The sequence below is a fragment of the Marinifilum sp. RC60d5 genome (assembly GCF_052400665.1).
Taxonomy (GTDB): Bacteria; Bacteroidota; Bacteroidia; order Bacteroidales; family Marinifilaceae; genus JBQTGK01.
On record NZ_JBQTGK010000001.1, the window covers coordinates 230,687 to 346,029 of the forward strand.

The window sequence follows — 115,343 nt, forward strand, 5'->3', positions numbered from 1 at the left end:
AGCATATCCACGAGTTAACCAAAAAAGTGGTGATGCCCAATACAAATAAGTAAATTCATTGGCATTAGCAGTTGTTTGTCCGGCACTTGCCTTGTCTTTGTATTCAGTAGGATATGCCCATAAAATCATAGGCACTTTCTCTTTCTTCTCCATATCATATCCCACAGGTAAATATAAAGTCCCTGAAAGCTCTACTCCGTCTTCTCTCTCATAAGTAATCACCTCTTTATGAACTCCCTCGATACTTTTAAAAGGATTTTCGAAAGAAGTTAACTGCTGCAATTTATTTCCTTTCAGTTTTCTAAAAAAGTAGTTTGGATACTCCTTACTCGACTCAATACGAACCAATAACTCCTTTTTCTTCACATCAAACTCCCTTAAATCTTCCAATTTATCGGTATATTCCGATTGATACAGACGCTGCGTCTTTTGTGTTTTCAGGTTTAGTTTATCCAAAAATGGAAACTGCCCTTCTTTTGAGAATCCTTCGCCTAATAAAAACACATTATCGCCTTCGAGTGCTAAAGTGTATTTTCCAAATTTGTTTCTGGCAGTAACAAACTCTCCCGGATCACTATATTTATCCTGATAATTTCGGTCGTAAAGCTTAACTGGAGCTTGCGATGCATCAGAAGGATTAAAAGCATAAGTTTTAGTGTTTCTGGTATTCCACCAGTAATCATAGGCAAGTGCTATTTTTTCATTTCCCCAGTCAATTCCCGCAAAACGATTTATAGTTTTCAAAATACTTTTTCCGTCTCCCTTAAAAGGAGCTTCCAATTGAAAAACCTCGTCTCTATAATCTACTTTATTGGCAGGATCTCCTTCATCTAAAGCTTCAGCATAGATTAAAGAAGCAGGCACATCACCTCTCCAGCTTACATTTCTTCTACCTTTGCGAACAGCCATAAACCCCTGAGGCAGATCCTCGATTAATGGAACTGATAATACATTCTCTACCTTATTTGCATTTTTAGTATAAATGGTAGTTGTTGATGGAAAACGACTATAAGGGACCAAATAAGAAAATGGTTTTTCAACTACACTTATCATTACATAATTACCGTCGGGAGAAAAATTAATGCTCTTATACATAGCTGCAGGCAACCACTTTTCTTTCGATCCATCTAAATTAACTTTATACAAATCGGATAGTGCTAATTGTTCAAAATTAAATTCATCATTTTTGTTTTTTAGCAAATCCTGATAAGTTCTGTTTTGGGCCTTTTTACCTGCATTTTCGGATATTGTAGGTCCTGTTGGAACTGATTTTTTTGTGTTTATTAATTCTTTCCTAGTCTCAGCAACAAACTTCACCAAAACCGATTGTCCATCTTTAAACCAGTTAATTACATCTTTAAGATTAGCATTAACTTTACCTTCGGTAATTTTTTTTGCTGTTGCTGTTTCAATATCTAAAATCCATACTGCAACACCTTCTCCAGTAGTATTTGTCATTGCCAACTTCGACTGATCGGGTGAAAATACAAAATTTGTGAGCCTTGGATTAACTGGTAAACCCTTCACCTGAATTGCTAAATCAGATTTCGATTTCAGCTTTCTTAATTTTATATTATTATAATACCTTGTTCTGCTTCCAATATTGGTTTTAGGATCAATACGCAAGCCTCCCAAACGCATTTCTTCCTGCGAAAGTTCTTCAATTGTTTTATAGGCATTACTATACATCAACACCATATTTTCCTTATTATTATCCAAAATTACAGATGGAGCTCTCTCAACATCGGCCAGATCTAATATTGATTTTGGAGGCTTTTGAAAATCAATGTTATTTTGAGCACTGACATTTACTGCTAACAATATCAGCAATACATAAATTAACTTTTTCATTTTTTGTTGTTTTTGGTATAGACAATATTCTAAAGAATGATTTATTTCTTACAATAAATTTCTGATTAAAAATTATTGAATCAATTAAATTTAAAGAATATACTTCTTACAACAGTATTTTTTCGATAAAATTATGATCATGGCTGTTCAACAGCTCGAATTGTAATTTTATCGTATTTAAAAATAAACCCTTATATTAGATGACTTTCAACAAAAATATATTACAAAATACCAATTAACCCCTTATTTATGCACAGCATTATTGACTATTTAACCCAAATTGAAGGATATCTGGGCGGAAGCCAATGGTTCCCTGTTATTTTAATCGGAACAGGTTTATTTTTCACTATCTATCTTAAGTTTCCACAATTTCGATTTTTTAAACATGCCTTAAAGGTCGTTGCCGGCAAGTACGATAAACCCGGCGAAAAGGGAGATGCTTCGCATTTTCAAGCGCTAACAACAGCTCTTTCGGGTACGGTTGGAACAGGAAATATTGCTGGTGTAGCTCTTGCTATTTATTTAGGAGGACCGGCTGCATTATTTTGGATGTTAGTGACTGCCTTTTTGGGAATGACAACCAAATTTGTTGAGGTAACCCTTTCGCATAAATACCGCGAAACAGACGAGAAAGGATTTATATCCGGTGGACCAATGTATTACATGAAAAATAAGCTAAACATGAAATGGCTGGCTGGTTTTTTTGCCGCTATGACCATTTTTTCTTCCTTTGGAACAGGTAGTTTACCTCAAATTAACTCCATTACCAATTCGCTATTCTCCACTTTTGGATTTAATAAAATGCTTGTAGGCGGAATCTTAACTATTCTGTTAGCATTCGTTATTTTAGGAGGTATCAAACGAATTGCAAAAGTAACTGAAAAACTAGTTCCTACTATGGCTATCATTTATTTTATAGGTGCTTTATCAGTTATTTTTTACAATTACGAAAATATTATTCCTTCATTTATTTCTATTTTCACTAATGTATTTTCGGGAACTGCCGCTGTAGGAGGATTTTTAGGCGCCGGTTTTTCTTATGCTTTAACTAAAGGTGTAAATCGTGGACTATTTAGTAACGAAGCAGGACAAGGATCTGCTCCAATTGCCCATGCTGCAGCAAGAACCGAAGAACCTGTATCGGAAGGTATGGTTGCTATTCTCGAGCCATTTATCGACACAATTGTAATTTGTACTATAACTGGATTAGTTATTCTCTCATCAGGAGTATGGACCGAGAAGCTACCAAATCATTTCCAATCGACCGACATGACTATAATGGCTGACCAATATGACGATACAAATGAAGAAGATCGTACCAAACTATTTCAATATTTAGGACATCAATCGGAATTACCTGTTTTTTCAGGAGATTTAATTGTAGAAAAAGGAGTTATTCAAAATAAGCTTAGTATTATTAATGCCCGATCGGTAGCCGAAAATGTTTTGGTATACACCACAGAAGATCAACTGTTCTCTGGAAATGTAAGCATTGAGAATGGAAAATCTTTATTTGAGAATGAAGTCTATTTTAAAGGAAATTCATTAGTTCACTCTGCGCCATTAACTGCCGAAGCTTTTACAAGAAGTTTGCTTGGTGACTGGGGACGGTGGATTGTATCTATCGGTTTGTTATTATTTGCTTTTTCTACCGCAATTGCCTGGGCGTATTACGGTGGACGATCGGTAACCTTTCTGTTTGGTGCAAAAGGAGTTCTTCCCTACCGAATTATATATTGCGTAGGTTTTTTTATTGCTTCCTTTGCCGATACTACTCTTATCTGGACAATTTCGGGAATTACCATTGTATTAATGGCTCTGCCAAATTTAGCAGGAATATTAATGTTGCATAAGGATATGAAATCAACTTTAAATACTTATTGGGATAAGTTTAAGAAAGAACATCCTGAAGAGGCTTAAAAATAGAATTAGAAAAGGAGTGTAAAGTCACTCCTTTTTTTATTCTATAATAATATCGTAATGTTGCAGTAAACCAGCCAGTCCCTGAGTTGAGAACTTTGCTTTTTTAATTTTATTTGATTCGGGATGAATGGAGTAATTTATTGCTGAACGTAAATCGGCTTTTTCCAAATTGGTAAATTCAAAAACTGCCCCACTTAAATCGCAATCTTCAAAAACAGATTTACTTAAATCTGCTTCAGTAAAATCAACTTCAGTTAGTTTACAATTTTCAAAGATTATTGCTTTTAGTTTTAACTGATAAAAAGAACTTAAGTTTAACATGCAATTCGCAAAATTAAACGATAACAACAAGTAATTACAATCCTGAAAAGCAATTCCCAGCATTTTGCACGATGTAAATCGGATATCTCTAAAAGCAGTATTATTAACTTTTACATTACTTAAGTCGCAGTCCTCAAATTCACATTCCATAAAAACAAGATTTGATAAATCTGAGTTGGCAAACGAGCAATTCACAAATCTACAATTGTCATACTCAGCCTTTGATAATTCATTCGTCGAAAAATCATAGTTTTCAAAGATTTGCTCTTCTATGTATTTCATATTTAAATATTATCTAAATAAATCTCCCCAACACTATAGGTAACTGCATTACCCGATATATTTACTCGTTCACCGATATCTTTACAAAACAGCACCCCTTTTCGCGCCGATAACTGATAAGCCAGCATCTCACTTTTATTTAATCTCCTGCTCCAAAAAGGAATGAGGCTACAATGTGCCGATCCGGTAACGGGATCTTCGAAAACACTAGCACCAGGTGTAAAAAATCGGGACACAAAATCAGCACTCTTCCCTTTGGCAGTACACACAATTCCTCCTTGTCCTAAATCTATCTCTTCCAACTTATTTTTATCGGGACTTAATGCTAAAATATCGTCCTCACTCTCATAAACCAATACATAATCGCGGGCTTTGTAAATTTCCTTTGGCTGTATATTTAAGCTGGCAGAAATTATGGAAGGCAATTTTGATTTTACAGGCATTCTTGCAGGAAAATCGAGAACGTAATTATCTTCTGAACAAACAACAAACAATTCGCCACTTAGCGAAGCAAAACGAATTACATTTCCTTTATAATTTAAATGTTTTTTAATTACATGAGCGGCAGCTAAAGTTGCATGTCCACATAAATCCATTTCAATTTCAGGCGTAAACCATCGAATGTGAAATTTATCACCAACGGGAATAAAAAACACTGTTTCTGCCAGATTATTTTCTTTGGTAATATCAATTAAAACGGGGTCTGCCAACCATTCATTTAAAGGAATTACACAAGCAGGATTGCCACCAAATAATGTATTGGTAAATGCATCAACATGATATTTCTTCAATTTCATAGCTTCGATTATTTTTTTACTCTGCAATAAGATGATTTCATGTAGACTTTATCTATTTTTCCATCTTTTAGACTACCAATTTGATAATTATAATGGTTTTTATCTACATAAAACCAGGTTTCACGTAGAAATTCACCATTATACTCATATTCGTAATTAAGATTTTTATCTTCAAAAAAGCATGTCCCAGAAGTAATTCCTCCATAAATATCAAACTCCCAAAACTGTAATACAGAATCTTTAACATTATAGGATCTTATCCCTTCGTTTCTTAAGCCATACTCATTTGTTTCAGAATTAATAGTACCATAAGTTTTTACTTTTATGATTTTCTGATTTAGTCCCCAGTAATAATCAACCTCCTGTTTAAAACTCTTGCCATTTGCCCAATTCCCTTCTGTCAACCAAATTCCTTCAGTAAAATCAGCAAAACCACTTAAGGACAAAAGCTTCTGCGCTTTCAGAAAAACGGGCAAAATCACTAATAAAGAAAGTAATATACAGAACTTTTTCATGAGTATACTTTTAGTTTATCGATTTAAAATTTTTTCAATTTCAGGAGCTTTAAACAACTCCGATTTTATTACTTTCCCATCTTCACGATACAATGGTTTACCATTTTCATCAAGCTTACTCATATTACTTTTGTGGACTTCCGAAAAAATCTCAGGATATTTATCCTGTAAACCAAATTCCAAAACGGTTCCCATTAGCACATAATGAATATCGGCCAAAGCATCGGCAACCTCGGTTAAGTTTCCAGATTCCCATGCCGCTTTTAATTCGTCTACTTCTTCCTGTATAATATTTTGTCTTAACTCACACCTCTTGGTACTCGGAATTATTGGGCTTTCCTCTACATTCACGCTAAATGCTTCGTGAAACTGCTTTACTTTTTCTAAGGCTGTCATTCTATTATTTCTAATATCATTAAATTAATGATCTAAATATCACTAATTCTTTTCAAACTATAAAGTACTGAACAAAAAAAGACTTCCTTTTAGGAAGCCTTAAAATATTATTATTCTATTCAATTATCGTAAAGTAATTGCAAAAGTTAAAAACAATCTTTCTGTTGCCGGATTAACAGTTATCCCACCACGAACAGGTAAAGAAAAATGATCAGTCAATTTAATATGATCGTACATACACATATTCACATTCACAACATTAAACTTATCATCGTACATGCCTTTGTAGGGAGAAAAACCTAAAGCCCAGGAAAATTTTTTACCGGCTATTAGATTAGAGTAGCCCAGTTCAAAATAGCTTGAATATTGCTGATCTCCACTATCATCTTTATCCATTTCACCATAGAATAGTACAGATGCCATTACTGATACTGGAAACTTTGCGCAACCTTTATACTTTGCTGTTGCATCAAATAAATGCACACTATTTTCACTATCGAAATCAAAGAATTTAGAGTTTTCAAAATTTTGTCTCGGACAATAAAAATCGTACAAACAAAACTGAAATAAAGGAGTATTGTATTGCACATACAAATCTACTTCCTGATAACTATCATCGGTGGCATAGGCACCCCAGACACCAACAGTAAATTCACCAGTTTGCAATTCGAGCGTAGGTTCAATTGTAGGGGCTGTTCCACTATTGAAACCTCTCCACAGATGCTTACTCACAAAATCGATACTGCGATTTAGCCTGGTTTTAGATGGAAGGTTTTCTGCATAAAGTTCCATGCAAAGAAATACCAAGCCGATTAAAGGAATTAGTTTTTTTAGGTTCATCCGTTAGCTTATTTAAAGTGTTGTTGTTTGTTTTAAGAAAGTACCATTAAACGGACAGGTGGTGTGATCCTGAATTAACTCCGAAGCATAAGTACTCTCTCAAAATTTCGCAGCAAAAATAAAAGAAAAGGAATCCCTAAATCATGACAAATGCGGTTTTTTGAAAATATTTTACAACACAAAAAAAGAGGTTAACCCGAAGGTAACCTCTTTAGAAATATATTTTTTATATCTTATAAAACCTCGTAATAATCGGGCATTACAAACCAAAGGATAACATATACCAATAATCCTGGAAATCCAGCACTAAATATTGATAGCAGCACATATAAAACTCTTACAAGTGTTATATCCAGATTGAAATATTCAGCCAATCCTGCACAAACACCTGCAATCATTTTTTCAGATGATCGCTTTAATTTTTTTGCCATGATATAAAACTAACTAATCGTCGAATTCTTCGTCGTAAAGGTCTTCCTGATTTTCTAACTCATCATTATAGAATGTTTCTGCTTCATCCATTATATCTTCAATTAAATTCTGATCTTCCGGAGTTTTATCCATCCAATAAATTGTTTGATTGGAATTAAAATCTTCAACATCACATTCAATAATACATTTCGGACTACGAGTATGAACAATAAAAATAGTATCCGGTAACTCTTGCGAATTGTCTGCTAATAAAAACTTTGGGAGCATAATATTTAATTATTTATTAAGTTGTAAAGATATGAAGAGAATGAGTTCCAAACAACAAAAAAGACGTTAACAATTTATAATTTCTTAATTATATTATTATTGTTTACTTCCAGTTAACACTTTAACTGGAAAAAATAGTAGCTTTTGACATCTCTTTTAAGCTAGTTCGAAATTATTGTTATTCTTTTATTATTATTTACAGTTTATTGTAATAATTAAGTTGGTTTATTAGCACTCAATATTTCAATTTTCCTATTTATTTCCTTTGTCAAAGCAACGCTTTTAAATCGACTATCGTCTTTATTTCAATTAATAAGCCATAAGTAATTTATACAGTTTTTTTATTAGGCTGTAACTTGTTTGCTGTTTATGGCGTCCTATATACTAACACGAATATTCACTAAAATTTTATTTAGATATGAAAATTTCATTCAAAAAACTTTCTCTAAGTTTTATAACATTAAGCCTATTATTTTCCTTATCTGCGAAAGCACAATTTTGGGGAGAAAGAGGTAATGGTAATGTTCAAAAACAAAAAAGAGAAATTAATTCATTCTCTAAAATATCGTCCAGCAGTGGCATCGATGTTTATATTGTTCAGGGAGATAGCGAATCGGTAACTGTTGAGGCCGATGAAAATTTATTGGAATATATTGTTACCGATGTAAAAGGTGACGAACTAATTATTAAAACAAAAGAGAGCATTCGCCGTGCAAAAAAAATGGATGTTTATGTTACTCTTGTTAATGTAAACGAAATAAATGTATCGAGTGGATCTGATCTGGAATCGAGAAGTTTAATAAAGGTTGAAAATCTTGATATTACCGTAAGTAGTGGCGCCGATGCAAAATTAGAATTACAAGGCGAAAACATAACATGTGCTGTAAGTTCGGGAGCCGATGCTGTTCTTGCGGGCAAAACGAATTCCTTTTATGGTAAAGCAAGCAGCGGAAGCAATTTGAGAGCCCGAGAACTAAAAGCCAAAGTATGCAAGGCTAAAGCTTCAAGCGGTGGAGATGTAAGTGTTTATGCTGCAGAATCAATTGAAGCAAATGCCAGTTCGGGCGGAGATGTAAACTACTATGGGAATCCTACAAAAGTAAATGTTAGCAACTCAAGCGGTGGAGATGTTAATCGACGATAATTAATAAAACAATAGAGGCGCAAAATTTTGCGCCTCTTATTTTATTCTATTTCTTTCTTTTTGCCTCAACCTCTTTCATATATTCATCTAAACCTTCAAAAGGCTTGTAGTCCTGAGGAATTCCTAATTTTGCAGATGGATCATTTGCTGATAAATCAACTTTTTTTCCACACTCGGGGCAACTTACTGTATGATGATTGGTAATCTCTAAAATCTTTACAATCATCTCCTTTTTACAAGTTGGGCATTCTATGATTACATCCTGATCGTTAAAATCCATATTTCATTATTTTATAACACACAAAAGTACTGTAATTTTTCAGGGGACTAAAATACTTAAACAGACTTAAATTGAAAGATAAAATGTCTTTAAAATTTAAGTAATTCTAAGTTTAAGTCTATACCAATTTTAATTGCTTATTTATTACCAATACCCCCCTGTATTTTAAGAAAGTAACCAGCACTATTGATTTATGATTTCATTTACAAAGCAAAAAGCCTTCATAAACTTGTGATTTGATACTGCCATGGGCAGGAAACTTTCACAAACTTGTGATTTGATGCTGCCATGGAGCAGGAAGCTTTCACAGACTTGTGAATTGATGCTGCCATGGAGCAGGAAACTTTCACAGACTTGTGAATTGACACTGCCATACGCAGAAGATTTTCACAACTATATGTAGTGATTAAACATTACAAATCACACAAAATTCCTACTAAAAGACTTTCAACTTATCACTTTATACTTTATACTTTATTTATTACTGCTCACAATCTTTCATCGAAAGCTGAATACGTTTTCTCGCCACATCCACTTCAGTAACTTTTACATTTACATGCTGATGCAATTGAACCACATCGGCAGGATTAGATACAAACCTATTGGCCAATTGAGAAATATGCACCAATCCATCCTGCTTCACTCCCACATCAACAAAAGCACCAAAATTAGTAATATTAGTAACTATACCCGGCATTTCCATACCCACTTCCAATTGTTCCACCTTGTAAATTCCTTCTTTAAACTGGAAAACCTTAATTGCAGTTCTAGGATCACGACCTGGTTTTTCCAACTCATCAATAATATCTTTTAAAGTTGGTAACCCCACTTCATTACTCACATAATTATTTAAATCTATTTGCTTTCGCAGATTATCATCAGCAATTAAATCAGCCACCGAGCATTTTAAATCTTTGGCCATTTGTTTTACAATACCATACGATTCGGGATGTACTGCCGAGTTATCCAAAGGATTTTCAGAATTTGGAATTCTTAGAAAACCAGCACATTGCTCAAAAGCTTTTGCACCCATTCGTTTCACTTTCTTAATTTCCTTTCGAGATGGGAAAGCACCATTTTCAGATCGATAATCAACAATATTTTGTGCCAATTGTGGACCTAATCCCGACACATAAGTTAATAAATGTTTACTTGCCGTATTTAAATTTACACCAACCTTGTTCACACATGATTCAACTACCTGATCCAGACTCTGCTTTAATAAATTCTGGTCCACATCGTGCTGATATTGACCAACCCCAATGGATTTTGCATCGATCTTAACCAGTTCGGCCAGGGGATCCATTAATCTTCGACCAATGGAAACTGCACCACGAACGGTAACATCGTACTCCGGAAATTCGTCGCGAGCTACCTTCGATGCTGAATAAATAGAAGCACCTGCTTCACTCACCACAAAAACCTGAACTTTTCGGTCGTAATGCAGATTGGTTACAAATCGCTCGGTTTCGCGACTTGCAGTTCCATTTCCAATAGCAATGGCTTGTATATTGTAAGTTTCCACCATATTTGTCAGTTTTTTTGCTGCCATTTTTCCCTGATTCTTGGGTGGATGTGGATATATGGTTTCATTATGAAGGAGATTTCCCTGTGCATCTAAACACACAATTTTACAACCGGTTCGGTAACCAGGATCAACTGCTAACACCCTTTTTTGTCCTAATGGCGATGCAAGTAATAACTGTCGTAAATTTTCCGAGAAAACACGAATGGCTTCCTTATCTGCTGCCTCTTTCGAAGATTTTGAAAACTCGGTCTCTATAGAAGAGCTTAACAATCTTTTATAGGCATCTTTTACTGCCATTTCAACTTGTGCCGAAGCATCGGTATTTCCTTTTATAAAAATACGGGCCAAGCGATCCAAAACATCTTCCTCATTAGGGGCAATTTCCAATCTTAAAATTCCTTCTGCCTCTCCTCTTCTTAATGCTAAAACACGGTGCGAAACACATCTTTTTAGCGGTTCTTCCGATTGAAAATAATCCTTAAACTTCTCTCCTTCTGCCTCTTTTCCTTTAATCACTTTTGAGCGAATAATTGCCTGACGCTGAAAAATTCCACGAACCGAATTACGAGCCACCTCGTTCTCGTTTACCCATTCGGCAATAATATCGCGTGCCCCCTGCAAAGCTTCATCTTCATTGGCAACCTCATCGCTCACAAATTGGGCAGCTCGGGTTTCCACATCACGCTCCACTTGTTTCATAAGAATTTTAGCCAATGGCTCTAATCCTTTTTCACGAGCTTTTACTGCTCTTGTTTTGCGCTTTTGTTTGTATGGCAAATACAAATCTTCCAGCTGATTTAGTTCTGTGCATGCTTCAATTCTCGCTCTTAGTTCATCAGTTAGTTTTTCCTGCTTGTCAATGGCTTCCAGAATACTTTCTCGCCGTTTATCCAACTCGGTTAAACGTGCCAATTCTTCTTTTACATTTGCAATCTGAACCTCATCTAAACTTCCTGTCATCTCTTTTCGATAACGGGCTATAAAAGGCAAAGTAGCTCCTTCGCTAAGCAATTGCACTGTATTTTCTACCTGAAAAGCCTGCAGTTGCAAGCTTTTCGTGATTTGTGCTATATATTTTTTCATGTTTATTTTAGATATGATAGTTTAGCATTCCGACTAAAATTCAGATTACCAATATTTCAATATTGAGATTACTAATGGAATCAATCCTATTAATTGGGAATCTCACTTGAAGTGAGAACCCCAAGTTTTATCAATTATTATTCTTAAGGTATCGTTTAAATTCCTGAGTAGATCTCTCAACACAATCTTCAAGCGATAGACCATTAAAGTAATTTCCGGTAAGATAAATATTATCCTTTTCTGCAAGCTGTTTTATCTTTTCAATTCTGGTTCTGTGTCCTAATTCCAATACTGGCAATTGATGCTTAGCCTCTTTAGTATCACCAATAACATCAGGTTTTACACCTAATAATTCAGACATGAACTGTTCCTGATCATTTTGAGATTTATGATCTTCTTCGAAATGAAATGAAAAACCTCGCGATTCATGATGTGATATCACATCACGAGTAACCATTGCCAAACAAGCTCCCTGCAAAGGAATAACAAACGAAACAGGATCGAATGTGACTTGCTCTTTAGACAGCACAACAGTTCTTGAAGTAATATTTTTTGTCTGATATTCTTTTAAATAAGTCGATAGATTTGGACTCACACTGCTAAGTATTTCACCTGCAACAGAAGGAGCAGCAGCAAATGCAATATCTTTTGTTCGATATTCATTCCCGTCTTCGGTTTTTACAAAAAACTCATCTGATTTTTGAACACTCGTTACTCTTTGTCCATAATAAAGTGTAAGGTTTTCCGATTGAGTCAAAGCTTGCATAAAACTTTGCATTCCTTGTTTCAACACAAAACTTTTCGGATGTTCCTTGCTCTTGGTTTTTCTCTTTTTTAGAAAGAATTCGGCAGAAAAATTATCGGCTTTCTGCACAATAACGGCACTGAACATTCTATTAAAAACTTTCTCGTAATTCTTCTTTCCTACAATTTTCCCAAAATATTCTTTAACAGTTTTGCCATCGCGTTTCGAGAAAAAAAGATTAGGTCCGGAACATAACAATTCAAACTTATTTACTTTCGACATGATTTTCTCATGCTTGTCGGTAAACACTTTCATGCCTACTTTCTCGCGAGCAACAATATCTTTTTCCAAGCCTAATTGTTGAATCAGGTGAATCAAATTGGTATAAGTGGCATAAAAAGTATGAGCTCCCATTTCTACCCAGAAATCATTCTTGTCATGATAATGAGTGTTCAGGCAACCACCTATTCGGTTTTCGGCTTCCAAAACAAGAACTTTTTTACCCGATTGGGCAACTTGGTAGGCAAGGCTTAATCCGCTTATGCCTGCGCCCACAACAATCATGTCGTAAGATTCAGCTTGGGTCATACTTGTTTAGTTTAGGCTTCTTATTTTTTTATATTGGATCTTCTCTTTTTGAAGAACTTTCTTTTTCCTTTGGGTTTTGATTTTGAGTAAGTTTTTGGTTTGTACTCAGGAGCTTCACCCAATTCAGCAGGAACTGGAATTTTATAGACTTCCGATTCAATCAAATCTTCAATCTTCTTAAAATCGTTTTGATCTTTCTGAGTAATAAATGTTAAAGCAACACCTTCCGACTCTGCTCTTGCAGTTCTACCTACTCTATGTACATAGTCTTCAGCATCATTCGGGACATCAAAGTTAATTACCAAATCAATAGAATCAATATCAATTCCCCTGGCAATAATATCTGTTGCCACAAGTATCTGATGTTTTCTGTTTTTAAATTCGCGCAATACCTCTTCTCTATCTTTTTGGTCCAAATCGGATTGTATTCCTGCAGCTTTAAACTTTTGCTTTTTTAGATCTTTGGTTATCGCCTTTACATTTACTTTAGTAGATGAAAAAATGATAACACTCTTTAGATCTTTTCCCTTTAAAAGATTCGAAATTAAAGGAATTTTCTGTTCCGGATACAGCATATACGCAGCTTGCAGAACTCCTTCTGCGGGTTTCGAAATTGCAATATTTATGCTTTCAGGCTCATCCAGAATTTCTTCTGCCAGCTCTCTAATTTTTGGAGGCATTGTTGCTGAAAACATTAAGTTTTGGCGTTCTTTGGGCAAATGGCTCACAATTTGCATCAAGTCCTCAAAAAATCCCATGTCAAGCATACGATCGGCCTCATCTAAAATCAAGTGTTTTAGCTTGCTGGTATCTACATATCCTAAATTTAAATGCGAAATCATTCTTCCTGGAGTAGCAATTACCACATCGGCACCTTCCATCAAGCCTTTTTTCTGTTGATCCCAAACTGATGAATCGCCACCTCCGTATACCGAAAGCGATGTAATGGAAACGAAGTATCCAAAACCTTCCATCTGCTGATCTATTTGCATAGCTAATTCTCGTGTTGGCACAAGTATTAACGTACTAAATCCATCAATTTTATTTTTTTGAATTTTGTCCATTATGGGCAATAAATAAGCGGCAGTTTTTCCGGTTCCTGTTTGAGCACAAACGATCATATCTTTATCTTCTATGATCTTAGGAATGGATAATTCCTGAACTGGCGATGGTGTTTCAAAGCCCATAGCTTCTAAACCATCCATTACTTCAGGAGAAAAATCAAATTCAGAAAATTTCAACTAGTTTCGATTTAAATATTAATATTAGAGATACAAATCCCTCTATTTTAGTAAAACTGAAAGGTACAAAAAAAGTACCTATTCAACATACAATACTAATCCCTTAAGATATTCTCCTTCGGGATGAAATATATTTACCGGATGATCGGCCGGTTGAGTTAACTGATGAAGAATACGTACAGTTCTACCTGCATTGGCTGCAGCTACAAAAACTGTTTTTCGAAAATCTTCTTTACTTACTGCTTGCGAACATGAAAAAGTAAACAAAATACCTCCTGGTTTAATCTGCTGAAACCCTTTAAAGTTTAATCTCTTATAACCTTTTAAAGCATTATCCAAAACTTTTTTATGTTTTGCAAATGCTGGTGGATCCAGAACTATTAAATCATATTTCTGCGAGGATTCATCCATAAATTTGAATGCATCTTCGGCGTAAGCTTCGTGGCGTTTATCTCCTGGAAAATTTAATTCCACATTTTCGTTTGTTATGCTTATTGCACGTGCCGAACTATCAACGGAGTGCACTAATTTAGCACCACCACGCATTGCATAAAAAGAAAATCCACCTGTATAACAAAACATATTTAAAACCGAACGGCCTTTTGAATAATGTTCCAGTAAACTTCTATTTTCTCTTTGATCGATAAAAAATCCTGTTTTTTGACCTTTTAACCAATCTACATTGAATTTTAAACCATTCTCTACAGCTATGAACGATTCTGTTTCTCCAAACAAATATCCATTTTTAGGTTCGATACCCGATTTAAAAGGAATGGTGCCTTCCGATTTGTCGAAAACAGCTTTTAAGTCGTTGCCTAGTATTTTTTGTAATGCTTCGGTAATTTCTTCTCTATGCAAATACATTCCTACAGAATGACACTGCATAACAGCAGTTCCTGCATAAAAATCAATAATTAATCCGGGTAATCCATCCCCCTCTCCATGAACAAGTCTGAATACATTATTGTCCTTATTACCATATAGGTCAATTGCTTTTCGCAATTTACAAGCCGAACTAATTTTCTCTATCCAAAAATCTAGGTCAATTTCTCTCTCTTCAAATGACAAAATTCTAACCACTATCGATCCAATAGAGATGTGCCCCACCGCTAAAAACACTCCTTGTGCATCGTAAACTGCAACCAGATCGCCTTCCTGCATTCCTTCATCAACTCTACTTACGGCACCTGAAAAAATCCAAGGGTGAAAACGTTTAATGGAATGTTCCTTCCCTTTTTTTAGGTGTACTTTAGGATAATTTATCATTTAATAATCTGTTTTATACTGATATTTAGGAATTACAAAGAAGATTTAATTCCCATTGGTTGATTATTCCAACTTTTATAAAGTGAACTGCAATTTTGCTTTTACTCTTCGATTTTTGAAGCTTTAAGCTTTTCAAAAATCTTTAAAGAAACCCAGGCATCGGTTGCTGCATATCTTAATTGTCCGGGACTTAATTCGGCCGCTTCCCAATTTGATACCTGCTGGCGTTTAGAAATTCTAAAATCCAATACTATGGCCGATAATTTTTTCAGAGAGAAACTCTCAATTCCAAAATTAGACACATAATCCTGCAACTCAAGAAATCCATTGGCATCAAAATCTGTAAGCTTTTGTAAGCCTCTGATATCGTCTTTAATTGCTGCACCAACTTTCATGATATTAGGATCGTTTAAAAGTTCGGTTAACTGCGAAGGCAGACCTATTTTATTGATTCTAAAAAGAAAAGTTTTCGAATTTGCTGCCAATTGAAGTAATGCAACATCGTTAACTTTACCTTTTTTAAAAGACGGTCGGGTTTCTGTATCGAAACCCAATATATCATACTCTTTTAGGTATTTTACGGCATCGTTGATATCCTCATATTGATCGACCAATATAATTTCACCCTCGAAAGCCTTTAATGGCATTTTATTCGCTTCTTCGCTTGTAATTGATTTTTGAAATGGCAACATCTAATACTCTTTTTCTTGAAACATCTGTCAATCCTTCTTAACTACTCATTCTCTTCTCCCCATTCTCTCTGACGCTGAGAAAAAATTGATCCACTTAAATCTATATTCTCGTGAATTGAAGAAGAAATATTATCATCATCTTTTAAACTTTCTTTATCAGCAATAAGCTTATGAATAGGCCTTAGGGTATTCACTAATTTTTGCCCCCAAAGCTGATAAAAATTATTGTTTAAATCCCAAAGTGAATCATTCATCACTTCAAGAGTTCCAATTTTATATGATGTTATAAAATCTTTTAAATCCTGATAAATATCGGCAAAATTTTCTGAAATAGAAGAAATTAAAGGAGTATCGCTATATTCCATCTCATCTTCGAACACTTCCAGAAACTCATCGTGAGCCCCCATTCTTGTTTTTACCGATGAATGTATATACTCCCAATCAGCTTCGGTTACAAATTTCTCGACCTCTTCTTCTAACTCCAATTCATTCTTTGGCAACATACTTGCCTTTAAATACAACAGGGGTAATAATTTTTGAGCTGTTTCTACGAACTCCAGCTTATCTGTTTTAGCCGAATTTTCGAGTAACAAACAAAATTCGTTAGCAACAGTTACAAACTCAATAACATTTTTAGAATATACTATGTGTTCAAAATTATCTTCCATCTTTATATTTTCCTATAATATCATTAAAATTTTGAAGTAATGTGATTAGCAATACAACGAAATATTAAATTGTTTAATTAAAAATAAAGTAGCTTTTAAAATATGCTAACTAAGACCTTTAATTGGTAGAACATTGCAAAAATAGAAAGATTTTATGAATATAGGGCAGCACTTATCGATTTAGCTAGAATGGGCAAATAATCCTCCTCCTATTTCCGTCTTAGTTTATCCAAATTATTTGATTTCCGTCTTTACTTTTAATTACTTCATTATCCTTTAAAATTCTGATAACTTCTAAAATTCGAGTTTCTGAATACGACAAAGCTTTTACCAAATCATCGACCGCTAAACTTTCCTGTTTCAGTAAAGTACGAATTTCATCGGCAATTGATTCATACTCTTGATTACTTAATCCTTTATCCTCTTTTTCCTTACATATGTCGCACTTACCACACACCGGGGCTTTTTTCTGACCAAAATATTCCAAAAGAAATTTCGATCTGCAAATATTCTTACTTTCAGCATAATGAATTACTGCTTGTATTTTAGATTCCATATTTTCTTTTCGCTTATCGTAAACTTCCTTGCCAAGTTTAATAAAGTTTACTGGCAATCGTTCTTGTGTAAGAATAAGAAAAGGAGTTTTTTTTCTAGGAATGTACTTTATGATTTTATATCGGGATAATTCTTTAAGATACTGAATAATCGATTCTTTTTTAATTTTTGATCTGCTAGACAGCAAATCAATATTAACAGGTACATAATCAGCAAACAAACCTGTATAAGAACGCAATAATAACTTTATAAATGCATCATAATCTTTATTTGCTAGCTGAAATTTATACAAATCATCTCTCTGTATTGCAAAAATAATCCTTGTTTCATGTTCTAAATCATCAGTTAATTCTAAATAACCAGCTCGTTGTAATATTTTTAAAGCATTAAAAGCTTGCAATACATTAAACTTAAAATTTTTACAGAACAAACCTAAATCGAAATCAAAAACTGCATCTTTCCCAGCTCCTTCGGCCACCTGCAAAAAATTACCCAAAGCCTGATAAACACGAATTATAAACTCCTTTTCCGGGAAATTTGTTTTTATTCGTTTTAGTAACTGAACACGATCCGGATTAGAATATAATAAAACTGCAAAGGCCTTTTTGCCATCTCTTCCGGCTCTTCCTGCTTCCTGAAAATAGGCTTCTATGGTATCCGGCAAATCCATATGAACAACGGTTCTAACATCAGGTTTATCGATCCCCATTCCAAAAGCATTGGTAGCCACCATAACCTGAACAGCACCTTTTTTCCAACGCTCCTGTCTAAAATCTTTCACATCATTTTTTAAACCGGCATGATAAAACTCTGCTTTTATTCTATGTGTTTTCAAAAACTCTGTTAGCTCCTTACATTTTTTTCTACTTCGCACATACACAACCGAGCTCCCCTTTTGCTTTGTAAGTATTTTTAGCAAATATCTATTTTTATCCTCGGTTTCCCTTACCAGATAAATTAGATTCTCTCTCTCGAAACTTTTTCGAAACACATTCTTTTGCGGAAAATTTAATCGCTCTTGAATATCATTTACAACATCAAGTGTTGCTGTGGCTGTTAAGGCTAAAACCGGAACTGCAGGTAACAATTCTCTTAATTCTACAATTTTCAAATAAGAAGGACGAAAATCGTAGCCCCATTGCGAAATACAATGTGATTCATCAACAGCTATAAGGCAAACATTCATCTGCACCACTTTTTGTCGAAACAATTGTGATCCAATACGCTCGGGTGATATATATAGGAATTTAACATTCCCAAATAAGCATTTATCAAGAATAATCTGAATTTCATGTTTAGACAAACCAGAATACAACAACTCTGCTTTTATTCCTTTCTCTCTTAGATTTTGAACCTGATCTTTCATTAATGCAACCAAAGGCGATACAACAATACAAATTCCGTCGGTTGCCATTACCGGAACCTGAAAAGTAAGAGATTTCCCTCCTCCTGTAGGCATTAAACCTAAACTATCCTTTCCTTCCGAAACTGATTTTATAATTTCATCTTGTAAAGGTCGAAAGCCTGTAAACCCCCAATATTTTTCCAGAACCTTATTGAATTGATCCATTCTTTTAGCTAACAGTGTTTTGATAATTTTAATTATCTGATTTTACGAAAATCAGATTAAAAATAGTAACTTTTAAATTGAATATCTTAATTAACAATTTTTAGATTTTTAATTAAGTTCTATTGCGCTATTTTTTTTGTAATTTCGCATGCAATTTAAACCTAAATTTATTGCAAAATGTTATTTGTATCTGGTAAAATTATTTCTAAAGGTTTAATTTCTGATGAAATTCTTCAAGTTCCTGCTTATAATAATGGAATAGAGAAGAATATAAATTCAAAAACAAAATTCTCAGATTTAGTCTCTCTTAATACATCTATTTTACCTAATCATATTTAAACATATAAAAAAAGAAAACGGTAAAACTCCTCGTACAAAACAGAACTAATTTATTAAGCATATTGCTTACACACAAAAACACTAATTAATGAGAAAAGGCCTTTTATATCTGTTCTTTCTTTTATGTTGCTCAAACTCTACTTTTGGGCAAACAAGTCAGGCAGACACCCTTTTCACAATTAATGATACCCCTTATTCGGCAGATACCTTTATAAATCTTTATCACAACAATAAGCTTCGTGGCAAAAACAAGCAAGCTCTTTCCGTAAAAGATGCGCTGCAATTATATATCAACTTTAAAATAAAAGTACAAGCAGCATTAAATAATAAAATAGATACAATTCCTGAAGTAAGTAAAGAAATTGAAAACTACAGGAACATTGCTTACAATTCCTATCTATACCCAACTAATGTAAGCGAACAATTATTGCAAGAAACATTTGAACGCATAAAATATTTTGTAAAAGCCAGACATATTTTAGTTAAAATAGATGGTCATGCAACTCCAAATGACACTCTTAAAGCATATCACAAAGCTCTGAACATCTACAAAAGCTTAAGAAAAGGCAAACGCTTTTCTAAACTTGCCGATCAATATTCCGATGATCTTTCGGTTAAGAAAAATAATGGGAAAACTGGTTATTTCACTGTTTTTGAAATGGATTATCCATTCGAAACAGCCACATATAAAACTGCAACAGGAAAATTCTCGAAACCTGTACGCAGCAAATATGGATATCATATAATTCAAAACTTAGATAAAGTTAAAAATCCTGGAAAAGTTAAGGTTTTGCACCTTATGCTAGAATTTAAATCTTACACCAGCGAAAAACAAGCTAAAGAAAAAGCAGATTCATTGTATTTACTTTTACAAAAAGGCGCCGATTTCAAAACATTGGTTGCAAAATATTCCGACGATACAAACTCTAAAAAATACGGTGGTGAACTACCATGGTTCGGGCTATATGAAACCCATCAGAAAATTGAAAAAGCTGCATTTAATCTTCAAAGAAAAAATGAAATTAGCCTACCTGTTAAAACAGAATTTGGCTATCATTTGCTTCAGCTTATTGATAAAAAAGAGTATACTAATTTTAACGATTGTAAAAAGGAACTAACAGAACAACTTTACAAAGAAGATCGATCGAAAATATCTCATCAACAACTTTTACACAAACTTAAACAACAATATAATTTCAAAGAAAACATAAACTTACTCTCGAACTTCTATTCTATTCTCGATTATGCCTATGCCGAATTACAGGAACCTTTATTTTACATTAATGATATTTCTTATTCTCAGGAAGCATTCGCTGATTTCTTAAGCCAACAAGCATCAAAAGATATTTATGAAAATTTTAAAGAATACATCAACAGATTGTACCTTAGTTTTTCAAACAATAGTATCTTAGCCTACCATAAAAATAAATTAGAAAAAAAGTATCCTGAGTTAAGATCTTTATTACAAGAATATAAGGACGGCGTGTTGGTATATTTTATCACCAAATACACAATATGGGATAAACCCATGAAAAACGAACAAGATTTAAGGCAATATTATCAACAAAATCGAATAAAATACGGCGTAAATACTAATTTTGAAAAATCAAAAAATCAGATTCTTTCAGATTTTAAAAAAGAACTGGAACAAAATTGGCTGAATGAATTAAAAGAGAAGTACTCGATTTCGATTAATGAGTCAACATTTAATAAAATCGCAAAAAACAAAAATGAATAAATACTTACTACTAATATTGTGTGCTTTATTTACCCTGGCATGTAATACAAATAAAAACAATGACAAGCCTGCTGCAAAAGTCAACAGTAAAATTCTTTACTCAAGTGAAGTTGCTGAGGTAGTACCCAACAATAGTACTAAAGAAGACAGCACTTTAATAGCAGATAATTTTATTCATCAATGGATAAAAAAACAGTTAATAATATCTAAAGCTGAATTAAACTTAAGCGATAAAGATAAAGATGTTAGCCGAATGGTGGAAGATTACCGCTCATCCTTAATTATTCACAAATACAAGCAACAATTAATTGAACAAAAATTAGATACCATAGTTACCCAAGCTCAAATCGATAACTACTATCGTAAATTTACGGGAAACTTTATTCTTAACCGCAACATTATAAAGGCCTTATTCATAAAGATACCTAAACCAGTACCCGATTTTAAAAGAATTCAGAAACTTTATAAATCGGAAAAAGAAGAAGATTTAGATGAATTGGAAGACTACTGTTTTCAGAATGCGACAAAATTTGATAATTTTAGCGGGCAATGGATAAATGCAAAGGAGTTTTTAAATCGAATTCCTACTAATTTTAAAGATGAAGACAAGCTTTTAAAAAGAGTGAAACATATTGAATCTGAAGATTCTACTCATTATTATTTTGCAAAAATAAAAGCAGTTGAATTTAAAAACAATATAGCCCCATTGCCATTTGTTAGAGACGACATTAAAAAAATATTAATAAATAGAAGAAAAATAGAGTTTATTAAAAATCTCGAAGAAAACATTTATCGGGATGCAGAATCAAAAAACAAATTTAAAATTTATTAAACCATAAAATATGCGTAACATTTTTAGAAAAGTTTACACGGTTTTAGCTTTGGTACTAGTAGGTATTATTACTACCAATGCTCAAGATAACGTTGTAGATAAAATCATTGCCGTAGTTGGTAATCAAGTTGTGCTTAAGTCTGATGTAGAACAACGTTTTATAAGCTTAAAAGCTCAGGGTTACACTTCTGGTGGCGTTGATTTAAAAACAGAAATTTTCGAAGACCTGCTTATCCAAAAATTAATGATCGCACAGGCACAAGTTGATAGTGTTGAAGTAACAGAACAAGAAGTTGAGGATGACCTAAGCCGTAAAATGGAAATGTACGTTCAAAAAATTGGCTCCAAAGAAAAATTGGAACAATATTTTAACAAAACAATTCTTGAGATGAAGAATGATCTTCGTGACGATACCCGAAACGAAAGGATCAAAGAAAAAATGCAGGCCGAAATCACAAAAGATATACACATAACACCTGCTGAAGTTCGTGAATTCTATAACAAACTGAATAAAGATAGTCTTCCTACAATTCCCGGCGAATTGGAAGTTCAGCAAATTGTAAAATACCCAAAAATTTCGGATAACGAAAAAGATCGAATCCGTGAAAAACTAAGAGGTTATCGCGAAAGAGTTCTTAATGGAGATAGCTTTTCTACTTTAGCAGTTCTTTATTCTGAAGATCCAGGTAGTGCTCGTCAGGGTGGTGAATTAGGATACACCCCAAGAGCCAATTTAGTACCCGAATTTGCTAATGTTGCCTTCAATTTAAAAACCGATAAAGTATCTAAAATTGTTGAAACAGAATATGGTTTTCATATCATTCAACTAATAGATCGAAAAGGAGAAAGAATTAATGTTCGTCATATTTTATTAAAACCAAAAATTGAGGATGCAAAAAGAAAGGCAGCTACATCGAGACTAGATAGTATTGCCGATTTAATTCGAAAAGAAAAACTACAATTTGACGAAGCTGCATTTTATTTTTCTGACGATAAGGACACACGTAACAATGGTGGTTTAATAGTAAATCCATATACTGCAGCTTCTAAATTTCAAAAAGACAATTTGCCTCCTGCGATTGCTCAGCAAGTAAATCATCTTAAAATTAATGAAATTTCGGCTCCTTTTCTCGATGTTTCAGGCGGAAAAGATTCTTATAAAATAATTAAGATTAAATCGGAGACCAAAGCTCATACCGCTAACCTATCGGATGACTGGAGTCAGTTTGAGAATATGTTATCGCAGAAAAAACAACAAAGCGTTCTCGATAAATGGATTAAAGAGAAGCAAATCAACACCTATGTTCACATCGACGATTCCTATAAAAATGCGAATTTTCGTTTCAAGGGTTGGCAAAAATAAACGAATGATAATTTAACATTCAGACACAGCCCAATGCTGTGTCTGATTTTTTTACAGGGAATTACTAAATTGAAATCCTTATGAATTTTAAAACTGAAGTAGAAGCTGCTAATTCGTTATATGAAGATTATCAAAAATTAATGTCGGAAGTCGGTAAAAAAATATACGGACAAGATGATATTATTAAAAAGGTTCTTATTTCAATATTCAGCAATGGTCATTGTTTACTTGTTGGCGTTCCTGGTTTGGCCAAAACCCTTCTTGTTAATACCATTGCTCAGGTTTTAGATTTAAATTATCAGAGAATTCAATTTACACCCGATTTAATGCCTTCGGATATTATTGGAACCGAAATATTAAACAATGAACGGAAATTTAACTTTATTAAAGGTCCATTGTTTGCCAATATTATTTTAGCCGATGAAATAAATCGTACTCCCCCTAAAACCCAATCGGCATTACTGGAAGCAATGCAGGAAAAAACAGTTACTGTAAGTGGAAAAAACTATCAGATAGAAAAACCATTCTTCGTTTTGGCAACCCAAAATCCAATCGAACAAGAAGGTACCTATCCCTTACCCGAGGCACAGTTAGACCGTTTCATGTTTAGTATTTATTTAGACTACCCAAAACCCGAAGACGAATTAACGATTGTTGAAAACACAACTTCTGGCAAAGAAATTGCTTTGAGTAAGATAATTTCGAGTGAGAAGATCTCTTATTATCAAAAATTAATACAAAAAGTTCCAATAAATAAAAACGTATTGGAATATGCCGTAAATTTGTCGGCCAAAACAAGACCAAATACCGAGTATTCTCATCCAATGGCTAACGAATACATTAATTGGGGAGCTGGACCAAGAGCATCTCAATATTTGGTAATTGGAGCCAAAGCTCATGCTTTATTATCAGGAAAATATTCTCCTGATATTGAAGATGTAAAAGAAGTGGCTGTTTCGATATTAAGACACAGAATCATGAAAAATTACAAGGCAGAAGCCAAAGGAATAAGTATTGAAGACATCATTAAAGAATTATTAAAGTAAAAGCGAATGCTTAGCCTAGCAAAACAACACATAGTATTTTTCATCCTAAGCGGATTGATCGGTTTATTCAGTTTCTCAGCTAATGCTCAAAAAACTGCCAAAGTTGAAATTCAAAATTCTGATGAACTGGTATCACACCGAAACACAAATCCTCCGGTAAATATATTTTGGGGTAATGTTTATATTACACATGACAATATAAAAATGTATTGCGATAGTGTGAACCAATACGATACAGAAAATAGAATTGAAGCTTTTGGTAAGGTTCATATTATTAATGCGGATACGGTTCATATTTATGGCGATTGCCTAAAATACAACGGCAATACAAAACTTGCCGAAATGAGAAATAATGTAAAATTGAAAAATAAATCGGTTACCATTACTACCGAGTTTTTAGATTTTGATATGAACCAAAGTGTTGGCTACTATTTTAATAATGGTAAAATTGTTGATACCTCTAACACGCTTACAAGTAAAATTGGAAAATATTTTACCCGACAAGACTTATTATTTTTTAAAGATAGTGTAGAAGTTCACAGCAACGACTATATATTATACTCCGACACTTTAGAGTATAACACCATTAGTAAAACTGCATTTATTCTTGGCCCAACAAGCATAAAAAGCGAAAAAGAAACTCTATACTCCGAAGATGGCTGGTACAACACCCAAACGGGTATTTCTCAATTTTTTAAAAATACAAGTCTAAAAAGTAAAGCCTATCAAATAAAAGGCGATAGCATTTATCTCGATAAAAATAACGAATCGGCAAAAGTATTTAACAATGTAGAGTTACAAGATACAGTAAACAACATGATATTGAAAGGTCATTTTTTAGAAACTTTTAAAAGTAGCGAAGAAGCCTTAATGACCGATTCGGCAGTGTTTATTCAGGTTGCCGAAAAAGATTCTCTGTTTTTACATGCCGACACACTTACCATATCGAAAGATACTGCAGATTTTAAGTTAATTAAAGCATTTCACCATGTTAAATTCTACAGACCCGATTTACAAGGAAAATGCGATTCCTTGGCCTATAGCATGCAGGATTCTACCATTCGCTTATTTAAAGATCCAATTCTTTGGGCACAAGGCAATCAAATGGTAGCCGACACAATTGGTATTCAAACTAAAAACAAAAAAATTAGGTACCTTCACTTTCGTGGATCATCTTACCTTACAGCCAAAGAAGATAGTGTTTTTTATAATCAGATTAAGGGAAAAAACATGCTTGGACATGTTAGGGATAACAAAATATATAAGTTGGATATCGATGGAAATGGAGAAACTCTTTACTACCCCAAAGATAAGGGAATACTACTAGGTATGAACCTGGCAAAGAGTAGCAACATTACGATTTTGATTAAAGAAAACAAAATCGATCAAATTATTTTCATCAAGAAACCAGATGGAAATATGTATCCTTTATTCGAAGTAGAAAAAGAAATGTTGTTTCTGAAAAATTTTAGATGGTATGAAGGAACTCAACCAAAATCTAAAAATGATATTTTTATTTGGAAAGAGATTCCACCACAAACATCGCAAACAATTTTACAAGATTAAAACCAACTGATTTAAATAAACAAGTCGCATAAAAACATAAAAATGGGGTTTTAAAATAAAACCCCATTTTTTATTTTTAATATTCATCTTCGTTGAATAAAAAATCTCCTTTGCTAGGATAATCAGGCCAAATATCTTCAATACTTTCGAAAACCTCCCCTTCTTCTTCAATCTCCTGCAAATTCTCGATCACCTCTAAGGGCGCACCCGAGCGAATTGCAAAATCGATCAACTCATCTTTGCTAGCCGGCCATGGCGCATCTTCAAGTTTTGTAGCTAATTCTAGTGTCCAGTACATAAGTTCAAAATATTTTTTAGGTTCCTTTATTCTGCGAATTTAATTTTTTTTTCCGAATTTACAAGTCGGGCTCCCATTTAATTTCAGCAGCTCCAACATCCAGTAAAACCTTGCGAGACAAGACAAATAAGTAATCCGACAGACGATTTAAATACTTTAACAACAAAGGATTTATGTCAATCTCTTCCGATAATTGGTTTGCTCGGCGCTCGGCTCTTCTACAAACGGTTCTGGCAATATGACAAAAACCATTAAGTTGACTACCTCCAGGCAATACAAAATTATTTAGTACAGGTAAGTCTTCATCCATTCTGTCCATTTCCGATTCCAGCAACAAGATATCTTCTTCATTAAGATTAAGTTTACTTTTTAAATCAGACTTACTATCATCTGTCGCAAGTCTTGAACCAATTAAAAACAATTTATTCTGAATACTATTTAATACTTCTATTGTTTTTTCTTCAATTTTGTGCGACCTAATTATTCCTATGTAAGAATTTAACTCATCAACAGTGCCATAAGCCTCAAGGCGTAAATGATATTTTGGTACTCTTGTTCCTCCAATTAAACCGGTAGTGCCTTTATCTCCAGTCTTTGTGTATACTTTAAATTTATCCATTGTTTAAATACTTTTTGCAAATTACTTCATCTATAACAAAGATAAAATTTAATGTCAACTAGCAATAAATTAAAACCTGTATTTTCGTTTGTAATTTTGTTTCTGCATGCCCTTCCTGCTAATTAAAACTCCAACATGAAACAAATCCAAACTAATCCTAAACATTTGTTTTTCTTTTAATTGCAACCAAACCTTCTCCATACTTTCGGTTTTATACATATTAAGAACAATCAAAAAACAGCTTTCTGTTAAAATATTCTTATAATTTTCCAATAAATATTCCAGGTCTTTTGCCGAGCAGGTATCAGAAACCACAACAAAATCAGATTTTTCTTTTGCGACTGAAAATCGATTTATCGAACCCTTTAAAACATTATTTATTTTTAAAGAATTCCAAACTATTTCATCAGCAATATTTTCGAGCTGAGAATAAGTTTCTACTTTCTTAATTTTGTTTCTAGAATCAACCATAGCCATATACGCAGCAGTATATGCAATATCTCTGCCAATATACATTGGAAATTTTGCCTTACTAAAATTTAAAAGTCTAAAAATCAACCGATCCACAGATTCTCCTGAGCTAAGCCTTTTTAGTTCTTGCTGTAAAGTACTTTTAATTGTAGAATCTGTATCTTGTTTTTTAACTAATGCTTTCATCAATTTTATTGCTGCTTTTCGCTGATTTTTTAATTTTGCAAAAGCATAATAATGCAATTTCGCCTCTATAACATTTGTTACCAGATAAAAAGTATAGGGAGAATGAATCCCAAAACCTTTTCTTCGATAGGCTTTTAAACGATGCATTCTCTTTTTTAATTGATATTGAATACGACTCATATTAGTGTATAGGTATATTTGGCGAATTTAATTGTAAATTTGAACTTCATCAAATCACAAGACACAAACAGCTTCTATGATTTCATGTAAATATCCAGAATAAGTACGATCAACAATGTCAGAATTAGCAGGACTCGATATAAAATTTTTAGCTGGTGTTGGCCCAAAAAAAGCCACCATTTTAAACCAGGAACTTTCAATATATAGTTACGAAGATTTACTTTACTATTTTCCCTACAAGTATATCGACAGAACCAAATTTTATCAGGTCAACGAAATACATTCCAAACTACCATACATTCAGGTAAAAGGTCAGATTACCAATATTGAAGTAATTGGAGAAAAGCGCCAACAACGTTTGGTTGCCTACTTTACCGATGGAAATGGTATAATGGAATTGGTATGGTTTAAAGGAATCAAATACATTAAAAATAACTTAAAGCCAAACACAGAGTACATTGTATTTGGCAAACCTTCGGAGTTCAACCGAAAGGTAAATGTTGTGCATCCCGAACTAGAAGAGGCTGAAAATAAAAAAGGGAAAATAAATGCTTCACTGCAGGCTTTTTATTTAACATCTGAAAAGATGAAAAATAGTTTCCTGAATTCGAAAGCCATTCAAAAATTACAGGAAAATGCATTAAGATCGGTAAATGGAAAAATACCTGAAACTTTACCTGCTCCACTAATAAAAAAATTAGGATTAATAAATCTTCACGAGGCACTTTTACACATTCATTTTCCTAAAAATGCCGAAACACTAAAAAAAGCACAATACAGACTTAAGTTTGAAGAGTTGTTTTACATACAACTTAACATTCTAAAAATGAAAATGAAGCGAAAAGTGCTTTACAAAGGGCATTTATTTGCTAGCATAGGCGATTATTTTAACCAGTTCTATAAAAATAATTTACCTTTTGAACTTACCAATGCTCAGAAAAGAGTTGTTAAAGAAATAAGGAAAGATGTAGGTTCAGGAAGACAAATGAACAGATTACTACAAGGAGATGTGGGAAGTGGAAAAACAATGGTAGGATTAATGTGTATGCTTATGGCTTTAGACAACGGCTGTCAGGCTTGTATGATGGCCCCTACCGAAATTCTTGCCAATCAGCATTTAGAAAGTATAAGTGAATTTCTAGAAGGCATGAATGTGAATGTGGCTCTACTAACCGGTTCGACTAAAGTTAAAGACAGGCGAAAAATTCATGAAGATTTAAAAAGCGGAGAACTACAAATATTAATTGGTACACATGCACTTCTCGAAGACGTTGTTCAATTTAAGAATCTGGGGCTGGTAATTATCGATGAACAACACCGCTTTGGAGTTGCTCAACGCGCACGCTTATGGAAAAAAAATAATGTTCCTCCTCACGTTCTGGTTATGACAGCAACACCCATTCCAAGAACTCTGGCAATGACTCTTTATGGCGATTTAGAAGTTTCTGTAATTGATGAGTTACCTCCTGGAAGAAAACCCATACAAACGGTCCACTATTTTGAAAAACGCCGCAAGCAAGTTTACGATTTCATGAAAAAACAAATCGATCTGGGGCGACAAATCTATATGGTTTATCCGATGATTAAAGAATCGGAAAAAATGGACTTCAAAAACCTTGAAGAAGGTTACGAGAGCGTATCCCAATTTTTTCCTCCAGAAAAATATGGCATAAGCATGGTTCATGGAAAAATGAAAGCTGCCGAAAAAGAAGCCGAAATGCAAAAATTTGCACAGGGAGAAACAAAAATAATGGTTGCCACCACAGTTATCGAAGTAGGTGTTAATGTTCCCAATGCATCAGTAATGGTAATAGAAAGTACCGAACGATTCGGATTATCGCAATTGCATCAGCTACGAGGTCGCGTTGGCCGTGGAGCCGAACAATCTTATTGCATATTAATGTCGTCATACAAAATCTCGAATGAATCGCGAAAAAGAATCGAAACCATGGTTCGAACCAACGATGGCTTCGAAATTGCCGAAGTAGACATGAAACTTCGCGGCCCCGGAGATATTGAAGGAACCCAGCAAAGTGGTATTTCCTACGATCTTAAAATTGCTCATCTGGGAAAAGACGGACAACTTTTACAGTATGCGCGAGACATAGCTCAGGAAATTCTTGACGATGACCCTTTACTGGAAAAAGAATCTAATTTTACCCTAGCCAAACAAGTAAAAAGATTGAGTAAAACGAAAATTAACTGGAGTGTTATCAGTTAAGTTTGATTTTTCTCCCAAGCAAATGCATACATAATAAATTAGGTCTTATTTAAATTTTAAGCATATCTTTACACTTTAAACAGGGATAATACATCCCTAAATTTGGTATAAACAAATAACTTATAAGATATTATGAAACGAACACTACTACTAACTTTATTGTGTTTATTCCTTTATAAAGGACCTATTTATGCACAAGAAGATAATGTATTTTACAACTTCGACAACTCCTTCGAAAATCTAAGCGCTCCCGATTCAATTAGCTTATTTACGGGAGCCTTTGCTTTTGCCCGAATTGGTGGAGAAAATTATGCTGGTGCCCGTTTTCAACCAGAGCTAAACCTTGGAAAAGTAGGAGTTGGTTTTGATATTCCTGTTTATTTTAATTTGGAAACAGGAAAATTTTATAGCGACGAACTTAAAAGTGGATCTGGTGTGCTTCGTTTAATTAGCTATGTTCGTTATGGTCGTAAAAAGCAAGATCCTGTTTATCTAAAAATGGGACAACTAAGAGGTGAAAGTATTGGATATGGAAGCTTGCTGAATAACTACAATAACACAGTCAGCTTCGAAAAACGTAAAGTAGGCTTAAGCTACGATATCAGAATTAAGAAAGTAATTGGTATTGAAGGTTTGTATAGCGATTTTAATACCGAATCATTCAACCTTTTTGCCATTCGTCCTTACGTTCGTCCATTTGGAAGCAGCGATATTCCTGTTATTAAAACACTCGATTTTGGTTTTACTTATATTACCGACAAAGATCACACCGATCGTTTTGGTGATAATACGGGCAAAAACGAGTTTCTTTCTGATGGTGTTAATGCCTACGGCTTTGATATGGGAATAACACTTATCAACTCTAGTTTTATTAATCTTACCGGATATGCTCATTTAAGCAAATTGGCCAAAATAAAATCTGATTCCCTTGCATTATTTCACCAGGCAGTTCCTCCAACTCAAGGCTATGGAGAAGGAAAAGGAATGGGACTGGGATTAAATGCCAATATGAATGTAGTAGGCAATTTTTTCCGTTTAAACTCCCGAATTGAAAGACTTTGGTATACCGATAATTATTTACCTCAATTTTTCGATGCTCATTACGAAATTAATAAGGATGCAAAAATACTGGCTTTAGGAAATGCAAAAAACAAACAAGGTATATATGGCTCATTAACCGCTTCGCTAATGGATAAAATATTGGTTGGTGGTAATTTACTATTACCCGATAATGTAAGTGAAGAAACTCCGGCAAGTATGCAATTAAACCTTCGTACTAAAGATTTATTCGATAAAATTATTATTGAAGGATACTATACAAAAGGAAATTTAGTTGGTTTTAGTGATGCTTTTGAATTTGATGAAAATTCTCTGGCTTTAATGCGTTTTGCCTATAAAATAAGTCCAATTGTAGCTACAGGTATCGATTACCGATGGACCTGGAGTAAACAAGAGTCCGGAGAATACAAAGCTGATAATTCGGTTATGCCTTATATCGCATTAAGATTCGAATTTTAAATATTACACCATAAAAATCAAAGAGGGAAATACGATTGTATTTCCCTCTTTGATTTTTCATCACTTAATTAATTAGTCTACAAAAAAATGAGCTGCGCCTTTCTCCCCATTATTTATTGTAGTAAAAAAGTTCTCGAACATACTTTCTTCATGTGTTACTGAATCAATATAGTTAGCAGTAATCTTAACCTCACCAGACTCTTTAATTTTTATTTTCACATAATTATACACAAAACCTTTCCCTCTCGGATTAGCTATCAGCTTGGAAGTTGATGAAACCACGAAAGCTTCTTTATTACGAATCGAACCTTTTGCAAAATACTCCCATGTATCTATTTTCATTCCTCCAATGGCATCAACACTCTCCTCTTCTATTTCATTATCGCTAATTAATTGGCAATCTTTATAATAAAATACAGCATGTACTGTATTACCTTGCTTTAAAGCATCCATAACAGCCTCAAAAGATTCTAATTTTTGAGATTTTGCCATTAATAAAGTTGGCAGCAACAATAAACTTAGTAACAGAATTTTCTTCATAATTTCTAATCGTTAAAATAAATAGCTTAGTAAAATTCTTAATTCGATATTTTCATGACATAAATAAGTTAAACCTATATTACACAAGCAAAAGCCTCATAATACAAATAATGGATATGAAGTTAAATAAATTTCAGTCAGGAAAAATTAACTACTCAATAAAAATTACTTCATCAAAATTCAACTTATTTATTTAAAAAGAGTCTAAATTACTTCGATTGCGAAAACAAGAGAAATTAGCGAATTTTTTCTAGAATTGCCCAAACTATCTGTAACAAATACAGATAGAACAAAATTGTAATCTCTAGTTTGCAAAAGTAAGGAAGTCGCTCTATTTAAACACACTATAAATAGACTTTTGCCAGAATATAATGTGCCCTAAAGTATTATTTTTGTTGCGTTGTGTTAAATAATATCACACCTGAAACATTTGAAAATCTGACATTTAAACACAATCTAACACAAAAAAGGGGGTAAAAAATGAGTAATCCCAAAAAAATTGATCACGAGGGAACTATTCTTGAAATAAAGGATAGTAAGATTAAGGTAGGAATTATAAATGTATCGGCTTGTGCTGGTTGCCATGCAAAAGGAGCTTGCTCTATGGCTGATATGAAGGAAAAATCGATTGATGTTGTTGATTACACTAAAAGATTTACTGTTGGAGAAAAAGTAAAATTAAGCTATCAGGAATCATTGGGTTGGTTGGCAATGTTTTTAGCTTATGTATTACCATTTATTCTAATACTAATCACACTTTTTATAACTACTGCAATTACCAATAACGAATTAATAAGTGGAATTATAGCTGTAGCAGCTTTGATTCCTTATTATATTATATTGTCCTTTTTTAAAGACAACTTAAAGAAAACATTTTCATTTACTATCGAAAAAATCGTAAATATTTAATACTATGAGCATTATAGCTATCACTATTCTGGCTTTGTGTGCGATTGGCGTTACTGCTGCAGTTATACTGTATTTTGTAGCCCAAAAATTCAAAGTGTACGAAGATCCTCGAATCGACGAGGTAGAAGAAGCATTACCTGCCGCAAATTGCGGTGGATGTGGTTATCCCGGATGTAGAGGTTTTGCCGAAGCACTGGTTAAAGCCGATGACATTTCTAAAATGAACTGCCCAGTTGGTGGAGCAGCAGTTATGTCAAAAGTAGGGGCCATTTTAGGTCACGAAATTAAAGCATCAGAACCTACTGTTGCAGTTGTTCGTTGTAACGGAACCTGCGAAAACCGTCCTAAAACGAACCAGTATGATGGAGCAAGCTCTTGTTCTATTGCGGCTTCACTTTATAGTGGAGAAACTGGTTGCCAGTACGGATGTTTAGGATTAGGTGAATGCGTTGAAGCTTGTAATTTCGACGCCATGTATATGGACGAAAAAACAGGACTTCCAGTAGTAATTGAAGACAATTGTGTTTCGTGTGGTGCTTGTGTTAAGGCTTGCCCTAATAACATTATCGAGCTTCGTAAAAAAGGACCTAAGAGTCGCAGAATTTTCGTGTCTTGTGTAAACCAGGATAAAGGTGGTGTTGCAAAAAAAGCATGTTCTACTGCTTGTATTGGTTGTGGTAAATGTGCGAAAGAGTGTCCTTTCGATGCAATTACTATTGAAAACAACCTGGCTTACATCGACTACAACAAATGTAAATTGTGTAGAAAATGTGTTGCTGTTTGTCCTACTCATGCAATTCACGAGTTGAATTTTCCACCACGTAAGGAAAAGCCAGCAGACAAACCTACTGCCAAAACAGTAAAACCTGTTGCCGCTCCTAAAGCAAAAACAGAAGAGGCTCCAAAAGTAAAAGCAGAGCCAAAAGCTAAAGACGAAACTACTGATAACAAATAAATAGGAGGATAATCAGTGTTAAAAACATTTTCTATAGGAGGTATTCACCCAGCTGAAAACAAATTATCAGCGAATAGCGCAATCCAGGTATTGCCAATACCCCAAATGGTAAGCATTCCAATATCTCAACACATTGGAGCACCAGCAACTCCAATTGTTAAGAAAAACGATGAAGTAAAAGTAGGTCAGTTAATTGCCAAATCATCAGGCTTTGTATCTGCAAACATACACTCTTCGGTATCCGGTAAAGTTTTCAAAATTGACGATGTGATGGATGCCAGTGGTTTTCGCCGTAAAGCAATCATTATAAAAGTTGAAGGCGATGAATGGATGGAAGACATCGACCAAAGTGAAAACTTGGTTAAAGAAATCAGCGCAAGTAAGGAAGAAATAGTGAAAAAAATTGCCGAAGCCGGTATTGTAGGTTTAGGTGGTGCTACCTTCCCAGCACACGTTAAACTATCGGTTCCTCCGGGAAAAACTGCCGAAGTTCTAATTATTAATGCTGTTGAGTGCGAACCATACCTAACCTCCGACCACCGTGTAATGTTGGAAAAAGGAGACGAAGTAATGGTTGGAACTCAGATACTAATGAAATCATTAGATGTAAACAGAGCCATTATTGGTATTGAAAACAACAAACCTGATGCAATTGCCCATCTAACAAAATTAGCAGCTAATTATAAAGGAATAGAAGTTTGCCCATTAAAAACACAATACCCTCAGGGTGGTGAAAAGCAATTAATTGCAGCAACCATTAAACGAGAAATTCCTTCGGGAGCTCTTCCTATCGAAGTTGGTGCCGTAGTTCAAAATGTTGGATCGGCACTTGCCGTTTACGAAGCTGTTCAAAAAAACAAACCTCTTTTCGAACGCGTTGCTACCATAACAGGTAAATCTTTAAAAAATCCATCAAACTACAAATTTAGAATTGGAACTCCTGTTAATGATTTAATTAACGCAGCGGGTGGTTTACCTGAAGACACAGCTAAAATTATTGGCGGTGGACCAATGATGGGAAAAGCCCTAACCAGTGTTGAAGTTCCGTTAACGAAAGGAAGCTCGGGTTTATTGCTTTTAGCAAGTGAAGATACTGCTCGTAAGGATATTAAATCGTGTATCCGTTGCGGTAAGTGTGTTTCTGTATGTCCTATGGGATTAGAACCATACTTACTTATGGTTTGTGCAGAGAAAAAAGATTATGAGCGCTTAGAAAAAGATGCAGTTATGGATTGTATCGAATGTGGCTCCTGTAGTTTTACCTGCCCTGCAAACCGTCCTCTTTTGGATTATATCCGATTAGGAAAAGGAAAAGTAGGACAAATTATGAGAGCAAGAAAATAACAATTAGGAATGATGAGTTAGGAATTAGAAAGCATTTTTCCTTAAAAACTCATTCACTCATTTACAAATAAACTAATTTACAAATAGATATGAACACCAAAGTACTTGTCGCTCCATCTCCACACGTTCATAGTGGGGATTCCATACAAAAAAACATGTATGGTGTGGTATTTGCGATGCTTCCGGCGCTACTGTTTTCGTTCTTTTACTTTGGTTTGGGAGCCCTTGTGGTAACCCTAACCGCCGTTGCATCATGTTACTTATTCGAATTTTTAATTTCGAAATATCTTTTAAAAACAGTACCAACAATTACCGATGGTTCTGCATTAATTACTGGAATTCTTTTAGCCTTTAATGTTCCTTCAAACCTTCCTGTATGGATCATCATGATTGGCGCATTAGTAGCTATCGGAATTGGTAAAATGACATTTGGAGGATTAGGAAACAATGTATTCAACCCAGCATTGGTTGGTCGTGTATTCCTTTTAATCTCTTTTCCGGTACAAATGACCAGCTGGCCTAAATCTTTAGGCTTGTCAACTGGATATATCGATGTAGAAACAGGAGCCACTCCTCTTGCGATTATTAAAGAAGGATTAAAAAAAGGAGATTCTTTAAGCAGCTTGATGGATAAAGTTCCTTCGAACATGGACATGTTTATGGGAAACATGGGCGGATCGATGGGAGAAATTGCAGGTGTAGCTTTAATTCTGGGTTTGGCTTTTATGCTGATTCGAAAAATTATTACCTGGCACATTCCTGTGGCTGTTCTTGGAACCGTTGCTGTGTTTAGTGGTATTCTTCACCTGGCTAATCCTGAAGCCTATGCAGGACCTTTATTCCACATTTTAACTGGAGGTTTACTTTTAGGAGCTATTTTTATGGCTACCGACTATGTAACCTCACCAATGTCGCATAAAGGCATGATTATATACGGTATTGGTATTGGTATACTAACCGTTGTAATTCGTGTATTTGGAGCTTATCCAGAGGGTGTTTCATTTGCTATTCTTATTATGAATGCATTTGTTCCACTTATTAATGTGTATGTTAAACCAAAGCGTTTCGGCGAAAAAAGGAAATAATCATGGCTGGTAAAAAAGAATCTACATTTATAAATATGGTTCTGGTGTTATTTATTGTAACGCTAGTGGCTTCAGCCGCATTGGGAGGACTTTATGAGTTAACCAAAGAACCTATTGCTGCTGCAAAATTGGCAAAAAAATTAAACGCTATTAAAGAAGTTGTTCCTAATTTTAACAACAATCCGAGTGATGAAGTATACAAAATTGGCGTAAACGCTAAAGACACACTGGAATTTTATCCTGCCAAAAAGGATGGAAAATTAGTAGGTACTGCTGTCAAAACTTTTACCACAAATGGTTTTTCAGGATATGTTTGGCTTATGGTTGGTTTTAAACCTGACGGAAGCATCAATAATTATTCGGTTTTAGAACATAAGGAAACTCCAGGTTTGGGATCGAAAATGGCAGCTTGGTTTAAACCTAGCGATCCTGCAAAAGTAAAAGCAAGTATCATTAATAAAAACCCTGGAAAATTAAATTTTACAGTTAGTAAAGATGGTGGAGATATTGATGCCATTACTGCTGCTACAATTAGTTCCAGAGCCTTTTTAGATGCTATACAAACAGCCTATAACGAATACATGAAAAAACAAAAAGAAGGAGGAAGTAGCAATGAATAACATTCAAAATTTCACCAAAGGATTCTTTAAGGAAAACGCAGTATTCGTTCTTTTGCTTGGGATGTGTCCTACTTTAGGGGTTACTTCGTCGGCAATTAACGGATTGGGAATGGGATTGGCAACGACTTTTGTATTAATCATGTCTAACATGGTAATTTCAATGGTTAGTAACCTAATTCCTGATAAAGTTAAGATTCCATCTTTCATTGTGATTATCGCAACCTTTGTAACCATTATTAGTTTCTTAATGGAAGCATACACTCCAGCATTACACGCACAATTGGGTGTTTTTATTCCTCTAATTGTTGTGAACTGTATTGTCCTTGGACGTGCCGAAGCATTTGCTTCTAAAAATAAAGTTATTCCATCTATTATTGATGGTGCAGGAATGGGATTAGGATTTGCTATGGCATTAACTATTTTAGGATCCGTAAGAGAACTACTAGGAAGTGGAAAAGTATTCGGAATTTCAATTTTTAGTGATACCTACGGAATGTTGGTGTTCGTTTTAGCTCCAGGAGCTTTCTTGGCATTGGGCTATCTTATTGCAATTATTAACCGATTAAGAAAAGCATAAAGAGAAATTATCATGGAATATATTATTATAATTATATCTGCCATATTCGTTAACAACGTTGTTTTGGCGCAATTCCTTGGAATTTGTCCTTTCCTAGGAGTATCGAAAAAAGTGTCTACCGCAGTGGGAATGACAGGAGCTGTTACCTTTGTAATGATTCTGGCAACCATTGTTACCTACTTAATTCAAAAATATGTTTTGGATGCCTTTGGAATCGGTTTTATGCAAACCATTACCTTCATCCTTATTATTGCTTCATTAGTTCAATTAGTCGAAATTATCCTTAAAAAAGTAAGCCCGGCATTATATCAGGCCTTAGGAGTATTTCTACCCTTAATAACAACAAACTGTGCTATTTTAGGTGTTGCAATTATGACTATCCAAAAAGATTATAACCTTCTTGAAGCAGTGGTATTCTCTGGAGCAACTGCCATAGGTTTTGGTTTAGCTCTTGTACTATTTGCAGGATTACGTGAACATCTTGATATGATAGATCTTCCTAAAGGGATTAAAGGAACTCCTGCTGCTCTAATTGTAGCTGGACTACTTGCTATGGCTTTTATGGGATTCTCTGGAATTGTATAAATCAAAAACAATTCATTATATTTCCTGGCGACTCCAAAAGAGTCGCCTTTTTTATTGTATAAAATCTCTTCTACATAAGCAATATTTGGCACTTCATCAAAATTCTTGTAAAAATCCATCAGAATAATTAACTTACAAAGGAAAGCAATTCAATGTGGCTCTAACCAACCACTAATTACACACTAACATAACACGTTGAAGTTAAATGCTAAATAAGTTAAAATTTCGTACTCGAGTACTTTCCGGATTCGGACTTATTTTACTGTTCACGGTAACCTTTCTTGTGCTTTCTATTTTTCAGGTTAAAAACCTCCGTAAAGAATCAGAATTTATATACACCCACACTTATATTGTTAGCAACAACGTCCGGGATATTAACACTCACATCCAAATCATGGAAAGTGCCATGAAAGATGTTTTACTTGCCAATACACAAAAGGAATTCGATCAGGCAATCGACACCATTAACTTATACCACCTTAAAGTAATTAGTGAATTTGATACTGTATTTAACCGCTTTTTAGGCGATAAACGAGATGTTGGTATTGCCTATCACACTTTTGTTGAATGGGAACAAATTAGAAATAAAATAATAGATCTTAAAGTTAGCGGAAAAGAACTTGCAGCTAAAAAAATGGTAGATGGTATTGCTGCAAAACACTTAAACAAGCTAAATCAAAAAACAAAAGTAATGACCGATTTTGCAGAAAAAAATGCAAAATCGAGTTATAAAAAAGCCACTGCAAAACACAAAGCAACCCTGCTTTGGTTTACAATAATTTCTGTATTAATCGTTTTTGTAAGTATCCTTATTACCTATATTGTTTCGGATAGTATTTCGCGCCCAATAAAAAAATACATTTACAAAGCTCAAGCCATTTATCAAGGGCAGGAAAATGGTTGCGCTAAAAAAATCTGTGAGGAAAATCTCCTAAACAGATCCATCTCTGAACTAACAGAAACCTATACAAAACTGCAGAACGAAATAAAAGAACGTAAAAAAGGAGAACATACAATTCGCAAACAATATCAGGAAATACATGAATATTCGGAGCAATTAAAATCGTTTAACGAAAAACTTGAAGAACGTGTTGCCGAAAGAACAATTGCGCTTGCCACCAGCGAAGAAAAATACAGAAACCTAATAAATGGAAGTAACGATATCATCCTTGTTATAGAATACCTTGGCAATGGTACTTCAAAATTAATTGAAGTAAACGATACCGCATGCATTCAGCTGGCTTATACTCGGGGCGAAATGCTTAAGTTAACACCCGATAATTTTATCGAAAATTTAAATTCTGATTATATTAATGATACCATAAAAAGACTTACACGCGAAAAGCAATTTACAACAGAACAGGTTTTTGTTTCGAAGTATGGCAAAAAAACACCAATGGAAAACGTAAGCCAATTAATTAAGTTGCAGGGAAAATATGTTATACTGTCTACATGTCGCGATATCACCGAAAGAAAACATGCACAACATGCAATTATTCAAAGCGAAAAACGCTTAAAAAAGATGATTCACAAATCGCCTCTTCCTATAGTAATAACAGATAAGAACGAAGATATAGAATATCTTAATGATAAATTTATTGAACTTTTTGGTTATACTTTAAAGGATATAAAAACTTCAGATGAATGGTACAATAAATGTTATCCGAATAAAGAATATCGTGAAATGGTAAGATCGAGCTGGACTATTGCTATAGAAACAGCAAAACTGGAAAATTCCGATATCGAAAAACAAGAATTTAACATTACAACTAAAAAAGGAGTGACAAAACACTGTGAATTTTTTATGGTTCCATTCGATACCTCATCAATGATTATTATTAATGATATTAGTCCTATTATTAATTCACAACAAGAGCTACTAAAAGCAAAAGAAAAAGCAGAAGAAAGCGATCGCTTAAAATCGGCATTTTTAGCCAATATGTCGCACGAAATTCGCACGCCTATGAATGGCATAATTGGCTTTGCAGATATGCTTAGAAGACCTGGTAAAAGCGATGAACAGAACAATTCATATATCGACATTATTTATAAAAGCTCGAACCAGCTACTAAAAATAATTAATGATATTCTTGACATTTCGAAACTTGATGCCGGTCAAACTATTATTAGAGAAAAACAATGTTCGGTTAATACTATTTTAGATGATCTTTACAGACAATTTAGTAAGGATAATATTGCCGACGACGAAATTGAATTTAAACTATCAAAATCTTTACCTGACGAAAAAACCCTTGTTATTACTGAGGAAAGAAAGCTTAAACAAATCTTATCTAACCTATTAAGTAATGCATTTAAGTTTACCTCAACAGGAAGTATTGAATTTGGATACAAACTAAACAAATACAATTTTCTTGATTTTTATGTAAAAGATACCGGAATAGGTATAAGAACCGAAAAACAAGAAATTATATTTGAACGATTCCGTCAGGTAGAAGAGTCATTTACCCGAAAATATGGAGGAACCGGATTAGGTTTAGCCATATCAAAAGGGTTTGTAGAATTAATGGGTGGCAAAATTCGCCTTGAAACTATAGAAGATAAAGGAACAACTTTCTTTTTTACCATTCCTTATAAACCTGTTAATGCTACAAATTTACAGACAAAAAAAGTAGAACAAAACAAAGATTACAAATGGGACGACAAGTTAATACTTGTTGTAGAAGACGACAAAACCAACTACAAATATATCGAAGCGGCTTTAAAACCAACTAAAGCAAAGTTATTACATACAATATCGGGAAATAAGGCTATTGAATTGAGTTTACGAAACCCAACCATTAGCTTAGTTTTAATGGATCTTAGATTGCCAGATATAAACGGACTGGAAGCTACTCAATCGATAAAAAAGATGAGATATAATTTACCTATTATTGTTCAGACAGCAAATGCCTTACGCGATGACAGAAACAAGAGTATAGAAGCTGGATGCGACGATTTTATTGCAAAACCATTTGAAGAAAAAAAACTACTGGAGACAATTAATAAACATTTTATAAAAAAGGAACATAAAGCAGAGGTTTAATTTAAAAACATTGAGTAAGATCTAATTTCATTTTTTCCGAATTAATAGAATCTACCCAATAATACGTATGTATACTAGTAATTGAATTTTCCTTTTTTTAATTATCCACTAAATTATTAAAACCAGCAATCTTCATTTGTATGAACCCTGAATGCAGCACTAATGGCATTACTATAATTAGTAATCTCCTATTTAAAATTTATTGCAGCACTATAAATTACTTCACATATAAATATCTTCTTCTTTTACAGATTATAAACAAGTCATTTAAAATAAAGGAGAAAACGAATTACCAAAATATTAATACCACTTAATCCAGAAAGTCAGTAATATCGTATTTCTCCTTTTGAATTATTTTGCCAATTCCCCAATTGATTTTAAGAAATTTACTTCTTTTAATTTGTAATTTATTTTAGCATCGATTAGTTCGCTGTGTGCATTTTGCCAAAAAGCTTGTGCATCTAACAACTCTGTTGTATTTGCTAAACCTTCGTAATATGAATTCTTCGCCAATAGCACATTCTCATTAGCCTGATCCATAGATGACTCGGCCAATTCAATTTGCTGAAATGCCTCTTGTAAATTAAAATAAGACTGTTGAACCTGAAGAGAAATCAGATCTCTTGTTCTGTCCATTTCTAACTCTTTTTGCTTGCTTTGAAATCGAGCGGATGCCACTTTATGCTTTCTTTCGTTCCAATGAAAAACCGGCACAGATAAACTTGCTTTCATAGCCAGAATCTTGGTTGAGCCAATCAAATCTGCAATTTCACTTGTATATGAATAAGAAGCACCTACTCCCAATTGAGGTAAATAATCGGCCTTTGTATTTTTTACTTGCTCGCGAGATATATCAACTTGCTTAGCTAGCATTAAAAGTTCTGGTCTTTGCTGTAAAGCTTTTAACATATAATCGGAATCAATTGGCTTTTTATCTACAGCAATTATTGTATCTACAGCAGTAATATCACTAGTTAGTTTCTTACCAATAACCTGGTTAAGAGACATTTTCGAAAGCACCTTAAGATTTTTAACCCTAAACAAATCGAGTTTTGCCTGATTTAACTGAACCTGAGCTTTTAACAACTCATTTTTAGTGGTAATTTCTAAATCATAAGCATTTTGTAGATCGTGAACCAATGCCGATAACATCTTTACATATTTTTCTGCCAGGTTTTTCTTTTCGTTAACAGAAACTAAATTCCAATATGCCTGATCGGTTTCTAAGAGCACATCGGATGTTTGCAACTGCTTATTATAAACTGAAATTTCGGAACCCATTTTCGACATCTCGTAAGAACTTCTAATTTTTCCTCCCATATAAATAGGTTGAGTTAGAGTTAAACTAGACGAAAAATAGTCTACATTTCCAAGCTTCACATTTAAACCCGGGAAGTAAACATCGCTTAATCCGCTATAATTCCCCTTCTGGGCATCTGCAAGACTATTTGCTGTAGGCAAAAAGAAACCAGCTAAACTTAAATCATCAATATCATGATAGTAATTATAAGAACCGCTTGCCTCTAACTTGGGTAAAAAATATGTAAATGCAAATCGCTTATTCGATTCATTTTCTGAAATTATTTCATCGGCAATCTTAATTTTTTGATTGTATTCTAATGCCAATGTTCTACTCTGCTTAAGAGATAATTTTTCTTGAGCCAATCCCTGAAAAGCTATCAGGGAAAAGGCTATAAGACTATATATTTTATTTCTCATATCTGTAAACACTTATAAATCCATTACATTCTTGGTGGAAATCCGATAAAAAATAGCATATAAAACCGGAACAATTATTAATGTAATAACAGAACCAATCAGTAATCCAAACATGATAGCAACGGCCATACCTCCAAACAATTCATCGCTTATTAAAGGAATCATACCTAAAATAGTAGTAAGCGATGCCATAATTACCGGACGCAATCTAGAAACTGCAGAATCGATAACTGCGACTAAAACATCTTGACCTTCTTTTATTTCTAAGTTAATTTGATCGAGCAGTACAACCGAATTTTTTATCATCATTCCCATTAATCCGAGCGTTCCTAAAATAGGCATAAAACCAAATGGCTTACCGGTTATCCACAAACCGTAACTCACACCAATAAATGCTAATGGAAGAATAGAAAAAATAATAATTGGCTGCCGAAAATTATTAAACAAAGCCATAATAATAATTACCATTAACAAGATAGCCAGAGGTAAGAATTTACCAATATTATCATTCGCATCAACACTATTTTTATGCTCTCCCAGCCACTCTAAGTCATATCCCTCAGGCAATGTAATGGCCTCTATTTTATCATGAACAGCCTTGTAAGTATCCGGAGCATTATAACCTGGAGCTGGATCGCACTGGGCTTTTATGGCTCTTCTTCTGTTGTAACGCTTAATTAAGGGATCTTCAAAATCAATACCAATAGAAGATACTACCTGACGCAAAGGAATACTATGAAGTCTGGCTCCCCAAACAGGAGTATTTTCTATCGATTCCATGTATTTATCATCCTCCACAGTCGTTTTTAAATAAATCGGTAAAATATCATCTGCTTTTCGAAAAACGCCAATTGGTAACCCATCGGTAGCACAAGCCATTGCATTGGAAACATCCGATCGTTGAATACCTGTTAATCGAGATTGTGCCTGCGAAAAATGAGGGTTCCAAACTTTCACCTGATTTTTCCAGTTATTGGTAACTTTAACTGCTGTTGGCTCCTCTCGCATTATATTTTCAGCCTTCTCCGATAAATCTCTTAGGACTTGTGGGTCTGGACCGGAAAATTTTGCTTCTATCATTGACTCTGTTGACATAGCAGAATAATACCTTACTCTAGCTCTGGCCCATGAATAATTCTCATTTAAATACTCCTGTAATTCGGCACCAAAATTTACGGTTGCTTCATAATCTTTAGTGTCAACAATTAACTCCCCATAATTCGAATTACTCATGTTAAATGGTCTTACCAAAGTATATCTCGCAGGTGTAGATCCTAAACTGGTTGTTACATTCAAAACCTCATCACTGTTTAATAAATAAGTTTCTATTTCGGATAGGTCTTTTTCTACAGTTTCAATATCGGAACCCTGAGGTAAAAAATACTCAACAACAAACTGGTTGTATTCCAAATTAGGCAGAAAAAGCTGCTTAACATTCTTAAATACAAAAACCGACGACACAAAAAAGAATATTGTAATCAGTAATATCATTGTTTTATGGCGCAAAGAGTATTTTACAAAATGACGGAATTTTAAATAAAATTTACTTCCGTAAGGATCGGATGCCCCTTCTTCTATATTCTCATATTTTTTACCTTTCAAAAATAAATCGCAAAAATACGGCGTTTGCGTAAGCGATAATATCCAACTTAAAAACAAAGAAATAGCAACTACCTGAAATAAACTTTCGCAGAATTCTCCAGTACTATCCGGAGACAAATAGATAGGTAAAAATGCTAATATTGCAACTATGGTAGCTCCTAATAATGGAAGTGCAGTTTGTCGTGAAGTTCTGCTCATGGCTTCGCTTCTCTTTATTCCTTTCTTTAAATCCACCAGGATACCATCGGCAATTACAATGGCATTATCCACTAGCATACCCATAGCAATAATAATAGCTGCCAAGCTTACGCGTTGCAACATTATATCCATACTTAACATCACTATAAAAGTACCTAATATGGTAAATATTAACCCACTACCAATCAGCAAACCTGTTCTAAAGCCCATAGCCAAAAGCAGCACAAAAACTACAATTAGCACAGATTCGATAAGGTTCATCATGAAAGTTTCAATGGCGATATCCACACGTTCGGGCTGGTAAAAAACCCGATTCACATTAATTCCTACAGGAATAGTAGCCTTTAATTCATCAATACGATTTTGAATATGTTCCCCCAATTCAATAACATTTCCTCCTTTTTCCATTGCAATAGCAAGTCCAATGGCTGGTTCTTTATCGTATTTTAATTTATGAGTGTAAGGAGTAACATAATCCTCTTTAATATCAGCTACATCTTTTAAATAGATAGGGTTTTTACCATAAGCTGAAATCAAAATATTCTTTAAGTCCTCTAATTTATGAAAACTACCATCGGAGGCAATTCTAATTCTATCACCTCCTACTTTTAAACTTCCGGGATCCACAACTTCATTTTGATTATTCAAAATTTCAATCACTTTTGCCGGATGAATTCCCAAGTATGCTAATTTTTCTTGCGATAATTCAACATTAATACAACTTCGTTGCTCCCCAAAAAGATCGATTCTCTTTACACCATTTACCAGCAAAAGTTCACGTTTCATATATCGCGAATAATCCTGAAGTTCTTCATCCGAAAAACCATCGCCATTTAGGGCAAGAAAGATTCCATAAACATCACCAAAATCATCAATTACCATTGGCTTCGATGCTCCCTGCGGCATGGCTAAAGTAATATCATTCACTTTTCGCCTAAGAACATCCCAAATTTGAGGCAATTCTTTCGAAACGACAGATTTCTTAATATTTACTGTAATTTCGGAATATCCTGCCATCGATCTGGATTCAATATTATCAATATCATCCATTGATTGAATGGCTGTTTCCAGAATATCAGTAACTCGTAACTCTACCTCGTGGGGAGAAGCACCTGGATATTGTGTAATTACTAAAGCCGTTTTTACGCTAATTTCAGCATCTTCGAGCTTTCCCATTTTAAAGAAAGCTGCTACTCCACCAAATGCAATTGCAATTAGAACAAACAGGAGTACTTTTCGCCGTTTTAAAACAGCATCGGTAAAACTCATAACTGACCTCCTATGTTGGTTTTAGATCTTTTATCTAGCATTTTCACCTTCTGTCCCTCTTGTAAACTATGAACTCCGGCAGCAACAATTACTTCACCTTTCGAAACTCCCTTTGCAATATTAATCATTCCCTGAGAATCGAAAGACATAAGTTCCACTTCGCGTTGTTCAACACAATTTTTCGACGAATTAAAAATCCACACATACGATTTTCCTTTTTTACTAAAGACAGAAGCTACCGGCAACTTAAACGAACTATCCTTAATTGATCTAAGTCCTACGCTTACGCTAGCTGTCATGCCAGGAACAATCTGATAATCTTTCTTATCAATTTTCAATCTCATTCTAAAGAAACTATCTCCATTAGGTTTTTTTTCAATATCAATCAGACTTAAATCGAAATTTACATCTTTAAAATTCTCGAATTTACAATTGAAAGTTTCATACAATTTACTTTGTAAAAAATCATTCTCACTTAATGCTACCGTTAGCTCTAAATTATTTAAATCTAGCAAAGAAACTATTGGCTGACCTGCACCAACCTTCTCGTAATTTTCAACATACATTGCTTGAACATAACCCGAAAATGGAGCATAAATTTTTGTGTCGTTTAATGCATTTTCTGCTGCTTCTTTTTGAGCTTTTGCTAATTTAAAAGCTGCCTGAACCTGATCATAAACACTTTTCGAGGTACTCTTCTTTTCGTATAATGCAGTATATCTTTCTGCCTGTAATTTAGCATTATCAAACTGTGCATTTGCAGCCTCGAGCTGCACTAAATAATCGCGCTCGTTTAATGCAGCTATAACTTGTCCTTTCTTAACAAACTGACCTTCGTTAACATTTAATTTTACCAAAGGTCCGGCAATTTGAAAAGCCAATTTTACTTCTCTCGACTCTTTTACCAAGCCGGTAAATACTTTCTCTGATAACTGGTTAGAACCACCACTTACCTTAAAAGTTTTAACAGGCTGAATAATTTCAGTCCTCGTTTTCGATTCTTGCTTACAAGAAACAAGTCCTGTGGTTAACATTACCAACAAGATCATTACTTTTGAAATCTTTTTCATGTTCATTCTAACAGCATTTCGAACTATATAAGTTCATTAAATTCAATTATAAATAACCAAAGCAAAAACACTTTGAAAATTGTACCTTTTTTACATTTTATCAAATAGACTAAGTAAGTGTGTTTAGTTCATTTTTAATAAAAACAGAAATGAAACTCATTAGCTTCATTTATTTTTCCTTATCTATTTTAAAGGAATTCCCATTCCTCTAATTACACATTTAAATGATGTTCTTAACCTGTCAATTGCCTCACTTTTAGAATAAGGACCAGTTACATAAACTTCATTTAAATCTTGCAAGGCATCCATACAATATGCAACATTAATATCCTGCCTAATTAATCCAGCTTTTTGCCATTCTTCATACTTTTTATAAACAATTCTAATTTCCTCTTCATACTTTTCTTCAATATCTTTTTCTATTAAAGGATATTCCTTGTATATCTGGTGGATCAATATTTTTTGTCCCTCTATAGCATAATCAAAGTAATTATCCAAAAACTCCCTTGTTGCTTTAACAGGATCATCAACCGTTTTATAAGGCTTTAAAACCTTAATAATATTCACATTAAAGATCTCAAATGCAATTTCTTTTACTAAATCTTCCTTGGTTCCAATTATTTTGTATAAAGTTGCTTTTGCTAAACCACATTCTTTAGCTAATTCAAGCATATTTAACCCTCGCAACCCATACTTCATCATCATATCCATAGCTATTTTTGTAACCTTCTCTTGTACTTCTGCTTTGTCTGATTTTGCCATAATTGAACCCTATTGGTATTTTGAGTACAAAATTAAATAAAATAATTCCATGATCAAGTTTGTTAATAAATTTTAACAATTATTGATTTAGTTAAAACTCATAAAATAAATGATAATTGTAAGACTAGGATCTCATTAGCATTGCTTCAAAAGTCTTTACCATCTGATCAAAATCAGGATAAACCTTTTGAGCATTATCTATAGTTTGAACTTTAAGAAATTCTTTTAATTTTTTATTGCCCCCTTTATTAATTAAAAACTCGATAAAAGCAGCACCTACAGGATAACTTAAATTACGCTCGTAACGGGTTGGTTCCTGCCACAATTCTAACAATGAAAACTTTTCTTTTGGAATTCTTTTTCGTGCAGTGGAGAACAAATTTTTATCCATGGTATCGAAATATACGCCTAAACCTTTGTTTATTAACATACTTTTAAATTTCGGGTTCACCACTTTTTGACACAACATATTGCTAAGTTCATAGTCATTTTTATCATTCATATAAACATTCACAATATTTAAATCGGAATTTGAACAAGCAAGAGATCTATTTAATTTTCGATAAGCTTCATTCCTATCACTCCATATAAAAATATCAACTTTTTTATCTGGAACAATATCAAAAAATGAAATAATTCTGTCGTAATTAATTTTGGTTTGTTTTATATAATCTTCTAAATTCTTAAGCTTATCTAAATCCTGCACGTGATATCTTATGTTCTTGTTTTCTATTAACTTCCATGATTTATAATATATCCCATTCTGAAATAAACTCAAATATTTATTGGCATATCGTACAGATTCTCTTGAGCCTTTACTCTTTTGACATTCTTTTAGCAATTTCACAGCATCTTCTGTTTTCCCACTAGCAAAAAGACACTTTGCTAAATATACTTTACTTAATGATATGGTTTCTGCCGATGCGTTTTCGTTTGCAATAGATTCTTTTAAAAAAGGAATTGCCTTAGTAAACATTTTCGATTCGGTGTAAGCTCGTCCTAATATTGAATTAAGATTTGGATCATTACTATTATCGGACAATAGCAAATGAGCTTTCTCTATGAGCTTATCATATTTCCCTTTTGAGTATAATTTTTTTAGCTCCTTATTTTGACCTATTGAACTAAAATTAAAAAAGATAAGTAAGAGAGCGATAAAAATTCTCATCATAACGGATATAATATTTAATCAATAATTTTATTAAAAATGCTAATTTACTATTAATAACTTTAGAAAAGCTATTCATAAATAATGAAAAGGACTATAGTTCATATATTACAAAATGCTGATCAGACGATCAGCATTTTGTAATTATCTATAGAAAAAATAAAAATGGAATTATAATACCAATGGCAATTAACCATTTTCCTCTTCCACTTATTCCTTTTTTACCAGGAACCATAAAAATACCCGATATGGCAAAAAATATTAATACAACAGCAAACAGATCGGCCATAAAAGTCCATCCAAGTTTACTATTATAGTGTAGTTTATTTATAAAATAAACCCACTTCTTTTTTTTATAAATCTCAAATTGCAAATTTCCATTTACAGGATCATACTTTCCAAGTCCTCCTTTTAAATAAACATCGTAAGCTTCGGCATTTGGAATAATTCTATTTAATTTATAATCTTTTAAATTTAAACTCCAATAAGCTGTTAATTCATCGGGACTCAGTGATTTTTTAATCTTAAAATTAAAATACTCTGTTTTATATGCAGGATCGGATTCGTGTGTTTTATGATTTAAGATAATTCCTGATACAGCATAGATAATTGTTATTCCCACAAAAAAATAACCTAAATCTCTATGTATTAACCTAAACCATTTTCTAAGCTTATTCTTACTCAACAACTTCATATTCTGTTCCATCTACAAAATAAATAGCATAATAATCCTTGTTATTTTTTTTCATCCACTCACGCATTTCTTTAATGTTTGTCATTTCAGAACTACAATGCTCACCTTCATTTTCAGCATCTGCTTTTTCTTTAACATCACTTTCCCATTTATTAATATATTCGCTATCTAACCTTTTTTCGCGCAATATACCTGTTACAATAAGATCACTACCTGCTATTTCTCTGTTAAATCCTTTAAGTTTCCCACTAGCCTCTACGCGAATAGATAAATTTCCTTCTGCGTTTTTAAGAATACATCTCTTACCAGAATGCGCACAAACATGATTTACTGTACCTCTAAAACAAATTTGCTTTCCAATATTTGTTTCTGCAGTCTCCATTAGCTGATCAATAGTAAGAATTATTTGATTTTCTACCCCTGCAGATTTTGTTTTTTGTTTCGATGTAGAATTACAAGAAAGTAAACTAATACAAACAATAAATAAACTTAAGTATTTCATTCTTTTTCGATTTAATTGTTTAAAATATTTTTTTGATATGACCTAGCAATAATATTACTATGCTTTGATTTATCCAAACAGAAGTACAAATATTTAACATTTTAATTATTAACAAAAAAAAATCTTAACACTATTGCCATTAAGGGGTTAAAACTTATTATTTTTTCATTAATATTTAGCAAAATAAATCTCTGACAGAAAAAAAACATATATTCACACTAAAAAAGTAACCATTCATTACAAAACCCGTAATATATGCGAGATTCATAAAGGTTGAATTATTAATTCTTTTTTTACTATTAACACATAATTTCAGATTATATATAATGAGAAAGTTCAAAGACTGGAGTATAAAATCCAAACTTATGCTTTTAACTATTTTAACACTTTCTAGTATTGTAATATTAAGCGTAACTGCCAATTATTTTTTCAATACCAGTAAAACTTTTAGTGTTATGGTTAACGGATTACGTATTCATCAGGTGTTATTACAAACCGGAATCGACGACTTATATAACTATAGACTAACCAAAGAATTAAAGTACAAAGAGAGAGCTGTACGAAATTTAAACAGATCGAACGACCTTGTTCAGGATTTGCTTAAAATCAAAAATCTTTATTCAACAAAAACTAATGATGAAATCGCAGGCTATCTGTACGAAAATTTCCCAGAAGTATACAATAATGATTACGAAAATGCCATTTTAATGGTGAGCAGGTTTAGGTTATTACATAAACTTAATAACAATGAAATGGCAGCAGCCAGAGGAAATACCGCTCTTATTTTATCGGCATCTCAAGAGCTTACCAACCAATTATTGCATAATAAAACAGAGTTTGATGTAAAATTAATGCAAGAACAATTGTATACCGTTCAAAACTACTCAACAAAAATTAGAGAAGATATAAATAGACTAACATACAAATTTAGCAATGCCCTAATTTGGATAATGAGTGTAATTGCTTTCATAATTGCCCTATTTATTCTTTTCTTATCAAGATACATTTCAAGATCGATTACCGTTCCTGTAAAACAAATGGTCGATAATTTTAAATTAATTGCCAGAGGTAATTTTCGGACTCCGCTTAATATAAATACGAAAGATGAAATTGGAGCTTTAGCCAGATCCTTTAAAACAATACAAAATGATTTTCAAAATGTAATTGAATACACCACAAAAGTTGCCAATGGTGAATTAAACATTCGTTTAAATCCAAAATCGAAGGAAGATGAACTTTCGGTTTCGCTAAACAAAATGGTTAAAACTTTAAAAGATTCGAAAGATACAAATGATGAAACACTCCGGTTTCGATCGAGCAAAAATTTGTTAAATGAACAATTACAGGGAGATCATGACCTTACTGAAGTTTCTGATCGAATTTTAAATTTTACTTCTGACTTTCTTTCTGCACCGCTAGGGGCTATTTATATTTACAATAAGGAAGATGATTCTTTACACTTAAGCTCATCAACCGGCCTGAAAGTAACTGAGCAACAAAAAATTATTAAAGCAGGACATGGTTTAATTGGCCAGGTAGCAAAAAAACAAAAAACACAACACTTAAAAGATGTTCCGGCCAATTACTTTACTGTATTTTCTGGCACTGGTAAACTTCAACCAAGCAATATTCTTCTTATTCCTTTTCTTTACAACAATGTATTTTACGGTGTCTTAGAATTAGCTGCTATTAACACTTTTTCTGAATCGGATCTTAAATTTATGGATTCGATTCGCGACAGCATTTCTGTTAAGGTTGCCTCAACTACAGCTCGTAAAGAATTGGAAAACTTATTAGAAAAAACGCAGCAACAAGCAAATAAATTGCAAGTTCAGCAAGAAGAATTACGTGTTGCCAACGAAGAATTAGCTGAACATACCAATATTTTAACCGAAAACGAGAAAAAATTACAAGTTCAGCAAGAAGAATTACGTGTTGCCAACGAGGAACTCGAGGAAAGAACAAATCAACTCGAAATTCAGAAAGACGAAATTGAACAGAAAAATACTGGTTTATCATTGGCTCATAATAAAATTGAGGCTAAAGCCAGAGAAGTAGAACAGGCCAGTCAATACAAATCGGATTTTCTTGCCAACATGTCTCACGAACTAAGAACACCACTTAATAGTTTATTAATACTTTCGGGCATTCTGGCTAAAAATAAAAAAGGCAATCTAACTCCCGAAGATGTAGAATCGGCCGAAATCATAAATAAAAGTGGTAAAGATTTATTACAACTAATTAATGAAATTCTAGATTTATCGAAAATTGAAGCTGGTAAAATGACTGTTGAACTGCAACAAATTCATCAGGACAGTATCAAGAATGAAATTTTAATGAATTTTAAACATCAAGCCGAAAAAAAGAAACTAAAATTCTCTGTTAATATCTCCAGCAATTTCCCTCAAAATATTGAAACAGACTCCTTAAGACTAAATCAAATTATTAAAAACCTACTGTCCAATGCTCTAAAATTTACATCTAATGGTGAAATTAGTGTAAGTATGGAAAAAGTAAACAATCAGGCGAAATTCTGGCGCAAAGATTTAACAAAAACAAATGCTTGTGCAATAAAAGTTTCAGATACCGGAGTTGGGATTCCTGAAGAAAAAAAAGAAGCCATATTTGAAGCTTTTCAACAAGCCGATGGTAGTACTTCCAGAAAATATGGTGGAACAGGACTTGGCTTATCAATTTCCAAAGAGCTAGCTCGAATTTTAGGTGGGGAAATACACCTCGAAAGTGAAGTAAATAAAGGTTCTGTTTTTACTTTATTTATTCCCATAACACAAAATGGAAAACAAGTAACTAAAGCAAGTCAAGAACCTAAAATAGAAATCCCTAGTACAAAGATTAAAAATAATGAACCTGTTGTTTTACCAATTTTTATCGATGATGATAGAAATATTCCTCGCACAAAATCTACTGTTGTACTAATCCATCCAAATAAAAAAGAGGCAAGTTCCTTATACCATCAAATACATGAAACAAATTTTCAGGCTTTGGTTGCATCTAACATTAAGGATGCCATTGTTTTAATTGAAACACATCAGCCTTCGGCTATTATTATTGGCTTAGATCTCATACTCGCAAACGGAGAAGAAGTATTGGAGCCATTAAAATTAAACAGATATGCATCAAAATTGCCTATGCACATAGTAAATCCGCTTGAAGGATTTACAGAAAGTAACAAACAGGATTTACCAACTGTACAAGCAAATAATCTTACACAGATTATTGATAAAATGAATACCCGTTTATTTACCGAATCGAAAAAAATATTGGTAATTGAAGACAATGAAATAACCAGAAAATTAATTAAAAACATATTAATTCCTACCAATGCAAAAACAGAAGAGGCTGTTACCGGTGCTGAAGCCTTTAAATTAATTTCAACTAACAATTACGATTGCATTGTTTTGGATTTAGGATTACCTGATATTACAGGAAATAAACTATTAGAAAATCTAGCCAATGCTAAAATTAAAATTCCGAACACCATTATTTATACCGGAAAAGATCTATCGAGAGATGAACATCGTGAATTAAGTAAATATACCAACTCAATAATACTAAAAGGCCTTAAGTCGGACGAACGATTAATGGATGAAGTAAGCTTATTTCTGCATCAGGTAGCAACTATCACACCTGAAAATAAGGAAATAAAAATTCCAGACATAGATGATTCTATTTTTAAAGGCAAAAAAGTTTTAGTTGTCGATGATGAAATCAGAAATATTTTTGCCTTAGGTAGAATTCTAGAAGAAAAAGACATGGAAGTTTTAGAAGCTGAAAATGGAAAAATTGCCATTGATGTTTTAAAGAACAATACCAATATCGATCTAATACTTATGGACATTATGATGCCTGAAATGGATGGATATGAAGCCATGACAGTAATTAGAAAAACTCCTGAAATTAAAGATATTCCAATTATTTGCCTCACAGCAAAAGCAATGAAAGATGATTATGAGAAAGCAATAGCTTCTGGGGCCAACGATTACCTTTCTAAACCTATTGATGAAAACAAACTATTTTCAATGCTTAAAATTTGGCTTTATAACTAGCTAAAAAGATATAGAAATATATGATTAAGGAAAAAATATTAATTGTTGACGACAAAATAGAAAACCTGATTAGCCTTGAGCGATTACTCAGCGATTTTAAAGTTGATTTTGTACGTGCCGAATCGGGAGAAGAAGCTTTAAAGCAAACTCTTCACGAAGATTTTGCAATGGCAATACTAGACGTTCAAATGCCTGGAATGGATGGCTATGAAACACTGGACTTTATGCGTCAGCGAAAAAAAACAAAACTATTACCTGTAATATTTGTTTCGGCAATTCATCAAAGCGATTTACATATTATAAAAGGAATTGAAAGTGGCGCGGTAGACTTTATCCCAAAACCAATAATTCCTGAAATATTGCAAGGGAAAGTAAAGGTATTTCTCGATTTATACCGACAAAGAAAAGAACTGAATACTCTTTTAAACTATTTAGAAACGAAAAACGAAGAACTAATTATTGAAAAAACAAAAGCAGAAGATGCCACTAGAGCTAAATCTTTATTTTTAGCTAATATGTCGCATGAAATTCGCTCTCCTATGAATGGAATTTTGGGTTTATCTCAACTTCTAAGGAAAGCCGACCTAGCCGAAGAGCATAAAGATATGCTTCAAGTAATTTGCACTTCGGGAGAAAACTTGCTGCAAATAATAAACGACATCCTCGATTATTCAAAAATTGAAGCCGGTCAAATAGAAATAGAAGAAATAGAATTCGATCTTAAAAAACTGGTCGACACCATTTACCACCTATTAAATTTTAAAACTCAGGAAAAAAATATCGAATTTATCGTTGATATTGAAGACAACATACCAATCAGTTTAATTGGAGACTCGTTTAGACTAAATCAAATATTAATGAACCTGGTTAATAATGCAATTAAATTTACGCATAAAGGTTCTGTTAAATTATCAATAAAATGTCTCGAAAAAAACAACGAATATGTATCTTTATTTTTTTCGATAAAAGATACAGGAATTGGAATCTCGAAAGAAGCACAAACAAAACTATTTAAAGAATTTACACAAACAGATAGCTCAACAACTCGAAAATATGGAGGTACTGGACTAGGATTAGCTATTTCTAAAAATTTAACCAACCTCATGGGAGGTAAAATTAGCCTGGAAAGTACACCCGACATTGGCTCGGAATTTATGTTTGAACTAAAATTTGCTTACAAAGAAAAGGAGACTGAAATGTTAAATAACGAAAACGTAGAAATTCCAAAACAACTATCAATTTTGGTAGCAGAAGATAATCCTATTAACCAAAAGGTTGCCATTCTTACTCTACGTCACATGGGCTTACAGTGCGATGTTGCTAAAAATGGACTCGAAGCATTCGAAATGCATAAAGAAAATCACTACCAAGTTATTCTTATGGATATGCAAATGCCAGTTTTAGATGGAATTAATGCAACCGAAAAAATCAGACATTTTGAATCTGAAAATCCGGATTTAGCCAAAACTTTTATAATTGCGCTTACTGCAAATGCTTTTGTAGAGGATAAACAAAATTGTATTGATGCAGGCATGAACGACTTTATAAGCAAACCATTTAAAGAAGAAGCTTTAAAGAAAATATTAAGCCAAGTGTCTAAAAGTATTGCTTAACTATGGAGAAAAATAAATCAGTCGATTCTGATATTATTGATGTAGAAATCCATCTGTTTCTGGAAGCAATGTATCAACAATACAGTTACGACTTTAGAAATTATTCTAAAGCACACATCAAAAGAAGGTTAATGCATAGATTGGCCATAGGAAATTTTTCATCTATTTCGCAAATGCAGGAAAAATTGTTGAGAGACAGAAATTTCTTTATTGATTTGTTGGCAGATTTATCGATTAATGTAACCGAAATGTTTCGCGATCCTGATTTTTATAAATCCTTTCGCGAAAATGTTATTCCCACTTTAAAAACACATCCGTTTATTAAAGTTTGGCACGCCGGATGTTCTACGGGAGAAGAAGTGTATTCGCTCGCTATTCTTTTGCAGGAAGAAGGGCTTTTAGACAGGTGTCAAATTTATGCTACCGATTTTAACCGGAAGGTTTTAGAGGTAGCTAAATCGGGAATTTACAACACTCAGGATTTAGATAAATTTCAGCAAAACTATATAAAATCAGGAGGTAAAAAAGATTTGTCTGATTATTATACTTTAAAATATGGTTCAATTAAATTGGATCAAAATCTATCAAAAAAAGTAGTTTTTGCCGATCATAATCTGGTTACCGATCATGTATTTGCCGAAGTAAACCTTATTCTCTGCAGAAATGTTCTCATTTATTTTAACAGAGAACTCCAGAACAATGTTATTAATTTATTTTATGACAGCTTATTACACAGTGGATACCTTTGCTTAGGAACAAAAGAATCTCTCAAATTTACCGCCTACGATAAACTATTTAGTGCTACCGACTCCAAACAAAAAATATTTAAAAAACTTATCTGTCCATGATAAAAGCAATTGTAATTGGAACATCGTATGGAGGCTTAGAAGCTTTAAAATGTATTCTACCTAAGCTTCCCGAAAATTTTTCATTACCAATACTTGTTGTATTGCACATTGGAGACAATAACAACGATTCTTTTATTTCATATATTAACGACATAAGTAAAATAAAAGTTAAAGAAGCCGAAGAAAAAGAAATCCTACTGGGTGGACATGTGTATTTTGCACCTCCGAATTATCACATGCTAGTAGAAAAAGATCATAGCATATCGTTTACCATCGATAATAAAGTTCATTACTCCCGACCATCAATCGATGTGCTTTTTGAATCGGCCGCATGGGCTTATGGCGATAAATTAATAGGTATTATATTAACGGGTTTAAATCAGGATGGAGCAATGGGATTAGAAACAATAAAATCCTATGGTGGAATTACAATAGTTCAAAATCCTGCTAAAGCTGTTGCCTCAATAATGCCACAAGCGGCTATCACAATCACAAATCCCGACTATATCATTGATATCGAAGACATTTGCAATAAAATATTAGAAATTACAAATCAAAAATAATTCTTGCTTAAGAAAAGGAATCCTTTCCTTTTTTTCCGATATTTCTGCTGAATTTCTAAAAGAAATAAAAAATGCCATTAACAGTCGAAATAAAAGCTCACTGCAAAAATCAAGATAAAATACGCAGAATTTTAAAAGATCATAAAGCTATTTTTAAAGGAACAGATCATCAAATAGATACTTATTTTCATTCCAAAACAGGCAAATTAAAGCTTCGCGAAGGAAATATCGAAAATACTCTGATTCATTATGTGCAGGAAAATAGAAAAGGATTGAAAGAGAGTAAGCTTACTTTATACAAAACCAAACCAGAATCTGGTTTAAAAAATATCCTGGAAAAATCAATTGGAACAAGCTGTGTTATTGATAAAAAAAGAGAAATATATTTTATCGACAATGTAAAATTTAACCTAGATACAGTTAAAAACTTGGGTAAGTTTATTAAAATTGAGGCTATTGATATTAATAATAATACACCGAACGAAAAACTACAAGAACAATGTAATCATTACATTAAGTTACTGGAGGTAAATGCAAAAAACTTAATATCAGAATCTTATAGCGATCTTCTGCAACAAAACAGTCTTTTTAACCAGATATTTATAGAAGAATAAGTAATTCTAAATTTAATTTATTGTAAGCATCATATTTAGTAACTTTAGTGTAGACTCAAAAACTACTAAAATGCTCCAATTCGAATTTGACATACGACAACACAAAATCAATAATAACAAATCGAAAGGCAAACAACTTGCTTTAGGAATTGCATTTATACTTACAGCTTTACTTCTCTATTTTTTTAATCGTTATTTTAATTTTTTACCACATGGAAATTATTTAATCCTTGTATTGAGTGTTTTAGCAATTTATTTTATTGGCCTGCTATTAGGCTGCAAATTATTTTATCCGAACGAATACCTGATTATTAACTCGCGTAAATTAACCTACAAAATAGGCTGGCAGAAAAAGGAAACAAAAATCTACTTAAAGGATATTGAAGATATTCTTGTTAAGAACCACAAAATGGAAATTAAACTGAAAGAGAAAGAGATAATTCGATTAAATCTTTCCCACCTAAATGACAATTCCATTTCAATCCTAAAAAATTATCTGAATATCACAGAGTAAAAAAAACGGAAGCTAGATTAACTTCCGTTTCTTATTTATTTAATGGTCATTCTGGCAAAAGGTGCCGTATCCTGATCAACAAATTCCTTTCTTAAATATTTAAAATATCCCGTTATGGCAACCATAGCTGCATTATCTAAAGAATAACCCAACTGAGGAACAAATACTTTCCACTTAAATTTTTCTGCAGCACTATGCAAAGCTTCTTGCAAACCCGAATTGGCCGAAACACCTCCCGCAATAGCTACTTGTTTAATCCCGGTTTCTTTGGCCGCTCGCTTTACCTTATTCATTAAAATATCAACAATTGTATGCTGTAAGGAAGCACACAAATCATTCATATTTTCCTGTATAAAATTTGGATTTTCCTTTATTTTGTCGCGAACAAAGTAAAGAAATGATGTTTTTAATCCACTAAAGCTATAATTTAAACCCTGAATTTTAGGTCGGCTAAATTCAAAAGCAAGCGGATTTCCAAGTTTGGCATTCTTATCGATAATTGGCCCTCCCGGATAAGGCAAACCCATAACTTTCGCACATTTATCAAAAGCTTCGCCTGCAGCATCATCAATGGTTTCTCCTATTACCTCCATATCTAAATGATCTTTCACAATAATAATTTGAGAATTACCACCCGAAACCAAAAGAGCTAAAAATGGAAATTCCGGATGCTCATATTTATTTTTCACATCATCAATAAAATGAGCTAAAATATGAGCCTGCAAATGATTTACTTCTATTAAAGGAATATTTTTCGACATAGCAAATCCCTTAGCAAAAGAAGTTCCTACCATTAAAGATCCTAATAAGCCAGGCCCTCTGGTAAAAGCAACTGCATCAATTTGATCGGCATTAACCCCAGCTTTTTCCATTGCCTGATGAACAACTGGAATAATATTTTGCTGGTGAGCCCGAGAAGCCAATTCTGGCACTACTCCACCGTATTGTTCATGCACATCCTGATTCGCAATTATATTTGAATAAATAATTCCATCCTTAAGTACCGATGCCGATGTATCATCGCAAGATGATTCTATTCCTAGTATGGTTACACTCATCAATTTAATATTAATATTGAACATTTATCAGCCTTTATCCTTTAATTAGTTAAAAAAGTCAAAAAACTGCTTAAACGCTCCAATGTATGTATTATAATTTCTTCTTTTTCGCTAATTTTGTGCATCTCACAAAAAGCCAAAATTATTAAAAAAATATTCAAAATATCAATTTGGAGCTTATTGGTTATCATTATGATTCCCTGTTTAATGTATCTGCTATTTTTAAGCAGCACTGTTCAAACTTATTTAAGCCGCAATTTAGCCAACTATCTATCTAAGCAAACCCATAGCCCTATTACAATTGAAGGGGTTAATATTTCGCCTTTTAAAAGTATTATACTTAAAGGTTTGTATGTGGAAGATTATCAAAAAGACACTTTAATTTATATTGATAATTTGAAAGTACAGATCGATTCCTTTAATTTTAGTAAAAAACAACTTCATATTAATAAACTTACGCTCGACAAAAGTTTATTTAAATTATATGAAGATGCCGAAAGAGTTTTAAATCTTGATATTTTTTTAGATTCCCTTTCAAGCAATTCTTCAACAAGTTCCGAAGATTCTCTTCAAAAATCATGGAATATAAATGTCGCTAATATCGACCTTGAAAATACAAAGTTTGCATATAAAACCATAGCTGCAGCTCCTCAAAAATTTGGAATGAACTACGACGATATATACGTAACAAACATAAACTTACAGGCTCGTGATATTAAACTCATTAACGACTCTTTAGACTTTCAAATAAAACACCTTAGCTGTCTGGAAAAATCGGGTTTCGAGTTAAAAGATTTTGTTGCTCATTCGTGGGTAACCAATAAACAATGGGGATTAAGTAATGTAAGGATCTCGTCCGAGAAAAGTAAACTAAATGCTGAACACCTTTACTTTAACTATGTTGCTCACCAAGGATACTGGGCAAAGTTCACAAAAAAAATGCAACTGGACTTTCAAATTCGCTCCTCGCGAGTTAGTTTTCTTGATTTAGCTTATTTTAATGAAGATTTGTTAGGCTTTAAAGAAAGCGGCTATATTTCAGGAAAAATCTATGGTACTATTTTCGATTTAAGAGGTAAAAATATTAATATCGCTTACGGCCATAATACTACACTTAAAGGGCGTTTTTACATGAATGGCTTGCCAAAAATTAAGGACTCCTATCTCGAAGCCGACTTTAAAGAATTGACAACCAGCATTGCAGATATCGAAAAAGTATATATTCCTGGCTACTCTAAAGAGCATTTTAAACTACCCGAATATTTCAATAACCTTGGCTTAATACAATACAAAGGTAAATTTAACGGATTTGTAAATGATTTCGTTTTTTACGGTAATTTTAATACTAAACTGGGAGATCTTAAGACAGACATTCTTTTTAAACCTAATCACAAAAATGGCAAACTCGATTTTACTGGTGATTTAACTACTCAGGAATTTAATCTGGGAGGCTTTGTAGGAAGCAGTAAATTTGGCGATGTTTCTTTAGATATATCGGTTAAAGGTTTCACATCTGCAGAAACAACTCAAGGAACAATGAAAGGAAACATTTCTAATCTTGATTTTTATGATTATGAATATGAAAACCTTAGCCTAAATGGTTTCTTTTCCGAATCTCAGTTCGATGGACAAATATCTATTCAGGACCCGAACATTGGCTTTGATTTTTCTGGTAAGGTAGATTTCTCGCACGAAACACCAACAATGAGATTTAGCTCGAATATAAACAAGGCCAAATTATTCCCACTAAACTTAAATACCAAAGATCACAAAGCAGAATTAAGTATGGCTATAAATGCTAACTTTACAGGTAATGGATTAGATAATGCCAATGGTATTATTGAAATAAGTAATACTAATTATAAAAATAGCCTGGGAGAATTTCAACTTAATAAGTTTACAATAAACTCATTTACTTCTTCTAATTTTAAAAAAATCCTTCTAAAATCAGATATCGCAGATGCTAAAGTTGAAGGTAATTACGAAATAAGCAAACTTATTTCGTCTATTGCAAATCTTACCTACCATTATTTACCCGCCTACGCTCCCAATAAAGAATACTTAAAAACCGACAGTACAAATAATTTTAAATTCTCAATGAATTTAAAAAATACCGATTCTATTACATCTATTATTTACCCAAATTTAAGTTTAGCTCATAATACCAATATTTCAGGCGAAATTATAGCCATAAACCACATGTTGGATATGCACTTTAATTCCCCAAAACTAATTTATGATGGCAAATCATTCGATGAATTAAAAATAGATTTATCAACAACTAATGAAGAACTAATTCTGAAAGGCAGAACAAACAAATTCCTTTTTTCTGAAAATTTTGGACTATACAACTTATCCCAAAAAATTACAGCAAGAAATAACACCGTTAAACTGGATGTTTTATGGAACAATTGGGATAAAGTTACCTATAGCGGCTTTCTTTCTGCAGTAGGAAGAGTAGAAAAATCAACAAAAACCAATAACTCAATCTGGAACATTAACCTACTTCCAAGTACAATAATAATGGCCGATAGTGTTTGGAATATCCCAAAATCCAAATTTGTAATTGATAGTACAAGTTACCAGATCGATAATTTTAAAATAGCAAGAGAAAATCATTTCTTTGGTTTAGATGGCAAAATATCCAACAATCCCAACGACAGCATAACCTTTCAAATTCAAGATATTAGCTTAAAAAACCTAAATGATTTAACCCGTAATAAAAACATAAATATCGACGGAACGGTTAAAGGCTATGTTCAATTGTCCGATTTTTATGGCGACAGATTATCCAACTCTAACTTGATGGTTGAAAAACTGGTGTTAAATAAAGATACTTTGGGAAACCTATTCCTATTAAGCGATTGGGACAAACAGGAAAAGAGACTCTCCTTTTCATCATTTACAGATTATAACTCCCAAAAAGAATTAGAAGTGTTGGGAACATATATCCCCGATCAGGATTCTTTGAATATGGACATCAAAATAGATCAACTAAGAATGGAGCTTTTAAATCCATATTTGCAGGAAAACATTTCTGATATTAAAGGAAAAACTGCAGGAAAACTTCATATTGAAGGCAAAACCAATAATCTTCAATCGAATGGAAAATTAATATTCAACAATACTGAATTTACTATTAAGCAACTACAAACCAGATATATATGCAACGATAGCATAATTATTACACCTTCGGAGTTAAGGTTTAACGAGTTTAAAATAAGAGACCAACAAAATAATACTGCAACTATTTTTGGAGCAATCACGCACCAAAACTTTAATAACTTCGGCTTAGATATTCAAATTAACACCCTAAACTTCAATGTCTTAGATACTAAGATAACCGATAACGAATTGTTTTATGGAGAAGCTTACATGACAGGAATAACTGCCTTGTATGGACCTATAGATGACCTTGAAATTGATATTACCGCTAAAACCGACAAGAATACAAAAATTAATATTCCTTTAAATAACAGCGGAGATATTCAGGAAAGCAACTTTATCACTTTTGTAAATACCAACAGAATTAAAGAATCTTTAGAGGAAGATTACAAAATCGACCTATCAGGTATTAAATTGAATTGCGATCTTGAAATTACACCACAAACTGATATTCAGATTATTTTCGACTCAAAAATTGGAGATGTTTTAAAAGCCAAAGGAAGTGGAAATCTTAAATTAGGAATTGACACAAAAGGAGAATTTAAAATATTTGGAGATTACACCATACAAAAAGGAAGTTACCTATTTACCCTACAAAATGTTATCAATAAAAAATTCGACCTTGCAAATGGAGGTAATATTAAATGGTCAGGTGATCCTTACGATGCAAAGGTAGATATTAATGCAGTTTACAATGTAAAAACCACCTTATACGACTTGCTATTAAATACTCCTTACGTTGATAATACTAGTAAAATTCCGATTGAATGTAATATGAATTTAAGCCAGAGATTAGAAAATCCAAACATTAAATTTAGTATCAATTTTCCTACTCTCGACCAGCAAACTCAAAGCATTCTTTCTGGTCTGTTCTCTACCGAAGATGAAATGAATAAACAAATTCTATCTCTGTTGGTTTTGAATCGTTTTTATACTCCTGAATATCTAAGGTCAACTGATCCTGATTTTGAAAATAAAAATTCCAGTTATGCCGTTGGAGTTACCACCAGCGAGCTGCTATCGAACCAATTATCGAACTGGTTAAGCCAAATTAGTAACGATTTTGATATTGGTGTTAGTTACCGCCCTGGCGATGATTTAACAAGCGACGAAATTCAACTGGCACTATCTACTCAAATTTTTGATGATAAAGTTACAATCAACGGAAATGTTGGAACAAGTAACAGCCAGGAAAGAGATAATGATATTGTTGGCGATGTTGATGTAAACATTAAACTAGATAAAAAAGGAAAATTACAACTTAAAGCCTTTACCCGATCTAACGAATATTTAGTCTACGAAGAATCAAGGAATACGCAAGGTGTAGGTATCTTCTATAAAGAAGACTTTAATACTTTTTCTGATCTTTTTAAAAAATACATTTCCTTCTTAAAAGGTAATAATAAAAGCGAAAAAAAATAATAATATGAGTTAGAAGTATATTAAGAACACCTTGCTTAATGTTTTTTAACAGAACTAATGATAGAATTTTTTATTTAATTGTCATCTGATTTTAAAAAGCAAATATTAGTATATTCACATTTTATCAATAAGAAAATAAATTCACCTAATAAATAATCTATTATTATGTTTGCATTAATGGTTGTAGTTTTTGTTCTGGGCTATATAGCAATTGCTTTGGAACATCCACTAAAAATTGACAAAGCAGCTTCGGCGCTTTTAATTGGAGTTTTAACCTGGACTATCTACGTGTTCGGTGGAGTTGATATTCTTTCCTCGGGTGTTAGTAGAGCCTGGAACGAATATGCAGCTCACAATCCTGGAGTAGATAATGTTGAAGGTATGCTGCACTTCATTACTCATCATGAAGTTTACCATCACCTTGCCGAAATTTCAACAATTCTATTCTTCCTTTTAGGAGCGATGACTATTGTAGAAATTGTAGATCAGCATCAAGGATTTAAAATCATTACCGACAAAATTAAAACCACCAACAAAGTAAAATTACTTTGGGTTCTTAGTATCTTAACTTTCTTTATGTCGGCAGCTCTGGATAACCTTACAACTACCATTGTAATTGTGGCCTTAATTCGTAAATTAATCGATGATCAGAAAGATCGCTGGTTTTTTGCATCTATGGTAGTATTAGCTGCTAATGCTGGTGGGGCATGGTCTCCAATTGGCGACGTAACAACGATTATGCTCTGGATTGGAGGACAAGTAACCACAATTAATATTATTACACGAGTAATCCTTCCTAGTTTATTTACTATGATTGTTCCTCTTATTATTGTAAGTACTTATCTTAAAGGTCAGGTAAAACGCCCTCAGTTATCCAATGGAGATACTAAAGAATATACAACACATAAAGAGCAGTTATTCATTCTCTGTTTAGGTGTTGCATCTTTACTTTTTGTACCGGTATTTAAAACAACCACTCATTTACCTCCTTATTTAGGTATGCTTCTCGGACTGGGTGTTATGTGGGTTGTTACCGAAATTATGCACAAAAACAAGGGACACGAGTTTAAAAGCCGCTTAAATGTAACTGGCGTTTTAAAGAAAGTTGATGTTCCTACAGTACTTTTCTTCCTGGGTATTCTTACTGCCGTATCGAGTATGCAATCGGCAGGCCATTTAGACATTTTAGCCTCATGGTTAGATAAAAATGTTCACGATATCTATATAATTAACCTTATCATTGGTGTATTATCATCAGTTGTTGATAATGTACCTTTAGTAGCTGCTGCAATGGGTATGTATCCTATCGAAGGTGCTCAGGCTGTTGGTTATGCTTCTAACTTTGTTCAGGATGGTTTATTCTGGGAATTCCTAGCATATTGTGCTGGTACAGGAGGATCAATGTTAATTATTGGTTCTGCTGCCGGTGTTGCTGCTATGGGAATGGAAAAAATTGATTTTATCTGGTACCTAAAGAAAATTACTCTTCTTGCCTTTATCGGATACCTTTCCGGAGCAGGAGTTTACTTCCTTCAGGCAATGTTATTGCATTAAAATAATATTTTCCCATATTTTGTATGGAGAATAAAAAACAATAATATTAATTTAGCGAGATATAATATTCTTTATTATATCTCGTTTTTTTATGTATTAGATTAAATTAGAAAACAGAAGCATGAACTACCTTTCGATTATTACCGGCATACAAGATATTGCCCAAAATGAATTACCTATTGAAAATCAAGGAGCCGAAGCGACCCAAATCACCTTAAATTTTGTTGATTTAGCATTTAAAGGAGGATGGATCATGATTCCTATCTTCGCACTTTCGATTATCGCAATTTATATTTTTGGAGAAAGATATTTCGCTATCCGAAAAGCAACTAAAGCGGATTCTAATTTTATGAATCGCATAAAAGATTACATTCACGAAGGAAAAATAGATTCAGCATTGGCATTATGTCAGTCGAAAAATACTCCAGTTTCTAGAATGATATCCAAAGGAATTAAACGCATTGGTCGTCCGTTAAACGATGTAAATGCAGCAATTGAAAATATCGGTAATCTGGAAGTTTCTAAACTGGAAAAAAACCTACCAACTCTTGCTACTGTTGCAGGTGCTGCCCCAATGATTGGTTTCTTGGGAACTGTTATGGGTATGATTCAGGCTTTTTATGACATGTCGAATGCCGGGAATAATATTGATGTTGCTTTACTTTCGAATGGTATTTATACAGCAATGGTTACAACTGTAGCGGGACTTACCGTTGGTATTATAGCTTACTTTGCATACAATATTTTGGTTGCCAAAGTAGAAAAAGTCGTTTTCAATATGGAAGCTACCACAACCGAATTTATGGATTTACTAAACGAACCTATTAAGTAATCAGCAGATGGCACTAAAAACCAGAAATAAGGTAAATGCAAGTTTCAGTATGTCTTCAATGACTGATATTGTGTTTTTGTTGCTGATATTTTTCATGGTAACATCCACATTAATTAGTCCGAATGCACTAAAACTTCTATTACCTAAAAGCAGTAATCAGACTGCAGCAAAGCCAATAACAACAGTTTCTATCGATAAAAATTTAAATTTCTTCCTAGAAACTACTCCTGTTCCTTTTTCTCAGCTCGAAAATAAATTGCAAAGAAAATTAGCAAGAGAAGAAGACCCAACTATTTCGCTTCATGTCGATAAATCGGTTCCTATGGAACAAGTTGTTAAGGTAATGAACATAGCGAAAGACAATAAATACAAACTAATTTTAGCAACAAGAGCTAAGTAATATGGCAGATTCCAAAAACAAGAGAGTTGGACTTGCAGGAACACTTTTTTTCCACATAGGATTAATTGCGCTTTTGTATATTCTTGGATTTCACACACCTCTTCCTTTACCCGAAGAGCAAGGTATTCTTGTAAATTTTGGAAATTCGAACCAGGGAACTGGAAAACAAGATCCTGCTCCTGCAAAAGCTCAGAAAAAAATTGCTTCTGCTCCCCCAGCATCTATTCCTGAACCAATATCTGCAAAAGCAAAACCAGTTGCAAACGAAGTTCAGGAAAAAGTCTTAACTCAAGATACCGAAGATGCTCCGGAACTTCCTTCGGCCGAAGAAATTGCCAAAAAGAAAGCTGCTGAAGAAAAAATTCGAAAAAATAAAGCAGAAAAAGATCGCTTAGCCAAAATCGAAAGAGAAAAAAAACAACAGGAAGAACTAAGAAAACAAAAAGAAGCCGAAGCCGAAAGACAAAGACTAGTCGAAATTGAACGAAAACGCAAAGCAGAAGCAGAACGTCAAGCTAAAATAGATGCCATAAATAACAAAGCAAAAAATGTGTTCGGCCAAGGAACTTCATCGAACAGTTCTCAAGGTGTAACAAACTCCTCTGGCAATCAGGGAGCACCCACAGGATCTCCAAATTCTGACAATTACAGTGGAACAGGTTTGGGCAATAAAGGTATTTCTTACGACTTACAAGGACGAAGTTCTCTATCTATTCCTAAACCACAGTACAATTTACAGGAAGGTGGAAAAGTTGTTGTTGAAATTACTGTAGATAAAAATGGAAAAGTTGTGAATGCCCGACCTGGAATGCCAGGATCCACAACCAGTAATTCTTCTTTATTTGAAGCTGCTAAAAAGGCTGCATTAAAAGCGAAATTTAATTCAGATAACAATGCTCCTGCATATCAGAAAGGAAGCATAACTTATAATTTTCAGTTAAATTAATTAGTGCAAACTTAAGAGGTCTACAATTCCAAAGCATAATTTTTTGGAATTTGAGATTTGAAACTTTAATCTTTTTACATGACTCTAAATCAAGCCAATCATTTCGTACACTCCAATAAATTTAAGCGAGGCAAAAACAATTACGCCAAGTAAAATATAACGTACAAATTTAGCACCCCAACTAACTGCAAAATTTGCAGCAATATAGGCTCCAATCATATTACCAGCAGCCAAAATAAATCCAATTTTATAGTCAATTTGTCCGTTCATAATAAAAACACCTAAAGCAAATGGGGTATATAATAAAATCACAAATACCTTAATAGCATTCGCTTTAACCAAATCGAAACCAGCACCCAAAACCAATCCTGATAAAAGAAAGAAGCCAACTCCTGCTTGTATAAAGCCACCATAAATTCCAATAAAAAAGAAAATTACAACTTGTAATATACTAGGTTTTGAACGCACCAAACCTGCCTGACCTTTTATCCAGGCATCGGGTTTATATAGCACAATAAAAAAAAGAAAAACCAATAAACCTCCAATGGTTTTCTCCATAATTTCTTCGTTAATTTCTACCGCCAAACTCGCACCTACAACCGAGCCTATAATTGCTGGCAATGCCAGCCATATTCCCTCCTTAAAAGAAAATACCTTTTGCTTTTTAAAACTCGAAACACCAACAACATTTTGTAATAAAATAGCTATTCTATTGGTTCCATTAGCCACATTAGCAGGTAAACCCATAAACATTAACATAGCTAAACTAATAACAGATCCGCTACCAGCCAAAGTATTCAAAAAACCGGCAAAAACACCAACCAGCACAACCAATAAATAATAATACCATTCCATAGTCTAAAATTTTATGATCCTAAACTACAGATAAAAATTGTATCACAATATGTTACAAAACAAAGAGGCCATCTAAAAAGACAGCCTCTCAAAATTATGTTACTATATTTTATCTACCAGGCAAACATCGGACGCTCACACATCATTTCGTTTACACGAGAACGAACCGAAGCAATTACTTCTTCGTTTTCAATGTTCGAGATCACCTCATCAATCATCTGAACAATTACTGGCATATCTTCCTCTTTTAATCCACGAGTTGTAACCGCTGGAGTTCCTACACGTAACCCCGAAGTTGAAAATGGTGAACGTGAATCGAATGGAACCATATTTTTATTGATTGTAATATCAGCCTGAACCAATACATTTTCCACTTTCTTACCTGTAATCTCAGGAAATTTAGAACGCAAATCAATAAGCATTGAATGGTTATCTGTTCCACCAGAAATTACTTTGTATCCAAGATTCACAAACTCTTCAGCCATTACCTTGGCATTTTTCTGCATCTGAATAGCATACTCTTTATAAGAATCGGTTAAAGCCTCTCCAAAAGCAACAGCTTTGGCAGCAATAACATGCTCTAAAGGACCACCTTGCTGTCCTGGGAATACTGCAAAATTCAATACCTGAGACATCATTTTAATAGCTCCTTTAGGAGTTTTTTGTCCCCATGGATTCTCGAAATCTTTACCCATAATAATCAAACCTCCACGAGGTCCACGAAGTGTTTTATGAGTAGTTGTAGTAACAATATGACAATAAGGTACCGGATCACTTAACAATCCTTTAGCAATTAAACCTGCTGGGTGAGCAATATCTGCCATAAGCAAACATCCTACTTTATCAGCAATCTCACGCAAGCGTGGAAAATCCCAATCACGAGAATAAGCCGAAGCTCCAGCCACAATCATTTTTGGCTTATGCTCAATTGCCAATTGTTCCAATTCATCGTAATCAACTGTTCCTGTTTCTTCCTTTACATGATAAGCAATTGGATTGTAAAAATTACCTGATAAATTTACAGGAGACCCATGCGATAAGTGTCCTCCATGAGATAAATCAAGTCCTAAAAAAGTATCACCTGGCTTCATGCAAGCATAAAACACTGCTGCATTTGCCTGAGCTCCCGAGTGAGGCTGAACATTTGCATATTCTGCTCCGAATAACTCACAAGCTCTATCGATAGCCAACTGCTCGGTTTGATCAACAATTTGGCAACCGCCATAGTAACGTTTACCAGGATAACCCTCGGCATATTTATTGGTTAGGCATGATCCCATTGCGTCCATAACTTGCTGACTTACGAAGTTTTCTGATGCAATTAACTCAATACCATTTTTTTGACGTAGGTATTCCTGGTCAATAAGGTCGAAAATTTGGATGTCTCTTTCCATTGTTGTTTGTCTTTTCCCCGATTTTACTCGAGATGATTTAATGATTTGTTAGTGTTTTTAAAGGGAAAAAATCCCATGTTTACTGAATTTTGTTCCCCCTTGAAAAGATGATGCACCGCAATATTTTATCTATTGTTCTATTCCTAAAGTGCAGCATCAAAATTAGACAAATCAAGATATTAAAAAAATTATTTTCAGCTTAATTCACCCTTAAACAAATATTTATAAAGCATCTATTTTTTTGTCAGTCAAATTTACTAAAAGCATTTCTATTCTTATTTAAGATTATCAGGTAAAAAACTGTTCTTAACCAGCTATTTTAGTCGAAAATCTAATTAGGCTTATATCATTTTCATACTTGTTTTGTTTATTGTAAATTTATCTTTGTGATTTTACCCTGAATCTTAAACTTATACCAATGGAAATTGTTGAAACAAACCCAAAACAAAGACCAGGATTACTAAGCGTATTGTGTATTCTTACATTTATAGGAAGTGGATTTGGTGTTTTAAATAATATAATGGGAATGATTATTTCGCCCATTAAAAATTTTATGAATACTGAATTCTTTGAAATGGCCAGAGAAAACCTGCCCGAAGAACCTTTTTTGAGAGAATTTGTTGAACAAGCTTTAGAAATAGGACAAAAAGCAATTGAACACTTATTTGAAATCTCATTAATTCAATTTGTACTTTATGCAGCTAGCTTAACTGGTGCAATTTTAATGTTTCAGTTAAAAAAATCAGGATTTTACATTTATACTATTGCTCAGGCAATACTTTTATTTGCTCCGGTAATATTTCTTGGTTTTAATTTTATTGTTAATATTGGAATTTTATTCTCTAGTGTGTTTACAATCCTGTTCATTGCCCTTTATGCTATCAATCTTAAAAAAATGAATTAATAAACTTATTACTTACCCTATAAAACTATTTAATTATGGAAGAAAATGTAACTACTGTAGAATTGCCTAAAAAAAGACCAACTTTTTTAACCGTACTCTGTATTCTGTCTTTTATTGGTAGTGGGCTTCTTTTAGGAAGCACTATTGTTAATTATTTCACTTTCGAATCGAGCTATCCTGCACAAATGGAAAAGTGGGAAGAAACTAAGGAAAATCTATCTGATGCAGGAATTGACTCTGGTTTTGCATACAATGGCGTTGAAAATGGCCTAATAACTTTAGAAAAAACATCTCAAAATCTAGGACAAATTACAGGAGCAAATACACTTTTTGCACTTCTTAGTCTTTTAGGTGTATTTTTAATGTTCAAACTAAAAAAGAATGGATTTTACCTATATACTTTCGCGAATCTTTTCTGGATTTTGGTTCCTCTTGTATTAATTGATTTTAATGCAGCCATGATGACTGCAATCATGACTGGTGTAGTAACTGTTATATTTGTGATATTATATGCCATGAATTTAAAACACATGGAATAATTTATTTTCCGAAAATACATTTTAAAGCTGCTCCCAAACGAGCAGCTTTTTTAATACTTTTTAAAATATTTTAACGCTGATAAAACAAGATGTTTTGTAAATTTATGATGCAAAAAACATTAAACTTATTTATTATGAAACATCTAAATAAATTTGTGCTATCATTCTGTATTTTACTAATATCTGCATCAGTATTCAGTCAAACTACAAAAAAAGAAAACCTACCCAAAAAAAATATTGATGTAAAAAGAGAATACGACAAAGATGGTAATTTAATTCGCTACGATTCTACCTACGTTTATTCATGGTCTTCGGACAGTACACATCAATTTCTGCCAGACTCTATTTTCCACAATTTCTCAGACATGTATAAAATGAGAAAGAAAATGCAGGAACAAATGGAGCAATTTTTTCACAGAGACAGCTCTAATAATAAGGTATTTCGACACCCATTTTTCTCCGATGATTTTTTTGACAAGGACTTTTTTAATCCACAATTTTTCAGGAGAGATTTTTTCTCGCAAGACTCCAGCAAAAATGATTTTTTTAAAGAGTTGGAAGAAATGTTAGAGTCGCGAAAAAACGTAAGACATCAGCACAATAGTAAAATGCAAAAAGAACTAGATTCCCTCCGACATGAGTTTCTAGAACAAAGAAAAGAATATTATCAACAAAGAGATTCGATATACCGTAAACACGAAGCAAAGCAAAGTAATACGGTAGACATATAATACGAAGATCGATTCGATTTTTTAAATATAATTCATAAACAGCCTGACAGTTCAACGAGTCAGGCTTTTTTATGCTTCGAAATACTTACTGCAAAAGAGATAAGTTCTACAATTAAATCAGTCTTATTTTTCCTGATAGTTCATAAAATTAATCTGCTGTAATCTTAACCAAATACTGACGGTAAGCAGTAAAAAGTTTCGATTTAGAAACAAAACCTACATACTTTCCCTTGCTAATTACAGGTAAATTCCAGGCTCCGGTTTCAGTAAATTTTTTAAGTACTATTTCCATGGTATCCTTATAAGATATCGAAGCCGGAGGCATTATCATTAAATTACTAATAGGCGTTGAATACATTTCGGTGTTAAACATTATTTCGCGCACATCGTCTAATAAAACCACACCAACCAGATAGTTTTCCTGTGTTAAAACCGGATAAATATTTCGCTTCGATTTAGAAATTACTTTTACTAAATCTTCTAAATTTGCATTTTCATTAATACTCTTTAGATCTTTTTCGATAACCTGCGATAACTGCATAAAAGTAAGTACTGCTCTATCTTTATTGTGTGTAATTAACTCCCCCTTTTTAGCCAGCTGAATTGTTATTATCGATTCGCCCTGAATACTTTTAACCGTAATATACGATATGGTAGTCGATAACATTAACGGAACAATTAATTCGTATCCACTGGTTATTTCGGCAATTAGAAAAATTCCGGTTAAGGGCGCCTGTAGCACTCCTCCTAACACACTTGCCATTCCAACCAAAGTGTAGTTATTCGCATCAAGAGGATCTCCTAACTCAAAATAGTTAAATGTATAAACGAACACAAAACCAAGCATGGCCCCGGTAAAAACCGAGGGTGCAAATATTCCTCCCACTCCACCAGCTCCCAATGTTATAGATGTAGCTATTACTTTTAAGAACACCATTGCTCCAATAAAAATAATTACCATAAACCAAACATGGGTATAATTTTCGAATAAACTTGAATGAAAAACTTCGTTTAAACGACCTCCAATTAGAGCTTTTACCATATTATAACCCTCACCATATAAAGCTGGAAAGTAAAAAATTAAAATCCCTAAAATTAAGCCCCCAATTAACATTTTGTTTCTGAGTAATTTAATTTGCTCAAATTTATTCTCAATCCACAAAAACATGCGTGTAAAATAAACCGAAGTTAAACCAGATAGAATTCCCAACAATATAAAAAAAGGAATATCAGATACTACAAAAGGAGAAGTAATGGCAAACTCTATTAAAATATTCTCATCTAAGAATAATTTAGTGGTAATGGCTCCACTTACCGATGCCATTAACAACGGAATTAATGAGAATCGTGATAAATCGATTAGTAAAACCTCTAAAGCAAAAACAATTGCGGCAATTGGGGTATTAAAAATTGCCGCAATGGCACCCGATGCACCACAAGCTAACATCACCGTAATTTCTTTGTAATTAAGATTAAAATTACGCGCTACATTCGACCCAATTGCCGCCCCCGACGATATAATAGGAGACTCCAGACCAATACTTCCGCCAAATCCGGCAGTTATAATAGATCCAATAACCGATGAGTAGGTTTTATGAAATTTAACAATGCTATTCCGCTTGGAGATTGCCTGAAGCAGGGAAGTGATATTGTGCTTTACGAAGTCACGAATAATATATTTTTTAAAAATAAGGGTCACCCCTAAACCAATCATTGGATACAGAAAGAACAAATAGTTCTGATACGTCCATTCTATTCCATCCAATAAAAATTCACGCCCGTGATAAACAGCTGTTTTTAAAATTAGTGCAGTAATTCCCGCAGCAATGCCAACAAACACACTTAAAATAAGCATGAAATTTTGATTGTTGATATGGCGGAGTCTCCAAATTAAAAATCTGCGCCAGCGAGTAGTTTTTGCCATAGGGTTCGAGTTAGAACTCCTAATTTAATTATTTGATGATGAATAAAAAAGTGAAAAAGTATTTACATTTTCAGTATTTGCTAAGCCTTCTTATTATTAAATCACGCTGCGCAAAAAGTATACTGGCCTTCGTGCTTTTTTGAGGTGCTGCGGCAGAATATCATGCGCTGCGAACTTTTTAGCTAAATCTGCGGATTTTTAAGCTCCGCTGCGGCAAATCATGCCATGCCTACACATTTTTAAGCCGTGCAGCGGCAAAAACACCTATGCTGCGCCTAAAAACAGAACGCTGCACTAATTTTCATCCTCGCTGCGGACTTTTTATCCGCGCTGCGCATTTTTTCCTAGCCTGCGCAGGGCTTACAGAGGTTTTTTCAAAAAAAGCCTGATTGCATAAATACAACCAGGCTTACACTTGTAGGTTTTATTGATACTGGTAACTAGTTAATTTTTTCTTCTTGCTCCTCACGCTCTTCTCTTAGTTTGCGAAAATATGCCGACGAATATTTCTCCAATCGCTCCTCATTCTCCCAGAATACATATTTACCAAATTCACAGATTTTATCAACTGCCTCTTTCAAGTAAACATAGGCACGATCTCTCATTTCTTTTGTAGGCTTATCGTTTTCATCTCGTTCGCCGTTAATGGCACTTAGCAAAGGCCCCAGGGTATTGGCAAACTCCAAAGCTTTTTCCAGTTTCGCATTATCAAAACCAATGTTGAGTAATGCCTGAGGATTTGCTGTGCCAACCGAATGCAAATCACTAAAATCCTGAACCATGTCATCATATCCACTTCCCTCAGCAATATCGTCCACCACTTTTTTTAGATCTTCCTCGTTACGATAAGCAAATTTAAAATCGTGTATTAACACACGGTGCAAAGCCATTGCTTCTTCAGAAAGTAATTTCCACTCTTTGGCAGCTTCGGTTTTGCTTTCCGATTCCTTTTTCCATTCCGACTGCGCATGACGCAATGCTCCAATTCTAACAGGTAATGTATCTACATAATCCACATTTAATCCGGCAGCAATAAGCTTGTCTTTATCTTGAGAAGCATAATAATATTTGTTCTCTGCCTCCTGTACAAAAGTATCTACAGGCATACCCGGTTTGGTAACATCGTTTTTTAAAATTAACAGTAGTTGTTCTTTTATTGCTTCGTAATTTTCCTGATTACTCATCACTTTGGGTTTTATGGGTTTGATTATTAATCACAAAGGTTAATTTTAGAAACGTTAATTTATTAAATGTAAATCAAATTTGCAAAACAATATGCTATAATTGTTCATTTTATTAAACCAACATATAATATTTTTATGATTTACTACAAGTTAAAGTGTTAATTGAAACATTTAAACATATTATGTGTTTTTAAACATGAAATGTGCAGGGTTACCTTTTGTCAATAACCAGAATAAAAGGTTGACCATATTAATTAAATCACAAAAAATTATGAAAAAAGTATTATTATTTGCAGCAGTTTTGCTGCTGGTTTGGTCTTGCAGCAACGAAGACACAGAGTATTTAGATTTAAATGATAACAATAATTCATTTTTTGAACATACCCAATCCGAAGATCCTTTTAAAGAGTTTATTATCGACTATCTGCAAGAGGTTAACGATTCTACTGAATTTACAAAGCTATTTGTTGAAATCTTTGGTATTCCGCAATGGGATATTTGCGAAAGTTATGGAGTGGAAAGTGCCTCTACCCTAATTGTTCCCATTCTCGATACTGACGAACAGGCAATTAGTCCTCTCTATTTTTTCACTTGCGATAACAACCATTTGGATTATTACCTGTTACTGAACGATGCCGATGATATTTCGTATGAAACAACCAAACATCTTATCCAGTTTTTTGAATTAAAACTTAACCTGCCGCAAAGCAATACCGATTTTTATACAAAACTAGACGAAGATAATCTTAACAGTAACACCAAAACTGCCAGAACAGTAGTGATAGAATGCTGATTTTATTTTTCCGGTACTACAAGCGATCCTTATATGTACTAACAGGAGTCAAACTGTTCTTCTTCGGCTAGTGTCGATTTTGAAAGTGACAGAGGTGCATGGTCTACCAACCTAACCGGGGGTGGCTCCGTGCCAAATACTCCTACCCCAGCCAATGGAGGTGGCGGTGAAAATGGCACAAAAGACCCGAATCCTAACCCGAATCCACCAGTTACGGAAGATGACAGTTGGACCGATACGTAAGCCGATTGCGTAAAAGATAAACTGGAAGCAGGAGGTAGTAATTCTATTTTAAATAAATTACTTAAGGGCTTTAATCTTAGTACAAGTACCATTAATTTAACCTTTTATGTAAGTAATACTGATTATAGAGGTAAGCCAGTACCAAATGGCAAATGTATTTTTGATCCTAATACAGATAGAATGTATGTATATGTTAGTGAAGATAGGTTAAATGAATCTTCACTTGAAATAGCACGTACAATTCTTCATGAATGTTTTCATGCTTACATATATGGTAAACTTTACGGAGAGGATATTCACAATGGATTAGCTCCAGAACCTGATTTTGCAAAAGATTTTGCTGAATACGAGAAAAAATATAAAATTAGTGATGAAGATAATGAATCTCAACACAATTATATGGCTGATAAATATAGGACTTGCATGAAAGAAGGGCTTAATACTTATTTTGAAGCTGACCCAAACTATAATAGGCTCATAAATTTCTTTTCGGATTTGCCAGATTGGCACGGTGTTGATTATATTTATGAATCTTTAACATGGGGTGGACTGAAAAAAACTGATGCTTGGAGCGAGTATATTAGCAATCCCGAAAATCTAAAGAAATGTAATTCACAAAATGAAATATATCAATACTTAACCAAAGAAAATTGTCAATAATGAATTCAAGATTATATTATAAAATCACAGTATTTGTTCTTACAATAGCTTATCAAACAGTAAGTTATGCACAAAACAGCCAAACTGATACTGTATTATTTTTAATTGATAAGAATATGAAAGAATATGAATATCGAACTCCAATAAAAAATAGCAATAGGTTTGATATAAAAATAAGCTGTAAATATTACACTCAAAGTCCGCCAGCATTTTTTAACTTTATTGAGCTAGTTCCTAATGATTATAACATGAATATCAGTGTTGAAAAAACAAAATGGAGAATAGATAAAAAACAACTTAAAGGTTACCAATTAATTAATATGGAATGGGTAGCAGAGCAGAAGAGTTTAAATATGATTTACAAAGAACTGTATAAGAATAGTAGAGATTCTTACTATTATATACTCTTCAAGGATGAACTAGATTGCACCAAGAGTGATTCTGTTTTACTGCATCAGGTTCATGTAGGACATGTTGACATTGATATTGAATAAAGTGTTCAATATTTTAATTCAGGTAAGAGAGTAAAAACCTTGCCTGAATTATTTCTTAAATAATGTTTTTATGTGGAAAAAGATTGCGACTAATATGATAAAGTTTAAACATACACTTGCTTTTTTATTAATATGCTTCTTATTTGGTTCGTTTACTACTCATGCTCAAAATGAAACAGAAAAGAATATTGATTATAGGCGAATATATTCTAAATCCTTTTTTGAAGAATGGCATAAGAATAGTGAATTTACATCATTATCGAATGATACACTTAAAGCTATTCAGGAAATAATAGAACTACTATAGCCTTATCCTTATGAAAATAGGAATGATGCTTCTGATCATGTAGAAATCTTTACAAAATTGGATAAAAACGGAATTGCATTGACTGAAGAGCAAATACTAAAAGAATGTAATCGTATTAGCGATCCCGTTGCAAAAATTGCAGATTCACTAAAATTTCTTTTTTACGACAGTAGATTAAAAATTAAAATTGTAGATTCTATAAATTCATGTTCATTTTCTGTAAATTTTAAAGAAATAATATTTAAACCTAAGCTTAAAGGAAAAATACTATTTATAGATCATAACAACTCTACTATATTTGATAGTATTGTTAAAGCAATTAGAAACGATAATTCTAATGCCCTAGGTCGGGTTGAAAATCATATTGGGGTTTGGTATAGATATTATCATTGGAATGCTCCTTTTAACAGGCATATGCAGAAACTCATTTCAAATAAGTGCTTAAATTATTCTTATGATTATGGAGAATTTGCACCTATAGATCCTATTAGAACAATAACGTTAAACAAAGAATTAACAAAAGCAAGGGTTATTCAAAAACCATATGAATATACACCAGAAATAGTCTACTTGAGAAAACTTGATGGGAAATGGAAAGTATTGCAGAACAATAAACTATTTTTTCATTAAATAATTAGAGTAAGTAGTAAATTATATTTTATTAAAATAGTAAGGCTGTCAATTTTGGCAGCCTTACATTTTTCAATCCGAAGCACCACCAAACTCCACCACCGAGTTGATCACCGCAAAAACAATAATAGCAGCTAGTTTTGAAGTACGATTATCTTCATCGAAACGAGGCGAAACTTCGGCAATATCGAAACTCATAACTTTACCCGATTGAATAAGGGTTTTTATCAGTTTTAAAATTATTTCGGGATGCAAGCCAAATGGCTGAGGCGCACTCACGCCCGGCGCATAGGCCGATGAAATTACATCGGAACATAGTGTAAGATAAATCTTACTTTGTTTCTTTGTAAAACGAACAATATCCTGTCCTACCGAAAACATAGTATCTCTAGAAATATCTCTTGCCATTAAGTATTTCACGTTCAATTTATCTGCCTTTTTAAACAAACTAACCGTATTACCATACTGCTGAATACCAGCAACCATATAGTTAAATTCTTTGCTCTGAGTCTCACACCTATCGGCAATTTGTGCAAACATAGTACCCGAACTAGGACCGTTTTTATAGGGTCGCATATCGAAATGAGCATCCAAATTAAAAATTCCTAAATTTTCATTTTTCTGCTCCGATAAATATCGCTCAATTCCCAAATAATGGCCATAAGCTATTTCATGACCACCACCTAAAATAATTGGAAACAATTCGAGTTTTAGCATTTTATAAACTGCACTAGCTAATATTTCCTGCAAATCTTCCAGCTCAGCTCCCTTGCTAACAATGTTTCCGCAATCGTAAATATTGGTTTCCTGAGAAAAAGAGCATGGTAAATTAACCATTTCTTTACGGATACTATTGGGAGCCGTCGAAGTTCCTTTTCGTCCAAGATTTCTCTGCACTCCTTTGTCGCAACAAAAACCGAGCAAACCAAATCCTTTTAAACATTTATCTTTCGTTTCGAAAAGGTTTATCGGCTTTACAATTTGATGCCAGCGAAAAGCATCGTAATCCTTCTCATCATCAATCCTTCCATTCCAAACTTCAGAATCGATAGTTTTATAGTGTTCGTTCATGCTTAATTGTTTGTTAAGGCAAAGGTAATTATTATAAAAGTCCAACTATCAAATCCCAATCACCAAATGTCAAGAAAAAAGCTCACTCAATTCTGAGCAAGCTTTCATCTAACCTATATAACTAATCTAAAACTACTATTCATCTGAGAAGTGAACTAATACTCTTCTATAAACATTAAATATTTTTGCTTTTGATACAAAACCCAAATATTTTTCGTCCTGAATAACGGGTAAATTCCAGGCCCCTGTCTCTTCAAATCTTCGCATCACCTTTTCCATTGGTGCATTGGCATCTAATATAGCGGGTGGCATAATCATTAAATTACGCACATAAATATCATCGTACATTTCAGGACTAAACATGATATGCCTTATGTCATCCAACAAAACAATTCCCAGTAATTTTTCTTCTTTATCAACAACCGGAAAAATATTTCGCTGCGAATGAGAAATAATCTTTACAAGTTCACCCAAAGTAGCATCCGGTTCTACTCTTTTCAAATCGGTTTCGATGACCTTACCCAATTTCATTAAAGTGAGTACAGCTTTATCTTTATTATGAGTAATTAACTCTCCACGTTTTGCCAAACGTTTAGTATAAATTGAGTGAGGCTCAAAATACATAATGGTAAGATAGGCTATGGTAGCTGTAATCATGATAGGAATAAACAACTCGTAACCTCCCGTAATCTCCACAATCAGGAAAATAGCAGTAAGTGGCGCATGCATAACCCCAGCCATCATACCGGCCATACCTATTAATGTAAAATTACTTTCAGATAGATTTACAAAATTAAATCCATTTACAAATCGGGCTACAAAAAAACCAGAAACCCCTCCAAGAAATAAAGATGGAGCAAATATACCTCCAACTCCTCCACTCCCCGTAGTAACAGTAGATGCGATAACCTTAAAAAACAAGATTAAGCCCATATATCCTAACAATAACCAATAATTATCTTTTAAAAAATAAAAAATACTATTGTTTACTAATTGAGCATGATTTCCGCTTAATAAAGCCTGAATAGTATTATATCCTTCACCATACAAAGGTGGAAATAGAAAGATCAAAACCCCCAAAGCCAGACCACCCATCAACATTTTACGATAGCAATTAGTCACTTTATCGAACAAAGATTCCAGATACATAGAAAAGCGCGTAAAGTAAAGCGATACTAAACCGGCAAAAACTCCCAGCAAGATATAATATGGGAAATTTCCAATTACAAAAGGCTCTGTTACATCATAAGAAAGCAAGAATCCTTTTCCCATAAAAAAGTAAGCAACACTTGCTCCAGTAATCGACGATATTAGCAATGGAATAAGTGATGCCATAGTTAAATCCAACATCAGAACTTCCAAAGTAAATACCATACCAGCCATTGGAGCCTTAAAAATTCCTCCAATTGCACCTGCAGCTCCACATCCAACCATTAGTGTGATAATTTTCTGATTCATGTGAAACATGCGCCCTAAATTAGAACCAATTGATGCTCCCGTTAATACAACAGGCGCCTCAGAACCAACCGATCCACCAAAACCAATAGTTAATGTACTGGCAATAATCGAAGAAAAATTATTGTGCGACTTAATATGAGAATTCTTTTTCGAGATGGCATACAGTATGCGCGAAACTCCATGTCCAATATTATCCTTAACAAAGAATTTTACAAATAAAAGTGTTAGAAAAATACCTATTGCCGGATACGCCAGATAAATTAAATTAGCCGAATCGACATGTAAACGATGAGTTAAAAAATGATGCGTAAAGTGAATTGCATTTTTTAAGGTTAAGGCAGCCAAACCACTTATAGCACCCACAAAAAAACTTAAAATAAGAACGAACTGACGTTCTTTAATATTCTTAACTCTCCAAAGTAAAAATCGGGAAAGCAAACTTTTATTCTTCATTATTCCGAATCAGGATTAGCTTAATAAACTCTAATAAATTAAAATTTAAAAGGTCGGATGGCTGCAAAAGTCAGGCGGCCTTCAATTAAATACATAAGAATATCAGGTGACACCTCTACATTTATGTATTTAATTGATTTGAGAACATTTAAGATAAAACAAAAGTAAATATTGCTCAAAATTCGACTGCAAAAGTAATAGATAATTACAAAGGATAAACTCTTTTTATAATAAATTTATAAAACTTTTCAATACACCAACTAAACTACTGATTTACTGACACAAATAAGCAAACGATTGTTTTTATATGACAAGCATTTAAAAGTTGTGATTTGCCTGTTAATCTTCAGAAAAGTGTTTTAACAGTCGACGATAAGTTGAGAATATTTGTGCACGCGAAACACAACCACAATATTTACCCTCATTTAAAACTACTAAGTTGAATTTATCAGAATATTGATATTTAGCTGCAACATCAGCCATCGATTCATCATGTTGAATTACAACTTGAGGAATTACCATTAGCTCACGTACATTTACACTGTCATATTTTTCCGGCTGAAACATAATTTCACGAATATCATCGAGTTTCACAATTCCCTCAAAATTATTCTCTTTATCAATAACAATAAAAATATTTCGGTGAGCTTTTGCTATTACTTTAACTAAATCGCCAAGTGTGGCTTCTGCATTAATTGTGCTAAAATCTCTCTCAATTAATTTTGTTACTCGCATTAAAGAAAGAACATTTTTATCTTTATCGTGAGTCATTAACTCCTTACGTTTAGCTAATTGAATGGTATAAACAGAATGAGGCTCAAATGTTTTTACCGTGGCATACGAAATTGTTGCAGTAATCATTAAAGGTACAAATAACTGATAACCTCCTGATATATCCGCAATAAGAAATAAGCCGGTTAAGGGAGCATGCAAAACTCCGGCAATCATACCAGCCATGCCAATTAAAGCAAAATTATTTACTTCGAGATCCCGAAGACCTAAATATTGGACAACTTTGGCAAATAGCACTCCCGAATTCACACCCATAAACAGGGTTGGTGCAAATATTCCTCCAACTCCTCCTGCTCCAAAAGTTATTGATGCAGCTATAACTTTAAAAAATATAACCAGAACAAGCAAAACAATCAACATCCAAAAGCTATCGCTAAAAGAATAAAAAAATGAATTGTTAAACAGATAAGAATAATCGCCCGAAAGACATGCATTAATAGCATAATAACCTTCGCCATATAAGGATGGCAAAAAGAAAATAATTAATCCTAACGACAAACCTCCAAATATTAACTTTCGATAAGTAGCTCCTATTTTTTCAAACACATTATGTATAAACATGTACGATTTTGTAAAATAAGTGGCAATTAATCCTGTGAAAATTCCCAAAGCTATATAGTAAGGCAAATCTTTCATGTCAAAACCATATTCAACCTCAAAAGGGTAAAGAACATCCATCCCCAGAAAGAAATAGGATGTAATAACTGCTGATGCTGATGCCAATAATAATGGTACCAGCGACCACATTGTTAAATCGAGCATAATTACCTCTAAAGCAAATACTATAGCGGCAATTGGAGCTTTAAAAATTGCAGCCATTGCTCCCGCACATGCACATCCTAAGAGTAAAGTAATGTGCTTATAATTTAAATGAAAAAGTTTTCCAATATTAGATCCCAAAGCTGCACCTGTAGCTACTGTTGGCCCCTCTAAACCAACCGATCCACCAAAACCAACTGTAAATGCAGATGTTACAATAGATGAAAACATATTGTGCCGGTTTATTTGTGCATTGCTTTTCGAAATGCCATACAAAACATTAGGAATACCATGCCGAACGGGTCGACGAATCACATATTTTATAAAAAGTACTGCAACTAAAATACCTATAGTTGGATAAATTACATATAGAAAATTCTGGTATTCATCAGAAGAGTTATCCTGTAAAAGTATACTAATTAAATGTACTGAGTTCTTTATTACAACAGCAGCAATTCCCGCAGTAACACCAATAAGTACCGCCAGGAATAAAATAAACTGACGATCACTAATGTGCTTCAAACGCCACACTAAAAAACGACCTAATAACGATTTTTTCTTCACCCTTAAATATATAAAACCAATATAGTTTGTAACTGTTAATCCCTCAATGCAATTCAGTGCCTAAAAATAAGGAATATCTATTTTAACAAACAAGTGCTTTTATGAAAATGCACTCATTATTACTTTTGACCTATAAAGTTAACTAATCTATCGAACAAAATACTCATTATCCAATTTATCTATCTTGCCCATTCTTAAATTCATACTTCGAGATCTTAATCTTATCAAGAATTTTTCTAAATTTGCAATCAATCAGATAATTTAAATAAGGCACAAGAGATCACCTGATAGACTTGTGTCTTTTTTGCTTGTTAAAAAATGAATCAATATAAAATGAACAATAAAATCACATCTCTATTTAATATCGAATTGCCAATAATACAGGGTGGTATGGTATGGTGTTCGGGCTGGAAACTGGCAAGTGCAGTTAGTAACTGTGGTGGACTAGGTTTAATTGGTGCCGGATCGATGCACCCTGATACATTTAAAGAACATATCAAAAAAACAAAAGCAGCTACCTCTAAGCCATTTGGAGTTAATATTCCTCTTCTTTATCCCGAAATTGAAGAGCTTATGGATATCATTATTAAGGAAGACGTGAAAATAGTTTTTACATCGGCTGGCAGTCCTAAAAAATGGACTCCTTTTTTAAAGCAACATGGAATTACGGTTGTACACGTTGTTTCAAGCGCTTTTTTTGCAGAAAAATGCGAAGATGCAGGAGTTGATGCCATTGTGGCAGAAGGATTTGAAGCTGGAGGTCATAACGGAAGAGAAGAAACCACAACAATGGCTCTTATTCCCTCGGTACAAAAAGCGACCTCATTACCATTAATTGCTGCCGGAGGAATTGCAAGTGGAAAAAGCATGCTTGCAGCCATGGTTTTGGGTGCTGATGGAGTTCAAATAGGCAGCCGTTTTGCTGTTTCAGAAGAATCATCGGCTCATATCAACTTTAAAGAAGCAATTCTAAAACTAAATGAAGGCGGAACCAAACTGGCTCTAAAAAAACTAGCACCTACCCGATTAATTAAAAATCAATTTTTTGAGCAAGTTAACAATGCAGAATGCAAAGGAGCTTCGCCCGAAGAAATGAAAACAATTCTTGGAAAAGGAAGAGCTAAAAAAGGAATATTTGAAGGAATACTTGATGAAGGAGAACTGGAAATAGGACAAGTTTCGGCCATGATTACAGAAATACAATCGGTTAGCGAAATCATGAACGAAATTAAGAACGAGTATCAGGAAAGCATACTGAACATGAAAAAACTGGAATTTTAAAAATGATTGAATTCAATAAATTTACCCTTAAAAATGGCCTTCGAGTAATTGTTCATCGCGATGAAACAACTCCAATGGCAGCTGTTAATATTTTATATAACATTGGTGCTAAAGATGAAAATCCGGAACGCACCGGATTCGCACATTTATTCGAGCATTTAATGTTTGGAGGTTCGGTAAACATTCCAAACTACGATGAGCCATTGCAATTGGTGGGTGGAGATAATAATGCATGGACAAGTAATGATGTTACCAACTATTACCTTACTGTTCCAAAAGATAATTTGGAAACCGCTTTTTGGTTAGAATCCGATAGAATGCTAAGTCTGGCTTTTAGTGAAAAAAGCCTGGAGGTACAACGCAATGTGGTAATTGAAGAGTTTAAGCAGAGATATTTTAATCAGCCTTACGGCGATGTGTGGCTTCATTTACGCCCTTTGGCATATAAAAAACATCCATACCAATGGTCTACAATCGGAAAATCGATTGAACAAATAGAAACCGTTCATCTCGACGAAGTAAAAGAATTTTTCTTTAAACATTATGCGCCTAACAATGCTATTTTAGTAATCTCAGGCAATGTAGATCTTGATAATGTGAAGGTTCTTGCAGAAAAATGGTTTGGCCCGATTGAGAAGCGTGAAATTGCAGAAAGAAATTTACCCGAAGAACCTAAACAAACAGAATTCAGAAGTTTGCATGTAGAACGAAATGTTCCTTTTGATGCCATATATATGGCTTTTCACATGGGCAAACGAACCGACAATGAATTCTATACTACCGATTTGGTTTCTGATGTATTATCCAACGGTCAATCTTCAAGAATCTATCAAGCGTTAGTTAAAGATAAAAACTTGTTTTCTTCTATTGATGCATACCTTACAGGAGATCATGAACCCGGATTATTTTTGATTACTGGTAAACTAATGCAGGGCATCTCATTTGAAGTTGCTGAAGCTGCAATTTGGGAAGAGTTGAACAAAATTGCTAGTGAAAAAGTTTCTGATTATGAACTTCAGAAAGTGAAAAATAAAATTGAATCATCGCTTGTTTTTTCAGAAATCAGCTATCTGAATAAAGCCATGAACCTAGCCACTCACGAACTTTTAGGTGATGCAGATGATATTAATAAAGAAGTTTGTAAATACCAAAAAGTAACTGTTGAAGATATCCTAAACACATCGGTAAAATTGTTTAGAAAAGAGAATTGTTCAGTTCTTTATTATCACGCGAAAAAATAGAAATGGAAAAACTATATAGAAACACAGCACCCAATTTCAAAACCATTGAAACTCTTGATATTTTGCCTCACAAAAGGCACAAATTAAGCAATAACATTCCTGTATATGTGCTTAACGGAGGTAGTCAGGATGTCCTTAAAATTGAATTTATTTTTAACGCAGGAATATGGAATCAGGAAACTCCATTAATTGCCAGCATGACAAACAGCATGCTAAACGAAGGGACCAACAAATATACTGCTGCAGAAATTGCAGAAAAATTCGATTTTTATGGTTCATACATAGGTTTTTCTACAGGAAAACACGATGCAAGTGTTAGTCTTTACACTTTAAATAAATACCTAAACGAAACACTCAAGGTAACAGAAAACTTACTGAAAAATTCCACTTTTCCAGATAAAGAGTTTCAAACAGTATTGCAAAAAAAGAAACAACAATTTCAAATTGAGCATGAAAAAACAAATGTTTTAGCTAAAGATAAATTCAATGAATTGATTTATGGTCAAAAACATCCTTATGCCAATGTGTTTTCCATTAAAGAGTTTGAAAAGCTGAAAATAGAATCAGTAAAAGAATTTTATACAAAATTTTACAGACCTGAGAACTGCCACATTATTGTAGCTGGAAAAGTGAGTGATGAAGTAATACAGCAACTAGAAGATTTATTTGGTGAAGATAAATGGCCTGCCAAAAAGCAAGTAAATATTCCTGTGCACACACCAACTAAGTGCAAGGATAAAAAAACTTTTGTTTGTAAAGAAGATGCTGTTCAGGCATGTATTCGAATAGGAAGACCAATATTTAATAAAACGCACAAAGATTATACAACTCTTCAATTATTCAACCTCATTTTAGGTGGATACTTTGGTTCTCGCTTAATGCAAAATATCCGCGAAGATAAAGGATATACATACGGAATAAACTCTCTAGTGATATCGTACTTAAATGCGGGCCATTTTGTAATCGTAACCGAAGTCGGAAGTGATGTTTGCAAAGATGCCATAACCGAGATATTTAAAGAAGTCAAAAAACTAAGAGAAGAACTGATCTCCGACCAGGAAATAAAATTAGTTAAAAACTATCTCTCGGGCGAAATGCTTCGCAATTTAGATAGTCCTTTTGCCCTATCTGAAAGCCTGAAAGGCAATCTTCCTTTTGGTTTAGATAACTCTTATTACCAAAGGTTTATAAAAGAAATAAAGAAAATAAAACCTCAAGACATCAGAAACTTAGCAAATAAATATTTTCAGGAAAAAGATTTACAGCTAGTTGTTTGTGGACCAACGTCATGTAACGAAGCAATTAAATAAAATCTTTTTTCAATAAATAGATTCATTAAGGAGATAAAACCACCAGTTTCTTGTTCCAAATGCTATAAAAATAAGGTTTCCTAATAAAAAAAGAAGAAATAAGTAGTCTTATTTCTATTAAAAAATTGTTAGTTTTCGCTATTTTTAGGCAAGACATCAGTTACTAACAACACTCACCAGAAAGGTTTTTATGGATATTGAGACCGAAAGAGATAAAGAATTAATACTTGAAGCTTACAAAGCGCTTTTAAAAGATTGTAAAAGAAGTCGCGCAGCTGAAAGTCAGAAAATGATTGATAAGGCTTTCCATTTTGCATGGAAAGCCCATAAAGGTGTGCGCCGAAGATCTGGTGAGCCATATATCATGCATCCCATTGGAGTCGCACATATTGCGGCCAAGGAAATGGGACTGGGAACAAAATCAATTGTAGCATGCTTACTTCATGATGTGGTAGAAGATACTGAATACACTCTTGAGGATATTGAAAATTTGTTTGGTGCAAAAGTTTCACAAATAGTTGATGGCCTAACTAAAATAAAAGGAGTTTTCGACAAGCAAACATCAATGCAAGCTGAAAACTTTCGTAAAATGCTACTCACCTTATCGGATGACCTTAGGGTAATTCTAATTAAGATGGCAGATAGATTACACAATATGCGCACGCTTAGTTCAATGCCTCTGCGTAAACAAATGAAAATTGCCGGCGAAACCTTATTTCTATTTGCTCCCTTAGCTCACAGAATGGGACTTAACCGAATTAAAACAGAACTTGAAAACCTCAGCTTAAAATACGAGCATCCGGATGACTATAAAGCCATTTGCAAAAAAATAGAAAAGCAGGAAGAAAAGCAGGAAAAATTAATTGCTAAGATAATAACACCTCTTCAGACTAAATTGCAGGAAAATAATATTGAGTGTTCAATAAAAAATCGTCCTCGCTCCATCTATTCCATTTGGAATAAAATGCAAGTGCAAAAAATTAGCATCGACGAAATTTATGATCTCATTTCCGTACGAGTTGTATTTAAACCTCAGGAAGGAATTCCAGAAAAAAACCAATGTTGGAATATCTACTCCTTAATTACTGATATATATAAGCCCAAACCTGAGCGCATACGCGATTGGGTAAGCACTCCTAAAGCTAATGGTTACGAAGCTTTACATATTACAGCAATGGGACCACTTGGGAATTGGGTCGAATTTCAGATTAGAACAGAAAGAATGGACGACATCGCTGAAAAAGGTTTTGCAGTACATTCAAAATACAATACAAATGGTAGTGGTGAATCTGAATTAGACAAATGGCTAAAAGATGTAAGAGAAATACTAGATAATCCTGAAGCCGACGCAATGGCTTTTCTCGATGAATTTAAATTAAACTTATTCTCTCATGAAATTCAAGTATTTACGCCCAAAGGACATATAAAAACCTTACCTAAAAACGCAACAAGCCTCGACTTTGCTTACGACATACATACCGACATTGGAAACCAATGCATTGGTGCAAAAGTAAACCATAGACTCGTTCCGCTTAGTCATGTTCTTAAAAGTGGTGATCAGGTTGAAATACTAACCTCCGAAAAACAAAAACCGAAACACGAATGGCTCGAATTTATAGTTACTGCAAAAGCCAAATCAAAAATAAAAACTGCTTTTAAAAAGGAACGAAAAGAATACACCGCAAAAGGATCTAAAAACCTGGAAAGCCATATTGACGACTTAGGTTTAAGATTAAATGCCAAGGCCTTTAGAAAAATGCTCGAGCACTACAACCTATCCAATAAAGAAGAACTTTACTATAAATTAGGATTAGGCAAAATCGATATTAACGAAGTTGAATCGGTTATTAAGAAAAAATCAAGAAGTAAATTTATAAAATACTGGAAACTACAGTTTTTTGGGGACTCTGAAAACAATGATGAAACTCCTGAACAAGAAACTGATGACACCCAAAAGCCATCGGTAGACAAGAAAAAAACTCTTGTACTAAGCGAAATGTCTGCAAATGAGACTTATCGAATTGCTCCCTGCTGCAAGCCAATTCCTGGTGATGAAGTTCTTGGTTATGTAGATATGGCCAATAATGTGATTATACACAAAAGAAAATGCCCGAATGCAATTAAGTTAATGTCCAGTCAGGGAGATAGAATTTTAGCTGCCAACTGGACCAGTCACAGATTAATGTCTTTCTTAGCGGTTATCGAATTATCAGGAATCGACAAAATCGGAATCGTAAATGAAGTTACAAACATCATTTCTAAAGACCACGATGTGAATATGAGATCGCTTCACTTTGAAAGTCACGATGGAATTTTCGAAGGCTTAATTCATCTATATGTTCATAATACTGAAGACCTTAACAACCTTATTATGAAATTAATTAAGATTAAAGGTCTGGATAACGTAAAACGAATTGAAAATATTGAAGAATATTCGTGAATTAAAATTTATTCTAAATAAGGATCCTTTTCTAAAAAAAATTATTACATTAGAGCCATTATTTTAAATTAGATTAGATAACACTTAGGTTATTTTTATAATATGAGCAGCGAGGATACAAAAGAAATTGTTAAGAAGATGTTTACAGAATATCTTCAGAAAAAGGGACATCGAAAAACCCCTGAAAGATATGCTATTTTAGACGAAATTTATTCCCGTGAAGGTCATTTCGATATAGAATCGTTATACATTTTTATGAAAAATAAAAACTATCGTGTCAGTAGAGCAACTCTCTATAACACAATAGATCTTCTTTTAGATTGCAAGTTAGTAATCAAACATCAGTTTGGAAAAAATATTGCTCAATTCGAGAAAGCTTATGATAGTAATAAGCATGATCATTTAATTTGCACTCGTTGCGGAAAAGTTCTTGAATTTTGTGATACTCGCCTAGATGATGTTCGTAAAAATGTATCAGATGATATGGACTTTTTAGTATCACATCACTCCTTATATATTTACGGAATTTGTCAGGAATGCCGAAAACTAGAAAACGAATAAGCATACAAACAACTCATAAACACAAAAAAACCTCTTAATATTAAGAGGTTTTTTTTATGCCCATTAATAACTTATCAACAAGCTAATTTTTCTAGGATCGATAATAAAAATAATTACTACCTTTGACTGTTAAAACTTGGAACCAACCTTCAAGATTTAACATCGAGAACCGAACCGTTTTATAAATCCGATTGAAAAAACAGGTGCGGATATATACATGTAAGATTTAATCAAATTATTAGACAGATGAAAGTTGATGTGCTTTTAGGACTCCAGTGGGGAGATGAAGGTAAAGGAAAAGTTGTGGACGTACTAACCCCAAAGTACGATTTAATTACCCGTTTTCAGGGCGGACCAAATGCCGGACATACGCTTGAATTTAACGAAATTAAACACGTATTACATACGATTCCTTCAGGAATATTTCGCGATGATAAAATCAACGTAATTGGTAATGGTGTTGTAATCGATCCTGTAATCTTCAAGAAAGAAATTGAAGGAATTAAAAAATTAGGCGTCGATTTGTCTAAAACACTATTCATATCGAAAAAGGCTCATCTTATTTTGCCATCGCACCGCATTCTGGATGCCGCTTCCGAAGCAGCAAAAGGAAAATCTAAAATTGGTTCTACTTTGAAAGGAATAGGCCCAACTTACATGGATAAAACGGGTAGAAATGGACTCCGTGTTGGTGATATCAATAGTGATTTTAAAGGAAAATACGATGCATTGGTAAGCAAGCACCGTCAGATGCTTGATAAATTTTATGAGTTCGAATACAATATTTCGGAATACGAAGCCGAATGGTTCGAAGGAATTAAGGTTTTAAGCGAATTCCAATTAATCGATAGCGAACAATACTTAAATGATGCGTTAAAAGCAAACAAATCGATTCTTGCTGAAGGTGCGCAGGGAACACTACTGGATGTTGATTTTGGTTCATATCCTTTTGTAACCTCTTCGAATACTGTATGTGCAGGTGCTTGTACTGGTTTAGGCGTAGCTCCTAACAAAATTGGAAGAGTAATTGGTATTTTTAAAGCTTACTGTACTCGTGTAGGTATGGGACCATTCCCAACCGAACTATTCGACGAAGATGGTCAGAAACTAAGAGATTGTGGTAATGAGTATGGTTCTACTACTGGTCGTCCAAGAAGATGTGGATGGTTAGATTTGGTATCATTAAAATACTCTATCATGATTAATGGTGTTACTGAATTAACCATGATGAAATCGGATGTAATGGACAATTTTGACAACATCAAAATCTGTACTTCATACAAAGTTAATGGTAAAGAAGTTGAGTATGTACCTTATGAAATGACTGAAGATATTGAGCCGATCTACACCGAATTTAAAGGATGGAAAGCTGATATGACAGGAATGACTCATGAGAATGAATTTCCAGAGGAATTTAACGCTTATATCGACTTTATCGAGAAAGAGACAGAAGTACCTGTAAAAGTTGTTTCTGTTGGTCCTAACAGAGCTCAGACAATTGAAAGATCTCTTGATTAATCAAGATTTATTATAAAATAAAAATCCCGCCAAATGGCGGGATTTTTATTTATGTTGTTTTTACTACTTCAAAAACAACATCCCCATTTTTGAGAAAAACTTTCTTATAGTACACCCTATCTACTATATAATAAGTTTTTCCATCTAATTCTAAAATTTCATATCCTTCAGGTAAATCATCAACCTGAACTCCCACTGGAGGAAGAACAACCACATATTCCCTTCCTTTTACCACATAGTAAGTACCATAGTGATAGAAATATGGTTTTCGATGAATCACAATACGAACATGATTTTTTGGCAACACTTTAATTCTACAACCTACAGGAGCTGCAACTACCTTGTATCCAACACCTTGCTTGCGATAATATATTCCATTGGATTTATAATAAACAACATTCTTATGCCTAAGCGTTTTTCCTGTATTCACCCTTACAACAACTGCACCTTTAGCAGGATATTTCTTATACCTTTTGTGTTTTACCACAACCACCTTTCGATGCACTTTTTTAGCAAACGATTTATTAGATATCGATGCTCCTCCTGTTAATAACAGAAAAACTGCTATTAGTTTAATAAAATTCCCCATAATAATTGATTTTTATTCAACTTAGTGTTTCGTTAGACACATTTTCATTAGAAAGGTTTAAATGCACTAAATTATTATCTTTTATCCGCAATCATATTTTTTTCAGAAGATGAATCCTTCAAATTAATACAAAACGATCCTCCAACTATGTCCTTGTATTCACTGGTTTTAACAAACTTTACATTACCCGTACCTTTTAAAAATATTCGCCCTTCAAATCTTCCTTCCAACACATTATTTTGAAACTTAGTGAGGACTAATCTCATTTTATCTCTCTTAACATTTCCTTGAAATTCGCAAGAATTACTGGAATCTGCACAAAGTAATCTTTCCTTAAGTACTTCTTGTTCATTGTACCATCCAACAATTGCTGCTTCATCAAAATCAGTACTTACAGTATGAGGATACTGAGTATTTTCAAGATCTATACCTTCAATGGAAATATTTATTTGTTCCACAGTCCCCGTGCTATTTTTACGAATAAGCAGTCCTGACAGAAATACAGATTGTTTATTCTGATCCCAAATTCCGTCACATTTTTTGGTTTCAAAACAACAATCCCCATTTCTTGAAAATTGTAAGCCTATATGAGTTGAATTAATATTCCCGTCACTATCATTATTGGTAATACTTTTACCAGTGGAACAACATGAAAGAAAAGGGATGACTACAAAACAAAGAATTCTATATTTTATATACATAGTGCTTTTTTTATTATCAGATGCAATTTATCTCAAATGGTTGCAAAGCGACCATTGTATAAATAAAACGCATAACTGTAGCATTTCCCTACCTCACAATCTAAAATTATTTACAATAAGATGCTACCCTACTTGTTATCAGGCACAAAAAAAAGCTATCTATTAAAGACAGCTTTCTATATCAATAAGAAATAAGTATTATTTACTATTCGATGGCAACTCTAAACCATAACCTGACACTTTATCTTCACGCTTCAGTAAAAGAGCAAACACCAATCCAATGATACCAAGGCAAGCAAACATGATCATTGTAAATGTGTAATCCAGATTTTCAGTACCTTCTGTATTTGTAGCATCTAACACCATGCCTGCCAAAATAGGGAATGCCCATAAGCCAAGATTCTGAACTGAAAACATTAATCCATAAGCAGAACCAATACGCTTCTCATCAACCATTTTAGCAACTGATGGCCACATTGAAGCTGGAACCAATGAGAAAGCCAATCCAAGAATTACCATCATCACATAAGGAGATAATCCTGTGAATGCGAATGTTAAATGTACAGCTACAAGTATCAATGAACCATATATCATTAGTGAAGCTGCTTTTCCATATTTGTCAACAAAAAAGCCAAATAAAGGAGTAAAAATCATAGTTCCAATTGGTAACATGGAAGAAATAAAACCACTCTCCTTTATCGATAGATTGAATTTATTCAAGAAAAAATCTGAAGAAAAGGATAAAAATGGAAACACTGCTGAGTAGAACGTTAAGCACAATAACGTAACATATATAAACGAACGATTTGTTAACAGTTTGGTGATATCTGAAATATGAAACTCATCACTTGCGGAAAGCAATCCCTCTTGTTTTACTTGTTTATCGAGCTTCAAATCAAACATCATATAAATCATGAATACAAGTAAAGCTGACAGAACTAAAAATGCCGCAAACCAAATTGCAGTAGTCCATCCAGACTCCGATTCTATTAATACAGGAGATAGATTAAATGCCAGGAATGATCCGGTTCTGGCAAGTCCTAATTTTACACCAAATGCCAATGCAAGTTCTTTGCCTTTAAACCATTTTACAATTATTTTACTAATTACAACAATACTTGTTTCAGCACCCAATCCGAATAAAAATCGCCCCAATAGCATCATTTTTAATTCAGGAGAATAACCGGTCATAAATGAAGACATAAGTGAATAGCCGAAACCATCGTTTCGATACAAATCACTGGCACCATACGCTGTAATCAAGGCACCAAAAGCCATAAAGGCAACAAACATGAATCCAGTTCTTCGAATTCCCAGTTTATCCAGAATAATCCCACCTAATACGGCCATTAAAAAAAATACATTGGGAATAGAATAGACCGAAACGAATAATCCAAAATCGGTACTGGTAAACCCAAATTCTTTGGTTAAAGTAGATTTTAAAGGAGAAAGAGCATCGTAAAAGTAATAGTTTGCTGCAAGAACAAATCCGACAGTTATCAGCATTGCCCATCGAGTTACTACGGAATCTCGTAATGAGGTTTTTAAAGCTTCTGTATTCATTAGTTTAGTATTAGTTGAACTTTCGAAAATACGAAAGCTTTTTGAAACGGCATAAAAAAAGCTGCTCCGTAGAACAGCTTTTGAATATAATAAAATAGAATTATAATTACTTTGACAATAACTAACTAGGTAACTCTAAACCATAGTTTTGATCTCTATCTGCCTTTTTAAGTAAGAACGATAAGAAAATAGAAATTACACCACAACCTACCAATACCAGAATTGGAATTGTATAATCTTTAGGCTGACCATCAGGAACTCCCTTGTTTACAAAATCGAGCAGAGCACCAATTCCCCAAAAGAATAAGCCTAAGCCCCAGTTTTGTAGTGTAAACATGGTAGCATAAGCAGTTCCTAATCGATTTTCAGCTACAATTTTTGCAACCGATGGCCACATAGCTGCTGGCACTAGCGAGAAAGCAACTCCCAAACTTAATAATCCGAAATATGCAATTATTACATTATGCAGAACCGAAAGAGATACGTGAGCAAAAATCAGTAATAATGATCCAAGTATCATTAGCGATGCCGCTTTACCTTTTTTATCAACAATATTACCGAAAATTGGAGTAAATATAATTGTTCCTAAAGGAATTAAACTTGCTGTTTTAGCACCATTATTCAACCAGATAGCCAGAATATCTTTCATTACAAATAAATAGGCCATAAATGCCACTAAAGCACCAATTTTAAACATGGCCTTAGTTTGCTTATTCTCAAAATTATTTGGTACAACGGCAAACAATATTGCAAACAGGAAGAATACAATATAAACACTTGCAGCACCAAATGCCTTACTTCCCCATAATAAAACCTCACCAGCCTGAGGTAAATCCTGAGTAAACCCAAATTTATTAATCAACAAATCGGGTGCATACTGCATAAATGGGAAAATAGCTGCATAAAATGTTACGCAAAGCAGAGCAATGTATAAAAATGATTTATTCTGAAGCAAAGTAATTAAATCTGAAAATTTAAAATCCTCATCGGTATCGCATACTTCACCACTTTTTTCCGAGCTAATGGCTTTTTCCTGCTTATCTAATTTAACATCGAACACGGTGTAAATTAAAAACATGATAAGAGCCAAACCTATTAAACCTGCAGCAAAAGTAACAGCAGGAGAAACGTGACCACCAGCAATATCAAGTGACAAAGCAGTACCCATAGCACTTCCTAGTCGACCAAATCCCATATTTATGGCCATTGCCAAAGCAAGGTCGTATCCTTTAAACCATTTTACAATAGTTCTGGTTGCAACCACACAAACAACTTCAAGACCCGATCCGAATAAAATCCGACCCACAATAATAGCATTTAACATGGTGCTTTTATCTGCACCAAATAAACCAGCAGCACCCATTGCGGAAATTGCACCTCCAAGAACTGCAATACCACCGAATACTATACCTGCAACTCTAATTCCCCACTTGTCGAGCATGATACCACCAATGATAATCATACCAAACATATTAGCAATAGTAGTCAAGCCTAATATTCGACCAAATTCTTCACTGGAAAATCCCATTTCGGTTTCCATTAAACCTTTCAAACCAGAAAAGAAATCCTGGAACCAATAAGTACTGAAAGTTAATCCCGAAAGGAGAATCAACATTGCCCATCTCATTGCTGAAGAATCGCGCAATGTTCTTCTTAAAGTTTCTGTCATTTTTGTTATATTTTAAAGTTAAAATAGGTTTTAGCGGCTACTAAATTAGGATAAATGAAGAAAAAAACAAACCATAACCCTCTTGATTGCCTGCATGAAAAAAGCCACTCGAAAGTGGCTTTTAAAATATCTTAGCAATTTTTATTTTTGAATATTTGGTAACTGAAGACCATATCCTTTAAGCTTATCTTCACGCTTCAATAAAAATCCAACTATAATGGCCAAAAATCCCAGTCCTGTAAAAATCAACATTGGATTAGTATAATCGTATAAAGGTATCTCTGTTCCGTTTGCCTTAGCTAATGCTACTTGCGGATTAGATTGATCTAACACATAACCAATTAACAATGGAATTCCCATTAAACCCCAGTTTTGTATCCAAAAGATTAAAGAGAAAGCTGTACCTAACTGTTCCTCAGGAATAATTTTTGGTACCGATGGCCACATTGCCGAAGGAACAAGTGATAATGCAATTCCTAAAATAATAGTTAATGCAACTGCAACATACCAATAGTTTAATATAGGTAAAGAGAAAATAGAGTGAACAAATAAAATAAGAACTGCTCCTATAATCATTATGGTTGCACCTTTTCCCAGCTTATCGTAAATACCCCCAAAAATAGGTGTTAAAAATAAAGTTCCCAATGGTAGCAAACCAGGTATACTACCTGCCACTTCTTGATCTAAACCATATTTATTCACCATTAGATCGGCAGCATATTTTATAAACGGAAAAACCGATGAATAAAATAAAACACATAAAATAGCAATTAACCAAAATCCTTTGTTTCGAACAATTAGTAATAAATCTGAAAAAATACCCGTCATTAATTCACTAAATGTAGTTGATTTTTTTTCTTCATTACTTTCTACAGCTTCGGATGCATCTAACTTTTTATCCATAGATACATATATAAAAAATGCTATAAACCCAATTACTAGTAAAATTAAGGCAAAAGCAATCGGTGCCGAGATACTTGGCCCCATTTTTTCAACCAATTGTCCATTTTCAACTTGTGTATGAACATTGGAAAAGTACATTGCTAAAGGCACTGGAGCAACCATTGCGAGCATGGTTCCAATTCTGGCTACAGCCATTTGCATACCCATTGCAAATGCCATTTCGTATCCTTTAAACCATTTAACAATTATTTTTGATACGGTTATACCGGCAATTTCAACACCAACACCAAAAATTGCAAATCCAACCGAAGCTAAAAATACCTGCGTATGAATTCCAAACATAGTACTACTTTCGAGAGTAGGATTTGTAACTGCCCAAAACTTAATTGCAGCTCCCAAAACCATAATACCCGATGACATTAAGCCGGTAAAACGAACACCCATTCTATCGAGGATAATACCTCCAAAAATAAGCATAAACAGGAATACATTTAACCAACCATAAGCACTTGTAAAAATTCCATAATTAGTACTCGACCAGCCAAACTCTGATTCGAGCATTGGTTTTAATGGAGACATAACGTCGGTTAAGAAATATCCGGCAAACATTGTGATAGAAATTATTCCCAATGCAGACCATCTTGCGGCTTTAGAGTCACGCAGACTCTGTTTTATTTTTTCAGTCATATTATTTATATGTTAGTATTTTATATTTGTTTAAGCGACGCTAAAGTAAGATTAATCCAGTTAGGAACAAAAAGCATTTATCAGCTGTAACTTATTCATATTGATTCCATATTTCAGAGTTTCAATGCAGATAATCCTTATATTTGGGATGATTTAATTTTAATATTATCCGATGAATACACTAACGGAAAACTCTGGTTTGTATACTGATTTTTACGAACTAACTATGGCTCAGGGATATTACCTAAGCGGCAAAGGGAATGAAAATACAGTATTCGATTACTATTACCGAACAAATCCTTACAAAGGTGGCTACTTGGTTTTTGCTGGACTTTACGATTTATTAAAAATTCTGCAGAACTTTACATACAATAAAGAAAACATCGAATTTCTGCGAAATGCAGGATTACGCGATGAGTTTCTGGAATATTTAGAAACTTTTCAGTTTAAAGCTAAGGTATACAGCGTTCGCGAAGGAGAAATTGTATTCCCAAACGAACCCATTGTGCGAGTTGAAGGAAATATAATTGAAGCTCAGCTAATAGAAACACTTTTATTAAACTATCTTAACTTTCAATCTTTAATTGCAACGAAAGCATGCAGAATAAGAAACGTTATTGGCGATAAAACATTTTCCGACTTTGGGTTACGAAGAGCTCAGGGATTAGGAGGAATACATGCTAGTCGCGCAGCAGTAATAGGCGGCGCCGATTCCACATCGAATGTTTACAGTGGCTTTAATTATGGTATTCCAGTTAGTGGAACTCAAGCCCATGCCTGGGTACAAAGTTTCGATGAAGAAATAGATGCCTTTAGAAAATACGCAGAAATAAATCCCGAAAGTACAGTTCTTTTGGTTGACACCTATAACACTTTAAAATCAGGTGTTCCCAATGCAATTATTATTGCTAAAGAATTAGAAGCAAAAGGTTATCGTTTAATTGGAATTAGATTAGATAGCGGCGATTTAGCATACCTAAGCCAAAAAGCCAGAAAAATGCTTGATGATGCAAATCTTGAATACGTTGAAATATTTGCCTCGAACCAACTTAACGAATATGTAATTAAAAGTTTGAACGAACAAGGAGCACAAATAGATGGCTATGGTATTGGAACCGAATTGGTAACAGGACAAGATACAGGTGCTTTAGATGGAGTGTACAAACTTGTTGAAAACAATGAAATTCCAAGATTGAAAATTTCAGAAAACATCGAGAAAATTACCATGCCTGGGAAAAAGAAATTAATTAGATACCTTGATTCTGATGGCTTATTTTTTCGAGATGGAATTATCCTGAGCAATGAAAATAATCTGGATAAACTTTATCATCCATTTCATAAAGATAAAAATACCGATGTTTCCAATTACACATCGGAAGAACTTACTCAACTGGTAATGGAAAATGGTAAAATCCTGATTAAAGAACAATCTCCGGGAGAAATTAATTCTTATCTAAAAAAACGATTTGCCCAACTCCCCGATGGTCACAAAAGATTTATTAGCCCTCACATTTATAAAGTTGGTATCTCTAAAAACTTAATGAGCTTAAGAGATAACATGCTAAAAGAAATTAGAAGTAAAATTTAAATTAAGCAAAGGCTGTAAGTTTAAAATTAGAAACTTACAATTTGCAACCCACAAAATTATGAATGCACTGCACACCAAAATAGTTAGGCCAACTTTATTAATTGATAAAGCAAAATGTATTGCTAACATTGATAATATGATTGCCAAAGCTAAACGAACCAACACCCGATTACGACCTCATTTTAAGACTCATCAGTCGGCCGAAATTGGTAAATGGTTTAAAGAAAGAGGTGTGCAGTCTATAGCAGTATCGTCGCTTAGCATGGCAAAATATTTTGCTGATAATGGCTGGACAGACATTACTGTAGCCATTCCGGTAAATGTGCGTGAAATTGATCTTATAAATGATTTATCGGCTAAAATCCAGTTAAACCTGCTGATAGAATCAAGAGAAAGCATTTTGTTTTTAGATTCAGAACTAATCAATACCGTAGGAGTTTATATTAAAGTAGATACCGGTTATAATCGTTGTGGACTTCCAAGCGAGGCGATTGGTTCCATTCAAATTTTACTTGACTTGATTAAGGAATCTAAAAATTTAAATTGCAAAGGCTTTCTTGCTCATACCGGACACAATTACAAAGCAAGCGATCAAAACCAAATTCATAAGAATCATAGCAAAACCCTACTCGATTTAAATGAACTTAAGGATGTATTTCGTAAAGATATTCCTAATCTGGAAATCTCTTTGGGAGATACCCCTGCATGCAGTATCAGCGAAGAATTTTACGGGATAGATGAGATTCGTCCTGGCAACTTTGTATTTTTTGATATCATGCAATATGTACTTGGATCATGCGACGAAGACCAAATTGCTGTTGCTATGGCTTGTCCGGTAATAGCTAGAAACATAGACCGTAACGAATTGGTTATTTATGGAGGTGGCGTACATTTTTCTAAAGAATTTATCAAAGCCGACGAAGAAGGCACTAAATTATTTGGAAGCATTGTTCGCCTAACAGAAAATGGCTGGAGTGAAATTTTAGGTGGTGGATTTTTAGCTGAACTTTCTCAGGAACATGGAATTATCCGCTGCAGCGATATGCTGTTCGATGAATTTACAATTGGAGATTTAATTGGAATTTTACCTATTCATTCATGTATGACTGCTAACTTGATGAAAGAATATCTTTCTACAGATGGAAATTGGATCAAGACAATGAACAGCTGTCAATAAACAATTACAGGTAGGTTAAAAAAATTACAAAACATCACCAAAATACTAAGAAACAAGTGCAGAAAGCGAACATTTCAGAATCTAAATTGTTTCCTGATAAACAAAGATGAAACAAATGAATTATCAAGCGTATATCGAGAAATTTAAATTTTCCAATATAAAAACAACTATTGTTTCGGAGATTACTGCTGCCGATAACTCTAACTATGTAATTGCTCTCTCTTTGGCATTAGGTGCTTTTTTAGCATTCTCACCGGCATGGGGTTTTCAGACAGCTTTGGCAATAGCTTTAGCACTAGTCTTTCGTTTAAATAAGGTTTTAGTACTGTTAAGCGTCAATTTAAGCAGCATTCCTCCTCTCATCCCGCTAATTCTGTTAGCAGGATATCAAGCTGGCTCGTTTACTTTATATGGTAAATTTCAAAATCAAGTTCCAGACCTTACCAATTTAAAAACTTTAGGTGAGAATTATTTGCAGTTTGCTTTGGGATCTTTTATTGTGAGTATAGCAGTTGGTACAGTTTTTTTCATTACAATTTATTTCCTTCTAAAAATATTCAGATCAAAATAACACCTAAGACCTACCACTAGCACACTTTGTACATCAAAAAAAAGGGACGCACATTTGTACGTCCCCTGATAAATCGATATTGATTTATTTATTCTTTTACTGGAATATGCTTCAAAGTTTCTACTACAAAATCCCAGAATTTAACAACAGTATCAATTTTCACTTTTTCATCTGGAGAGTGAGGAAAACGGATAGTTGGTCCGAATGAAATCATATCCCAATTTGGATAAACAGCACCTAACAAACCACACTCTAAACCTGCATGAATTGCTTTAATTTCAGGCACTTTGCCAAATTTATTATTATAAACCTCCTGCATTGTTTTTAAAATTGGAGATTCCATATTTGGTTTCCATCCTGGATATTCACCTTCTAATTTCACTTTTCCTCCTACCATTTCGAAGGTAGAAGCTACCATTTGTGCCAAATCATCTTTAGCCGAATTTACTGATGAACGAATTAATGCTTGCACAATAATTTTTCCATCATTGCTATATACACGAGCTAGGTTCAATGAAGTCTCTACCAATCCTGGCATATCATCGCTCATGCGAATAACACCATTAGGACAAGCATAAATAGCATTAGTAAGATTCTTTTGAGATTTCTTTTTGAATACCTTTTTAGGAGCATCAGTAGCTTCTGCAAAGAATACCAGATCTGGTTCAACAGCAGAAAGTTCGGCTTTATAAGTAGCTTCGAACTCGGCCACTGCAGCTAAGAATTTCTCATTGTATTTTTCGGGTACAGCAACAACAGCAAACGACTCACGAGGAATTGCATTGCGAAGAGATCCTCCATCAACCGAAGCTAATTTTAACTTAAAGTTTTTTGTTGCAAATTTTATGAAACGGAACAATAATTTGTTTGAGTTTCCTCGACCCAAAATAATTTCCATTCCCGAGTGTCCACCTTTCAAACCTTTCATGTAAAGCTTATAAGCTACATGACCTTTCTCAAGTTTTTCCTCTTTGTATTTCATTGTTACATTGGCATCGATACCACCTGCACAACCTACATATAGTTCACCTTCATCTTCCGAATCCATGTTCAATAGGATATCACCATCAAGAACATCATTTTTAAGACCAAAAGCACCAGTCATTCCTGTTTCTTCATCAGCGGTAAACAAAGCCTCAACTGGTCCGTGCTCAATATCGCTAGACTGCAAAACAGCCATTGCTGCAGCCACACCCATTCCATTATCTGCACCTAAAGTAGTACCATCGGCAGTTACCCAGTCACCATCAATAATAGCAGTAATCGGATCTTTTTCAAAATCGTGATCTGTATCTGCATTTTTTTGAGGAACCATATCCAAATGCCCTTGCATTACTACACCTTTACGATTTTCGAAACCAGGTGTAGCTGGCTTTTTAATTATGATATTTCCTATTTCATCTTTGATGGTTTCTAAACCCAAATCCTTACCAAATTTCATCATGAAATCCTGAATTGCATCTTCATGCTTCGATGGACGTGGTATTTGAGTTAGTGAATAAAAATTTTCCCAAATTGCCTTAGGCTCGAGGCTTAAAATTTCTTTGCTCATTATATTTTTCCTCCGTTAAATTTTAATGTTTATTATTTAAGAGGACTAAAGGTAATATTTTTTAGGAAAGGCAGAAAGAGAATCCCAAAAAGAGAATCTGAATTAAGTTTTTTTAAGAAAACGGTTAAAAACTTCAAAACCCAAATTTCAAAATCCAATTGTGGAATTCGAAATTTGGGTTTTCTATATTTTAATATTAAGCATTCAAACTTTAGCCTGAATACTATTCTTTCAAGTTTTTATTTACTTACATTCTTTATGGATCCTAGATCAGGATAAAACTCAATAGCATAATTTTCGTTTAACAATACCTCGGCAGGCATACTCACAATTTTTCCAAACTGAGCAATTGGCATGCGCTTTTTTAGCAGAGTACTTTTACCATTTGAAATGGTAACATCGGCCATACCAGAAATTCGATACTTAATTTGTTTTTGAGGATCGGTACCTGCTGTTGGCAAAATTGTTAACTCCTCAGTCGTATTCCTATTTTTAAAATCAATACGAATTGGTCTTCCGCCTAAATCGCTTACATCAACAGGACCATTTTGTGGCGACATGCGAAAAATAACACCTCCATTTTCTCCTTTTTTAGGTACATAAGAAAATTGAAAAGATTTATGAACACTAACTTTTTTACCTATAAACAGAGATAGATACTCATTTTCGAGCTTAGCCAATTCATCGACTATAATTTGATATGCTTTTCCATCGGGAGGAAGAACCTCATAATTGGCTGTTAAAATCTTAAATCTTCTTTTTCTCAATTTAAAAATTTCATGAGCTGCTTCTTCGGCTTTTTCTTCCAGCGACTTTGTTAAGGCCTGTTTTTCCAATACCGGAACTTTTACAAAAGCAGTATCTGTTTCAACAACTTTATAAATAGTATCCTCTTTGTATTTAATGATCGGGTCGATAGAAAATTTACCATATTCTATATTCACATCATCCTTAGATAAAACAATCTCCTCACGCTCTATATCTTCTGAGCGATTATTTTTTAAGTTAAAACCTCTGATTAGGCCTTCGGGTGTTAAAGACACTAAAGATGGTTCATAATCTACCGAAGTAACTATTTTATGAAACTGCTGCGGATCAACCTCTCCTTTTCCTGTTAATTCGGCAGAAATAAGCTGCCAACTGGTTCCATTAGCTTTTACAATATCAGAAATACCTAAATATTTTTGAGCATAATCGGCAAAAGGACCTTTCTTTAGAATGGTTTTCTTTGCAATAACATCAACTTTTAATACTGTTTGCGGTAATGCATAAATTACTGTACTTGGGGTATCTAAAGTTCTTCTTTTTTGAGCATCTGTATTTTTAATTGTTCCTGCAACAATTAAAAATGCAATTAATAATTTAAAGATGTTTTTATTCATTTTGTGTGTTTTTTTTGCGAAATAGTATTACACTTCTATATCAATATCACTAAAGTAATTTTATTATTTTTTTAGCGCCAACCAGGCATTTGGCAAAAAATTAACAATATCGCTCGCAGTAAGAGCCTCTAAACCAATTTTTTCAGCAGCCAAATCACCAGCTAATCCATGTAAATATACTCCAATAATGGCAGCCACTTTCGATGGATATCCTTGCGAAAGCAAAGATAATATTATTCCTGTTAGCACATCGCCACTTCCTGCTGTTGCCATACCCGGATTTCCTGTTGGATTAAAATAGCAGCTTCCTTCGGGACATGCAATGGCAGTATACGCTCCTTTTAAAACCATTGTAATTCCGTGTGCTTTGGCAAATTCACGTTGCATACAATTTCTCGTATAAGCATCCTTTGATTTTCCCACCAAACGCTCAAATTCTTTCATGTGCGGCGTAAACACACAACCCATTGGTAAACTATTTTTTAATTCAGAATGCTCACCAATAATATTTATTGCATCGGCATCAACAACCATTGGTACTTTTACGGCTTCCAGTAAATCAATCATGGCGCGATATGAATTCTGTTTCTTATCAATTCCCGGACCAATCGCGATTGCTTTAAACTGTTCAAGTTCAGGAAATTCTGTAAAAATAAGATCTGACCGATCAATACTCACCATTGTTTCGGGAACCGCTGTTTGCATAATTTCATAACCCAAACGAGGAATATGCGATGTTAACAAACCAATTCCCGATCGCAAGGCTGCTCTGGAAGCCAAGACTGCAGCACCCATTTTCCCATAACTTCCGCTAATTAATAATCCATGTCCATAGCTACCTTTATGATCGAACTTTTTTCGTGGAATCAACAAAGATTTTACAAACTCGCGCGTCAACATTTTAAAAATAGTCGGTTCTGTTCTAATGATCTCAGGATGCAAACCAATAGGTAAAACGCTCCATTCTCCAACATATTTTGCATTCTCAGGAAAAAGAAAAGCTAATTTCGGAAATTGAAAGCTTAAAGTAAGGTCAGCCTTAACAATACCATGACTATTATTATTCGAGTTATCTTCTCCCATTAATCCTGATGGGATATCAATGGCAATTACTTTTGCTTCGCAGGCATTAATCGCCTTCACTACTTCTAAGGCAATTCCACTAAGAGGCCTCGACAAACCCGAACCAAATATTGCATCAATTACAATATCATCCGGAAAAACCCAAGGCATGGCTTCTGCTGAAGCCAATTCATAAATATCAATCGTTTTAATCAATTTTAACCTTTGCAGATTTATCTCTGCATCAGTCGATAGTTTTTTAGTAATATTTAGCATATAAACCTCAACTGAGTAACTACTCTGATTCAGTAGTCTGGCCAAAGCCAAACCATCGCCACCATTATTTCCTGGACCTACAAATATTTTACAGTTACGAGGAGCAGGAAATTCTTCAATTACTTTATCAAGAAGTTTACCCGCTGCTCTCTCCATTAAATCGATCGATAAAATGGGTTCATTTTCGATAGTATAAGCATCTATTTTGGCAACCCGTGCTGATGGAAAGATTTTCATCTATTTATTATTTTAGATTTTAGACATAAAAAGCAAGCATAAATATTTCGATCAATCCTCTTCTCACATTTTACGATAAACAGGAACAATCAGAGACTTAGCATTTCGTTATCCTATTTTTAAACTTATTTTTTTCACGAAACATTAATTATCTCAGGCTTTCATATCAAAGATACTAAACTTTTGAAATTTAGTTCTGCTTACGAAAACGATTTAAATTCCTATAATCTGCTTACAAATCATTATAGACTTCTGATTTTTTCTATATATTTGTCAATCTTATAACTAAAACTTAACTATTATAATTTAAAACTAACATTTATGTTTAAAGGACATCCTAAGGGACTCATTCCGGCAGCATTGGCAAACATGGGGGAACGTTTTGGTTTCTACACCATGATGGCAATTCTAGTCTTATTCTTGCAAGCAAAATTTGGCCTTAACGGGTCAGATGCAGGTCTTATTTATTCTGTATTTTACTTTTCAATTTACATTCTAGCATTTGTAGGAGGTATTATTGCTGATAAATTACAGAATTTTAAAGGCGTTATTCTTACTGGACTAATTGTTATGGCACTTGGTTATGTAGCTATTGCAATACCAACACCAACTCCTGTTCCAAACAAAACATTGTATCTAACACTTACATGTATAGGTTTATTTGTTATTGCTTTTGGTAACGGTTTATTTAAAGGTAACTTGCAAGCACTTGTTGGTCAAATGTATGATAACCCTGAATACGATAGCAAAAGAGATTCTGGTTTTTCATTATTTTATATGTTTATTAATGTTGGTGCTATTTTTGCTCCTTTTACTGCAATTGCAATTAGAAACTGGTGGTTAGGTAAACACGCTCTAGCATATAATGCAAATCTTCCAGCTCTTTGTCACAAGCAAATTGAAGGAACTTTGGAAACTACCCGTGTTATGGGTAATGGACTACTAGATAAAGCTCAGGGAGCAGCTGAATCCGTATATTCTTTAGACCCAACAAGTCTTTTCCAAAATCTGGCAAACGAAGTAACTGTAAGCAAGGCATCTAATTTAACACAATTTGCAGGAGAATACCTTAATGTTTTTAACACTGGATTTCATTACGCTTTTGGTTGCGCAATTATTGCAATGGCTATTTCTTTAGTAATCTATCTTGTTAATAAAGGAAAATTCCCTAATCCACTATCAAAAGAAGATGCTGCCAATAACAAAGGTAACAATGGTAGTGTACCAGAAATGTCAGTAAAAGAAATTAAACAAAGAATGTATGCTTTATTAGCTGTATTTGGGGTTGTAATTTTCTTCTGGTTCTCATTTCATCAAAATGGATTAACCTTAACAATGTTTGCCCGCGATTATACTGATTTAAGTGGTATTAAAATTGATTTAGGATTTACATCGATACAAGGTGCAGAAATTTTCCAATCTATTAATCCAATCTTTATTGTTATTCTTACCCCTATTATTATGGGTATTTTTGGATGGTTAAGCGCACGAGGAAAAGAACCATCAACACCAAAAAAGATTGCAATTGGTATGTTCATTGCTGGTCTAGCTTATGTAGTTATGGCTATAGGATCTTTCGATTTACCATTATTCTCACAAGTAGAAAGCAGTCCTTTATCTGATGCTGCCAAAGCTACTCCAATGCTACTTATCGGAACTTATTTTATTCTTACCGTTGCTGAATTATTTATTAGCCCATTGGGAATCTCCTTTGTATCTAAAGTAGCCCCTCCACAATATCAGGGTATTATGCAAGGTGGTTGGTTAGGTGCAACAGCTGTTGGTAATCAACTTTTATTTATTGGTGCAATTCTTTACGAAAGCATTCCAATTTGGATGACATGGTGTGTATTTGTTGCCGCTTGTGCAATCTCAATGTTCACTATGCTATTCATGGTTAAATGGCTAGAAAAAATTACTGAGTAATAAATTTTAAACTAGAAGAAAAATGAAAAGATTAAAAAATATCTTTAGTATAATTATACTTTCTCTTTTTTTCGTTGCCTGTGGAAAAGTTGAAGCAGAGAAAGATGTAACCAATTGTATTAATAAGCTAAATCGCTTCAATAATCTTTATTCAACATTATCAGTAGATGGAGTTATTTCTAAAGAAAAAGTTGGTGAAGAAGATTCTGAATTTGACCAACTTAAAAAAGTAGCTTCAGAATATTACGAACTTGTTAATAAAATCAATTCTGACATTCAAGAAGAAAAAGAAAAAGCTGAAAAAGGTAAAAAAATCAAAGGTTACGAAAAGAAATATCAGGAAGTATTAAAAGCTAAACATTCTGAAATTGAAAAAGCAACAAAACTTTTCGAAGATAATTTATCTAAACTTTAGAAAAATAATTTTCTGTGTAAAAGCTGCCTCACTAGGCAGCTTTTTTTTTGTTTTTGCCTAACTATTTAGTCCATTTATAAAATCAAATAAAATTCTCCTCCCTATTTCAGACTAAAAGGTATTTTATATTATATTTGTTTATCTAAAATAATTCTAAATAACTTTTCATGTTTGAAAAACTTAAAAAGCGCTGGAATATTACGTCCAATATTCAATTGATTTTAATTCTCATAACATTCTCAGTCACCGGAAGTCTTTCGGTACTAGTACGAAATCCTATTTTCGAATATTTTTCCATAGGCTCTGATACTCACATCTTGCTGCGAATTCTTTTAAGCATTCTAATTATTACACCAACTTATCAGGTTTTATTGCTGATAGTAGGAAGTTTGCTGGGGCAATTTCCCTTTTTCTGGAATTTTGAAAAAAAAATGATAGGTAGGTTCTTTAAAAAAAAAGCAGTTAAAAAATCAGTATAACAACAAACCTTAACCTAATTTATGAATAAAGAACAGATAGCAGAACGATTTAAAGAACTACAAGATAGAATTTGTAAGGCTTTAGAAAAAAATGATGGAAAAGCTTTATTCCAGGAAGATAAATGGGAAAGAAAAGGTGGCGGTGGTGGTCGTAGCCGAATAATTAAAAATGGTAATATTATTGAAAAAGGTGGCGTTCAATTCTCTGCAGTTCACGGTAAGCTTCCACATAAAATTAAAGACAAATTAAAGCTAAATGCCGATAATTTTTATGCTACAGGAGTTTCTTTAATTGTACATCCCGAAAATCCACATGTTCCAATTGTACACATGAATGTGCGCTACTTTGAATTAGAAGATGGCACTTTTTGGTTTGGCGGTGGTATCGACCTAACTCCTATATACATAGATAAAACTGAAGCCCGGGAATTTCATGTCAAATTAAAAGAAGTTTGCGATCGCTATCACAAAAATTTTTACAACAAATTTAAAACCTGGGCCGACGAGTATTTTTATATCCCATTTAGAAAAGAAACAAGAGGAATAGGCGGTATTTTCTTCGATCATTTAAATGATGATAAGGGAATGAGTAAAGATGAAATATTTAGCTTTGTAATGGATATTGGCAATTTATTTGCGCCACTTTACTGCAGAGTTATGACTAAAAATACCAATAAATCTTATTCTGCAAAAGAAAAAGAATGGCAATTACATCGCAGAGGCAGATATGTAGAATTTAATCTGGCGTTAGATAAAGGAACTCAATTTGGCTTAGATACCAATGGACGAACCGAATCAATTCTTGTAAGTATGCCTCCGGAAGTAAAATGGACCTACCAATATGAAATTTTGAAAGGTTCTAGAGAAGAAAAAACTTGTCAGCTTTTAAGAAAAGGAATAAACTGGATCGGCTAAGCAAATCCATTCTATTTTTTAGATTCTGATTCAATGTCAAAGAAAAAATATTAATTTAACAATCCAGATATTTATATCGATACTTATTATTTAAATTCGCTTGAATTCTATTTTATATGCCAAAGAAAACCACAATTTTACTTCTAAATTTAGGAACTCCAAAAAGTCCTAATGTCTCGGATGTTCGAACTTATCTTTTCGAGTTTTTAAACGATAAAAGAGTTATAGATATTCCGTGGTTATTGCGAAAAATTTTAGTGAACCTTATTATTGTTCCCTTTCGCGCAAAAGGTTCATCAAAAATTTACAAGCAATTGTGGACCAAAGATGGTTCTCCATTAATGATCTATGGCGAAAAAGTAAAGGAACTACTCCAAAAAGAATTGGATGATAATTACACCGTAGAGCTGGCAATGCGCTATCAGGAACCTTCAATGGACAAGATTTTGGAAAATATCCGACAAGATATGCCCAATCGCCTTGTCATTCTTCCCATGTATCCTCAGTATGCCTCCTCAACAACAGGTTCAACATTTGAGAAAGCGATGAATATTATCAAAAATTGGGAGGTAATTCCTGAAGTTAAATTGGTAAATCAATTTTTCGACCATGAAGGATATCTTAATACAATTACAGAGAATGCAAATAAGTACAATTTAAACCAATTTGATCACTTTATTTTCTCCTATCATGGTTTACCTATCCGACAAATAAATAAAGTTCACCCAGAAAGAAACTGCCACAAATGTAATTGCCATAAACAATTTAATCCTGATACCGATTACTATTGCTACAAAGCAACTTGTTTTGAGACGAGCAGATTATTGTCCGAAAAATTAAATATTCCCAAAGAAAAATATACAGTCGCTTTTCAATCTCGATTAGATAAAAACTGGCTGGAACCATTTTCAGATAAAATAGTTGAGAAATTAGCCAAAAATGGAGCCAAAAAACTTATGGTTTTTAGCCCGGCATTTGTAGCCGATTGTCTGGAAACCACAGTTGAAATAGGTCTGGAATATGGCGAATTATTCAAAGAAAATGGTGGCGAAGAACTAGTGTTGGTAGAAAGTTTAAACGATCATCCTCAATGGATACAAGCACTTAAAGATTTAGCTCTTAAATAAAATTGTAATTTATAAATACAATCATTCACTTCATAAACCAACTATAAAACAAAAGAGCTTAATTCCTTTGATTAAATTAAGCTATTTTGTTTTATATTTCACTGGCATTTATTCAAAGTCATTCTCATTCGGTTCGATTTCCGAAATTGGCTTTAAATTTTCTGGAATCTCCTCGTTCACCTCATCACTAAAAAATGGAAAAATATCCATAATAGGACTTTCACTAATTGCAGGAATTTCGAAAGGTACAATCATATCACTTAAGCATTCTTCTAAAAACTCATAAGCCTGTTTCACATTATTAGCTTCTGCTAACATATACTGATTCGTTTTCTTCTCTTTCCCAGATGCCTCATCAACATCAACAAAAGAAACTTTTGCTTTATACCAACGATCGCCATTTTCGTTTGGGTACAATTCTATAACATTAGACTTACTAATATTGGTTACATTAAATTCACCACTAATCATTTGTTCTAATTCTTTGTGAATTCGTGCTTCCGCCTCTGTGAAAGACATTGCATCCACCAAATATGGCTCAGAAACTTTCTTCTCTTTTCCAGATACTTCGTCAATTTTAACGTATTTTACTTTGCATTCAAACCAATTATTTGTCATGATATAGATGTTTATATTTTTAGAGGATAGCAAAGATAAAGGATTTAATTTTACTCAAACAAATGCACATAAAAAAAGGAAAACAATTTTCATCGTTTTCCTTTTTTTGTAGCGAGAGGCGGGCTTGAACCGCCGACCTCGTGATTATGAATCACGCGCTCTAACCAGCTGAGCTACCTCGCCGTTTTGCTTGATTGCGGTGCAAATATAAATGCATTTTATTTCTAAAAAAAATCTTTTCCCTTAAAATATTTCATGATAATTGACTTCATATATTAAAGTCTCTGTTTTACAGAAATATTACAGATCAAAAAAAAATAAAAAATTTATTTAAACTCACAGAGTTATTAACTATTCGTTTAATTAAACCCATATTTTAATCTAGAAATTCTTCTTTCTAGAGTCGGCAATTGTTCCGAATCTACTTTTTTACACTTAAGATATTATATTTTAAAGTTAGGAGTAGATTCAAACCTAATTATAAAAAAAGAGGAAACAATTTTCATCGTTTCCTCTTGCGTAGCGAGAGGCGGGCTTGAACCGCCGACCTCGTGATTATGAATCACGCGCTCTAACCAGCTGAGCTACCTCGCCGTTTTTCTAACAGGCTGCAAATATAGAATCCTTTTTGTTAAAAAAAAACAATTCAGATGATTTTCTCAAATCAATTATTTTTAGAAATTTATTTTTTGTAAAATCATCCCTTAACTTAAATAATATTTGATATTGAGAAGAATTAACAGTATATAAATAAACAAAGAATTTAATAAGGTTTTTTATATTTCAATAATTCTTAAGTATCTTTGCAACAATTTTTAAGTATTGACTTACATTTCATTATATTAGTGTTATTTTTAATACTTAAATAGCTTAGCTTAAAATAGGGCTTTTCCTATTTTATCATTAAATATTTATGCCCCAAATCAATGAAAAAATTTGAACTGGAATACGTACTTCAAGCTTCTACAAAAGTTGTTTTCGATCGTCTTAGTAGTGCAAGCGGCTTGTCCGAATGGTTTGCTGATGACGTTAATCAAAAAGGAAATATCTATAAATTTTTGTGGGATGGCGCTGAACAGGAAGCAGAACTTCTAACAAAAAAAGACAATCGTCTTATCCGATTCCATTGGTTGGATAGTGAAGATGAAGAAAGCTTTTTTGAATTTAAAATTGAAATTGACGCACTTACAAATGATTTGTCTCTCATAATTACCGATTTCGCCGACGAAGATGAAATTGACGAGAGTATCGAACTTTGGGATTCTCAAATTTCTGAGTTAAAACATGTATTAGGGATATGATTTTTTAACACTTCATATCAATAAAACCTAAATAAATTAGCTTATTTTTGTAAGCTTATGAGACCAGTTTCTTCATGTTATTGGTCTTATTTTTTAGGTGCTGTTTTTACTATTGAAACAATCTGTTTACATTTTTTGTATTTGCAGACTTCCTATTTCAATTTAAATATATTTAGAATGAAACGATTACATTCATTTATCCTTAAAAGTTTTTTAGGCCCTTTAGCCTTCACTTTCTTTGTTTGCATGTTTGTCCTACTAATGCAATTTTTATGGAGATATATCGACGAATTAGTTGGTAAAGGATTAGAATGGACCGTAATTGGTGAATTTTTATTTTATGTTTCGGCAACATTGGTTCCAATGGCCTTGCCGCTGGCTATTCTTTTAGCCTCTATTATGACCTTTGGCAACATGGGCGAAAACTACGAGCTTACTGCCATGAAAGCGGCAGGCATTTCGCTACAAAGAATCATGAAACCTTTAACAATTCTTGTTGTCAGCATTAGCATAAGTGCTTTTTTCTTTGCCAACTATGTAATGCCTATCGCCTCGTTAAAAACAACATCATTACTATTGGATATTAAAAATCAGAAACCAGAATTAATTCTGAAAGAAGGAATTTTTACCAATGACCTGCCCAACTTTAGCATTAAGGTTGGACCAATTAATAAAGAAACAGGAATGATGTATGATCTGCTAATTTACGATCATAGAAATAGAAGAGGAAATACAAATGTTACTATTGCTGACTCAGGAACAATGGTAACCTCCGAGAATAATCAAAATATGACCTTAACACTTTATAGTGGAAACATGTATGAAGAGGTTAAGGTGAAATCGAGAAACAAAAAGCATCCTTCACGTAGAATTAAATTTGGCGTATACGAAACCAATGTTCCTCTTCGTAGTAATAAATTAAAGCGAGGTGACGAAGATCGATACAATAAAAACTACAGAATGCTTAATTTAAGGCAATTACAACACTCAGAGGATTCTTTAAATAAAGTACTAAACAAATCGAAAGGTCTTTTTATAAAAGGATTAATTGCCAAAAATTATTTTAAAAAAGATGTCAAGAAACTTAGAAAAGACTCTATTAAAGTAAAAGAGCTATTAAAAAAAACCAAAAACGTAGATTCGCTTTTTCATGTTATTCCATTAGATAAACAATTAAGATCGGTGAGTAATGCCTTAACCTTTGCACGAAAAACACGAGAGAACACATCTCGTAAGGAAGGTGAATTTATAGCTAAAGAAAAATATCTTAAACGATTTACTAACGAATGGCACCGAAAATTCACTTTACCTTTTGCATGTTTAGTGTTTTTCTTTATTGGTGCCCCTCTTGGTGCAATTATCAGAAAAGGAGGATTGGGAATGCCTGTTATTATATCCGTATTGTTCTTTATCTTCTACTATATAATTTCAATGACTGGCGAGCGTGCTGCTAAACAATTGGTTATGAACCCAGCTCTGGGTATGTGGATATCATCAATAATAATTCTTCCTTTAGGAATTATTCTAACCTATAAAGCAACTACCGACTCAACATTTTTTAACATCGAAAATTATATTGATTTCTTTAAAAAAATTAACCCATTGAAATTTTTCAAGAAAAAAAATGCCTAAATTTTTTTTACTATATCTGGTAAGCGTATTTTTATTATTCTCATCGTGTAAAAATAATAAAACTGAAAAAGAAAGTATCGTTACCAATTTAATAGACAACTGGCATAAAGATGCAGCCAGTGCAAATTTAGATGACTATTTTAAAGCAATGAGCGAAGATGCCATCTATATAGGCACCGATCCCAGTGAAAAGTGGACCAAAGAAGAGTTTTATCAATTCTGTAAACCTTTTTTCGATAAAGGAACTACCTGGAACTTTACACCTTTCGATCGTAAAATATATTATTCTTCGGATACGAATACCATTTGGTTCGATGAATTACTAAATACATGGATGGGCGTATGCAGAGGTTCCGGAGTAATAGTGGTAGAAAATGGAAATTACAAAATCTCCCACTATCATCTGTCGGTTACCATTAAAAACGAGAGCATGCAAGAATTTTTACAAGTAAAACAAAATTAAATGTTCGACGATTTAAAACCGGATATAGATTATTATATGAGCCCTGATGGATACAGAATACTTACCAAAAAGTATTTAAGCGAAAGAGGCTATTGTTGTGGAAACGGATGTAAACATTGTCCGTATTTTCCTAAACACACAAAAGGAAACAGAACTTTAAAAGAATAATACTAAGTAGTATTTGATTAAATACCATTAACCATGAGTTTAAGAATTGTATATATGGGAACTCCCGATTTTGCAGTTGCACCTCTCGAAGCATTATTAAATGCAGGATGCAATGTAGTTGGTGTTGTTACCAATCCGGATAAACCAGCAGGTAGAGGCCAAAAAATTCAAGAAGCTGCGGTAAAAAAATATGCCCGTGAAAAAGGACTGAAAATTCTTCAGCCAGAGAAATTTAGAAACGAAGTTTTTCTAAACGAACTAAGAGATTTAAAAGCCGATTTACAAGTTGTAGTGGCCTTTAAAATGCTTCCGGAAATGGTTTGGAATATGCCAAAATACGGTACTTTAAACCTTCATGCATCTCTACTACCTCAATACAGAGGAGCAGCTCCAATTAACTGGGCAATTATTAATGGAGATAAAGAAACCGGCGTCTCTACCTTTCTGCTTCAACACGCAATTGACACAGGAAATATCTTATTTCAGGAAAAAACCAATATCGGAGAAAATGATAATGTAGAAATTATTCATGATAAGCTTATGAATATTGGAGCTGATCTGGTTGTGAAAACTGTAAACGCAATCGAATTGGGTGAGTATCCACAAATTCCGCAGGAAACTTTAAGCAATGAAGAAT

General features: G+C 33.6%; 101 protein-coding genes and 2 tRNA genes (2 of these 103 running past the window's edge). 56 read left to right on the forward strand and 47 right to left on the reverse strand.

What is annotated here, in order from left to right; genetic code table 11:
* On the reverse strand, positions 1-1,851 hold the 5' portion of the coding sequence (locus ACT3CE_RS00895; RefSeq protein ID WP_444707882.1) for an alpha/beta hydrolase family protein. Its footprint begins 564 nt before the window's first position; only the first 1,851 of its 2,415 coding nucleotides appear in the window; the start codon lies at positions 1,849-1,851; the stop codon falls past the left edge of the window.
* Positions 1,852-2,100: 249 nt separating this feature from the next.
* Between ACT3CE_RS00895 and ACT3CE_RS00900 the strand changes: the two genes are divergently transcribed.
* Complete coding sequence (locus ACT3CE_RS00900; RefSeq protein WP_444707883.1) at positions 2,101-3,771, forward strand: alanine/glycine:cation symporter family protein; 1,671 nt, start codon at positions 2,101-2,103, stop codon at positions 3,769-3,771.
* 39 nt (positions 3,772-3,810) lie between these two features.
* On the opposite strand, the gene ACT3CE_RS00905 is transcribed toward ACT3CE_RS00900, so the two are convergent.
* From ACT3CE_RS00905 to ACT3CE_RS00935, 7 genes are all read right to left on the reverse strand, one after another.
* Positions 3,811-4,377: a pentapeptide repeat-containing protein gene (locus ACT3CE_RS00905; protein WP_444707884.1), complete on the reverse strand. Its 567-nt coding sequence runs from the start codon at positions 4,375-4,377 to the stop codon at positions 3,811-3,813.
* Between the two features lie 2 nt (positions 4,378-4,379).
* Positions 4,380-5,174 carry a PhzF family phenazine biosynthesis protein gene (locus ACT3CE_RS00910; RefSeq protein ID WP_444707885.1) on the reverse strand — a complete coding sequence of 265 codons (795 nt, stop codon included), beginning with the start codon at positions 5,172-5,174 and terminating at the stop codon, positions 4,380-4,382.
* Between the two features lie 8 nt (positions 5,175-5,182).
* Positions 5,183-5,689 carry a hypothetical protein gene (locus ACT3CE_RS00915; protein WP_444707886.1) on the reverse strand — a complete coding sequence of 169 codons (507 nt, stop codon included), beginning with the start codon at positions 5,687-5,689 and terminating at the stop codon, positions 5,183-5,185.
* Positions 5,690-5,704: 15 nt separating this feature from the next.
* Positions 5,705-6,085, reverse strand: coding sequence for a hypothetical protein (locus tag ACT3CE_RS00920; protein WP_444707887.1), 381 nt, complete (start codon positions 6,083-6,085; stop codon positions 5,705-5,707).
* A gap of 123 nt (positions 6,086-6,208) precedes the next feature.
* Positions 6,209-6,925 carry a hypothetical protein gene (locus ACT3CE_RS00925; protein WP_444707888.1) on the reverse strand — a complete coding sequence of 239 codons (717 nt, stop codon included), beginning with the start codon at positions 6,923-6,925 and terminating at the stop codon, positions 6,209-6,211.
* Between the two features lie 233 nt (positions 6,926-7,158).
* Positions 7,159-7,356: a PspC domain-containing protein gene (locus ACT3CE_RS00930; protein WP_444707889.1), complete on the reverse strand. Its 198-nt coding sequence runs from the start codon at positions 7,354-7,356 to the stop codon at positions 7,159-7,161.
* A gap of 13 nt (positions 7,357-7,369) precedes the next feature.
* Positions 7,370-7,624 (reverse strand): hypothetical protein, encoded by a 255-nt coding sequence (locus ACT3CE_RS00935; protein WP_444707890.1) that lies wholly within the window; start codon positions 7,622-7,624, stop codon positions 7,370-7,372.
* Between the two features lie 418 nt (positions 7,625-8,042).
* Between ACT3CE_RS00935 and ACT3CE_RS00940 the strand changes: the two genes are divergently transcribed.
* Positions 8,043-8,768, forward strand: coding sequence for a head GIN domain-containing protein (locus ACT3CE_RS00940; RefSeq protein WP_444707891.1), 726 nt, complete (start codon positions 8,043-8,045; stop codon positions 8,766-8,768).
* 46 nt (positions 8,769-8,814) lie between these two features.
* Here ACT3CE_RS00940 and ACT3CE_RS00945 read toward each other — a convergent pair whose 3' ends face one another.
* From ACT3CE_RS00945 to ACT3CE_RS00980, 8 genes are all read right to left on the reverse strand, one after another.
* Positions 8,815-9,048: a hypothetical protein gene (locus ACT3CE_RS00945; protein ID WP_444707892.1), complete on the reverse strand. Its 234-nt coding sequence runs from the start codon at positions 9,046-9,048 to the stop codon at positions 8,815-8,817.
* Positions 9,049-9,529: 481 nt separating this feature from the next.
* On the reverse strand, positions 9,530-11,659 hold the full coding sequence (locus tag ACT3CE_RS00950) for a Tex family protein (RefSeq protein WP_444707893.1): 2,130 nt from the start codon (positions 11,657-11,659) through the stop codon (positions 9,530-9,532).
* A gap of 130 nt (positions 11,660-11,789) precedes the next feature.
* Positions 11,790-12,992 (reverse strand): protoporphyrinogen/coproporphyrinogen oxidase, encoded by a 1,203-nt coding sequence (locus tag ACT3CE_RS00955; RefSeq protein WP_444707894.1) that lies wholly within the window; start codon positions 12,990-12,992, stop codon positions 11,790-11,792.
* A 20-nt stretch (positions 12,993-13,012) separates the two neighbouring features.
* The gene (locus tag ACT3CE_RS00960; protein ID WP_444707895.1) at positions 13,013-14,233 is read right to left on the reverse strand and encodes a DEAD/DEAH box helicase; all 1,221 of its coding nucleotides are present in this window, start codon (positions 14,231-14,233) and stop codon (positions 13,013-13,015) included.
* A gap of 78 nt (positions 14,234-14,311) precedes the next feature.
* Positions 14,312-15,499, reverse strand: a complete 1,188-nt coding sequence (locus ACT3CE_RS00965) for a class I SAM-dependent rRNA methyltransferase (RefSeq protein WP_444707896.1) — start codon at positions 15,497-15,499, stop codon at positions 14,312-14,314.
* A 101-nt stretch (positions 15,500-15,600) separates the two neighbouring features.
* Positions 15,601-16,191, reverse strand: coding sequence for a 3'-5' exonuclease (locus ACT3CE_RS00970; protein WP_444707897.1), 591 nt, complete (start codon positions 16,189-16,191; stop codon positions 15,601-15,603).
* A gap of 41 nt (positions 16,192-16,232) precedes the next feature.
* Positions 16,233-16,859 (reverse strand): DUF5063 domain-containing protein, encoded by a 627-nt coding sequence (locus tag ACT3CE_RS00975; protein WP_444707898.1) that lies wholly within the window; start codon positions 16,857-16,859, stop codon positions 16,233-16,235.
* Between the two features lie 220 nt (positions 16,860-17,079).
* Complete coding sequence (locus ACT3CE_RS00980; RefSeq protein ID WP_444707899.1) at positions 17,080-18,984, reverse strand: RecQ family ATP-dependent DNA helicase; 1,905 nt, start codon at positions 18,982-18,984, stop codon at positions 17,080-17,082.
* Positions 18,985-19,161: 177 nt separating this feature from the next.
* On the opposite strand from ACT3CE_RS00980, the gene ACT3CE_RS00985 reads away from it, so the two are divergent.
* The 6 genes from ACT3CE_RS00985 (at position 19,162) to ACT3CE_RS01010 (ending at position 25,868) form a co-directional block, all read left to right on the forward strand.
* Complete coding sequence (locus ACT3CE_RS00985) at positions 19,162-19,323, forward strand: hypothetical protein (protein WP_320118569.1); 162 nt, start codon at positions 19,162-19,164, stop codon at positions 19,321-19,323.
* Positions 19,324-19,411: 88 nt separating this feature from the next.
* Positions 19,412-21,061 (forward strand): peptidylprolyl isomerase, encoded by a 1,650-nt coding sequence (locus tag ACT3CE_RS00990; protein WP_444707900.1) that lies wholly within the window; start codon positions 19,412-19,414, stop codon positions 21,059-21,061.
* Positions 21,054-21,893: a hypothetical protein gene (locus ACT3CE_RS00995; protein ID WP_444707901.1), complete on the forward strand. Its 840-nt coding sequence runs from the start codon at positions 21,054-21,056 to the stop codon at positions 21,891-21,893. Before ACT3CE_RS00990 ends, ACT3CE_RS00995 begins: the two co-directional genes overlap by 8 nt.
* Positions 21,894-21,903: 10 nt before the next feature.
* Positions 21,904-23,256, forward strand: coding sequence for a peptidylprolyl isomerase (locus ACT3CE_RS01000; RefSeq protein WP_444707902.1), 1,353 nt, complete (start codon positions 21,904-21,906; stop codon positions 23,254-23,256).
* 80 nt (positions 23,257-23,336) lie between these two features.
* The gene (locus ACT3CE_RS01005; protein ID WP_444707903.1) at positions 23,337-24,302 is read left to right on the forward strand and encodes an AAA family ATPase; all 966 of its coding nucleotides are present in this window, start codon (positions 23,337-23,339) and stop codon (positions 24,300-24,302) included.
* Between the two features lie 6 nt (positions 24,303-24,308).
* Complete coding sequence (locus ACT3CE_RS01010; RefSeq protein ID WP_444707904.1) at positions 24,309-25,868, forward strand: OstA-like protein; 1,560 nt, start codon at positions 24,309-24,311, stop codon at positions 25,866-25,868.
* Positions 25,869-25,944: 76 nt separating this feature from the next.
* On the opposite strand, the gene ACT3CE_RS01015 is transcribed toward ACT3CE_RS01010, so the two are convergent.
* From ACT3CE_RS01015 to ACT3CE_RS01025, 3 genes are all read right to left on the reverse strand, one after another.
* Positions 25,945-26,166, reverse strand: a complete 222-nt coding sequence (locus tag ACT3CE_RS01015; protein WP_127344445.1) for a DUF2795 domain-containing protein — start codon at positions 26,164-26,166, stop codon at positions 25,945-25,947.
* Between the two features lie 58 nt (positions 26,167-26,224).
* The gene (locus ACT3CE_RS01020) at positions 26,225-26,785 is read right to left on the reverse strand and encodes a cob(I)yrinic acid a,c-diamide adenosyltransferase (RefSeq protein ID WP_444707905.1); all 561 of its coding nucleotides are present in this window, start codon (positions 26,783-26,785) and stop codon (positions 26,225-26,227) included.
* Positions 26,786-26,854: 69 nt separating this feature from the next.
* Positions 26,855-27,589 (reverse strand): hypothetical protein, encoded by a 735-nt coding sequence (locus ACT3CE_RS01025; RefSeq protein ID WP_444707906.1) that lies wholly within the window; start codon positions 27,587-27,589, stop codon positions 26,855-26,857.
* Positions 27,590-27,737: 148 nt separating this feature from the next.
* Between ACT3CE_RS01025 and recG the strand changes: the two genes are divergently transcribed.
* Entirely contained in the window at positions 27,738-29,843 is a 2,106-nt protein-coding gene (recG, locus tag ACT3CE_RS01030; protein WP_444707907.1) for an ATP-dependent DNA helicase RecG, read from the forward strand.
* 132 nt (positions 29,844-29,975) lie between these two features.
* Positions 29,976-31,361 carry a hypothetical protein gene (locus ACT3CE_RS01035; RefSeq protein ID WP_444707908.1) on the forward strand — a complete coding sequence of 462 codons (1,386 nt, stop codon included), beginning with the start codon at positions 29,976-29,978 and terminating at the stop codon, positions 31,359-31,361.
* Positions 31,362-31,433: 72 nt separating this feature from the next.
* On the opposite strand, the gene ACT3CE_RS01040 is transcribed toward ACT3CE_RS01035, so the two are convergent.
* Positions 31,434-31,901, reverse strand: coding sequence for a hypothetical protein (locus ACT3CE_RS01040; protein WP_444707909.1), 468 nt, complete (start codon positions 31,899-31,901; stop codon positions 31,434-31,436).
* A 480-nt stretch (positions 31,902-32,381) separates the two neighbouring features.
* Between ACT3CE_RS01040 and ACT3CE_RS01045 the strand changes: the two genes are divergently transcribed.
* The 8 genes from ACT3CE_RS01045 to ACT3CE_RS01080 all read left to right on the forward strand — a co-directional run bounded on the left by ACT3CE_RS01045 (position 32,382) and on the right by ACT3CE_RS01080 (position 41,019).
* Positions 32,382-32,810 (forward strand): SoxR reducing system RseC family protein, encoded by a 429-nt coding sequence (locus tag ACT3CE_RS01045; RefSeq protein ID WP_444707910.1) that lies wholly within the window; start codon positions 32,382-32,384, stop codon positions 32,808-32,810.
* A 4-nt stretch (positions 32,811-32,814) separates the two neighbouring features.
* Complete coding sequence (locus tag ACT3CE_RS01050) at positions 32,815-33,765, forward strand: Fe-S cluster domain-containing protein (RefSeq protein ID WP_444707911.1); 951 nt, start codon at positions 32,815-32,817, stop codon at positions 33,763-33,765.
* 15 nt (positions 33,766-33,780) lie between these two features.
* Positions 33,781-35,109 carry an electron transport complex subunit RsxC gene (gene rsxC / locus ACT3CE_RS01055; protein WP_444707912.1) on the forward strand — a complete coding sequence of 443 codons (1,329 nt, stop codon included), beginning with the start codon at positions 33,781-33,783 and terminating at the stop codon, positions 35,107-35,109.
* A gap of 89 nt (positions 35,110-35,198) precedes the next feature.
* Positions 35,199-36,194 carry an RnfABCDGE type electron transport complex subunit D gene (locus ACT3CE_RS01060; RefSeq protein ID WP_444707913.1) on the forward strand — a complete coding sequence of 332 codons (996 nt, stop codon included), beginning with the start codon at positions 35,199-35,201 and terminating at the stop codon, positions 36,192-36,194.
* Between the two features lie 2 nt (positions 36,195-36,196).
* Entirely contained in the window at positions 36,197-36,814 is a 618-nt protein-coding gene (locus tag ACT3CE_RS01065) for an RnfABCDGE type electron transport complex subunit G (RefSeq protein ID WP_444707914.1), read from the forward strand.
* On the forward strand, positions 36,807-37,391 hold the full coding sequence (locus tag ACT3CE_RS01070; RefSeq protein WP_444707915.1) for an RnfABCDGE type electron transport complex subunit E: 585 nt from the start codon (positions 36,807-36,809) through the stop codon (positions 37,389-37,391). Before ACT3CE_RS01065 ends, ACT3CE_RS01070 begins: the two co-directional genes overlap by 8 nt.
* Before the next feature lie 12 nt (positions 37,392-37,403).
* Positions 37,404-37,976, forward strand: a complete 573-nt coding sequence (locus tag ACT3CE_RS01075) for an electron transport complex protein RnfA (RefSeq protein WP_444707916.1) — start codon at positions 37,404-37,406, stop codon at positions 37,974-37,976.
* Between the two features lie 205 nt (positions 37,977-38,181).
* Positions 38,182-41,019: an ATP-binding protein gene (locus tag ACT3CE_RS01080; protein WP_444707917.1), complete on the forward strand. Its 2,838-nt coding sequence runs from the start codon at positions 38,182-38,184 to the stop codon at positions 41,017-41,019.
* A gap of 351 nt (positions 41,020-41,370) precedes the next feature.
* Here ACT3CE_RS01080 and ACT3CE_RS01085 read toward each other — a convergent pair whose 3' ends face one another.
* From ACT3CE_RS01085 to ACT3CE_RS01115, 7 genes are all read right to left on the reverse strand, one after another.
* Positions 41,371-42,738 (reverse strand): TolC family protein, encoded by a 1,368-nt coding sequence (locus tag ACT3CE_RS01085; protein ID WP_444707918.1) that lies wholly within the window; start codon positions 42,736-42,738, stop codon positions 41,371-41,373.
* 12 nt (positions 42,739-42,750) lie between these two features.
* A complete protein-coding gene (locus tag ACT3CE_RS01090; protein ID WP_444707919.1) occupies positions 42,751-45,807 on the reverse strand; it encodes an efflux RND transporter permease subunit in 3,057 nt (1,018 codons plus the stop codon).
* Entirely contained in the window at positions 45,804-46,883 is a 1,080-nt protein-coding gene (locus ACT3CE_RS01095; protein ID WP_444707920.1) for an efflux RND transporter periplasmic adaptor subunit, read from the reverse strand. The genes ACT3CE_RS01090 and ACT3CE_RS01095 overlap by 4 nt, the downstream gene beginning before the upstream one ends.
* Positions 46,884-47,060: 177 nt before the next feature.
* A complete protein-coding gene (locus ACT3CE_RS01100; protein ID WP_444707921.1) occupies positions 47,061-47,639 on the reverse strand; it encodes a TetR/AcrR family transcriptional regulator in 579 nt (192 codons plus the stop codon).
* 124 nt (positions 47,640-47,763) lie between these two features.
* On the reverse strand, positions 47,764-48,810 hold the full coding sequence (locus ACT3CE_RS01105) for a hypothetical protein (protein WP_444707922.1): 1,047 nt from the start codon (positions 48,808-48,810) through the stop codon (positions 47,764-47,766).
* 145 nt (positions 48,811-48,955) lie between these two features.
* Entirely contained in the window at positions 48,956-49,513 is a 558-nt protein-coding gene (locus ACT3CE_RS01110) for a PepSY-associated TM helix domain-containing protein (RefSeq protein WP_444707923.1), read from the reverse strand.
* The gene (locus tag ACT3CE_RS01115; protein WP_444707924.1) at positions 49,485-50,003 is read right to left on the reverse strand and encodes a hypothetical protein; all 519 of its coding nucleotides are present in this window, start codon (positions 50,001-50,003) and stop codon (positions 49,485-49,487) included. Before ACT3CE_RS01115 ends, ACT3CE_RS01110 begins: the two co-directional genes overlap by 29 nt.
* A gap of 326 nt (positions 50,004-50,329) precedes the next feature.
* Between ACT3CE_RS01115 and ACT3CE_RS01120 the strand changes: the two genes are divergently transcribed.
* The 6 genes from ACT3CE_RS01120 to ACT3CE_RS01145 all read left to right on the forward strand — a co-directional run bounded on the left by ACT3CE_RS01120 (position 50,330) and on the right by ACT3CE_RS01145 (position 58,222).
* The gene (locus ACT3CE_RS01120) at positions 50,330-54,070 is read left to right on the forward strand and encodes a response regulator (RefSeq protein WP_444707925.1); all 3,741 of its coding nucleotides are present in this window, start codon (positions 50,330-50,332) and stop codon (positions 54,068-54,070) included.
* Between the two features lie 20 nt (positions 54,071-54,090).
* A complete protein-coding gene (locus tag ACT3CE_RS01125; RefSeq protein ID WP_444707926.1) occupies positions 54,091-55,683 on the forward strand; it encodes a response regulator in 1,593 nt (530 codons plus the stop codon).
* A 2-nt stretch (positions 55,684-55,685) separates the two neighbouring features.
* Positions 55,686-56,531: a CheR family methyltransferase gene (locus tag ACT3CE_RS01130; protein WP_444707927.1), complete on the forward strand. Its 846-nt coding sequence runs from the start codon at positions 55,686-55,688 to the stop codon at positions 56,529-56,531.
* Entirely contained in the window at positions 56,528-57,094 is a 567-nt protein-coding gene (locus ACT3CE_RS01135; protein ID WP_444707928.1) for a chemotaxis protein CheB, read from the forward strand. The genes ACT3CE_RS01130 and ACT3CE_RS01135 overlap by 4 nt, the downstream gene beginning before the upstream one ends.
* 71 nt (positions 57,095-57,165) lie before the next feature.
* Entirely contained in the window at positions 57,166-57,708 is a 543-nt protein-coding gene (locus ACT3CE_RS01140) for a class IV adenylate cyclase (protein WP_444707929.1), read from the forward strand.
* A gap of 70 nt (positions 57,709-57,778) precedes the next feature.
* Positions 57,779-58,222, forward strand: a complete 444-nt coding sequence (locus ACT3CE_RS01145; RefSeq protein ID WP_444707930.1) for a hypothetical protein — start codon at positions 57,779-57,781, stop codon at positions 58,220-58,222.
* 35 nt (positions 58,223-58,257) lie between these two features.
* On the opposite strand, the gene tsaD is transcribed toward ACT3CE_RS01145, so the two are convergent.
* Positions 58,258-59,280, reverse strand: a complete 1,023-nt coding sequence (tsaD, locus tag ACT3CE_RS01150) for a tRNA (adenosine(37)-N6)-threonylcarbamoyltransferase complex transferase subunit TsaD (RefSeq protein ID WP_444707931.1) — start codon at positions 59,278-59,280, stop codon at positions 58,258-58,260.
* Between the two features lie 192 nt (positions 59,281-59,472).
* Between tsaD and ACT3CE_RS01155 the strand changes: the two genes are divergently transcribed.
* The 5 genes from ACT3CE_RS01155 to ACT3CE_RS01175 all read left to right on the forward strand — a co-directional run bounded on the left by ACT3CE_RS01155 (position 59,473) and on the right by ACT3CE_RS01175 (position 67,599).
* The gene (locus ACT3CE_RS01155; protein ID WP_444707932.1) at positions 59,473-63,867 is read left to right on the forward strand and encodes a translocation/assembly module TamB domain-containing protein; all 4,395 of its coding nucleotides are present in this window, start codon (positions 59,473-59,475) and stop codon (positions 63,865-63,867) included.
* Positions 63,868-64,032: 165 nt separating this feature from the next.
* Entirely contained in the window at positions 64,033-65,421 is a 1,389-nt protein-coding gene (gene nhaD / locus ACT3CE_RS01160) for a sodium:proton antiporter NhaD (protein ID WP_444707933.1), read from the forward strand.
* Between the two features lie 121 nt (positions 65,422-65,542).
* Complete coding sequence (locus ACT3CE_RS01165; protein WP_444707934.1) at positions 65,543-66,253, forward strand: MotA/TolQ/ExbB proton channel family protein; 711 nt, start codon at positions 65,543-65,545, stop codon at positions 66,251-66,253.
* A 7-nt stretch (positions 66,254-66,260) separates the two neighbouring features.
* Positions 66,261-66,653, forward strand: a complete 393-nt coding sequence (locus ACT3CE_RS01170) for an ExbD/TolR family protein (RefSeq protein WP_444707935.1) — start codon at positions 66,261-66,263, stop codon at positions 66,651-66,653.
* A 1-nt stretch (position 66,654) separates the two neighbouring features.
* Positions 66,655-67,599 (forward strand): cell envelope integrity protein TolA, encoded by a 945-nt coding sequence (locus ACT3CE_RS01175; protein ID WP_444707936.1) that lies wholly within the window; start codon positions 66,655-66,657, stop codon positions 67,597-67,599.
* An 84-nt stretch (positions 67,600-67,683) separates the two neighbouring features.
* On the opposite strand, the gene ACT3CE_RS01180 is transcribed toward ACT3CE_RS01175, so the two are convergent.
* Positions 67,684-68,454: a sulfite exporter TauE/SafE family protein gene (locus ACT3CE_RS01180; protein ID WP_444707937.1), complete on the reverse strand. Its 771-nt coding sequence runs from the start codon at positions 68,452-68,454 to the stop codon at positions 67,684-67,686.
* A 113-nt stretch (positions 68,455-68,567) separates the two neighbouring features.
* Positions 68,568-69,848 carry a serine hydroxymethyltransferase gene (glyA, locus tag ACT3CE_RS01185; protein WP_444707938.1) on the reverse strand — a complete coding sequence of 427 codons (1,281 nt, stop codon included), beginning with the start codon at positions 69,846-69,848 and terminating at the stop codon, positions 68,568-68,570.
* 418 nt (positions 69,849-70,266) lie between these two features.
* Between glyA and ACT3CE_RS01190 the strand changes: the two genes are divergently transcribed.
* The 3 genes from ACT3CE_RS01190 (at position 70,267) to ACT3CE_RS01200 (ending at position 72,022) form a co-directional block, all read left to right on the forward strand.
* Positions 70,267-70,752, forward strand: a complete 486-nt coding sequence (locus ACT3CE_RS01190; protein ID WP_444707939.1) for a hypothetical protein — start codon at positions 70,267-70,269, stop codon at positions 70,750-70,752.
* Between the two features lie 35 nt (positions 70,753-70,787).
* On the forward strand, positions 70,788-71,291 hold the full coding sequence (locus ACT3CE_RS01195) for a hypothetical protein (RefSeq protein WP_444707940.1): 504 nt from the start codon (positions 70,788-70,790) through the stop codon (positions 71,289-71,291).
* A gap of 134 nt (positions 71,292-71,425) precedes the next feature.
* Positions 71,426-72,022 (forward strand): hypothetical protein, encoded by a 597-nt coding sequence (locus tag ACT3CE_RS01200; protein ID WP_444707941.1) that lies wholly within the window; start codon positions 71,426-71,428, stop codon positions 72,020-72,022.
* Positions 72,023-72,170: 148 nt separating this feature from the next.
* Here ACT3CE_RS01200 and ACT3CE_RS01205 read toward each other — a convergent pair whose 3' ends face one another.
* Together ACT3CE_RS01205 and ACT3CE_RS01210 are read right to left on the reverse strand one after the other, a co-directional pair.
* Positions 72,171-73,946, reverse strand: a complete 1,776-nt coding sequence (locus tag ACT3CE_RS01205) for a chloride channel protein (protein ID WP_444707942.1) — start codon at positions 73,944-73,946, stop codon at positions 72,171-72,173.
* A 440-nt stretch (positions 73,947-74,386) separates the two neighbouring features.
* Positions 74,387-75,130, reverse strand: coding sequence for a hypothetical protein (locus tag ACT3CE_RS01210; protein ID WP_444707943.1), 744 nt, complete (start codon positions 75,128-75,130; stop codon positions 74,387-74,389).
* A 271-nt stretch (positions 75,131-75,401) separates the two neighbouring features.
* Here ACT3CE_RS01210 and ACT3CE_RS01215 point away from each other — a divergent pair, with 271 nt between their 5' ends.
* Positions 75,402-75,923 carry a hypothetical protein gene (locus tag ACT3CE_RS01215; RefSeq protein ID WP_444707944.1) on the forward strand — a complete coding sequence of 174 codons (522 nt, stop codon included), beginning with the start codon at positions 75,402-75,404 and terminating at the stop codon, positions 75,921-75,923.
* A 38-nt stretch (positions 75,924-75,961) separates the two neighbouring features.
* Here ACT3CE_RS01215 and ACT3CE_RS01220 read toward each other — a convergent pair whose 3' ends face one another.
* A complete protein-coding gene (locus ACT3CE_RS01220) occupies positions 75,962-76,258 on the reverse strand; it encodes a hypothetical protein (RefSeq protein WP_444707945.1) in 297 nt (98 codons plus the stop codon).
* An 88-nt stretch (positions 76,259-76,346) separates the two neighbouring features.
* Between ACT3CE_RS01220 and ACT3CE_RS01225 the strand changes: the two genes are divergently transcribed.
* The 4 genes from ACT3CE_RS01225 to ACT3CE_RS01240 all read left to right on the forward strand — a co-directional run bounded on the left by ACT3CE_RS01225 (position 76,347) and on the right by ACT3CE_RS01240 (position 78,257).
* Positions 76,347-76,826 (forward strand): hypothetical protein, encoded by a 480-nt coding sequence (locus ACT3CE_RS01225; RefSeq protein WP_444707946.1) that lies wholly within the window; start codon positions 76,347-76,349, stop codon positions 76,824-76,826.
* Positions 76,826-77,320, forward strand: a complete 495-nt coding sequence (locus ACT3CE_RS01230; RefSeq protein ID WP_444707947.1) for a hypothetical protein — start codon at positions 76,826-76,828, stop codon at positions 77,318-77,320. Before ACT3CE_RS01225 ends, ACT3CE_RS01230 begins: the two co-directional genes overlap by 1 nt.
* Positions 77,321-77,390: 70 nt before the next feature.
* On the forward strand, positions 77,391-77,627 hold the full coding sequence (locus ACT3CE_RS01235) for a hypothetical protein (protein WP_444707948.1): 237 nt from the start codon (positions 77,391-77,393) through the stop codon (positions 77,625-77,627).
* A gap of 57 nt (positions 77,628-77,684) precedes the next feature.
* A complete protein-coding gene (locus ACT3CE_RS01240) occupies positions 77,685-78,257 on the forward strand; it encodes a hypothetical protein (RefSeq protein WP_444707949.1) in 573 nt (190 codons plus the stop codon).
* Positions 78,258-78,329: 72 nt separating this feature from the next.
* Here the strand turns inward: ACT3CE_RS01240 and hutG are convergent, their stop codons facing one another.
* The 3 genes from hutG to ACT3CE_RS01255 form a co-directional block, all read right to left on the reverse strand.
* Positions 78,330-79,328, reverse strand: coding sequence for a formimidoylglutamase (gene hutG / locus ACT3CE_RS01245; protein ID WP_444707950.1), 999 nt, complete (start codon positions 79,326-79,328; stop codon positions 78,330-78,332).
* 135 nt (positions 79,329-79,463) lie between these two features.
* Positions 79,464-81,239 carry a chloride channel protein gene (locus ACT3CE_RS01250; protein ID WP_444707951.1) on the reverse strand — a complete coding sequence of 592 codons (1,776 nt, stop codon included), beginning with the start codon at positions 81,237-81,239 and terminating at the stop codon, positions 79,464-79,466.
* Positions 81,240-81,578: 339 nt separating this feature from the next.
* A complete protein-coding gene (locus tag ACT3CE_RS01255) occupies positions 81,579-83,354 on the reverse strand; it encodes a chloride channel protein (protein ID WP_444707952.1) in 1,776 nt (591 codons plus the stop codon).
* 318 nt (positions 83,355-83,672) lie between these two features.
* Between ACT3CE_RS01255 and ACT3CE_RS01260 the strand changes: the two genes are divergently transcribed.
* The 6 genes from ACT3CE_RS01260 to ACT3CE_RS01285 all read left to right on the forward strand — a co-directional run bounded on the left by ACT3CE_RS01260 (position 83,673) and on the right by ACT3CE_RS01285 (position 91,705).
* Positions 83,673-84,635: an NAD(P)H-dependent flavin oxidoreductase gene (locus ACT3CE_RS01260; protein WP_444707953.1), complete on the forward strand. Its 963-nt coding sequence runs from the start codon at positions 83,673-83,675 to the stop codon at positions 84,633-84,635.
* A gap of 2 nt (positions 84,636-84,637) precedes the next feature.
* On the forward strand, positions 84,638-85,876 hold the full coding sequence (locus ACT3CE_RS01265) for a M16 family metallopeptidase (RefSeq protein WP_444707954.1): 1,239 nt from the start codon (positions 84,638-84,640) through the stop codon (positions 85,874-85,876).
* A 2-nt stretch (positions 85,877-85,878) separates the two neighbouring features.
* Positions 85,879-87,186: a M16 family metallopeptidase gene (locus tag ACT3CE_RS01270; RefSeq protein WP_444707955.1), complete on the forward strand. Its 1,308-nt coding sequence runs from the start codon at positions 85,879-85,881 to the stop codon at positions 87,184-87,186.
* 190 nt (positions 87,187-87,376) lie between these two features.
* Entirely contained in the window at positions 87,377-89,626 is a 2,250-nt protein-coding gene (locus tag ACT3CE_RS01275; RefSeq protein WP_444707956.1) for a RelA/SpoT family protein, read from the forward strand.
* 102 nt (positions 89,627-89,728) lie between these two features.
* Positions 89,729-90,187, forward strand: coding sequence for a transcriptional repressor (locus ACT3CE_RS01280; RefSeq protein WP_320118518.1), 459 nt, complete (start codon positions 89,729-89,731; stop codon positions 90,185-90,187).
* Between the two features lie 246 nt (positions 90,188-90,433).
* On the forward strand, positions 90,434-91,705 hold the full coding sequence (locus ACT3CE_RS01285) for an adenylosuccinate synthase (protein WP_444707957.1): 1,272 nt from the start codon (positions 90,434-90,436) through the stop codon (positions 91,703-91,705).
* A gap of 49 nt (positions 91,706-91,754) precedes the next feature.
* Here ACT3CE_RS01285 and ACT3CE_RS01290 read toward each other — a convergent pair whose 3' ends face one another.
* From ACT3CE_RS01290 to ACT3CE_RS01310, 5 genes are all read right to left on the reverse strand, one after another.
* Entirely contained in the window at positions 91,755-92,294 is a 540-nt protein-coding gene (locus ACT3CE_RS01290; protein ID WP_444707958.1) for a DUF6515 family protein, read from the reverse strand.
* 74 nt (positions 92,295-92,368) lie between these two features.
* Positions 92,369-92,995: a hypothetical protein gene (locus ACT3CE_RS01295; RefSeq protein ID WP_444707959.1), complete on the reverse strand. Its 627-nt coding sequence runs from the start codon at positions 92,993-92,995 to the stop codon at positions 92,369-92,371.
* Between the two features lie 198 nt (positions 92,996-93,193).
* Complete coding sequence (locus ACT3CE_RS01300; protein ID WP_444707960.1) at positions 93,194-94,558, reverse strand: MFS transporter; 1,365 nt, start codon at positions 94,556-94,558, stop codon at positions 93,194-93,196.
* A gap of 121 nt (positions 94,559-94,679) precedes the next feature.
* On the reverse strand, positions 94,680-96,227 hold the full coding sequence (locus tag ACT3CE_RS01305) for an MFS transporter (RefSeq protein ID WP_444707961.1): 1,548 nt from the start codon (positions 96,225-96,227) through the stop codon (positions 94,680-94,682).
* Positions 96,228-96,368: 141 nt separating this feature from the next.
* A complete protein-coding gene (locus ACT3CE_RS01310; protein WP_444707962.1) occupies positions 96,369-97,817 on the reverse strand; it encodes an MFS transporter in 1,449 nt (482 codons plus the stop codon).
* A 172-nt stretch (positions 97,818-97,989) separates the two neighbouring features.
* On the opposite strand from ACT3CE_RS01310, the gene ACT3CE_RS01315 reads away from it, so the two are divergent.
* The 3 genes from ACT3CE_RS01315 to ACT3CE_RS01325 all read left to right on the forward strand — a co-directional run bounded on the left by ACT3CE_RS01315 (position 97,990) and on the right by ACT3CE_RS01325 (position 101,153).
* A complete protein-coding gene (locus ACT3CE_RS01315; protein ID WP_444707963.1) occupies positions 97,990-99,405 on the forward strand; it encodes a nicotinate phosphoribosyltransferase in 1,416 nt (471 codons plus the stop codon).
* A 58-nt stretch (positions 99,406-99,463) separates the two neighbouring features.
* A complete protein-coding gene (locus tag ACT3CE_RS01320; RefSeq protein WP_444707964.1) occupies positions 99,464-100,582 on the forward strand; it encodes an alanine racemase in 1,119 nt (372 codons plus the stop codon).
* Positions 100,583-100,697: 115 nt separating this feature from the next.
* Complete coding sequence (locus tag ACT3CE_RS01325; protein ID WP_444707965.1) at positions 100,698-101,153, forward strand: DUF2062 domain-containing protein; 456 nt, start codon at positions 100,698-100,700, stop codon at positions 101,151-101,153.
* 88 nt (positions 101,154-101,241) lie between these two features.
* Here ACT3CE_RS01325 and ACT3CE_RS01330 read toward each other — a convergent pair whose 3' ends face one another.
* From ACT3CE_RS01330 to ACT3CE_RS01340, 3 genes are all read right to left on the reverse strand, one after another.
* Complete coding sequence (locus ACT3CE_RS01330) at positions 101,242-102,705, reverse strand: aminoacyl-histidine dipeptidase (protein WP_444707966.1); 1,464 nt, start codon at positions 102,703-102,705, stop codon at positions 101,242-101,244.
* A 239-nt stretch (positions 102,706-102,944) separates the two neighbouring features.
* Complete coding sequence (locus tag ACT3CE_RS01335) at positions 102,945-104,087, reverse strand: DUF4831 family protein (RefSeq protein WP_444707967.1); 1,143 nt, start codon at positions 104,085-104,087, stop codon at positions 102,945-102,947.
* Between the two features lie 63 nt (positions 104,088-104,150).
* On the reverse strand, positions 104,151-105,662 hold the full coding sequence (locus ACT3CE_RS01340) for an NAD(P)H-hydrate dehydratase (RefSeq protein WP_444707968.1): 1,512 nt from the start codon (positions 105,660-105,662) through the stop codon (positions 104,151-104,153).
* A 321-nt stretch (positions 105,663-105,983) separates the two neighbouring features.
* Here ACT3CE_RS01340 and ACT3CE_RS01345 point away from each other — a divergent pair, with 321 nt between their 5' ends.
* From ACT3CE_RS01345 to hemH, 5 genes are all read left to right on the forward strand, one after another.
* Positions 105,984-107,588, forward strand: coding sequence for a peptide MFS transporter (locus tag ACT3CE_RS01345; RefSeq protein ID WP_444707969.1), 1,605 nt, complete (start codon positions 105,984-105,986; stop codon positions 107,586-107,588).
* 22 nt (positions 107,589-107,610) lie between these two features.
* Positions 107,611-108,003, forward strand: coding sequence for a hypothetical protein (locus ACT3CE_RS01350; protein ID WP_444707970.1), 393 nt, complete (start codon positions 107,611-107,613; stop codon positions 108,001-108,003).
* A gap of 167 nt (positions 108,004-108,170) precedes the next feature.
* Complete coding sequence (locus ACT3CE_RS01355) at positions 108,171-108,482, forward strand: DUF6787 family protein (RefSeq protein WP_444707971.1); 312 nt, start codon at positions 108,171-108,173, stop codon at positions 108,480-108,482.
* Positions 108,483-108,503: 21 nt separating this feature from the next.
* The gene (gene hemF, locus ACT3CE_RS01360) at positions 108,504-109,397 is read left to right on the forward strand and encodes an oxygen-dependent coproporphyrinogen oxidase (RefSeq protein ID WP_444707972.1); all 894 of its coding nucleotides are present in this window, start codon (positions 108,504-108,506) and stop codon (positions 109,395-109,397) included.
* A gap of 116 nt (positions 109,398-109,513) precedes the next feature.
* A complete protein-coding gene (hemH, locus tag ACT3CE_RS01365) occupies positions 109,514-110,524 on the forward strand; it encodes a ferrochelatase (RefSeq protein WP_444707973.1) in 1,011 nt (336 codons plus the stop codon).
* A gap of 108 nt (positions 110,525-110,632) precedes the next feature.
* Here the strand turns inward: hemH and ACT3CE_RS01370 are convergent, their stop codons facing one another.
* From ACT3CE_RS01370 to ACT3CE_RS01380, 3 genes are all read right to left on the reverse strand, one after another.
* Positions 110,633-111,142, reverse strand: coding sequence for a DUF4494 domain-containing protein (locus ACT3CE_RS01370; protein WP_444707974.1), 510 nt, complete (start codon positions 111,140-111,142; stop codon positions 110,633-110,635).
* Between the two features lie 109 nt (positions 111,143-111,251).
* Positions 111,252-111,325: transfer RNA gene (locus ACT3CE_RS01375), tRNA-Met, on the reverse strand.
* A 337-nt stretch (positions 111,326-111,662) separates the two neighbouring features.
* Positions 111,663-111,736, reverse strand: a tRNA-Met gene (locus tag ACT3CE_RS01380).
* Between the two features lie 332 nt (positions 111,737-112,068).
* Here ACT3CE_RS01380 and ACT3CE_RS01385 point away from each other — a divergent pair.
* The 5 genes from ACT3CE_RS01385 to fmt all read left to right on the forward strand — a co-directional run.
* On the forward strand, positions 112,069-112,443 hold the full coding sequence (locus tag ACT3CE_RS01385) for an START-like domain-containing protein (protein ID WP_444707975.1): 375 nt from the start codon (positions 112,069-112,071) through the stop codon (positions 112,441-112,443).
* Positions 112,444-112,620: 177 nt separating this feature from the next.
* Positions 112,621-114,075, forward strand: a complete 1,455-nt coding sequence (locus ACT3CE_RS01390; RefSeq protein ID WP_444707976.1) for an LptF/LptG family permease — start codon at positions 112,621-112,623, stop codon at positions 114,073-114,075.
* Entirely contained in the window at positions 114,068-114,538 is a 471-nt protein-coding gene (locus ACT3CE_RS01395) for a nuclear transport factor 2 family protein (RefSeq protein WP_444707977.1), read from the forward strand. Before ACT3CE_RS01390 ends, ACT3CE_RS01395 begins: the two co-directional genes overlap by 8 nt.
* A complete protein-coding gene (locus ACT3CE_RS01400) occupies positions 114,539-114,706 on the forward strand; it encodes a DUF5522 domain-containing protein (protein WP_444707978.1) in 168 nt (55 codons plus the stop codon).
* Between the two features lie 33 nt (positions 114,707-114,739).
* Positions 114,740-115,343, forward strand: the 5' portion of a protein-coding gene (gene fmt, locus ACT3CE_RS01405; RefSeq protein WP_444707979.1) for a methionyl-tRNA formyltransferase. The gene runs 353 nt beyond the window's last position; only the first 604 of its 957 coding nucleotides appear in the window; it begins with the start codon at positions 114,740-114,742; its stop codon lies off the right edge, out of view.

Excerpts from the sequence above, each read along its gene's own strand:
- ACT3CE_RS01275 (WP_444707956.1), top strand. The coding sequence starts at position 87,377 with ATGGATATTGAGACCGAAAGAGATAAAGAATTAATACTTGAAGCTTAC.
- ACT3CE_RS01390 (WP_444707976.1), top strand. The coding sequence starts at position 112,621 with ATGAAACGATTACATTCATTTATCCTTAAAAGTTTTTTAGGCCCTTTA.
- ACT3CE_RS00935 (WP_444707890.1), bottom strand. The coding sequence starts at position 7,624 with ATGCTCCCAAAGTTTTTATTAGCAGACAATTCGCAAGAGTTACCGGAT.
- ACT3CE_RS01170 (WP_444707935.1), top strand. The coding sequence starts at position 66,261 with ATGGCACTAAAAACCAGAAATAAGGTAAATGCAAGTTTCAGTATGTCT.
- ACT3CE_RS01125 (WP_444707926.1), top strand. The coding sequence starts at position 54,091 with ATGATTAAGGAAAAAATATTAATTGTTGACGACAAAATAGAAAACCTG.
- ACT3CE_RS01340 (WP_444707968.1), bottom strand. The coding sequence starts at position 105,662 with ATGAAAATCTTTCCATCAGCACGGGTTGCCAAAATAGATGCTTATACT.
- ACT3CE_RS01080 (WP_444707917.1), top strand. The coding sequence starts at position 38,182 with ATGCTAAATAAGTTAAAATTTCGTACTCGAGTACTTTCCGGATTCGGA.
- ACT3CE_RS00920 (WP_444707887.1), bottom strand. The coding sequence starts at position 6,085 with ATGACAGCCTTAGAAAAAGTAAAGCAGTTTCACGAAGCATTTAGCGTG.
- ACT3CE_RS01400 (WP_444707978.1), top strand. The coding sequence starts at position 114,539 with ATGTTCGACGATTTAAAACCGGATATAGATTATTATATGAGCCCTGAT.
- ACT3CE_RS00980 (WP_444707899.1), bottom strand. The coding sequence starts at position 18,984 with ATGGATCAATTCAATAAGGTTCTGGAAAAATATTGGGGGTTTACAGGC.
- ACT3CE_RS01105 (WP_444707922.1), bottom strand. The coding sequence starts at position 48,810 with ATGATGAGAATTTTTATCGCTCTCTTACTTATCTTTTTTAATTTTAGT.
- ACT3CE_RS00930 (WP_444707889.1), bottom strand. The coding sequence starts at position 7,356 with ATGGCAAAAAAATTAAAGCGATCATCTGAAAAAATGATTGCAGGTGTT.
- ACT3CE_RS01285 (WP_444707957.1), top strand. The coding sequence starts at position 90,434 with ATGAAAGTTGATGTGCTTTTAGGACTCCAGTGGGGAGATGAAGGTAAA.
- ACT3CE_RS01145 (WP_444707930.1), top strand. The coding sequence starts at position 57,779 with ATGCTCCAATTCGAATTTGACATACGACAACACAAAATCAATAATAAC.
- ACT3CE_RS01235 (WP_444707948.1), top strand. The coding sequence starts at position 77,391 with ATGTGGAAAAAGATTGCGACTAATATGATAAAGTTTAAACATACACTT.
- ACT3CE_RS01120 (WP_444707925.1), top strand. The coding sequence starts at position 50,330 with ATGAGAAAGTTCAAAGACTGGAGTATAAAATCCAAACTTATGCTTTTA.
- ACT3CE_RS01090 (WP_444707919.1), bottom strand. The coding sequence starts at position 45,807 with ATGAGTTTTACCGATGCTGTTTTAAAACGGCGAAAAGTACTCCTGTTT.
- ACT3CE_RS00995 (WP_444707901.1), top strand. The coding sequence starts at position 21,054 with ATGAATAAATACTTACTACTAATATTGTGTGCTTTATTTACCCTGGCA.
- ACT3CE_RS00910 (WP_444707885.1), bottom strand. The coding sequence starts at position 5,174 with ATGAAATTGAAGAAATATCATGTTGATGCATTTACCAATACATTATTT.
- ACT3CE_RS01065 (WP_444707914.1), top strand. The coding sequence starts at position 36,197 with ATGGCTGGTAAAAAAGAATCTACATTTATAAATATGGTTCTGGTGTTA.
- ACT3CE_RS01220 (WP_444707945.1), bottom strand. The coding sequence starts at position 76,258 with ATGGTACTTGTACTAAGATTAAAGCCCTTAAGTAATTTATTTAAAATA.
- ACT3CE_RS01180 (WP_444707937.1), bottom strand. The coding sequence starts at position 68,454 with ATGGAATGGTATTATTATTTATTGGTTGTGCTGGTTGGTGTTTTTGCC.
- ACT3CE_RS01110 (WP_444707923.1), bottom strand. The coding sequence starts at position 49,513 with ATGGAACAGAATATGAAGTTGTTGAGTAAGAATAAGCTTAGAAAATGG.
- ACT3CE_RS01095 (WP_444707920.1), bottom strand. The coding sequence starts at position 46,883 with ATGAACATGAAAAAGATTTCAAAAGTAATGATCTTGTTGGTAATGTTA.
- ACT3CE_RS00955 (WP_444707894.1), bottom strand. The coding sequence starts at position 12,992 with ATGACCCAAGCTGAATCTTACGACATGATTGTTGTGGGCGCAGGCATA.
- ACT3CE_RS01300 (WP_444707960.1), bottom strand. The coding sequence starts at position 94,558 with ATGAATACAGAAGCTTTAAAAACCTCATTACGAGATTCCGTAGTAACT.
- ACT3CE_RS00945 (WP_444707892.1), bottom strand. The coding sequence starts at position 9,048 with ATGGATTTTAACGATCAGGATGTAATCATAGAATGCCCAACTTGTAAA.
- ACT3CE_RS01000 (WP_444707902.1), top strand. The coding sequence starts at position 21,904 with ATGCGTAACATTTTTAGAAAAGTTTACACGGTTTTAGCTTTGGTACTA.
- ACT3CE_RS00915 (WP_444707886.1), bottom strand. The coding sequence starts at position 5,689 with ATGAAAAAGTTCTGTATATTACTTTCTTTATTAGTGATTTTGCCCGTT.
- ACT3CE_RS01265 (WP_444707954.1), top strand. The coding sequence starts at position 84,638 with ATGATTGAATTCAATAAATTTACCCTTAAAAATGGCCTTCGAGTAATT.
- ACT3CE_RS01070 (WP_444707915.1), top strand. The coding sequence starts at position 36,807 with ATGAATAACATTCAAAATTTCACCAAAGGATTCTTTAAGGAAAACGCA.
- ACT3CE_RS01355 (WP_444707971.1), top strand. The coding sequence starts at position 108,171 with ATGTTTGAAAAACTTAAAAAGCGCTGGAATATTACGTCCAATATTCAA.
- ACT3CE_RS01315 (WP_444707963.1), top strand. The coding sequence starts at position 97,990 with ATGAATACACTAACGGAAAACTCTGGTTTGTATACTGATTTTTACGAA.
- ACT3CE_RS01225 (WP_444707946.1), top strand. The coding sequence starts at position 76,347 with ATGTATGTATATGTTAGTGAAGATAGGTTAAATGAATCTTCACTTGAA.
- ACT3CE_RS00990 (WP_444707900.1), top strand. The coding sequence starts at position 19,412 with ATGAGAAAAGGCCTTTTATATCTGTTCTTTCTTTTATGTTGCTCAAAC.
- ACT3CE_RS01290 (WP_444707958.1), bottom strand. The coding sequence starts at position 92,294 with ATGGGGAATTTTATTAAACTAATAGCAGTTTTTCTGTTATTAACAGGA.
- ACT3CE_RS01135 (WP_444707928.1), top strand. The coding sequence starts at position 56,528 with ATGATAAAAGCAATTGTAATTGGAACATCGTATGGAGGCTTAGAAGCT.
- nhaD (WP_444707933.1), top strand. The coding sequence starts at position 64,033 with ATGTTTGCATTAATGGTTGTAGTTTTTGTTCTGGGCTATATAGCAATT.
- ACT3CE_RS01280 (WP_320118518.1), top strand. The coding sequence starts at position 89,729 with ATGAGCAGCGAGGATACAAAAGAAATTGTTAAGAAGATGTTTACAGAA.
- ACT3CE_RS01320 (WP_444707964.1), top strand. The coding sequence starts at position 99,464 with ATGAATGCACTGCACACCAAAATAGTTAGGCCAACTTTATTAATTGAT.
- ACT3CE_RS01310 (WP_444707962.1), bottom strand. The coding sequence starts at position 97,817 with ATGACTGAAAAAATAAAACAGAGTCTGCGTGACTCTAAAGCCGCAAGA.
- ACT3CE_RS01200 (WP_444707941.1), top strand. The coding sequence starts at position 71,426 with ATGAAACATCTAAATAAATTTGTGCTATCATTCTGTATTTTACTAATA.
- ACT3CE_RS00970 (WP_444707897.1), bottom strand. The coding sequence starts at position 16,191 with ATGTTGCCATTTCAAAAATCAATTACAAGCGAAGAAGCGAATAAAATG.
- ACT3CE_RS01165 (WP_444707934.1), top strand. The coding sequence starts at position 65,543 with ATGAACTACCTTTCGATTATTACCGGCATACAAGATATTGCCCAAAAT.
- ACT3CE_RS01205 (WP_444707942.1), bottom strand. The coding sequence starts at position 73,946 with ATGGCAAAAACTACTCGCTGGCGCAGATTTTTAATTTGGAGACTCCGC.
- ACT3CE_RS00950 (WP_444707893.1), bottom strand. The coding sequence starts at position 11,659 with ATGAAAAAATATATAGCACAAATCACGAAAAGCTTGCAACTGCAGGCT.
- ACT3CE_RS01015 (WP_127344445.1), bottom strand. The coding sequence starts at position 26,166 with ATGTACTGGACACTAGAATTAGCTACAAAACTTGAAGATGCGCCATGG.
- ACT3CE_RS01370 (WP_444707974.1), bottom strand. The coding sequence starts at position 111,142 with ATGACAAATAATTGGTTTGAATGCAAAGTAAAATACGTTAAAATTGAC.
- ACT3CE_RS01115 (WP_444707924.1), bottom strand. The coding sequence starts at position 50,003 with ATGAAATACTTAAGTTTATTTATTGTTTGTATTAGTTTACTTTCTTGT.
- ACT3CE_RS01100 (WP_444707921.1), bottom strand. The coding sequence starts at position 47,639 with ATGGCAAAATCAGACAAAGCAGAAGTACAAGAGAAGGTTACAAAAATA.
- ACT3CE_RS01035 (WP_444707908.1), top strand. The coding sequence starts at position 29,976 with ATGAAACGAACACTACTACTAACTTTATTGTGTTTATTCCTTTATAAA.
- ACT3CE_RS01270 (WP_444707955.1), top strand. The coding sequence starts at position 85,879 with ATGGAAAAACTATATAGAAACACAGCACCCAATTTCAAAACCATTGAA.
- ACT3CE_RS01395 (WP_444707977.1), top strand. The coding sequence starts at position 114,068 with ATGCCTAAATTTTTTTTACTATATCTGGTAAGCGTATTTTTATTATTC.
- ACT3CE_RS01250 (WP_444707951.1), bottom strand. The coding sequence starts at position 81,239 with ATGAAGAATAAAAGTTTGCTTTCCCGATTTTTACTTTGGAGAGTTAAG.
- ACT3CE_RS01075 (WP_444707916.1), top strand. The coding sequence starts at position 37,404 with ATGGAATATATTATTATAATTATATCTGCCATATTCGTTAACAACGTT.
- ACT3CE_RS00975 (WP_444707898.1), bottom strand. The coding sequence starts at position 16,859 with ATGGAAGATAATTTTGAACACATAGTATATTCTAAAAATGTTATTGAG.
- hemF (WP_444707972.1), top strand. The coding sequence starts at position 108,504 with ATGAATAAAGAACAGATAGCAGAACGATTTAAAGAACTACAAGATAGA.
- ACT3CE_RS01210 (WP_444707943.1), bottom strand. The coding sequence starts at position 75,130 with ATGAGTAATCAGGAAAATTACGAAGCAATAAAAGAACAACTACTGTTA.
- ACT3CE_RS01305 (WP_444707961.1), bottom strand. The coding sequence starts at position 96,227 with ATGACAGAAACTTTAAGAAGAACATTGCGCGATTCTTCAGCAATGAGA.
- tsaD (WP_444707931.1), bottom strand. The coding sequence starts at position 59,280 with ATGAGTGTAACCATACTAGGAATAGAATCATCTTGCGATGATACATCG.
- ACT3CE_RS00940 (WP_444707891.1), top strand. The coding sequence starts at position 8,043 with ATGAAAATTTCATTCAAAAAACTTTCTCTAAGTTTTATAACATTAAGC.
- ACT3CE_RS01025 (WP_444707906.1), bottom strand. The coding sequence starts at position 27,589 with ATGCATCGTTTAAAAGCCTATCGAAGAAAAGGTTTTGGGATTCATTCT.
- ACT3CE_RS01215 (WP_444707944.1), top strand. The coding sequence starts at position 75,402 with ATGAAAAAAGTATTATTATTTGCAGCAGTTTTGCTGCTGGTTTGGTCT.
- ACT3CE_RS01005 (WP_444707903.1), top strand. The coding sequence starts at position 23,337 with ATGAATTTTAAAACTGAAGTAGAAGCTGCTAATTCGTTATATGAAGAT.
- recG (WP_444707907.1), top strand. The coding sequence starts at position 27,738 with ATGTCAGAATTAGCAGGACTCGATATAAAATTTTTAGCTGGTGTTGGC.
- ACT3CE_RS01085 (WP_444707918.1), bottom strand. The coding sequence starts at position 42,738 with ATGAGAAATAAAATATATAGTCTTATAGCCTTTTCCCTGATAGCTTTT.
- ACT3CE_RS01350 (WP_444707970.1), top strand. The coding sequence starts at position 107,611 with ATGAAAAGATTAAAAAATATCTTTAGTATAATTATACTTTCTCTTTTT.
- hemH (WP_444707973.1), top strand. The coding sequence starts at position 109,514 with ATGCCAAAGAAAACCACAATTTTACTTCTAAATTTAGGAACTCCAAAA.
- ACT3CE_RS01330 (WP_444707966.1), bottom strand. The coding sequence starts at position 102,705 with ATGAGCAAAGAAATTTTAAGCCTCGAGCCTAAGGCAATTTGGGAAAAT.
- ACT3CE_RS01325 (WP_444707965.1), top strand. The coding sequence starts at position 100,698 with ATGAATTATCAAGCGTATATCGAGAAATTTAAATTTTCCAATATAAAA.
- ACT3CE_RS01295 (WP_444707959.1), bottom strand. The coding sequence starts at position 92,995 with ATGTATATAAAATATAGAATTCTTTGTTTTGTAGTCATCCCTTTTCTT.
- ACT3CE_RS01155 (WP_444707932.1), top strand. The coding sequence starts at position 59,473 with ATGATTCCCTGTTTAATGTATCTGCTATTTTTAAGCAGCACTGTTCAA.
- ACT3CE_RS00925 (WP_444707888.1), bottom strand. The coding sequence starts at position 6,925 with ATGAACCTAAAAAAACTAATTCCTTTAATCGGCTTGGTATTTCTTTGC.
- ACT3CE_RS01045 (WP_444707910.1), top strand. The coding sequence starts at position 32,382 with ATGAGTAATCCCAAAAAAATTGATCACGAGGGAACTATTCTTGAAATA.
- ACT3CE_RS00900 (WP_444707883.1), top strand. The coding sequence starts at position 2,101 with ATGCACAGCATTATTGACTATTTAACCCAAATTGAAGGATATCTGGGC.
- ACT3CE_RS00905 (WP_444707884.1), bottom strand. The coding sequence starts at position 4,377 with ATGAAATACATAGAAGAGCAAATCTTTGAAAACTATGATTTTTCGACG.
- ACT3CE_RS01130 (WP_444707927.1), top strand. The coding sequence starts at position 55,686 with ATGGAGAAAAATAAATCAGTCGATTCTGATATTATTGATGTAGAAATC.
- ACT3CE_RS01345 (WP_444707969.1), top strand. The coding sequence starts at position 105,984 with ATGTTTAAAGGACATCCTAAGGGACTCATTCCGGCAGCATTGGCAAAC.
- ACT3CE_RS00965 (WP_444707896.1), bottom strand. The coding sequence starts at position 15,499 with ATGATAAATTATCCTAAAGTACACCTAAAAAAAGGGAAGGAACATTCC.
- ACT3CE_RS01140 (WP_444707929.1), top strand. The coding sequence starts at position 57,166 with ATGCCATTAACAGTCGAAATAAAAGCTCACTGCAAAAATCAAGATAAA.
- ACT3CE_RS01010 (WP_444707904.1), top strand. The coding sequence starts at position 24,309 with ATGCTTAGCCTAGCAAAACAACACATAGTATTTTTCATCCTAAGCGGA.
- ACT3CE_RS01260 (WP_444707953.1), top strand. The coding sequence starts at position 83,673 with ATGAATCAATATAAAATGAACAATAAAATCACATCTCTATTTAATATC.
- ACT3CE_RS01195 (WP_444707940.1), top strand. The coding sequence starts at position 70,788 with ATGGAAGAAAATGTAACTACTGTAGAATTGCCTAAAAAAAGACCAACT.
- ACT3CE_RS01020 (WP_444707905.1), bottom strand. The coding sequence starts at position 26,785 with ATGGATAAATTTAAAGTATACACAAAGACTGGAGATAAAGGCACTACC.
- ACT3CE_RS01060 (WP_444707913.1), top strand. The coding sequence starts at position 35,199 with ATGAACACCAAAGTACTTGTCGCTCCATCTCCACACGTTCATAGTGGG.
- ACT3CE_RS01190 (WP_444707939.1), top strand. The coding sequence starts at position 70,267 with ATGGAAATTGTTGAAACAAACCCAAAACAAAGACCAGGATTACTAAGC.
- ACT3CE_RS00985 (WP_320118569.1), top strand. The coding sequence starts at position 19,162 with ATGTTATTTGTATCTGGTAAAATTATTTCTAAAGGTTTAATTTCTGAT.
- ACT3CE_RS01335 (WP_444707967.1), bottom strand. The coding sequence starts at position 104,087 with ATGAATAAAAACATCTTTAAATTATTAATTGCATTTTTAATTGTTGCA.
- ACT3CE_RS01040 (WP_444707909.1), bottom strand. The coding sequence starts at position 31,901 with ATGAAGAAAATTCTGTTACTAAGTTTATTGTTGCTGCCAACTTTATTA.
- ACT3CE_RS01385 (WP_444707975.1), top strand. The coding sequence starts at position 112,069 with ATGAAAAAATTTGAACTGGAATACGTACTTCAAGCTTCTACAAAAGTT.
- glyA (WP_444707938.1), bottom strand. The coding sequence starts at position 69,848 with ATGGAAAGAGACATCCAAATTTTCGACCTTATTGACCAGGAATACCTA.
- hutG (WP_444707950.1), bottom strand. The coding sequence starts at position 79,328 with ATGAACGAACACTATAAAACTATCGATTCTGAAGTTTGGAATGGAAGG.
- ACT3CE_RS01230 (WP_444707947.1), top strand. The coding sequence starts at position 76,826 with ATGAATTCAAGATTATATTATAAAATCACAGTATTTGTTCTTACAATA.
- ACT3CE_RS01050 (WP_444707911.1), top strand. The coding sequence starts at position 32,815 with ATGAGCATTATAGCTATCACTATTCTGGCTTTGTGTGCGATTGGCGTT.
- ACT3CE_RS01175 (WP_444707936.1), top strand. The coding sequence starts at position 66,655 with ATGGCAGATTCCAAAAACAAGAGAGTTGGACTTGCAGGAACACTTTTT.